The 83,225-nt window shown below is 71.5% G+C and carries 76 protein-coding genes and 2 pseudogenes; 48 read left to right on the forward strand and 30 right to left on the reverse strand.

Features of this window, described 5'->3' with window-relative positions; all coding sequences use genetic code 11:
- Window positions 1-1,030 (reverse strand): 2-oxoacid:acceptor oxidoreductase family protein (locus tag ABD990_RS30715; RefSeq protein WP_345384286.1); only part of this gene is annotated, 1,030 nt, incomplete at its 3' end.
- Window positions 1,031-1,371: 341 nt separating this feature from the next.
- Here ABD990_RS30715 and ABD990_RS30720 point away from each other — a divergent pair.
- Window positions 1,372-3,792, forward strand: a complete 2,421-nt coding sequence (locus ABD990_RS30720; RefSeq protein WP_345384287.1) for a CaiB/BaiF CoA transferase family protein — start codon at window positions 1,372-1,374, stop codon at window positions 3,790-3,792.
- 53 nt (window positions 3,793-3,845) lie between these two features.
- Here ABD990_RS30720 and ABD990_RS30725 read toward each other — a convergent pair whose 3' ends face one another.
- Window positions 3,846-4,634, reverse strand: a complete 789-nt coding sequence (locus ABD990_RS30725) for an SDR family NAD(P)-dependent oxidoreductase (RefSeq protein ID WP_345384288.1) — start codon at window positions 4,632-4,634, stop codon at window positions 3,846-3,848.
- A gap of 109 nt (window positions 4,635-4,743) precedes the next feature.
- Here ABD990_RS30725 and ABD990_RS30730 point away from each other — a divergent pair, with 109 nt between their 5' ends.
- From ABD990_RS30730 to ABD990_RS30790, 13 genes are all read left to right on the forward strand, one after another.
- Window positions 4,744-5,997, forward strand: coding sequence for a cytochrome P450 (locus ABD990_RS30730; RefSeq protein WP_345384289.1), 1,254 nt, complete (start codon window positions 4,744-4,746; stop codon window positions 5,995-5,997).
- Between the two features lie 182 nt (window positions 5,998-6,179).
- Window positions 6,180-7,040: an SDR family NAD(P)-dependent oxidoreductase gene (locus ABD990_RS30735; RefSeq protein WP_345384290.1), complete on the forward strand. Its 861-nt coding sequence runs from the start codon at window positions 6,180-6,182 to the stop codon at window positions 7,038-7,040.
- A 42-nt stretch (window positions 7,041-7,082) separates the two neighbouring features.
- The gene (locus ABD990_RS30740; protein WP_345384291.1) at window positions 7,083-7,304 is read left to right on the forward strand and encodes a ferredoxin; all 222 of its coding nucleotides are present in this window, start codon (window positions 7,083-7,085) and stop codon (window positions 7,302-7,304) included.
- An 83-nt stretch (window positions 7,305-7,387) separates the two neighbouring features.
- Window positions 7,388-8,356 (forward strand): PDR/VanB family oxidoreductase, encoded by a 969-nt coding sequence (locus ABD990_RS30745; protein WP_345384292.1) that lies wholly within the window; start codon window positions 7,388-7,390, stop codon window positions 8,354-8,356.
- A gap of 121 nt (window positions 8,357-8,477) precedes the next feature.
- Entirely contained in the window at window positions 8,478-9,692 is a 1,215-nt protein-coding gene (locus tag ABD990_RS30750) for an aromatic ring-hydroxylating oxygenase subunit alpha (protein ID WP_345384293.1), read from the forward strand.
- Complete coding sequence (locus ABD990_RS30755; protein ID WP_345384294.1) at window positions 9,689-10,669, forward strand: protein-tyrosine phosphatase family protein; 981 nt, start codon at window positions 9,689-9,691, stop codon at window positions 10,667-10,669. The genes ABD990_RS30750 and ABD990_RS30755 overlap by 4 nt, the downstream gene beginning before the upstream one ends.
- A gap of 31 nt (window positions 10,670-10,700) precedes the next feature.
- Window positions 10,701-11,441 (forward strand): Zn-ribbon domain-containing OB-fold protein, encoded by a 741-nt coding sequence (locus tag ABD990_RS30760; RefSeq protein WP_345384295.1) that lies wholly within the window; start codon window positions 10,701-10,703, stop codon window positions 11,439-11,441.
- 8 nt (window positions 11,442-11,449) lie between these two features.
- Window positions 11,450-12,628, forward strand: coding sequence for a thiolase C-terminal domain-containing protein (locus tag ABD990_RS30765; protein WP_345384296.1), 1,179 nt, complete (start codon window positions 11,450-11,452; stop codon window positions 12,626-12,628).
- Between the two features lie 52 nt (window positions 12,629-12,680).
- Window positions 12,681-14,198 (forward strand): class I adenylate-forming enzyme family protein, encoded by a 1,518-nt coding sequence (locus ABD990_RS30770; RefSeq protein ID WP_345384297.1) that lies wholly within the window; start codon window positions 12,681-12,683, stop codon window positions 14,196-14,198.
- A 199-nt stretch (window positions 14,199-14,397) separates the two neighbouring features.
- Complete coding sequence (locus tag ABD990_RS30775; protein ID WP_345384298.1) at window positions 14,398-15,633, forward strand: cytochrome P450; 1,236 nt, start codon at window positions 14,398-14,400, stop codon at window positions 15,631-15,633.
- A gap of 49 nt (window positions 15,634-15,682) precedes the next feature.
- Window positions 15,683-17,203, forward strand: coding sequence for a class I adenylate-forming enzyme family protein (locus ABD990_RS30780; RefSeq protein ID WP_345384299.1), 1,521 nt, complete (start codon window positions 15,683-15,685; stop codon window positions 17,201-17,203).
- A gap of 13 nt (window positions 17,204-17,216) precedes the next feature.
- Entirely contained in the window at window positions 17,217-17,813 is a 597-nt protein-coding gene (locus ABD990_RS30785) for a metallophosphoesterase family protein (RefSeq protein ID WP_345384300.1), read from the forward strand.
- 9 nt (window positions 17,814-17,822) lie between these two features.
- Window positions 17,823-18,449 carry a TetR/AcrR family transcriptional regulator gene (locus ABD990_RS30790; RefSeq protein ID WP_345384301.1) on the forward strand — a complete coding sequence of 209 codons (627 nt, stop codon included), beginning with the start codon at window positions 17,823-17,825 and terminating at the stop codon, window positions 18,447-18,449.
- Window positions 18,450-18,479: 30 nt separating this feature from the next.
- On the opposite strand, the gene ABD990_RS30795 is transcribed toward ABD990_RS30790, so the two are convergent.
- Window positions 18,480-19,397: a TIGR03621 family F420-dependent LLM class oxidoreductase gene (locus ABD990_RS30795; RefSeq protein ID WP_345384302.1), complete on the reverse strand. Its 918-nt coding sequence runs from the start codon at window positions 19,395-19,397 to the stop codon at window positions 18,480-18,482.
- A 22-nt stretch (window positions 19,398-19,419) separates the two neighbouring features.
- Entirely contained in the window at window positions 19,420-20,106 is a 687-nt protein-coding gene (locus tag ABD990_RS30800; RefSeq protein WP_345384303.1) for a TetR family transcriptional regulator, read from the reverse strand.
- 89 nt (window positions 20,107-20,195) lie between these two features.
- Between ABD990_RS30800 and ABD990_RS30805 the strand changes: the two genes are divergently transcribed.
- Both ABD990_RS30805 and ABD990_RS30810 read left to right on the forward strand, forming a co-directional pair.
- On the forward strand, window positions 20,196-22,328 hold the full coding sequence (locus ABD990_RS30805; RefSeq protein WP_345384304.1) for a molybdopterin-containing oxidoreductase family protein: 2,133 nt from the start codon (window positions 20,196-20,198) through the stop codon (window positions 22,326-22,328).
- Window positions 22,329-22,367: 39 nt separating this feature from the next.
- Window positions 22,368-23,528 (forward strand): aromatic ring-hydroxylating oxygenase subunit alpha, encoded by a 1,161-nt coding sequence (locus ABD990_RS30810; protein ID WP_345384305.1) that lies wholly within the window; start codon window positions 22,368-22,370, stop codon window positions 23,526-23,528.
- 3 nt (window positions 23,529-23,531) lie between these two features.
- Here the strand turns inward: ABD990_RS30810 and ABD990_RS30815 are convergent, their stop codons facing one another.
- Window positions 23,532-24,131 (reverse strand): TetR/AcrR family transcriptional regulator, encoded by a 600-nt coding sequence (locus ABD990_RS30815; RefSeq protein WP_345384306.1) that lies wholly within the window; start codon window positions 24,129-24,131, stop codon window positions 23,532-23,534.
- Between the two features lie 112 nt (window positions 24,132-24,243).
- On the opposite strand from ABD990_RS30815, the gene ABD990_RS30820 reads away from it, so the two are divergent.
- The 7 genes and pseudogenes from ABD990_RS30820 to ABD990_RS34635 form a co-directional block, all read left to right on the forward strand.
- Complete coding sequence (locus tag ABD990_RS30820) at window positions 24,244-25,404, forward strand: CaiB/BaiF CoA transferase family protein (RefSeq protein WP_345384307.1); 1,161 nt, start codon at window positions 24,244-24,246, stop codon at window positions 25,402-25,404.
- Window positions 25,401-26,957, forward strand: a complete 1,557-nt coding sequence (locus tag ABD990_RS30825; protein WP_345384308.1) for a class I adenylate-forming enzyme family protein — start codon at window positions 25,401-25,403, stop codon at window positions 26,955-26,957. Before ABD990_RS30820 ends, ABD990_RS30825 begins: the two co-directional genes overlap by 4 nt.
- Window positions 26,954-28,099, forward strand: coding sequence for an aromatic ring-hydroxylating oxygenase subunit alpha (locus ABD990_RS30830; protein WP_345384309.1), 1,146 nt, complete (start codon window positions 26,954-26,956; stop codon window positions 28,097-28,099). The genes ABD990_RS30825 and ABD990_RS30830 overlap by 4 nt, the downstream gene beginning before the upstream one ends.
- Before the next feature lie 246 nt (window positions 28,100-28,345).
- The gene (locus ABD990_RS30835; protein WP_345384310.1) at window positions 28,346-29,104 is read left to right on the forward strand and encodes an SDR family NAD(P)-dependent oxidoreductase; all 759 of its coding nucleotides are present in this window, start codon (window positions 28,346-28,348) and stop codon (window positions 29,102-29,104) included.
- Entirely contained in the window at window positions 29,101-30,033 is a 933-nt protein-coding gene (locus ABD990_RS30840) for an LLM class F420-dependent oxidoreductase (RefSeq protein ID WP_345384311.1), read from the forward strand. The genes ABD990_RS30835 and ABD990_RS30840 overlap by 4 nt, the downstream gene beginning before the upstream one ends.
- Before the next feature lie 84 nt (window positions 30,034-30,117).
- Window positions 30,118-31,521: an MFS transporter gene (locus ABD990_RS30845; RefSeq protein WP_345384312.1), complete on the forward strand. Its 1,404-nt coding sequence runs from the start codon at window positions 30,118-30,120 to the stop codon at window positions 31,519-31,521.
- A gap of 462 nt (window positions 31,522-31,983) precedes the next feature.
- Window positions 31,984-32,088 (forward strand): annotated as a pseudogene (locus ABD990_RS34635) (hypothetical protein); the annotation flags it as partial.
- Between the two features lie 3 nt (window positions 32,089-32,091).
- Here ABD990_RS34635 and ABD990_RS30850 read toward each other — a convergent pair.
- The 8 genes from ABD990_RS30850 to ABD990_RS30885 all read right to left on the reverse strand — a co-directional run bounded on the left by ABD990_RS30850 (window position 32,092) and on the right by ABD990_RS30885 (window position 40,672).
- Window positions 32,092-32,718 (reverse strand): AMP-binding enzyme, encoded by a 627-nt coding sequence (locus tag ABD990_RS30850; RefSeq protein WP_345384313.1) that lies wholly within the window; start codon window positions 32,716-32,718, stop codon window positions 32,092-32,094.
- Window positions 32,715-33,674: an AMP-binding protein gene (locus ABD990_RS30855; protein WP_345384314.1), complete on the reverse strand. Its 960-nt coding sequence runs from the start codon at window positions 33,672-33,674 to the stop codon at window positions 32,715-32,717. The genes ABD990_RS30850 and ABD990_RS30855 overlap by 4 nt, the downstream gene beginning before the upstream one ends.
- 27 nt (window positions 33,675-33,701) lie before the next feature.
- Window positions 33,702-34,910 carry a cytochrome P450 gene (locus ABD990_RS30860; RefSeq protein ID WP_345384315.1) on the reverse strand — a complete coding sequence of 403 codons (1,209 nt, stop codon included), beginning with the start codon at window positions 34,908-34,910 and terminating at the stop codon, window positions 33,702-33,704.
- A 35-nt stretch (window positions 34,911-34,945) separates the two neighbouring features.
- Window positions 34,946-36,109: an LLM class flavin-dependent oxidoreductase gene (locus tag ABD990_RS30865; protein WP_345384316.1), complete on the reverse strand. Its 1,164-nt coding sequence runs from the start codon at window positions 36,107-36,109 to the stop codon at window positions 34,946-34,948.
- Window positions 36,110-36,121: 12 nt separating this feature from the next.
- Window positions 36,122-37,237 carry an NDMA-dependent alcohol dehydrogenase gene (locus ABD990_RS30870; protein ID WP_345384317.1) on the reverse strand — a complete coding sequence of 372 codons (1,116 nt, stop codon included), beginning with the start codon at window positions 37,235-37,237 and terminating at the stop codon, window positions 36,122-36,124.
- 37 nt (window positions 37,238-37,274) lie between these two features.
- Window positions 37,275-38,348, reverse strand: a complete 1,074-nt coding sequence (locus ABD990_RS30875; RefSeq protein ID WP_345384318.1) for an aminoglycoside phosphotransferase/kinase family protein — start codon at window positions 38,346-38,348, stop codon at window positions 37,275-37,277.
- The gene (locus ABD990_RS30880; protein ID WP_345384319.1) at window positions 38,345-39,856 is read right to left on the reverse strand and encodes a class I adenylate-forming enzyme family protein; all 1,512 of its coding nucleotides are present in this window, start codon (window positions 39,854-39,856) and stop codon (window positions 38,345-38,347) included. The genes ABD990_RS30875 and ABD990_RS30880 overlap by 4 nt, the downstream gene beginning before the upstream one ends.
- Window positions 39,857-40,039: 183 nt before the next feature.
- On the reverse strand, window positions 40,040-40,672 hold the full coding sequence (locus ABD990_RS30885) for a TetR family transcriptional regulator (protein WP_345384320.1): 633 nt from the start codon (window positions 40,670-40,672) through the stop codon (window positions 40,040-40,042).
- Between the two features lie 116 nt (window positions 40,673-40,788).
- Between ABD990_RS30885 and ABD990_RS30890 the strand changes: the two genes are divergently transcribed.
- From ABD990_RS30890 to ABD990_RS30935, 10 genes are all read left to right on the forward strand, one after another.
- Complete coding sequence (locus tag ABD990_RS30890) at window positions 40,789-41,541, forward strand: SDR family NAD(P)-dependent oxidoreductase (RefSeq protein ID WP_345384321.1); 753 nt, start codon at window positions 40,789-40,791, stop codon at window positions 41,539-41,541.
- Window positions 41,542-41,674: 133 nt separating this feature from the next.
- Window positions 41,675-43,090 (forward strand): aldehyde dehydrogenase family protein, encoded by a 1,416-nt coding sequence (locus tag ABD990_RS30895; protein ID WP_345384322.1) that lies wholly within the window; start codon window positions 41,675-41,677, stop codon window positions 43,088-43,090.
- A 250-nt stretch (window positions 43,091-43,340) separates the two neighbouring features.
- Window positions 43,341-44,531, forward strand: coding sequence for an aromatic ring-hydroxylating oxygenase subunit alpha (locus ABD990_RS30900; RefSeq protein ID WP_345384323.1), 1,191 nt, complete (start codon window positions 43,341-43,343; stop codon window positions 44,529-44,531).
- A 10-nt stretch (window positions 44,532-44,541) separates the two neighbouring features.
- Window positions 44,542-44,976, forward strand: coding sequence for a Zn-ribbon domain-containing OB-fold protein (locus tag ABD990_RS30905; RefSeq protein ID WP_345384324.1), 435 nt, complete (start codon window positions 44,542-44,544; stop codon window positions 44,974-44,976).
- Window positions 44,976-46,145 (forward strand): thiolase C-terminal domain-containing protein, encoded by a 1,170-nt coding sequence (locus tag ABD990_RS30910; protein WP_345384325.1) that lies wholly within the window; start codon window positions 44,976-44,978, stop codon window positions 46,143-46,145. The genes ABD990_RS30905 and ABD990_RS30910 overlap by 1 nt, the downstream gene beginning before the upstream one ends.
- A gap of 8 nt (window positions 46,146-46,153) precedes the next feature.
- Window positions 46,154-46,615, forward strand: a complete 462-nt coding sequence (locus ABD990_RS30915; protein WP_345384327.1) for a cupin domain-containing protein — start codon at window positions 46,154-46,156, stop codon at window positions 46,613-46,615.
- 40 nt (window positions 46,616-46,655) lie between these two features.
- Window positions 46,656-48,008: an MFS transporter gene (locus tag ABD990_RS30920; RefSeq protein ID WP_345384328.1), complete on the forward strand. Its 1,353-nt coding sequence runs from the start codon at window positions 46,656-46,658 to the stop codon at window positions 48,006-48,008.
- On the forward strand, window positions 48,005-48,463 hold the full coding sequence (locus ABD990_RS30925; RefSeq protein WP_345384329.1) for a lipocalin-like domain-containing protein: 459 nt from the start codon (window positions 48,005-48,007) through the stop codon (window positions 48,461-48,463). Before ABD990_RS30920 ends, ABD990_RS30925 begins: the two co-directional genes overlap by 4 nt.
- Before the next feature lie 36 nt (window positions 48,464-48,499).
- On the forward strand, window positions 48,500-49,702 hold the full coding sequence (locus tag ABD990_RS30930; protein ID WP_345384330.1) for a cytochrome P450: 1,203 nt from the start codon (window positions 48,500-48,502) through the stop codon (window positions 49,700-49,702).
- Window positions 49,699-50,496, forward strand: coding sequence for an SDR family NAD(P)-dependent oxidoreductase (locus ABD990_RS30935; protein ID WP_345384331.1), 798 nt, complete (start codon window positions 49,699-49,701; stop codon window positions 50,494-50,496). Before ABD990_RS30930 ends, ABD990_RS30935 begins: the two co-directional genes overlap by 4 nt.
- A gap of 21 nt (window positions 50,497-50,517) precedes the next feature.
- Here the strand turns inward: ABD990_RS30935 and ABD990_RS30940 are convergent, their stop codons facing one another.
- From ABD990_RS30940 to ABD990_RS30960, 5 genes are all read right to left on the reverse strand, one after another.
- Entirely contained in the window at window positions 50,518-52,770 is a 2,253-nt protein-coding gene (locus tag ABD990_RS30940) for a molybdopterin-dependent oxidoreductase (RefSeq protein WP_345384332.1), read from the reverse strand.
- Window positions 52,771-52,789: 19 nt separating this feature from the next.
- Complete coding sequence (locus ABD990_RS30945) at window positions 52,790-53,227, reverse strand: DUF7064 domain-containing protein (RefSeq protein ID WP_345384333.1); 438 nt, start codon at window positions 53,225-53,227, stop codon at window positions 52,790-52,792.
- Entirely contained in the window at window positions 53,187-53,450 is a 264-nt protein-coding gene (locus tag ABD990_RS30950) for a DUF7065 domain-containing protein (RefSeq protein ID WP_345384334.1), read from the reverse strand. Before ABD990_RS30950 ends, ABD990_RS30945 begins: the two co-directional genes overlap by 41 nt.
- Window positions 53,447-54,316: an alpha/beta fold hydrolase gene (locus ABD990_RS30955; RefSeq protein WP_345384335.1), complete on the reverse strand. Its 870-nt coding sequence runs from the start codon at window positions 54,314-54,316 to the stop codon at window positions 53,447-53,449. Before ABD990_RS30955 ends, ABD990_RS30950 begins: the two co-directional genes overlap by 4 nt.
- A 130-nt stretch (window positions 54,317-54,446) precedes the next feature.
- The gene (locus tag ABD990_RS30960; protein WP_345384336.1) at window positions 54,447-54,623 is read right to left on the reverse strand and encodes a hypothetical protein; all 177 of its coding nucleotides are present in this window, start codon (window positions 54,621-54,623) and stop codon (window positions 54,447-54,449) included.
- Between the two features lie 120 nt (window positions 54,624-54,743).
- Between ABD990_RS30960 and ABD990_RS30965 the strand changes: the two genes are divergently transcribed.
- Window positions 54,744-55,499 (forward strand): SDR family NAD(P)-dependent oxidoreductase, encoded by a 756-nt coding sequence (locus ABD990_RS30965; RefSeq protein ID WP_345384337.1) that lies wholly within the window; start codon window positions 54,744-54,746, stop codon window positions 55,497-55,499.
- Between the two features lie 659 nt (window positions 55,500-56,158).
- Here the strand turns inward: ABD990_RS30965 and ABD990_RS30970 are convergent.
- From ABD990_RS30970 to ABD990_RS30995, 6 genes are all read right to left on the reverse strand, one after another.
- Complete coding sequence (locus ABD990_RS30970) at window positions 56,159-56,401, reverse strand: SDR family oxidoreductase (protein ID WP_345384338.1); 243 nt, start codon at window positions 56,399-56,401, stop codon at window positions 56,159-56,161.
- A 259-nt stretch (window positions 56,402-56,660) separates the two neighbouring features.
- Entirely contained in the window at window positions 56,661-56,909 is a 249-nt protein-coding gene (locus tag ABD990_RS30975) for a hypothetical protein (protein WP_345384339.1), read from the reverse strand.
- Window positions 56,906-58,021, reverse strand: coding sequence for a Zn-dependent alcohol dehydrogenase (locus tag ABD990_RS30980; RefSeq protein ID WP_345384340.1), 1,116 nt, complete (start codon window positions 58,019-58,021; stop codon window positions 56,906-56,908). The genes ABD990_RS30975 and ABD990_RS30980 overlap by 4 nt, the downstream gene beginning before the upstream one ends.
- Window positions 58,018-59,445 (reverse strand): aldehyde dehydrogenase family protein, encoded by a 1,428-nt coding sequence (locus ABD990_RS30985; RefSeq protein ID WP_345384341.1) that lies wholly within the window; start codon window positions 59,443-59,445, stop codon window positions 58,018-58,020. Before ABD990_RS30985 ends, ABD990_RS30980 begins: the two co-directional genes overlap by 4 nt.
- A 7-nt stretch (window positions 59,446-59,452) precedes the next feature.
- Complete coding sequence (locus tag ABD990_RS30990; protein ID WP_345384342.1) at window positions 59,453-60,583, reverse strand: thiolase C-terminal domain-containing protein; 1,131 nt, start codon at window positions 60,581-60,583, stop codon at window positions 59,453-59,455.
- On the reverse strand, window positions 60,576-60,983 hold the full coding sequence (locus ABD990_RS30995; protein ID WP_345384343.1) for a Zn-ribbon domain-containing OB-fold protein: 408 nt from the start codon (window positions 60,981-60,983) through the stop codon (window positions 60,576-60,578). Before ABD990_RS30995 ends, ABD990_RS30990 begins: the two co-directional genes overlap by 8 nt.
- A gap of 170 nt (window positions 60,984-61,153) precedes the next feature.
- Between ABD990_RS30995 and ABD990_RS31000 the strand changes: the two genes are divergently transcribed.
- The 4 genes and pseudogenes from ABD990_RS31000 to ABD990_RS34600 form a co-directional block, all read left to right on the forward strand.
- The gene (locus tag ABD990_RS31000; RefSeq protein WP_345384344.1) at window positions 61,154-62,509 is read left to right on the forward strand and encodes an MFS transporter; all 1,356 of its coding nucleotides are present in this window, start codon (window positions 61,154-61,156) and stop codon (window positions 62,507-62,509) included.
- 8 nt (window positions 62,510-62,517) lie between these two features.
- Window positions 62,518-64,056, forward strand: a complete 1,539-nt coding sequence (locus ABD990_RS31005) for a class I adenylate-forming enzyme family protein (RefSeq protein ID WP_345384345.1) — start codon at window positions 62,518-62,520, stop codon at window positions 64,054-64,056.
- Between the two features lie 38 nt (window positions 64,057-64,094).
- Window positions 64,095-64,895: an enoyl-CoA hydratase/isomerase family protein gene (locus ABD990_RS31010; RefSeq protein WP_345384346.1), complete on the forward strand. Its 801-nt coding sequence runs from the start codon at window positions 64,095-64,097 to the stop codon at window positions 64,893-64,895.
- 161 nt (window positions 64,896-65,056) lie between these two features.
- Window positions 65,057-65,698, forward strand: a pseudogene (locus ABD990_RS34600) (alpha/beta hydrolase); the annotation flags it as partial.
- A 105-nt stretch (window positions 65,699-65,803) separates the two neighbouring features.
- Here the strand turns inward: ABD990_RS34600 and ABD990_RS31015 are convergent.
- Complete coding sequence (locus ABD990_RS31015; protein WP_345384347.1) at window positions 65,804-66,442, reverse strand: TetR/AcrR family transcriptional regulator; 639 nt, start codon at window positions 66,440-66,442, stop codon at window positions 65,804-65,806.
- A 77-nt stretch (window positions 66,443-66,519) separates the two neighbouring features.
- Between ABD990_RS31015 and ABD990_RS31020 the strand changes: the two genes are divergently transcribed.
- Together ABD990_RS31020 and ABD990_RS31025 are read left to right on the forward strand one after the other, a co-directional pair.
- The gene (locus ABD990_RS31020; RefSeq protein ID WP_345384348.1) at window positions 66,520-68,070 is read left to right on the forward strand and encodes a class I adenylate-forming enzyme family protein; all 1,551 of its coding nucleotides are present in this window, start codon (window positions 66,520-66,522) and stop codon (window positions 68,068-68,070) included.
- The gene (locus ABD990_RS31025; protein WP_345384349.1) at window positions 68,060-68,842 is read left to right on the forward strand and encodes an enoyl-CoA hydratase/isomerase family protein; all 783 of its coding nucleotides are present in this window, start codon (window positions 68,060-68,062) and stop codon (window positions 68,840-68,842) included. Before ABD990_RS31020 ends, ABD990_RS31025 begins: the two co-directional genes overlap by 11 nt.
- Window positions 68,843-69,543: 701 nt before the next feature.
- Here the strand turns inward: ABD990_RS31025 and ABD990_RS31030 are convergent.
- The gene (locus ABD990_RS31030) at window positions 69,544-70,509 is read right to left on the reverse strand and encodes a zinc-binding dehydrogenase (protein WP_345384350.1); all 966 of its coding nucleotides are present in this window, start codon (window positions 70,507-70,509) and stop codon (window positions 69,544-69,546) included.
- 127 nt (window positions 70,510-70,636) lie between these two features.
- Between ABD990_RS31030 and ABD990_RS31035 the strand changes: the two genes are divergently transcribed.
- A complete protein-coding gene (locus ABD990_RS31035; protein ID WP_345384351.1) occupies window positions 70,637-70,972 on the forward strand; it encodes an ArsR/SmtB family transcription factor in 336 nt (111 codons plus the stop codon).
- Between the two features lie 50 nt (window positions 70,973-71,022).
- Here ABD990_RS31035 and ABD990_RS31040 read toward each other — a convergent pair whose 3' ends face one another.
- Window positions 71,023-72,978, reverse strand: coding sequence for a helix-turn-helix domain-containing protein (locus ABD990_RS31040; protein WP_345384352.1), 1,956 nt, complete (start codon window positions 72,976-72,978; stop codon window positions 71,023-71,025).
- Between the two features lie 213 nt (window positions 72,979-73,191).
- On the opposite strand from ABD990_RS31040, the gene ABD990_RS31045 reads away from it, so the two are divergent.
- From ABD990_RS31045 to ABD990_RS31065, 5 genes are all read left to right on the forward strand, one after another.
- Window positions 73,192-74,520: a CaiB/BaiF CoA transferase family protein gene (locus ABD990_RS31045; RefSeq protein WP_345384353.1), complete on the forward strand. Its 1,329-nt coding sequence runs from the start codon at window positions 73,192-73,194 to the stop codon at window positions 74,518-74,520.
- The gene (locus tag ABD990_RS31050) at window positions 74,517-75,767 is read left to right on the forward strand and encodes a CaiB/BaiF CoA transferase family protein (RefSeq protein ID WP_345384354.1); all 1,251 of its coding nucleotides are present in this window, start codon (window positions 74,517-74,519) and stop codon (window positions 75,765-75,767) included. The genes ABD990_RS31045 and ABD990_RS31050 overlap by 4 nt, the downstream gene beginning before the upstream one ends.
- Before the next feature lie 25 nt (window positions 75,768-75,792).
- The gene (locus ABD990_RS31055; RefSeq protein WP_345384355.1) at window positions 75,793-76,971 is read left to right on the forward strand and encodes a thiolase C-terminal domain-containing protein; all 1,179 of its coding nucleotides are present in this window, start codon (window positions 75,793-75,795) and stop codon (window positions 76,969-76,971) included.
- Between the two features lie 42 nt (window positions 76,972-77,013).
- Window positions 77,014-77,454: a Zn-ribbon domain-containing OB-fold protein gene (locus ABD990_RS31060; protein WP_345384356.1), complete on the forward strand. Its 441-nt coding sequence runs from the start codon at window positions 77,014-77,016 to the stop codon at window positions 77,452-77,454.
- 153 nt (window positions 77,455-77,607) lie between these two features.
- Window positions 77,608-78,945, forward strand: a complete 1,338-nt coding sequence (locus tag ABD990_RS31065) for an MFS transporter (RefSeq protein WP_345384357.1) — start codon at window positions 77,608-77,610, stop codon at window positions 78,943-78,945.
- A 50-nt stretch (window positions 78,946-78,995) separates the two neighbouring features.
- Here ABD990_RS31065 and ABD990_RS31070 read toward each other — a convergent pair whose 3' ends face one another.
- The 3 genes from ABD990_RS31070 to ABD990_RS31080 are packed head-to-tail and all read right to left on the reverse strand — an operon-like array spanning window position 78,996 to window position 82,048.
- Complete coding sequence (locus ABD990_RS31070; protein WP_345384358.1) at window positions 78,996-79,973, reverse strand: C-terminal binding protein; 978 nt, start codon at window positions 79,971-79,973, stop codon at window positions 78,996-78,998.
- Window positions 79,970-80,731, reverse strand: a complete 762-nt coding sequence (locus ABD990_RS31075) for an HpcH/HpaI aldolase family protein (RefSeq protein WP_345384359.1) — start codon at window positions 80,729-80,731, stop codon at window positions 79,970-79,972. Before ABD990_RS31075 ends, ABD990_RS31070 begins: the two co-directional genes overlap by 4 nt.
- A 3-nt stretch (window positions 80,732-80,734) precedes the next feature.
- Window positions 80,735-82,048, reverse strand: coding sequence for an MFS transporter (locus tag ABD990_RS31080; protein ID WP_345384360.1), 1,314 nt, complete (start codon window positions 82,046-82,048; stop codon window positions 80,735-80,737).
- Between the two features lie 171 nt (window positions 82,049-82,219).
- Between ABD990_RS31080 and ABD990_RS31085 the strand changes: the two genes are divergently transcribed.
- Together ABD990_RS31085 and ABD990_RS31090 are read left to right on the forward strand one after the other, a co-directional pair.
- Window positions 82,220-82,897 (forward strand): GntR family transcriptional regulator, encoded by a 678-nt coding sequence (locus tag ABD990_RS31085; RefSeq protein ID WP_345384361.1) that lies wholly within the window; start codon window positions 82,220-82,222, stop codon window positions 82,895-82,897.
- Window positions 82,898-83,108: 211 nt separating this feature from the next.
- Window positions 83,109-83,225 (forward strand): acetyl-coenzyme A synthetase N-terminal domain-containing protein (locus ABD990_RS31090; protein ID WP_345384362.1); only part of this gene is annotated, 117 nt, incomplete at its 3' end.

Raw genomic sequence — 83,225 nt, forward strand, 5'->3', positions numbered from 1 at the left:
GCACGTCGATCACCAGCAGCGGCAGCTCCAGGGCCACCGCGAGGCCGATGGTCTCGGACTTCAGCGAGATCCCCGGGCCGGACGTGGTCGTGACACCCAGGGACCCGCCGAACGACGCGCCCAGCGCGGCGCCGACGCCGGCGATCTCGTCCTCGGCCTGGAACGTGGTCACGCCGAAGGCCTTGTGCTTCGAGAGCTCGTGCAGGATGTCCGAGGCCGGGGTGATCGGGTAGGTGCCCAGGAACACCGGCAGCCCGGTCGTCCGGCCCGCGGCCACGATTCCGTAGGCCATCGCGGTGTTGCCGGTGATCTGCCGGTAGGTCCCCGGCGCGAGCCGGGCGGGCGCCACCTCGTAGGTGACCGCGAACGCCTCGGTCGTCTCCCCGTAGGCGTGCCCGGCCCGGAAGGCCAGGATGTTCGCCTCGGCGATGTCCGGCTTCTTCGCGAACTTCTCCCGCAGGAACCGCTCGGTGCCCTCGTGCGGGCGGTGATACATCCACGAGAGCAGGCCCAGGGCGAACATGTTCTTCGCCCGCTCGGCGTCCTTCTTGGACAGCCCGGTCTCCTCCAAGGCACCCCTCGTGAGGGTGGCCATCGCGACCGGGTGGACCTGGAAGTCGGCGAGCGAGTCGTCCTCCAGCGGGTTCCCGGAGTAGCCGACCTTCGTGAGGTTGCGCTTGGTGAACTCGTCGGTGTTCACGATCAGCACGCCGCCGTGGGGCAGGTCGCCGATGTTCGCCTTGAGCGCGGCCGGGTTCATCGCCACCAGCACGTCCGGGCGGTCACCCGGGGTCAGGATGTCGTAGTTGGCGAAGTGCAGCTGGAATGAGCTGACCCCCGGCAGCGTTCCGGCGGGCGCCCGGATCTCCGCGGGATAGTTCGGCAACGTCGACAGGTCGTTGCCGAAGCTCGCCGTCTCCGAGGTGAACCGGTCACCGGTGAGCTGCATTCCGTCGCCGGAGTCACCCGCGAACCGGATCACCACCCGGTCCTTCGTGCGGACCTGCGGGCCCGCCTGGTTCGTCGTCACGTTCGTCCTCCTCGGCGGCGACCGCCGGTGGGGTGATGAGGGGGCGGAGGCCGCGACGCGGTGTGACGCGCCGCGGAGCCGATTGCCGCCGTGGACACCAACCTAGTACTGTTAGGAAACAGATTACGTCATCTGTATCAACGATGAGAGGATGGCCGTGGTCACGCTGTATCGCTCGCTCGTCCGGCTGATCGGCCGGCCGACCCCGTCGGTCGTGTGGCCCGGCTGTGGGCACGGCCCGCAGCGCCGCCGCAGACGGACGGCCCGACACGCGCTCCGCTGAGGTGCGCTCGCCCATGACAGCACACGGCGGCGGCGCCGCCGGTCTCGGAAGGGTTGGCATGACGCCCGAGTCGTCCCCGACGCTGCCCCTGCGCGCCCTGCGTGTCCTGGACCTCACCGAGGGGGCGGCCGAGTCCTGCGGCCGCTTCCTCGCCGACCTCGGCGCCGAGGTCGTGCGGGTGGAGCCGCCGGGCGGGTCGCCCGGCAGGCGGGACGTCGTCGGGTTCGGGCTGCGCAACGCCAACAAGCTCGGCGTGGTCCTCGACCTGACCGACCCGGCCGGGCGCGCGGAGCTGCTCCGCCAGGCCCGCGCCGCGGACGTCCTGCTCGAGTCGTTCCGTGGGCGGGAGGCACGCGCCCTGGGGCTGACCCCGGAGGACCTGCACGCCGCCAACCCCGCCCTGGTCGTGGTGTCGATCACCGACTTCGGCCGCACCGGGCCGTGGGCCGACCGGGTGGCCACCGAGGACGTGCTGGCCGCGGCCGGCGGGGTGCTCTCGCGCTCCGGCCTGCCCGGGGGCACACCGCTGTTGCCTCCCGCGCGCCTCGTCGCGCAGACCGTCGGCGTCCACGCGGCCTGGGCCACGCTCGTCGCCTACGTGAAGCGGGTCCGGACCGGCCGCGGCGAGCATGTCGACGTCTCGTCCTTCGAGGCCGTCGTGCACGGCTTCGATCCCGGCTTCGGCACCCAGGGCTCGGCGGCGGCCGGACGGTCCGAGACCTTCCCCAGGGACCGCCCGGACGCCGCCAACTACTACCCGGTCTACCCGTGCGCCGACGGGCACGTCCGGATCTGCCTGCTGGCCAAGCGGCAGTGGCGGGCGATGTTCGAGTGGCTGGGCGAGCCGGAGGAGTTCGCCGACCCCCGCTTCGACGCCATCCCGGCCCGGTTCGAGGCGTCGGACCGGCTGAACCCGCTGATCGCCGCACTGTTCGCGGACCGGACCCGCGAGGAGCTCACCCTCGAGGGCAGCCGCCGTGGCATCCCGGTCGCCGGGATGCTGACCCTCGACGAGGTGCTCGAAGCGGACCACTTCACCCTGACCGGCACCCTGGCCGACGCCGAGATGGCCGACGGACTGTGGGCACGGGTGCCCACCGGCTACGTCTCCGTCGACGGCCTGCGTGCGGGTCTGCGCACCCGGGCGCCGCGACCCGGGGAGCACGGCGCCCTGCTCGACGGCCCGCCGGTCACCCGCGAGGCGCCCGACCTCGGACTGCCAGCCCTCGATGAGGGGGCGCGGCCCCTGGCCGGGCTGCGGGTGCTCGACCTCGGTGTGATCGTGTTCGGTGCCGAGCTCAGCCGGCTCTTCGCCGACCAGGGCGCGGACGTGATCAAGGTCGAGAACTCCGCGTTCCCGGACGGCCTGCGCCAGACCCGCAAGGGTGGCGGGATGAACGCCTCGTTCGCCTGGGGCCAGCGCAACAAGCGGGGACTCGGCCTGGACCTGCGCAGCGAGGAGGGGGCGCGGCTGTTCCGCGAGCTCGTGGCGGGCGCGGACCTCGTCGCCGCCAACTTCAAGCCCGGCACCCTCGAGTCCCTCGGGTTCTCGCACGCCGAGTTGACCACGATCAACCCGCGCATCGTCGTCTCCGACAGCAGTGCGTTCGGCGGTCGTGGACCCTGGCGGACACGGATGGGGTACGGGCCGCTGGTCCGGGCCTCGTGCGGGGTCTCCACGCTCTGGCGCGACCCGGACCGTGAGGCGAGCGACCCGGCCGCCTTCTGCGACGGCTCGACCGTCTACCCCGACCACGTCGCCGGGCACGTCGGCGCCGTCGCGGCCCTGGCCGCGCTGATCGGACGGGGGGCCGACGGGCCGGGGTGTTCCGTGGAGATCGCGCAGGCGGACGTCGCCGTCGTCGCGCTCGGGCCGACCCTGGTCCGCGCCTCGCTGGAACCCGGAACGGTGGCCGCGGAGGGCAACGCCCGCCCGGACGTCGCGCCCGCCGGCGTCTTCCCCTGCGCCGGCGACGACGAGTGGTGCGTGATCGAGGTGCGGGACGACGAGGACTGGCGCCGGCTGGCCGGGGCCACCGGGCTTCCCGACGAGCCGGACCTGCGCACCCTCGCCGGCCGCCTCGCCCGCCGGGAGGAGATCGAGAAGCAGCTCGCGGCGTGGACCGCCGAGCGGGCCGCCGAGGAGGTGACCGCGCTGCTGCAGTCGGCCGGCGTCCCCGCCGCGGCGATGCTCCGGCTGCCCGACGAGCTGACCCATCCTCAGCTGGTGGCGCGCGACTCGTTCCACACCCTCGCGCACCCGATGCTGTCCGCACCGGTCCCGGCGGCGGCGCGGGTCGCCCGGTTCTCGAGCATCGCCGACCCCGACCAGGGCCCCGCCCCGACGCCGGGGGAGCACACCCGTGAGATCGTCCGCACTCTGCTCGGGCGCGACGACCGGGAGATCGACGAGCTCGTTCGTTCCGGCGTGCTGCAGCCCCCGCCCGACGATCCCGTGTTGTCGGAGGAGTCGGCCTGAGCATGCACCAACGGCGCTCTCGCTCACCTCTCGTGAGCGAGAGCGCCGCTCGCTCAGTGGCCCGACATGCCGCCGTCGACGGCAAGCGTCGCGCCCGTGACGTAGCCCGAGGCGGGCGAGGCGAGGAAGAGCATCGCCGCGTCCATCTCCCGCTGGGTCCCGAGACGGTGCAGCGAGCCGGTGGCGAGGAACCGGTCGAGCCACTCCTGGGGCATCTCCGCGTTCATGTCCGTGGCGACGAACCCCGGGGCGATGGCGTTCACGCGGATCCCGCGCCGCTCCGTCCACTGGTGCGCGAGATCGCGGGTCAGCCCGATCATGCCCGCCTTGCTGGCGGCGTACGCGGCCTGCGGCAGCACGGACTTCACCAGGCCCAGCACGCTGGCGACGTTGACGATGCTGCCGCCCCGCTCCATCACCCGCGCACACGCCGTGGCCAGCTGGTAGGCGGCCACGAGGTTCACGTCGATCACGCGCCGGAAGTCCAGCGGGTCCTCCTTGAGGGCGGGGGAGACCGTGCTGATCCCCGCATTGTTGATCAGCACGTCCAGCCGGCCGAACTCGGCGACCGCCGCCTGTGCGGCCGCCTCGCAGGCCTCCGGGTCGGTCACGTCCGTGGCGACCGGGAGCGCCCGGCGCCCGCGCTCGCGGACCGTGGCCGCGGTCTTCTCCAGTCCGTCGATGCGCCGCGCCGCGAGCACGACGTCGGCCCCGGCCTCGGCCAGCGCACAGGCGAAACCGGCGCCGAGGCCGCCGCTGGCGCCGCTGACGAGGGCCACCCGCCCGTCGAGCCGGAACAGGTCCAGCACCGAACCGGCGGTGGCGGGCGGGATCTTGGGCACGGGTCCTCCTGGGTCTCGACGGCGTTCACCCGTTCGGCTACGTTACCAGCTGACACATCTCGTCGTTTGTAAAGTCAGCGAGTCACAGGCGACCCGACAGGAGAGTGCCATGCCCACCACGCGTGCGGACGTCAGACCGGATCTCGTCGTCGACTTCGACATCTACGACCCCGCCCTCACGATGCCGGTGGACCGGATGCAGGAGCGGACGGCGGAGCTCGCGAAGATCGGGCCGATCGTCTGGTCGCCCGCGTACGGCGGGCACTGGCTGGTCACGGCCTACGACGAGGTGCACGCGATCCTGCGGGACCCTGCGACCTTCTCCAGCTACCCCAACAACCTGGTCGACGCCGGCCAGGGCAAGTTCCTGCCGATCGAGCTGGACCCGCCCGAGCACACCTCGTACCGGCAGGCCCTGCAGCCGCTGTTCAACCCGACCCGGATGCGGGCGCTCGAGCCGCGGATCCGCGCACTGGTCGTGGAGCTGATCGAGAAGTTCCAGGGCGCGGGCAAGGTCGAGTTCGTCGAGCAGTTCGCGCACGAGCTGCCGACCACGGTCTTCCTCGCGCTGATGGGCTGGCCGCTCGAGGACGCGCCGATGTTCACCGAGACGACCGAGATCGCCATGAACGGCAAGCCGGGTGACACCCCCGAGCAGGCCGTGGCCTCACGGACCGAGGCCGCCATGCAGATGTTCGGCTACTTCATGCAGATCATCCACGCGCGCCGGGCCGCGGCCGAGGCCGGCGAGGAGCTCGACGACATCACCACCGCCGTGATGAGGACGCGGATCAGGGACGCCGACGGGGTGGAGCGCGACCTCGCCGACGACGAGCTGGCGCGGATGTTCTTCCTGCTGCTCATCGCCGGCCTGCACACCGTCCAGGGCACGCTGTGCTGGATGATGCTGCACCTCTCGACCCACACCGAGCAGCGGGAGAAGGTCATCGCCGACGCGGACGCCATTCCCGCGGCGGTCGAGGAGGTGCTGCGGTACGAGGCGCAGATCGCGATGGGCCGCCGCGCGGTGCGGGACGTCGAGATCGGCGGCGTGACGATCAAGGCGGACGACCAGCTGCTCCTGCTGCTGTGCTCGGCGAACCGGGACGACGCGCAGTTCGCCGACCCGCAGTCGTTGCAGGTCGACCGGACGCCGAATCGTCACCTGTCCTTCGGGTCCGGGCCGCACCGCTGCATCGGCTCCCACCTGGCGCGGGTGGAACTTCGGATCGCCATGGAGGAGATCCACAAGCGGATCCCGGACTACCGGCCGGACCCGGAGGACCCGGCCGTCGTGCTGCCCAGCCAGGTGCGCGGCTTCGCCCGGCTGCCGCTGGTGTTCACGCCGGTCGGAAAAGCCTGACCGGGACCGTTGACCGACGAGAACCTAACGCTATAAGGTGCGGCGGTCGGAAACGCCGCACCGCGATTCGATCACCATTCCCCGGTGGGTCGGCGCGCGATTTCCGCCGCCGCCCCGTCCGCTCGCCCGAGCGGCCCGGGCCGCGGAACCCCATCCGCTGGACGTCTCAGGGAGGACACGTCATGGCGAGGCTCGAGAACAAGGTCGCGATCATCACCGGTGCGGGCTCGGGACTGGGTCGCCAGTCCTCGCAGCTGTTCGCCGCCGAGGGCGCGAAGGTCGTCGTGATGGACATCGACGGCGACCGTGCCGAGGCGACCGTCAAGCTGGTCGGCGAGCAGGGCGGCACCGCCGTCGCCGTGCAGGCGGACACGACCGTCGAGGCGGACGTCGAGCGCACGGTGCAGACCGCGCTCGACGAGTTCGGCAAGCTGGACATCATGTGGGCCAACGCCGGCATCGTGTCCCGCGGCGGCGTGCCGAGCGTCATGGGCGGCGAGCACCTCGAGTTCGAGGAGTTCCCGCTCGAGGACTGGTACAAGGTCGTCAACGTCAACCTGACCGGCCCGTTCCTGTGCGCGAAGCACGCGGTGAAGCCGCTGCGCGAGAACGGCGGCGGCACGATCCTGATGACCTCGTCCGCGGCGTCCTTCGTCGCGTACCACCAGATCCCGTCGTACTCGGCGACCAAGGCGGGGGTCAACGCGCTGGTCCGCGGGCTCGCCCTGGACCTGGGCAAGTGGGGCATCCGGGTCAACGGGATCGCACCGACCCACGGCATGTCCCCGAACTTCCTCATGGAGCCGGGCGCCCCAGTGGTCGGGCAGTCGTACGAGGAGGTGGCGGGTCCCTGGGACAAGAGCGTGACCCCGATCCCGCTGAAGCTGGACCGCCCGCCGTCGCTGCTGGACAACGCGAAGGTCGCGCTGTTCCTGGCTTCCGACGACGCGGGGTACACCTCGGGCCAGGTCATCTCCTCGGGCGACGGCGGCACCATGGGCCGGGTCGCGATCTGGTTCCCGGAGGACCTCGGTCAGGCCTGACCGCCCACCCACCACGAGAACCCACACCAGGGAGGACCCGAGATGGACCGGTACCTGACGGTCGATCGCGGCGCCTGCGCGGGGCACGGCCTCTGCTACGGGGCCGCGCCCGAGATCGTGGACTGCGACGACCAGGGAGACCCGATCATTCTGGCGGAGCCCGTGCCCGCGGCGATGCTCGGCCAGGCCGAGCACGTCGTGGACATCTGTCCCGAGCGGGCGCTGGCCCTGCAGGAGTCACTGCAGGCGTCGCCGTCCGCCTGACCGGGCACGTGGCAGCAGGTCGTGAAGGCCGGACCGCCCGCGGGAGCCCGCGGGCGGTCCGGCCGTGTCTGAGGAGTCAATCCGTGAGCAGGACGACCGGAGCACCCGAGCACGAGATCGACGTCGAGGTGACGGCGCGCGAGGCGGTCGCCGACGGGGTCGTCCGGCTGACCCTGCGCCCCGCGGCCGGGACCGAGCTGCCGGAGTGGGAGCCGGGGGCGCACCTGGACCTCGTCCTCGCCCCGGACCTCGTGCGCCAGTACTCGCTCTGCGGCGACCGGCAGGACCGCGAGAGCTACCAGGTGGCCGTGCTGCGCGAGCCGGCCGGGCGGGGAGGGTCCGCCCACGTGCACGACGCCGTGGAGGTCGGGCGGGTGGTGCGCGTGCGCGGCCCGCGCAACCACTTCGCCCTCGCCCCCGCTTCGAGGTACCTGTTCCTCGCCGGCGGCATTGGCATCACCCCGATCGTCCCGATGGTCGCCGAGGCCGAGAAGGCGGGTGCGGATTGGCGGCTGGTCTACGGCGGGCGCTCCCGCGAGTCGATGGCCTTTCGGGACGAGCTGGTCGAGCGGTACGGCGACCGCGTGTCCCTCCAGCCGCAGGACGAGGTCGGGTTGCTCGACCTCGAGACCCTGCTGGGTACGCCGAGCGAGGACACGCTGGTCTACTGCTGCGGCCCCGAGGCCCTGCTCAAGGCGGTCGAGGAGCGGTGCGCGGCGTGGCCTTCCGGCGCCCTGCACGTCGAGCGGTTCGCGCCCAAGGAGCTCCCGAGCACGGCCGAGGACGGCTCGTTCGAGGTCGAGTTCGCGCAGGCCGGTGTCACCGTGACGGTGCCGCCGCGAGTGAGCATCGTCGACGCCGCCGCGGAGGCGGGCGTGACCATCGAGACGTCGTGCCGCGAGGGCACGTGCGGCACGTGCGAGTCCGTCGTCCTCGGCGGGGTGCCGGAGCACCGCGACTCGCTGCTCACGCCGGAGGAGCAGGCGGAGAACGACGTCATGTTCCCGTGCGTGTCCCGGGCGGCCTCGCCGAGGCTGGTCATCGACCGCTGACCGTGCAGGTGGCAGGCAGGTTTGCGCGGACCCCTCGCATGATAAACCTTAAGCCTGTAGGATTACGACCGACCGACTTCCCGAGCCGCGGCGCAAGGGCGCGCGGAGCCAGGAGGCGACGATGACCATTCAGGACACCGTGCCGACCACCGGGCCGACGACGGGCGAGGAGCGCAGGCCCCACGCCCCGCGCAACGACCGGATCCGGCGGGCGCTCGACCACATCCGCAACGACAGCACGGACGAGTTCGACGGCGTCAACGGCTTCACGGCCGAGGAGTTCACCGACCCCGGCATCGCACGCCGCGAGCGCGACGCGGTCTTCGGGCGCGTCCCGTCGATCGTCTGCCACGGCAGTGAGATCCCGAAGCCGAACGACTTCCTCACGCTGCAGATGCCGCGGAACAATATCATCGTGGTGCGGCAGAAGGACGGCTCGGTCAGGAGCTTCGTGAACCTGTGCCGGCACCGTGGGGCGTTGCTGGAGGAGCAGGAGAAGGGTCGGTGCCGGCTGTTCTCGTGTGGCTACCACCGCTGGTCCTACGACACGGACGGCTCGCTGCGGGCGATCACGCGGGACAACACCTTCGGCGAGATCGACCGCTCGAAGTTCGGGCTGATCGAGCTGCCCACCGAGGAGCGGCACGGGTTCGTCTGGGTGGTCGACGACGCGGACGCGGAGATCGACGTCGCCTCCTGGCTGGGCCCGGACATGGACGAGATCCTCGCCGGCTACGGGATGGACTCGCTGGTCTCCGCCCGTGCGGAGGGCTTCGACGAGCCCGTGAACTGGAAGATCATGCAGGACGCGTTCCTGGACGGCTACCACATCCAGTACGCGCACCCGAACACCGCCGCCAAGCACATCCACACCAACGTCATGGCGGTCGAGGACTTCGGGCGGCACGCCCGGTTCATCGCGCCGCGCAAGACGATCGACAAGTTCCTCGAGGAGCCCCCGGCGCCGGACGAGGACCTGTCGAAGTACGTCACCGAGACCCACTTCCTGCTGCCCAACAGCACGCTGCTGCGCCAGCCGGACCACTTCGAGCTGCTCACCTTCCGCCCACACCCCACCGACCCGGGCCGCTGCCGGATGGAGATGCGCCTGGTCGTGCCCACGGTCGAGGACTCCGGCATGGACTCCGAGCGCTGGAACCGGATCTGGGACAAGAACTGGAAGATCCTGCTCGCCGTGCTGCACCAGGAGGACTTCCCGCTGCTGCGCAGCTCGCAGGCCGGCATGACGAGCGCGAACGCCGGCGGGATGGTCCTGGGCCGCAACGAGTACGTGAACCAGATCTTCCACCGTGAGCTGAAGAAGCTGACCTCGTGATCGACTTCGAGTGGTACCCGGCGGGGCAGGCCTTCCCCGAGGAGGTCGAGGCCGAGCTGCGGGAGATGCTGCACGAGGCCGCCGAGGCCGACGCCGAGGCCGGCTTCCCGCAGCTCTCCCTGGACGACGACACGGAGCCCGGCACGACCCAGCTGCTCGTCTGGCTCCTGCCGGACGAGCGCTCGGGGCGCAACGTGCCGCTCGCCCCGAGCCTGGCGGCCTACCTGCGCGTCGAGCCGTTGCAGGGCGAGGATGCCGGCATCGGTGAGGTCTCGTACGTCGTGCGGCCGGACTACCGGTCGCGCGGCATCACCACCCTGCTCGTCGAGAAGATCGGCCTGGAGCTGGGCCAGGCGGACGGCTGGTGCGGGACCGGCGTGCGGTCGCTGAAGGTATGGGCGCGCGGCAACCATCCCGCCGCGCTGCGCATGTCGCTTCGCTTCCGCCGCTACGGGATCAGGACGGCGCTGCGGCGCTGGCAGCTGGTGATACCGCTGCGGGCGGGGCGCGAGATCGACCCGGGCGCCGAGCCCGGCGGCCCGCAGGTGCGCGGGGCGACCACGACGGCCGAGCGCGTCGCCGCCGCCGCACTGTGGACCGCGAGCGGCCGGCGGCACCAGCCGCCCGCAGACACGGAGCTGCTGGTCAGTGGTCCTGCGGAGGCGCCGGACGGCGCGGTGTGGATCGACCCGGACTCCGGCGAGCCCACCGAGTGGGGCATCGCGGGCCGGCTCGTCGCGCTGGTCACCCGTGCGGGGGGCCGCGAGCACGAGGACGACCCGCTGGTGCGGGCCCTGCTCGTCGCGGGCCTCGAGCGGCTGCGCGACGCGGGCGTGCGGGCCGGGATGATCACCGTCGACGCGCAGGACCGCCCGCTGGTGCACGAGGCCCGGAGCCTCGGCCTGATGCACGACCAGACGGACGTGCAGTACACGGTGGTGAACACGGCGACCGAGCCGCGCTGGGCGGTGCGATGAGCGGGCACTCTTCGACGACGAGGGAGGCGCGGTGAGCGCGAAGGAGTTCCCGGGCGTCCCTGCCGACCTGGTCGAGGTGGTCGACCGACACGGGCAGGCCGTCGCCGCGGGCGACAACGCCACCGTGCTGGCGGACTTCCGCAAGGACCGGATCGGGCAGCTGCTGGCCTCGGCCCGCCCGCCGGAGGGCATGCACTCCGCCGAGCTGCTGAGCATCGAGCCGGGCCCGGGTGAGCTCTACTCCGCCCACATCCGCTACACCGGTACCGGCGGCGAGGCGGTCTTCCGGTCCCGGTGGATCAACCTCGACGGGACGTGGCTGGTCACGCAGGTCCGCAACGTCCCGGACACCCCGCCGCGCACCTCGATGGCCCGCCCCTCGGACGACGGGCTCGACGCGCCGCACTGGGAAGGCCTGCGCCAGGGCGAGCTGCGCATGCAGCACTGCCCGGGCTGCGACCGGTGGACGTGGTCGCCGCGGCCGATCTGCCCGGGCTGCCACTCGACCGAGCTCGAGTGGCCCGCGGTGGAGCCGATCGGGACGATCTTCTCCTGGACCCGGACCTGGCAGCCCTTCTCGCCGGAGGTCACCGGCCACCTGCCCTACGTCGTGGTCGTCGTCGAGCTGCCCGGTGCCGGCAACCGCCGGATCCTGGGCGACCTGCTCGACGCCGACGGCGCGGACGTGCGGATCGGCGCGACCGTGAAGGGCGAGATCGAACCGGCGCCGGACCCGGACGGGTACCCGCTGCTGCGTTGGCGACTGGTGTGAGGAGTGGGATGACCAGCAGGGACCGCGCCTTCCGCGGCGCCACGGCGGTCGTCGGGATCGCCAACACCCCGTTCCACAAGCGCGGGACGGCGACGCAGACCTCGGCGCAGCTCACCCTCGAGGCGATCCTCGCCGCGGCGGCGGACGCCGGGATCGACGCGCACGACATCGACGGCTTCGTCTCGTACGCCAACGACGACAACGAGGGCCTCGCGATCGGCGCCGCCCTCGGCGCCCGCGAGATCCGCTGGTCGACGATGGTGTGGGGCGGCGGCGGCGGCGGGGTCGCCGCGGCCGTCAACGCGGCGTCGGCGGCGGTCGCCTCTGGCCAGGCGGACATGGTCTGCGTCTACCGCGGCATCTCCGAGGCGGACGCGGGGCGCCAGAGCTACAGCAAGGGGCACATGGGGCCGCTGCTGTCCGGGCACGGTGTGTTCGCGCCGGCCCAGATCTGCGCGCTGCGGACCCAGCGCATGCTGGAGGTGGACGGGGTCCCGGCCTCGGCGATGAAGGCGCTGGTCCAGGCGGCCTACCACCACGCCCAGAACAACCCCGACGCGGTCGCGTACGGCAGCCCGCTCGACCCGGCGGTGTACGACGACGCCCGGATGATCTCCGAGCCGCTGCGGCTCTACGACTGCTCCCGGGAGAACGACGCGGCCGGCGCCGTGCTCGTCACGACCGCCGAGCGGGCGCGCGGGCTGCGGCAGAAGCCCGCCTACGTCCTCTCGGGGGTGCAGGGCGCGGGCCCGGACTGGTCGGAGTCGGTGGAGAACGACCTCGCCTACACCAGCGCGGGCTTCCACCCGGCGATGGTCGCCCGGCTCTGGGAGGGCGCCGGGGTGAAGCCCGGCGAGGTCGACGTCGTGCAGGTCTACGAGAACTTCTCCGGACCGGCGGTGGCGTCGCTGATCGACTTCGGCTTCGTGCCGAAAGGCCCGGACGCCGGTCGCGTGATGACCTTCGAGAACCTGATCGCCCCCACCGGCTCGCTGCCGGTGAACACCGCGGGCGGCAACATCGCGGAGGGGTTCGTGCACGGCTTCGGACTGATCGTGGAGGCCGTGCGGCAGATCCGCGGCAGCTCCCCGAACCAGGTGCCCGACGCGAACCTCTCCCTGCTGCTCGGGGGCCCGATGGCCCCGTCCGTCGGCGCCACCTTGTTCGGCTCCGACGCCGCGCTGTAACACCCCATCCGCCATCCCCGGACGTACGCGACGACGCGTGAGGAGTAGCCCCATGGCCACATCGGTCGCTTCCGCCCTGCACTGGTGGGCCCGCACGAAGGGCGACCGGACGGCCCTCGTCTTCGGCGAGGACACCGTCGACTACCGCACCCTCCGGGACTGGTCGGGGGCCGTCGCGCGGTCCCTGCACGAGCGCGGCGTGGCCGAGGGTGACCGCGTCGGGCTGCTGGGCGGCAACACCCCGGAGTGGGCCGCCGTCGCGCTCGGGGTGATGAAGGCGGGTGCCGTGCTGGTCCCGCTGAACCCCCGGCTGGTGGGCGCCGAACTGCACAAGCTGCTGAAGGACTCCGGAGCCCGTGTGGTCGTGGCCGATCCGCAGTTCGACGGCACCCTGGCACAGGCCCGCGAGTTGGGCAGCGAGGTCGACGTCGTCCCGTTGCCCGAGTACGCCGCCCTGCGCGGCGCGGGCCACGAGGAGTTCCGGATCGACCGCGACCCGGCCGAGCCGGTCGCGCTGCTGTTCACCAGCGGCTCGACGGGCCTGTCGAAGGGCGTCATCTGCACGAACCGCACCCTGCTCGACATCGTGTTCGAGGCGTCGCTGTGCGAGGAGGGCCTCCGTCCCGGCGGCAGCAGCCTGTTGCTGCTCCCGCTCTGCTTCACCCCGGGCCTGGTCTGGGGTCTGGTCATGCAGGTCGTCCTCGGCGGCACCCTGGTCGTCGAGGCGCAGCTCGACCCCTCGCGCGCGGTACGGCAGCTGGACAAGCACAAGATCGAGACGATCTTCGGTGTCCCGCTGATCTACGAGGTCATGGCCAAGGCACCCGAGTTCGCCGAGGCGGACCTGTCGAACCTCAAGACCGCCGTCGTCGGCGGCGCAGCGGTGTCCGTGCCGCTGCTGGAGGCGTGGGGCGCGAAGGGCGTGAAGCTCCGCCAGATCTACGGCATGACCGAGGCGGGCGGCGTCGCCACGGCCACCTGGCCGTCGGAGGCCGAGACGCACCCCGACTCGTGCGGCAGCGGCTCGGCGTTCACCGAGCTCAAGGTCGTCCGGTCGGACGGCACCGAGTGCGAGCCGGGCCAGCAGGGCGAGGTCCTGCTCAAGGGACCGGGCGTCTCGCCCGGCTACTGGCAGGACCCGGAGACCACGGCGCGGGCCTTCAAGGACGGCTGGCTCCACAGCGGAGACCTCGGTGTCCGGGACGCGGAGGGCCGGCTGACCTTCGTCGACCGGATGAAGGACCTGATCATCTCCGGTGGCATCAACATCTCCCCGGTCGAGATCGAGGCCGTGATCAGCCGGATCCCGGGCGTGCGCGAGGTGTCGGTCATCGCGGCCAAGGACGACCGCTTCGGCGAGACACCCGCGGCGATCGTCACCGCGGACGACAGCGTGACCGAGGCGGCGATCATCGAGGCCTGCGGGGCGCAGATGGCGGACTACAAGGTTCCGCGGTACGTGGTGCTGCGTCGGGACGAGCTGCCCCGGCTGCCGAGCGGCAAGATCTCGAAGCGGGCGATCCGGGACGAGTACTCCGACGTCGCCGAGCGGTACGCGAAGGTGCGCTGAGAAGGTCGGCGACCGGGAGCGCCACACGGGTTGCAGCGTCCTGACGTGCGGAAACGTACCCGGTTGTGGCGCTTGACACCTCAGAACCTAGGTGTATAAGGTTTCTGCCGACGGTGGCGCTCCCACCCTCCCGAACGCACCTGCCGAGACGCTTCCGGCAGTGCTCCTTCCTGCTCAATGCCGACAGGAGAGTCCCACCATGACCACGAGCCTGACCTCGGTCCCCGAGCACCTCAAGACCGACTTCGACATCTTCGACCCGGCGTTGACGTTCCCCACCGACCGGATCAACGAGAAGGTCCGCGAGCTCGCGAACCGGTCGCCGCTGGTGTACTCCGAGAAGTACGGCGGCCACTGGATCGTCACCCGGTACGAGGAGATCCACGAGGTGCTGCGGCACCCCGAGACCTTCTCCAGCTATCCCAACAACCTCGTGCCGCACGGCGCCGGCAAGTTCCTCCCGCTGGAGGTCGACCCGCCGGAGCACACCGCCTTCCGCAAGGCGCTCCAGCCGCTGTTCAACCCCACCCGCATGCGGGCGCTCGAGCCCCGGATCCGGGAGATCATCAACGAGCTGATCGACGGGTTCGCCTCGCGCGGGTCCGCCGAGTACATCTCGGAGTTCGCTCACGAGCTGCCCGCGCGCGTGTTCCTCGCACTGATGGACTGGCCGCTCGACGATGCGCCGATGTTCACCGAGGCCACGGACACCACGCTGCGTGGCGTCCCCGGCGGCACCGAGGAGGAGAACAACGCCGCCCGCGAGGCCGCGGCCGGTCGGCTGTTCGGCTACTTCGCCGGCATCGTGGCCGACCGCCGGGCGCGCGGCCCGGAGGCGGAGAACATCACCGCGATGATCGTGCACACCCCGATCGAGCTGAACGGGGAGGTCCGGCCGCTCACGGACGAGGAACTGTGCAACATGTTCTTCCTCCTGCTGATCGCCGGGCTGCACACGGTGACCGGCACGCTCGCCTGGTCCGTGCTGCACCTGGCCGACCGGCCCGACGAGCGGCAGCGGCTGATCGACGATCCGTCGCTGATCCCGGCGGCGGTCGAGGAGATGCTGCGCATCGAGGCCGCGGTGTCCCCGGGTCGGCGCGTCCGGCACGACACCACCCTCGGCGGGATCGAGCTCAAGGAGGGCGACCAGCTGCTCCTGGTGCTCGCCGGGGCGAACCGGGACGGGCGCGAGTTCGACGACCCGGACGTCGTCCACATCGAGCGCACGCCGAACCGGCACCTGTCCTTCGGGTCCGGCCCGCACCGCTGCCTCGGGTCGCACCTCGCGCGCGTCGAGCTGCAGTTGGTGTTCGAGGAGCTGCACAAGCGCATCCCGGACTACCGCATCGACACGGAGAAGCAGGTCGTCTCGCACCCCAGCCAGGTGCGCGGCGTCCTGGAGCTGCCGATCCTGTTCACCCCGGAGCGCTGACCCCCGCAGCGCCGACCCCCGCAGCGCTGACACCCCTCGAGGAGACCCGATGACGGAGCTGGTGACCGACGGTCTCGGCTACTGGGCGGCGGCCGCGCCGGAGCGGCCGGCGATCGTGTTCGACGGTACGGACGTCGTCGACTATCGCACGCTGGACCGCTGGACGGATGCCGCGGCGCACTTCCACGCGGCCTGCGGGGTGGTGCCCGGCGATCGGGTCGCGATCATCGGCGACAACGCCGTGGAGTGGGTGGTCGCCGGGATCGGGGCGTTGAAGCTGGGCGCGATCGTCGTCCCGCTCAACAACCGGTTCACCAGCGACGAGTTGCGGTACCTCGTGGAGGACTCCGAGCCGCGGGTGGTGCTCGCCGACGAGGCGCACCGGGAGCGGATCGCCGCCGCTCTCGAGGGCACGTCGGTGAGTCTGCTCGGGCTGTCGGAGTTCACCGGCCTCCGGAACACCGAGCCGGCGCCGGTGCCCCGCCCGACGGCCGGGCCGGACGACGTCACGCAGATCATCTACACCAGCGGGACCAGCAGCCGGCCCAAGGGCGTGATCTTCACGCACCGCAGCACGTTCAACCTGATCGCGGACTTCGCCTTCGCCGAGCCCGCGATCAGGCCGGGCGCGCGGATGATCTACCTGCTGTCGATGTCGGGCGCGCCGGGCCTGCTCTGGCACTTCCTGCACCCGCTGACCCGCGGCGTCTCGATGTACTACGAGAAGGGTTTCGACGCGCCGAAGGCTCTCCAGCGGCTCGCCGAGGAGAAGATCCAGATCATGTGCGGCGTGCCGGTGCTGTTCGAGCAGATCGCGAAGCAGCCGGCGTTCGCCGACGCCGACCTGTCGTCCCTGGAGCTGGTCACGATCGCCGGGGCCAGGGCGTCCGTCGGCACGATCCGATCCTGGCTGGACAAGGGGGTGCTGCTGCGGCAGGCCTACGGCATGACCGAGCTCGGCGGGATCTCCACGCTGAACCCGGCCGAGCAGGCCGTCGCCCGGCCCGAGTCCATCGGTCGCGGCACGGTGTTCACCCGGCACCGGGTCGTGCGGCCGGACGGGACGGACTGCGATCCGGAGGAGCCCGGCGAGATCATCGTGGCCGGCCCCGGGGTCACACCGGGCTACTGGCGCAACGAGAAGGCGTACGCCGATGCCATGCGGGACGGCTGGTTCCACAGCGGCGACGTCGGGATCAAGGATGCGGAGGGCTACATCCGGGTGGTCGACCGGCTCAAGGACATCATCATCACCGGCGGCTACAACGTCGCCCCGTCGGAGATCGAGGCCGTGATCTCGGAGATCCCCGAGGTCCTCGAGGTCTGCGTCATCTCGGCCGACGATCCCAAGTTCGGCGAGACGCCGGCGGCGATCGTGTACGCCGAGGCCCACCTCGAGCCGGAGGCGGTCACGGCGTTCTGCCGAGAGCGGCTGGCCGGGTACAAGGTGCCCCGACACGTCGTCGTGCAGCGGGAGCCGCTGATCCGCATGGCGAGCGGCAAGATCGCGCGCCGGCAGATCCGGGAGGCGCACCCCGAGCTGACGGCACCCGTTCAGCCGGTGGCGTGACGCCCCCGCCGACGTGAGAGTGGGGATCGTCGCCGACGCGCACGGCAACGCCGCGGCGTTCGAGCGTGCGCTCGGTGAGCTCGCCGGAGAGACCGAAGCGCTGCTGGTCGCCGGGGACGCCTTCTCCGACCACCGGTTCTCGAACGACATCGTCCGGGCGGTCCGCGAGGCGGACGCGCTCTACGTGCTCGGCAACCACGAGCTGTCCTTCCTCGGCCCGGGTGGCACCCGGGCCCGCGAGTCGCCGCGGATCTCCCGGACCGAGCTGGCGTACGTGGAGGCGGCGCCCACCGAGCTGCGACGCACCATCGGCGGGATGCGCCTGCTGATGGTGCACGGCAGCCCCTTCCCGCCCTACGGCCGCTATCTCGACCCGGAGAGCCCGGAGTTCGAGCGGGCGGGCGAGCTCGACGCCGATCTCGTCGTGCTCGGACACACGCACCTGCCCATGGCCCGACGGGTCGGGTCGACGCTGATCGTCAATCCCGGATCGGTCGGGATGAGCGATCAGCCCGCCCGCGGCGAGCAGGTCGGTTACGCCGTCGTGGACACCGACTCGGGCGAGGTGATCTTCCGTTCCTTCGACAATCCCCGCCGCGCGGCCGTCTAGGCTGCGGTGATGGCCCGTCCCAAGCAGCCGCTGATCTCCCGCGAGGCCGCCGTCGCGGCCGCGTTGCGGTTGATCGACGAGGAGGGCTACGAGAGCTTCTCGCTGGAGAAGCTGGCGCGCGAGATGGGCGTGCGCAGCCCCTCGCTCTACCACCACTTCGCCAACCGCTCGGACCTGCTCACCGAGGCCTCGCGCGCGCTCCTGTCCTCGGTGCCGTTGGCGCCGAACCCGTCGGCGGGGGAGTGGCAGGAGTGGTTCGTAGGGCTGTGCCTCGGTACCTATCGCCTGCTGCTCGACCACCCGCGGGCGGCCGGCCTGTTGTATGCGTACTTCCCGAACACCGTGATCATGCCGTCGCACGAGCGGGGCGCGCGGGTCCTGGCCGAGGGCGGGGTGCCGGCCGGTGACCGCTGGGTGATCATGCGCGGGCTGGAGAAGCTCGTCTTCGGCATGGCCTTCGCCGACGCCGGCGACGCGGTGCACGGGCGCACCCACATCCCGCAGGGCGTGGAGCGGGAGCGGTACCCGTACCTCGTCGAGGCGATCGAGTCCGGCGGGGCGGAGGGCGAGGCGCTGCTGGAACGGTCGGTGCGCCTCTACCTGGCCGGGATCTCGGCCTCGCTCGCCACCCGCTGAGTCCCCTCGCCAGCCGGTCCGCCCGGGTGGTCAGGTCCCCGCGAGTTCGGCCACCACCGGGGCCAGTCGGTCCAGTGCGGACTCCGGGACCGAGACGTAGCTGAATCCGAGGCGTTCCCGGCGCTCCCGCAGCCGCTCGACGATCTCGGCCGTCGAGCCGACGAGCACGCTCGGCACGTCGTCGATCTCCTCGGGTGGCAGGCCGAAGGCGGCCGCAGTCTTCTCGATGCGGGCCGTGGCGGCCCGGTCGAGCACCGCGGTCAGCGCGACGTGCAGCTCGACCGGCTGCTCCCGCTCCGCGGTGAGCGTGAGGATCCGCTCGATCTTGGCCGCGACCCGATCCGGTGCGACCGTGCGGGCCGCGGCACCGCCGATGCGGCCGCTCCGCATGTCGGGCGCGATCCCGACGATGTCGGCGTGGCGGGCGGCCACGGCCAGCAGGCGCGGCCCGCCGCCCCCGACCAGGACCCGGGGCGGGTTCGGCGTCACACTGCCGTTGGCCAGCCCGTCGACGCGGTAGTGGGTGCCCGTGAACGTGGTGGGCTCCCCGGCCCAGCAGGCGCGGATCAGCGACAGTGCCTCGTCGAGGCGGGCGACGCGTTCAGCCGGGCTCCGCCACGGCGCCCCGACGACCGTGTGGTCCGTTTCCAGCCAGCCCGCGCCGATGCCCAGCTCGAACCGCCCGCCGGTCTCGGCCGCCAACCAGGCCGCGTCCCGGGCGACGACGGCGGGATGCGTCGTCTCGTTGTCCAGGACCAGCGTGCCCACCTGCAGGGTGCTCGTCGCGGCTGCGGCCAGGGCCACCGCGGGCAGCGGCGGCACCGAGCGCAGGCTGAAGTGCTGGGCGACCTGCAGGACGTCGTAGCCGAGGTCCTCGACCCGGCGGGCGAAGTTCACCCAGCCGTCGGGGCGGCCGGTGCTCATCACGCCGAAGCGGAAGGGGTGCACCCCATCACCTTATGGCGTTAGATCATGATGCGGCGGACGTCCCGGGTGCGGGGGCGGCGATCGCCGCGCGGCTGGGGGCCGGGGCGTCGGCGTCGATGTACGGGAGCGCGCCGCGGAGGAAGCAGCGGATGGACTCCGCGAAGAGCTCCTCGACGGAACGCGGGTTGAGCTCGGCGGCCTCGGCCAGCGTCGGTTCGGTCGCCGGGTCGACGGTCGCGAACGCCCGGCCCCACTCGTCCGGGCCCTTCACCGCCTCGGTGATGGCCGCCGCGACCGTGAGCTTGTCCATCCCGTCGAGGATCAGGACCCGCTGCTCGGCCGGCACGCCGAGCTCGCCGAGCAGACGCGCGCTCGTGTCGTAGGTGCGGATCAGGACGTCCCGGGGCATGAACTGCAGCAGGACGGGGGCGGCGTTGCGGTGCCGGAGCACCGCGCTCCGGAAGTCGAGGCTCAGCCTGACGAACCACTCCACCCAGTTCGGCACGCTCTGCTCGTCCGGCCACTTCGCCTCGAGCACGATCGCCCGCGCGACCGCCCGGAGGATCTCGGCCTTGTCCTGGAAGTGGTGGTAGAGCGAGGGGGCGCGGACGTTCAGCTCGCGGGCGAGCCGCGGCAGGCTGAAGGCGTCGAGACCCTCGGAGTCGATGATCCGCAGGGAGGTCTCGATCACCGAGTCGTACCTGATCAGCGGCTTCGCCGGACGTGGCATGGGCGACATTATCCGCGATCGGCCCACGGCCTTGTCGTCCGCCACGCTGCCTATTAGCTTTAGGTTTCTCGACGCGGAGGGAGACGAGGATGTCCGGTGTGGGCCCGGGGGAGCGGCGCACGGCCACCTACTGCCGGGTGTGCGAACCGGCCTGCGGTCTCGTGGCCGTGGTGCGCGAGGGCGAGCTGGTCACGCTCGAACCCGACCGCGACCACCCCGTCTCCGGCGGGTTCGCCTGCCGGAAGGGCCTGGCCGGCGCCGCGATCCACTCCGATCCGGACCGGCTGGACCATCCGCTGCACCGCTTCGACGGCGAGACCGAGGTCCGCAGCTGGGACGACGCCGTCGGCGGCATCGCGACCACCCTGACCTCGCTGCTCGAGGAGTACGGACCCGAGAGCATCGGGCTCTACATGGGAAATCCGGCGAGCTTCAACTCGCAGGTCGGCATCGGCACCCCGGAACTGTTCGCCCGGCTCGGCGTCACGCGTGTCTTCAACTCGGCCACCCAGGACTGCAGCAACAAGTTCGCGGCCGCCACGGCGATGTTCGGCACCTCGGCGCTGCACCCGCTCCCGGACCTGCGCCGGACGGACGCGCTACTGCTGCTCGGCTCCAACTGGCGGGTCAGCAAGGGCAGCTTCCTCGTCGTGCCCAACGCCTACCGCGAGCTCACGGAGGCCGCCGCCCGCGGGGCGCGCATCTGGTTCGTCAACCCGCGGGACACGGAGACCGCGGGCTCCCGGACCGGCGAGACCGTACCGATCAGGCCGGACACGGACGTCTACCTCCTCGCCGCGCTGATCCACGAGATCGACCGGACCGTCGGGTTCGACCCCGTCGCCGGGGAGCAGGGGACGCACCTCGACGGGCTCCGCGCCTTCGTCGCGGACTTCCCGCCGGAGCGGGTCGCCGAGGTCTGCGGCATCCCCGCCGAGCGCATCCGCGAGATCGCCCGCGACTTCGCCGCCGCGCCCCGCGCCGCCGCCCACATGTCGACCGGCGTGAACATGGGCCGGCAGGGGATGCTCGCCTACTGGCTGATGACCATGCTGGTGCTGGTCACGGGGAACCTGGACCGGGAGGGCGGCAACATCCCCGGCCGCGAGGTCTACCCGGCGACCCTCAAGGCGCGCGGGGACCTGGCGCGGGAGGTCGTCGACGGCGAGTTCGGCCCGATGCGTCGCGGACACCTGCCCGGCGCACTGCTCGCCGACTACGTCCTGGACGCCGAGAGGCCCCTCCGGGCACTGGTCGTGATCGCGGGCAACCCGCTGCTCACGATCCCGGGGGAGGAACGCCTGCGGAAGGCGCTGGAGGCGCTGGAGCTGCTGGTCGTCATCGACCTGTACCCGAACGCGACGGGCGAGTACGCGGACTGGCTGCTGCCCGCCGCGGACATGTTCGAGCGGGCGGACGTCAACGTCGCCGGCCTCGGCATGCAGGCCAGCACCTTCGTGCAGTGGACCCCCGCCGTCGTCCCGCCGCGGCACGAGCGTCGCGAGGAGTGGTGGATCCTGGCCCGGATCGCCCAGGAGATGGGGTTGCCCTCGGTGCTCGACGCCGAGGACCCCGAGACCGCGCGGTGGTCCCGCGTCGACCACATGCTGGCGGCGGGCGGCCTCACCCGTGAGCAGGTCACCGCCTTCCCGCACGGGCTCCCCGTCGGCGACGCCGAACCGGGGTCGCTCTTCGCCCGGCACATCCAGACCGCCGACGGGCGGGTGGACTGCCGTCCGGCGGCCTTCGACGCCGCGATCGCGCGGTGCGCCCGGATCTTCGACGAGCTCGCCGCCGAGGACCCCGCTCAGCTCAAGCTCATCGCCCGCCGGGACGCGAAGGCGCAGAACTCCTGGTATGCGAACGTGCCGGAGATGAAGCGCGGGGACCGGGACCGCAACCCGCTCACGCTCAACCCGGCCGACGCCGAGCGCCTCGGCCTGGCCCCCGGCGACGAGGTCGTGGTGCGTTCGGCGTGGGGTGAGGTCCAGACGTCCGTCGCTCTCGATCCCGGGCTGCGCCCGGGTGTCGTCGCCATGGAGCACGGCTGGGGGTTGCAGCCGGGGCTGCGCCTGTCCCGTGAGCGGCCCGGGGTCAACGTCAACCGGCTGATGCCGCACGGGCCGGGCAGCTACGAGCCGGAGTCGAACATGGCCCGGCTGACCGGGATCCCGGTCGAGGTGCGCCCGCTCCGGCTTCCGTCGGCGCCCGCCATGGTATAAACCTAGATGTAATAGATAAACGTCGACGAGGGGGTCGCCATGACAGCCGCGCCACGAGGGGACCGGATCCGGCGGGCGCTGGACCACCTGCGCAACGACACCACCGAGGAGTTCGACTCGGTCGTCCCGTTCGGGCCGGAGCAGTACCGGGACCCGGGGATCGCGCAGCGCGAGCGGGACCTGGTCTTCGGCCGGGTGCCGTCGATCGTGGCGCACGCGACCGAGCTGCCGAAGCCCGGTGACTTCCTGACGCTGCAGATGCCGCGGAACAAGGTCATCGTGGTGCGGCAGGAGGACGGCTCGGTCAGGAGCTTCGTGAACCTGTGCCGGCACCGTGGGGCGTTACTGGAGGAGCAGGAGAAGGGTCGGTGCCGGCTGTTCTCGTGTGGCTACCACCGCTGGTCCTACGACACGGACGGCTCGCTGCGGGCGATCACGCGGGACAACACCTTCGGCGAGATCGACCGCTCGAAGTTCGGGCTGATCGAGCTGCCCACCGAGGAGCGGCACGGCCTGATCTGGATGGTCGACGACGCGGACGCGGAGATCGACGTCGCCTCCTGGCTCGGCCCCGAGGTCGACGACATCCTGGCGGGCTACCGGCTGCAGGACCTGCTGGCCTTCCGGTCCGAGGGCTTCGACGAGCCCGCCAACTGGAAGCTCATGCAGGACGCGTTCACGGACAACTACCACATCCAGTACGCGCACCCGAACACCGCGGGCAAGCACGTGCACACGAACGTGCAGGTCGTCGAGGACTTCGGCCGGCACGCGCGCATGCTCTCGCCCCGCAAGAAGATCGACCGGTGGCTGGAGGAGGACCCGGGTGACCGCGACCTCGGCCGCTACGTCATCGACGGGCACTTCCTGCTGCCCAACAGCACCCTGCTGCGCCAGCCCGACGACCACTTCGAGCTGCTCACCTTCCGCCCGCACCCGACCGACCCGGGGCGCTGCCGGATGGAGATGCGGCTGCTCGTGCCCAGTCTCGAGACCAGCGGCATGACCAGGGAGAAGTGGGAGGAGGCCTGGGAGAAGAACTGGAAGATCCTCCTCGCCGTGCTGCACCAGGAGGACTTCCCGCTGCTGCGCGCAGCCCAGACCGGGCTGGTCAGCGCGAACGCCGGTGGGATGGTGCTGGGCCGTAACGAGGTCGTGAACCAGATCTTCCACCGCGAGCTGCGGAGGCTGCTCGCCTGATCCTCACGCGAGGAACGCGGGCACCAGGAACGTGCGGAGCTCGCGCCGGAGGTCCTCCGGCGCGAGCCGCATGCCCTCCTCCTGCGACACCATCATCGTGGTGATGCGGGCCAGCCACCGTGCCGCCTCGTGGAGGTCCAGATCCGCCCGCATCTCGCCGCTCCGCTGCGCCGTCTCCAGGATCGGCTTCCACAGCTCGTAGGTCAGCTGGTGGGACACGCCCTCCCCGCCGAGGATCCGGGCGGCCAGGCCGGGCTGGTCGCCGGTGACGAGCAGCTGCACCACCGGGTCCTTGTGGCCGCGGTCGACGTTGTAGATCAGGCCCTCCACCAGCTTCTCCGCGAAGCTCGGGAAGCGCTGGATGTGCGCCTGCGCGCGCGGGATGTTCATGCGCGCCCGGCGGGTGATCGACGCCAGGACCAGCGCCTCCCGGTCGGTGAAGTACCGGTAGACCGTGGCGCGCGAGACGCCGCCGGCCTTCGCGACGTCCTCCATCGTCGTCTTGGCGATCCCGAAGCGCTCGAAGCAATCCTCCGCCGCGTCGAGCAGCTGCGCCTGCATGCCTGCCGGCTCCTCGATCGTGCTCGCGCGTGCGGTGGCCATGCCGGAAGTCTAGGGCAGCCCTGCGACATGAGACGCTTGACGAATATTGTCTCATGTGCCACGGTCGTGGTGTTCCCGAACGTGTGGAGGCGTCGACGATGGGGTCGAGGACGTGAGCGGTTACTCCCTGCTGGCGGGCGTGCGGATCCTGGAGGTCGCGCAGCTCGCGCCGTCGTCAGTGGGCGGCCACCTCGCCGACCTGGGTGCGGACGTGGTCAAGGTGGAGAGCGGCGCCGGCGAGGGCGTGCGGCACAACGGGGCCCGCGCCGTCGGCTCCCCGGACGGCCCCGGCTTCATGCACCTGCGGTGGAACCGCGGGAAGCGCAGCGTGGCCCTGGACCTGCGGTCGGAGGAGGGCAGGCGGATCTTCCTGCGGCTCGCCGCAACCGCCGACGCGGTGGTCGAGGGCACCCGGCACGGCCACCTCGAGCGGCTCGGCCTCGGCTGGGACGCGCTGTGCGAGGTGCGCCCGCAGACCGTGCTGTGCGAGGTGTCCGGCACCGGCGCCGAGGGCCCGTACCGGGACCTCGCCACGGGCGGCATGTGGTTCGACGCCTATGCGGGGATGCGCACGGTCGACACCGACCACCCGTCGCCGCCCGGGGTCATGGGCGGCTCGGCCGAGGTCCCGCAGGCGATGTACGCCATCGGCGCGTACGGGGCGACGGCCATCCTGGCCGCGGTGCTGCGCGCCCGCGAGACGGGCATCGGCGCGCGGCTGCAGGTCAGCAGCATCGACGTGGCCACGGCGTGGATGCCGGACAGGATCGACGCCGCGTTGAACGCCGACCGCACCTACGCGCGCCCGGGCTGGACGCCGGACGGCAGGCTGCCGGACTGGCCGCTGCTCGACGCCTACGCCACGAAGGACGGCGGCGCGATCGTCCTCGGCTCGCACTACCCGAAGTTCTGGCGCGCGTTCTGCGAGGCCGTGGGCCGGCCGGACCTGTTGGAGATCGACCTCTCGACGGTCGACGAGGGGACCGAGGAGCGCGCCCTGCAGGTGTGGCGCGAGCTCGACGCCCTGTTCCGCACCCGCACCAAGCAGGAGTGGACCGATCTGTTCCTCACCCACGACGTCGCCGGCGGGCCGGTCAACACCGTCGAGGAGCTCCTCGAGGACCCCCACTTCCGGGCGCGGACGACCACCTACGAGAAGGGCGGGTTGCGCTTCGCCGCCACCCCCGTCCGCGTCGTGGGGGAGGAGTTCGCCCCGGAGCTCGCCCCGGACCTCGGGCAGCACACCGACGAGATCCTCGGGGAGCTGTCGTGAGCGGTCACTTCTCCGAGCTGCTGCGCTTCTGGGCGCGGCGGCTGCCGGACCACCTCGCCGTCCGCTTCGCCGAGCGCGACTACACCTGGTCCGAGTTGGACCGCGCCACGGACGAGCTGGCCGCCGGCCTGTACCGCGCCGGCCTGCGACCCGGCGACGTGCTCGGCGTCCTGATGACCAACAGGGTCCAGTTCGTGGAGGCGATGCACGCCGCGTTCCGCGTCGGCGCGGCCGTCGAACTGCTGAACATCCGGTTCACGCCGGCCGAGATGGTGCACCCCGTCGTGGACGCGGGCACCCGCATGGTCGTCACCGAGCCCGCGCTGGTCCCCGTGCTCGCCGACGCCCGCGCCGTGGTGCCCGGGCTGACCGTGCTCACCACGGAGCCGGTGGAGGGCTGCACCCCGCTCGACGATCTGCGACTGGGCGGCGAGCGGCCGCCGGACCGCCGCCCGGACCCGGAGGAGACGGCGCTGCTGGCCTACACCTCCGGCACCACCGGGGTGCCCAAGGGCGCCATGCTGCCGCACCGGGCGATCATCGCCAACGGGAACGCCCGGGCCGTCGCGGACGCGCTGACCTGGAAGGACCGCGTCCTCATCATCGTGCCGCTGGCCTTCACGGGCGGCTCGTCGAGCTACCTGCGCGAGTCGGTGACCACCGGCGCGCCCGCGATCGTGCAGGGCACCTTCGACCCGCCGCAGATCCTGGAGCTGCTCGAACGCGAGCAGATCACCGTGTGCTCGGCCGTGCCGGTGGTGTGGGAGGGCGTGCTCGCGCTGCCGTCGTTGGCCGACGCCGACCTCTCCGCGCTGCGCGCCGGCGTCGGCGCCGGGGCGCCGATGGCGATCGAGGTGATCCGCGCCTGGCAGCGACTGGGCGTCGGGATGCGCCAGGGCTACGGACAGACCGAGTTCGCCGGCGGCTACGCCACCCTGCTCTACGAGGACGAGGCCGCGGACCACGTCGGCTCGGTCGGGCGCGTGATCATGCACCACGAGATCCGGGTCGTCGACTCCGCCGACCGGGACGTTCCGGTCGGCGAGCCGGGCCAGATCCTGCTCCGCGGACCGTCGGTGATGAGCGGCTACTGGAAGCGTCCGGAGGCGACAGCCGAGACGCTGGCCGGCGGCTGGCTGCACACCGGTGACATCGGCCGGCTCGACGAGCACGGGTTCCTCACCCTGGTCGACCGGGCCAAGGACATGCTCATCTCCGGTGGGCTCAACGTGTACCCGGCGGAGATCGAGACCGTGCTGGCCGGGCGGCCCGGGCTGGAGGAGTGCGCGGTCGTCGGCGTCCCGCACGAGCGCTGGGGCGAGGTGCCGATGCTCGTCGTTCCGGACCTGGACCGGGTGGACGTCGACGAGCTGCGCGCGCACGTCGGCACCGTCCTGGCCGACTACCGACGTCCCAAGTGGATCGTCGGAACGGGCGCCCCGCTGCCGCGCACGCTCGGCGGCAAGATCCTCAAGCGCGAGATCCGCGCGGCCTATCCCGAGGTGCCGCCCGACGCGGTGCCCCTCACCACCACCCGGGGGAACCGGACATGAGCCTGCTGAACAGCGACGTCGCCGACCTGCTCGCCGAGCACCTCAAGGCCGGCACCACCGAGATGTCGCCCACCGATCTGCGTGTGCCGATCGCGCACTTCGTGAGCGAGGAGCGCGCCGCGAAGGAACGGGAGCTGATGACCCGGCTGCCGGTGATCATCGGACACGGGTCGGAGATCGCCGAGCGCGGCAGCTTCGTCACCCGCGAGGTGCTGGGAATCCCGCTGCTCGTCGTCCGGAAGTCCGACGGGACGGTGGCCGGCTACCTGAACATCTGCCGGCACCGCGGCGGCCGCGTCGAGGACGCGCCCTGCGGGAAGCAGCGCTACTTCACCTGCCACTACCACGGCTGGAGCTACTCCCGGGAGGACGGCGGGCTGCGCGGTGTCCCCTACGACGACTTCTACACCCACGTCGAGAAGGACCGGCACGGCCTGCACACGATCCGGGTCGAGGAGCGCCACGGGTTCCTGTTCGCCGACCTGTCCGGCCGGCAGGACTGGGACATCGACGACTGGCTCGGCCCGGAGGTGGACGCGCAGCTGGCCCCGTTCGGCCTCGACGGCGCGGAGATCTTCCTCGACAGGTCCTTCACCCTGGACATCAACTGGAAGATCGTGCTCGACGGCGCGATCGACGTCCTGCACCCGAAGTTCCTGCATCCCACGGGCGTCGGCAAGCTGATCGAGACGAACACCAGCGTGTGGCGCCAGTACGGCCGGCACGGGCAGTCCTTCAGCCCGCGCACCCGCATGGGGGACAAGGCCCGGGCGGGCGAGCCCGTCGACGCGAGCTTCCGGTACATGGGCAGCAACCTGTTCCTCTACCCGAACTCGATGGTGATCTCCACGCCCGACCACGTCGAGTTCTGGACGGTCTGGCCGGACACTGAGACCGCGGGCCGCTCGACCACGCACATCCGCTTCCTCGTCCGCCCCGAGAAGCGCGACGAGCGCATCGAGCGCCGGATCATGCGGAGCTGGGAGATCCTCGAGGAGGCCGCCGTCAACGAGGACTGGCCGATGGAGCTGACCATCCAGCAGAACGCCAAGGCCCACCCCCACGGCACCTTCCTCTACGGCCGCAACGAGCAGTCCTGCCAGCACCTGCACCGCGAGCTCGCCGCGGACCTGGGGAACTGATCCAGTTCAGGGCCTGGTCGCGGTCATCGTCCGCGACTCACCCTCCAGGAGCTTCTCGGTGGGGTCGCGGGCAGCTCGATGTCCCGATCACGGCGACCTCGCGGATGCCGAGGCCTGCCCGAATTGTCCCGCGACGTCCGGGGCCCTCTCGTTGAACATGACGCGGGCTGCCTGCCGTCGACAGGCGCTCATCCCGTTTCGCCGGTCGCGAGTCCAGCACCATCTGAATCCGAGAGGAGGGCCCCCGTGGCCCCCACCCCCCGCACGGTCCTCGTCACCGGTGCAGGTCGCGGCATAGGCGCCGCCATCGCGCGCACCTTCGCCGAAGGCGGCGACACCGTCGTGGTCCTCGACATCGCCGACGACCTTGCCGAGAAGACGGCGCTCGAGCTGCGCGAGAGCGGCCACGACGCCTTCTCCGTGCGCGCGGACGTCTCGCGAAGCGACGAGGTCGACGCAGCCGTCGACGCGATGGAGTCTCGGGTCGGCCCGGTCGAGGTCCTCATCAACAATGCGGGCCTCGCGGCGGAAGGTCTGGCCGGGGTCGTCGATGTCGACGAGGCAGCCTGGGACACCGACTTCGGTGTGAACGTGAAGGGCCCTTTCCTCCTCTCCAAGCGCGTGTTGCCCGGCATGCTCGAGCGGGGTGGCGGGATCATCGTGACCGTCGCGTCCGTCGCGGGCCTCCGCGGCCGCCGGGCCGGTGCGGGATACACCGCCAGCAAGCACGCCGTCGTGGGGTTGACCCGGAGCATCACCGCCTCGTACGGCCGCCGCGGCATCCGCTGCAACGCGGTGTGCCCCGGCGGGGTGGACTCCGGCATGCAGGCGGGCGTTCCCGGGGACGAGGAGACTGCCCGACTGGTCGCCGAGTTCCGGGCGACCATGCCCCGCCGGGGCCTGCCGGACGAGGTCGCCTCCATCTGCCACTTCCTCGCCTCCGACGGTGCCTCGTTCATGAACGGCGCTGCTGTCGTCGCCGACGCGGGCTGGACCGTGCCATGACCGGGCCCGCGCTGCACCGATCCGTCGTCTTCCCGAGCCAGGAGCTCCCGGTCGAGCCGGGAGCCGTCCGAGCGTTCGCCCAGGCCGCCGAAGATCTCGGCTACTCCCGGGTGATCGTCTACGACCACGTCCTCGGGGTGGTTCAGGACGATCGCAACCCACCTCTGGCCGCACCGTACGACGAGACCGTCCCCTTCCACGAGCCGCTCACGCTGCTCGCGTTCCTCGCGGCGGTCACCACACGTATCGAGCTGGCCACCGGCGTCGTGGTCGCACCGCAGCGGCAGACCGCGCTGCTCGCCAAACAGGCCGCGGAGCTCGACGGACTCTCCGGGGGCAGGCTTGCGCTCGGGCTGGGGATCGGCTGGAACCATGTGGAGTTCGAGGCGCTGGGAATCGAGTTCTCCGGTCGAGCAGCGCGGCTGGAGGAGCAGGTCGCACTGCTCCGTCGACTCTGGAGCGAGCCCGTCGTCGACTTCACCGGGACCTTCCACCGCGTCGACCGCGCTGCGCTGGTCCCCCGACCGGCGAACCGCATCCCGATCCTGCTCGGCGGCCGGACGCGGGCCGCGGTCCGCCGCGCGGGCAGGATCGCCGACGGTTTTCTCTTCGCCTTCGGCGGCGACGAGACCGTCGACCAGGTCGCAGAGCTCGCCGGTGCCGCGCGCGCCGCAGGACGAGATCCGGCGGACGTGCCCGCCGAGCTCTTCCTCTCCTACGGAGTGGGTCCCGACGCCTGGGCCGTCGATCGGGACCGATGGATCGCGGCAGGCGGAACCCGCCTCGCTGTCCGGACTTCGACGGCGAGTGCCGCCGCGATCGGGCTCCAGGTCCGACCACTGGAGACCGTCGACGACCACATCGCCGCGATTGCGGACTTCGCTGAGTGGTGGGCCGCCACTCCGACCGCGGCAATCAGCGCCTCCTGACCCGGCCCGCACCGCACGAAACCTCGCCAGATCCGCCGTGGCGGTCGAGGCCGTCCGAAGCTGTGTCGATCCTAGGAGCCATCGATGAACGAGAGCCGCCCACGTGCGCTCAATGAGACACTCGACCGGATCGGGTTCACGGGTCGCCAGAAGGCGATCGTCGCGTTGTGCGCCCTCATCGCGATGGCAGAGGGCTTCGACACCCTCGCCATCGGCTACCTCATCCCGTCGATGGCGAAGGAATGGGCGATCTCGCCCGGACAGTTCGGTGTCGCCGTCACCGCCGGGTCGATCGGAATGATCGTCGGCCTGGTGTCGCTGGGGCCGGTGGCCGACCGGCTCGGCCGCCGGATCGTCATCATCGTCTGCACGTCGACCTTCGCGCTGTTCACGGGGCTGATCGTGTTCGTGCAGAGCGTCGAGGCACTCTCGGCGCTCCGGTTCCTCGCCGGCCTCGGGCTCGGCGCGGCGCTGGCCAACGTCATCGCCCTCGCCGTGGAGCTGGTCCCCACACGATCGAAGGCGAAGGTCGCCACGCTGGTCGGGAGTGGCGCAGTGGCGGGCGGCGTGGTCTGCGGACTGGTCGCACAGGTCATGTTGCCGGCCTTCGGCTGGACCTCGATCTTCGTGGTCGGCGCCGTGATCCCACTTCTGCTCGCCGTGGTGGCGATGTGGATGCTGCCCGAGTCCGTCGAGTACCTCCTGGCGAAGGGCAAGCAGGCCGAGGCCCAGCGGTTCCTGCTGCAGATCGACCCCCGGGACTCCGGCGCACCGCTCGCAGCCGTGGGCGAGGTCACGAAGGGGGCGTCGAAGGCGCCTGTCGCCGCGCTGTTCACCGACGGGCACGGCCCGGGCACGATCCTGCTGTGGGCGGCGTCGTTCTCGGCCTACGTGCTCACGTTCTTCCTCTTCACCTGGGTGCCGACGCTGCTCGGCCAGGCCGGGCTGTCTCCCGCCACGTCTGCCAACGCGATGTCCCTGACGCTACTCGCCACGATCGCGGGTGGGCTGGCGATGGCGGCTGTCGCCGATCGGCGCTCCGGCGACTATCGAGTGATGATCATCGGGTTCCCACTGGCCTGCGTGTTCATCTATCTGACCAGCGCCACCCTGGACTACCCGGCACTCGTGTTGATCTCGCTCATCGCCGTCGGGTTCTTCGGAATCGGAACCCAGAATGCGCTCAGTCCGGTCGCGGCGGCCATGTACCCGTCGCACGCCCGCTCCACCGGCGTGAGCTGGATGCAGGGGATGGGGCGGGTAGGGTCGCTGATCTCCCCCATCCTCGGTGGGCTCCTGCTGAGCCAGGGCATCTCCGAGGTCACCATGTTCCGACTGGCCATCGTGCCGACGCTGGTCGCCGCGATCGCCATCTCACTGCTCGTCACCCGGCTGTGGGTGACGCAACGGAAGGCCGCGTCGCAGCCCCGGAGCGGATCGTCGGACAGCAACACCGTCGTTCCCGCCGACCCAACACCTGGGGCCTGACCGCCCTGCCCTCCTCCACATCGCAGCCCTATTCGCTCGCGATCGAACGGGACGGGCGACGGGTTGTCGGAGCTCAGGCGCCCCTGCGGGATCCGATGCCGGTCAACCAAGTAGTGCGGGGCCGACACCAGGACGTCGTGCAGGCCGAGCGGGGGCTGCTCGCCCGCTTCGCGCTACCGGCTGGAGGTGGACTACCGGACCCACGCCAGGCAGCTCCTCGAGGACCTGGCGGAGCAGGCCGCCCCGCGCCCGTCGGTCACCGCCGGCCGCGCGGGATGACCGGCCGCCGTGAACGTCCGTGGGGTGGTGCTGGGCTGGCGGTCGAGCTCGCTCCGGACGTGCGGGTCAACGCCGTGAACCCGGTGGTCACCGAGACCGCGTTCCTCACCGCGCTGAACGGCGGGGAGCCCCTCGGCGAAGCCGCCCGCGCGGCCATGGTCGCGGGCATCCCGATGGGCCGCCCGGCGAACGGACGTCGCCTCGGCGGTCGCCTACCTCGCGTCGGACGAGGCGGGCTTCCTCGCCGGCGTCTGCCTCGACGTGGACGGGGGGCGCAGCATCCGCTGACGGTCACCGTCCGCCGGCCATGGCCCGTAGTTCGCCCTTCAGCACCTTCCCGGTGGCGTTGCGGGGCAGCTCGTCGACCACCACCACCCGCCGCGGCACCTTGAAGTTCGCCAGGCGCTCCCGGGCCCAGGCGACCAGCTCGTCCTGGCTCGGGGCGCCGGCGGCCGAGGGGATCACGAAGGCGGCGCCGACCTCGCCCAGGCGCTCGTCCGGCGTGCCGATCACGGCGACCTCGCGGATGCCGGGGTGCTCGGCGAGGGTCGCCTCGATCTCGGCGGGGTAGGCGTTGAACCCGCCCACGACGAACATGTCGCGCTTTCGGTCGGTGACCGACAGGTTGCCCTGGTCGTCCATGCGTCCGATGTCGCCGGTGTGCAGCCAGCCCTCGGCGTCGGTCTTCAGCGCCGTCTCGGCGGTGGCGTCGAGGTAGCCCTGCATCACGTTGTAGCCGCGCACCCGGACCTCGCCGAGCTCGCCGGGCGGGACGGGGGTGCCGTCGTTGTCGACGACCGCGACCTCGACGCCGGGCAGGGTGCGCCCGGAGGCCCGGGTCAGCACGTCGACCGGGTCGTCGGGCCGGGAGATAGTGGCCAGCGCACAGCCTTCCGTCATGCCGTAGCAGGTGGTCACGCGCTCGAACCCGAGCTCCGCGAGCACCCGGCGGATGAGCAACGCGCGGGGACGGAGGCGGCCCCGGTGATCGCGAGCCGCAAGGACGACAGGTCCCGTTCCCGAAGGCGGGGATCGGCGAGCAGGGTCGCGTAAAGCGTCGGCGGGCCCGGCAGCACCTCGATGTCCTCGCGGTCGACCTGGTCGAGCAGCACTTCGGGGTCGAGCACGGCGTGCGGGTAGATCGTCATGCCGTGCATCAGCGCCGACAGCGATCCCGCCTTGTAGCCGAACGCGTGGAAGAAGGGGTTGACGATCGCGTGGCGGTCCCCGTCCCGGAACCCGGCGAGGCGGGAGAAGTCGTAGTAGCCGCGCAGGTTCTGGGCGTGCGTGGTGAGCGCGCCCTTGGGACGGCCGGTGGTGCCGGAGGTGAAGAGGACGTCCGAGATGCAGTCGCCGTCGACCTGGGTCATCACGTCGTCCGGCGTGACTGACTCGGCCAGGAACCCGTCCCACCCGAGAGCCCCCTCGCGGGCTCCGTCGAGCCGGACGGTGCACGGGACCGACACGTTCTCGGCAGCGAGCATGCGGAGGTAGTCGTTGCCGAGGAACCCGTCCGCGACGACGAGCACGCGCGGGCGCGCCCGATCCAGGATGTGGGCCACCTCCGGCCCCTTGTACCGGGTGTTGAGCGGGACCAGGGCGGCCCCGACGCTCTGGGCGCCGAGGGCCGCCACGATCCACGCCCAGGAGTTCGGCGCCCACAGCGCGACCCGGTCACCGACACCGACGCCGTGGGCCAGCATCGCTCCGGCCGCGCGGCGAACCTCGTCCCCGAGCTCGCGGTAGCTCAGCGTCCGGCCGTCGTCGACGACCGCGGGACGGTCACCGAACCGGGCCGCCGCGTCGGCCACCAGCTCGCCGAAGGTGCGCCAGCGCCGGTCACCCCGCTCGCCGTCGAGAATCTCCTGCCGCACAGCGGAACCTGACGATCTCGACCTGGGTCAGGACGCCTCCGGGGTGAACCGGATGCGGAGCGAGTTGATGCCGCGGACCTGGGAGTGGTGCAGCTCGGGCGTGTGCTCGGGGTCGAGCACGAAGCCCGGGATCCGCCGGAGGATCTCCCTGAGGGCGACCGAGAGCTCGATCCGGGCGAGGTGCGAGCCGACGCAGCGGTGCGGGCCGCCGCTGAACGCGAGGTGCCGGTTCTGGCTCCGGTCGATCCGCAGTTCGTCGGGGGCGGGGAACTCCCGCGGATCGCGGTTCGCCGCCGAGAGCATCACCAGCACCATGTCGCCGGGCTGCAGGGTCACCCCCTGCAGCGTCGTCTCGCGGGTGACGACCCGGCCGCCGGCCACGGGCGCCTCGATCCGGAGCAGCTCCTCGACAGCCGCGCCCAGCAACGACGGATCGTCGATCAGCCGCTGCCGCTCCCGCGGATTCCGGACGAGATGGATCAACCCGAGGCCCAGCACGCCGCGGACGGTGTGCAGGCCGCCGAGCATCAGCAACCAGAACATCCGGAGCAGCTCGTCGTCCGTCAGCGGGCGGCCCTCGAACTCCGCGTTGACGATCTGCGAGGTCGGATCCTGGCCGTCGCCGCCGCGGCGGTCGGCGATCACGCCGGTGAAGTAGGCGAAGACCTCCTCGTTGGCCTTCTGGCGGACAGCCGCGTCCTCCTCCGCCGGAGCGCCGGGCTTGCCGACGAGGATCGCCTCGGTCCACTCGGTGAAGCGCTCGCCGTCCTCCAGCGGCCACTCCATCAGCGAGACGAACGTGGCCATCGTGAGCGGGTGCGCCAGCTCCTGGACCACGTCGCAGTGCCCGCGCGCCGCGAACCCGTCGATCAGCGACGTGGTGGTCCCCCGAATCGCCTCCTCGAGCGCCCGCATCCGCGTCGGGTTGAACAGCGGATTGAGGATCTGCCGGTACAGCTTGTGCTCGGGCGGGTCGATCTGCAGGGGGATCGACGGCACCGGCGCGACCACGGGCACCTGGTTCTGCGTGTTGGAAAAGGTCTCCCAGTCCCGGACCACGGCGTGCACGTCGTCGTAGCGGGTCACGATCCAGTACCCGCCGTGCAGCGGCGAGTACGCGACCGGCGTCTTCTCCTGCAGCGCGGCGAGGGCGGCGTGCGGGCTCGACAGGGCCGGATCGGTGATGTCGAAGTCGGTGATCAGCTCGGGTGGGACGTCCTCGAGACGGGTGGGCACCGGGGTCGCCTTTCTGTGGTGGGGAAGCGTCCGGGTCAGCCGGCGGAGCCGCCCCGGCCGGCGGCGTAGTCCGCCTGCGCCTTGTGGATGCCGGCGTGGAAGCGCTCGCTGAAGCCGTCCTTGCGCTCCGCCGTCCAGGCGTAGGAGCGGCTCAGGGAGTCGGTGGTGCCGGTGAAGCGGGGCATGATCTCGTCGGCGAACAGCTCGTACTGCCGGGTCGTCGCGGCGGTGTCCGCCCAGTCGTGGGCGGTGAGCAGGAAGGTGCCGAAGCCGCCGGTCAGCTCGACGAGCCCGCGGACGTAGTCGGCCACCCGGTCCGGCCCGCCGATGCAGCCGTAGCCGGACTCGTTGACGCGGCGCACCAACTCCTCGTGCGACACCTCCTCGCCAGGCGCGATCATCTGCATCGGGGTCGTGACGTGCCGGTACGCCATGAAGTCCGCCAGCCCGAAGCGGGTGTCCTCCAGAGCCTGCTCGTCCGACTCGGCCAGGTGCACGTTGCCGACGATCGCCCACTCGTTCCGGGACACGACCTGTCCGTGCGCGGCCGCCTCGGCCTCCGTGATCCCCCAGGTCTTCGCCAGCAGCTCCGCGGCGGCCGCCGAGGTGCCGCCGACGGACAGCAGCCCCAGCCCGTGCCGGCCCGCCAGCTTCGGGCCGGACGGCGACATGGCCGCGGCGACGGCGAGCGGGATCCCACCCGGCCGGTAGCCCTGCAGCTGCAGGCGGGCGTCGTCGAGGGTGAACCAGTCCGTCTTGCGGTGGACGGGGCCGGGGGTCCCGAGCAGCTCGATGATCGCGTCGAGCGCCTCCTCCATCCGCGGCCGGAGGAGGTTGTAGTCCATACCCATCATCTGCGAGTCCGCGACCAGCGCACCCGGGCCGAACCCGATACGGATGCGGCCACGGGTCATGTGGTCGAGGAACGCGATCCGGTCCGCCACCATCAGCGGATGGTGGTACGGCAGCGAGATCACGCCGCTGCACAGCTCTATCCGCGAGGTCCGCTGGGCAGCCGCGGCGATCATCAGCTCGGGCGAGGGGATGTACTCGAAGCCGCCGCTGTGGTGCTCGCCGAACCAGACCTGGGAGTAGCCAAGGCGGTCGAGCGCCTCGATGTGCCGCAGGTCCTGCTCGATCGCGACCGCGGGGCTGCGGCGGGGGTTGTGGTAGGGGGGCATGAACAGGCCGAAACGCACGGTGGGCTCCGATCAGGTGGAGTGGACCACGACGCTGCGGAGGGTGCTGCCCTCGTACATGGCGGCGTATCCGTCGTTGATCTCGTCGAGGGAGAAGGTGCGGGTGACCAGCTCGTCGAGCTTGAGGTGGCCGGCGCGGTAGAGGTCGAGCAGGGCGGGGACGGCCTTCGTCGGGGACATCGCGCCGTAGAGGCAGCCCTGGATCCGCTTCTGGTACATCGGGAGCTGGACGAGATCGAGCGGGATCGGGCTCGGGTCCCGCCCGGGGACGGCAGTGGCGACGAGCGTGCCGTCCTTGCGGACGGCGTCGAAGGCCTGGGCGATGTACTCGCCCTTCAGCGTGCTGGTGGTGACGATCGCGACGTCCGCGCCCTGGCCGTCGGTCAGCGAGCGGGCGAGGTCGGTGGCCTCCTCGATCGTCTCCACGGCGTCCGTCGCGCCGAACTCGAGGGCGCCGGAACGGCGGAAGGGCAGCGGGTCCGCCGCGATGATCCGCACCGCCCCCGCGTGCTTGGCACCCTGCACGGCGTTGATCCCGAGGCCGCCGGTACCCATCACGATCACGACGTCGCCCGGCTTCACCCCGCCCGCGTTGACCGCGGATCCCCATCCGGTGGGGACGCCGCAGCCGACCAGCGCCGCGGTCGTCAGCGGGATGTCCTTTCCGATCGGGATGCAGCACAGCTCGGGCACCACGCTCCACTCGGAGAAGGTCCCGACGAACGCGGCCTGGGCGACGTCGCGGCCCTCGTGGTGCATCCGGTAGGTGCCGTCGAGCAGGGCGCCCTTCGGGATCAGCGCCCCGAGGTCGCAGAGGTTCTGCATGCCGCTCGCGCACCAGCGGCAGCGCCCGCAGCCGGGGATGAACGCGGTCACCACGTGGTCGCCGGGTTTCAGTGTGGTCACGCCGGGTCCGACGGCTTCGACCACGCCGGCTCCCTCGTGCCCGCCGCAGTAGGACAGGACCTGGGTGCCGCTGTCGCCGGTCGCGTGGTGCTCGTCGGAGTGGCACAGGCCCGTCGCGGCGTACCGCAGCAGCACCTCGTTCGCGCGGGGCTCGTCGACGTCGACCTCGACGACCTCCCACTTGCCGGGCACCTCCATCAGCAGTGCGGCCCTGGACTTCATCGGTCCTCCTCCTCGCGCGCCCCTGACGGGGCGCGAGTCATTGGCCGAGAGCGGCCAGGGTGTCGTGGTCGGCGACGGCCGCGGCGTAGCGCTCACCCATCAGCCGACAGACGTCCTCGCCCTGCTTCTCGGGCGGGCACACGGCGAAGAGCAGGCCGTGCAGGTGGTGGCGGCGGTAGGCCGCCCAGGCCTCGTCGAAGGTCGGTGCGGGGGCCCCGGTCGCGGCGAGCGCCGCCAGGTAGGTCTGCAGCAGGTCGCGTTCACACGCTCGTCGGGTCTCGACGTCCAGGGCGCCCACCAGGAAGTACGCCGTGTCGTCCGACCACGGGCCGAGGCACGCGACCTGCCAGTCGAGGAAGCGGATCACGCCGTCGACGAGGTAGGTGTTGCCGATGTGCGGGTCGCCGTGGGCGAGCGACTGGACCTCGGCGTCGTCGATCTCCCACAGGCGGTGCATCGCCCGCTCGACCCGGCGCCGGTCCCGCATTGCGGGGGTGAACGAGTCCGTGGTCGGCCGCTCCATCGCCGCCGCCCAGTGGGCCTCGGAGAGGAAGCCCGTGACGACGGTCCGGTACTGGGGCGAGCCGACGACGAGCCAGGGCGTGGCACCGGGGCCGGTGCGGTCCCAGCTGCGCCCGTGCATGTCGGCCAGCAGCTCCAGCGCGGCCGCGACCTGGTCGGGGGTGTAGCGGTCCTGCGGTCGGCCGAACGCGACACCCGGCCCGCGCAGGTCGTCGAGCACGACGAGGCCCTGCTCGCCGCCCTGTCCCTCACCGTCGTCGACCTCGGTGCCCCAGCAGCGGGGCACGACGTCGCCGAGCGCGGGGGCGATGTCGGCGTAGAAGCGGGCCTCGGCGCGGTAGCCGCGGTGCCCGAGGGCGCGCAGGGCGTCGTCGAACCCGCCTTTGAGGCACAACGCCTCCGGCGGGCCGCCCGGTGGGTTCGCGGCGTAGCGGACCTTCAGCATCACCTTCGTCGCGGTGCCCCACACCACCGAGTCGACGGTCACCTCCGCGACCTCGACCCCGGGGGTGGTGCGCCCGAGGATCCCGGTGAGCCACTGCGGGGTGATCTCCGACAACGACGTCGGGGACCCGGCCGCCGTGCTCATCGCACCTTGGCGTGCGTGGTGGGGACGTCGGCGTAGAGCTCCCGGATCTCGCGTCGGGCGATCTTGCCGCTCGCCATTCGCGGCAGTGGGCCCGCGGAGCGCACCACGTAGCGGGGCACCTTGTACCCGGCGAGGTGCTCGGTGCAGTGGGCGACGACGGCCTCCGCATCGGGCGCCTCGAGCCCGTGCACCACCGCCGCCGGGGTCTCGCCGAACCGCTCGTCGGCCACAGGGACCACGCACACCTCGTCGACCCCGGGCAGCCCGGCGATCACGTTCTCGATCTCCGATGGTGCGATGTTGTAGCCGCCGGAGATGATCAGGTCCTTCATTCGGTCGACCATGCGGATCAGCCCGGTCTCGTCGGCGACGCCGAGGTCGCCGGTGTGGAACCAGCCGCCCCGCCACGCCGCCTCGGTCGCCTCGGGGTTGCGCCAGTACCCCGGCGTGATCGACGGGCCCTTGGCGACGATCTCGCCCTCCTCGCCGGGCGCGCACTCGGTCCCGTCCGGCCGAACGACCCGGTGCGGGGTGAAGACCGAGCCGCGGCCCACCGCCTCCGGGTGCGCGATCGCCTCCTCGACGGGGTTCATCGACGACAGCCCGTGCAGCTCCGTCATCCCGTAGGACTGCCGCAGCACCACACCCTTGTCCAGCCAGACCTTCAGGTTGTCCGGGGACACGCGCGCGCCGGCCACGGTGGCCAGCTGGATGCAGGACAGGTCGGCATCGGCGAACTCGGGCAGTGCGGACATCTGCTCGAACAGCAGCGGGACGCCGCACACCACCTCGACGCGTCGCTCACTGATCCGCTGCAGCATCGCCTTGGCGTCGAACCCGCGCTCGTAGAACAGGGTCATCCCGCGCGTGAGCGGGTGCAGGACGTGCCATGGCAGGCCCGGCATGCCGGACATCGACAGCACGAAGATCATCCGGCCACCCGGCCGCATCACCGGCTCGGTCACCGCGAACTCGGTGAGGAAGCTGACGAAGCTGCGGTGCGAGAGCGTGACGCCCTTGGGCTTCGAGGTGGTGCCGCTGGTGTAGACGATGATCGCGACGTCGTCGGGGTCAACGGCGGGTGGCGGCACGGGAGTGTGCGGTGCCGTGCGCTGCTCGGCGAAGGACTCCATCGGCAGCAGCCGGATCGGGTCGTCCCCGATCGCTTCCGCCATCCGCTCGGCGGAGGCCTCGTCGGCGACCACGGCGACGGGCTCGGCGTCGGTGAGCTGGTGACGGAACTCCGTCGCCGTGAAGCGGTTGTTGAACGGGACGGCGACGGCGCCGAGCTTCAGGGCGCCGATCGCCGAGGCGATCCACTCGAGACTGTTGGCGCCGACGAAGCCGACCCGGTCCCCGGTGCCGACGCCGAGCCCGGCGAGCCGGTGGGCGGCGTTGTCGGTCCAGCGGTCGAGGGTCGCGTAGTCGACCTCGTCCGTGCCGTCGAAGACGACCGCGAGGCGGTCGGGGTTGTTGCGCGCCCACCAGCGGACGCCGTCGGTGATCATGCGGTTCTCCCGGTGGTGGGCAGGAGAGAGTGGCGCCGAACGCGCAGCGAATCGGGACGCGAGGGCATTCGTCCGCACTCCTGTCTGCATTGACGAGGTATCGCACGGAAATGGTTCGGAAAGCGCCGAACGAAACTTACCTTACGAGGGTAGGTAGAAGGGTGTCAAGGGTCGCCGTCGCCGTCAGGGCCGGCGTTCGAGGCGCGGGTCGTCGATGCCGCGCAGGAAGGTCCGGATGGACTCGGCCCACAGCGTCTCGGGGTCGAGGTCGTTGGCGTCGATCGCGCGCGTGAGCGCCGGCTCCGTCACGGGGTCGACGTCGGGGAAGATCTCCTTGCGGCTCGCCGGGCGCTTCATCGCCTCGGTCAGCGCAGCGCCCAGGGTGAAGCGGTCCAGCCCGTCGAGCACGAGAACCTGCAGGTGGTCGGGCACGCCGACCTCGGAGAGGAAGGCCGCCGAGATCTCGTAGACGGGGGCGAAGACGTCCCGCGGCATGAACTGGAGAAGCACGGGCGCGGCGTTGGCATGTCGGAGGATCGTCCGCCGGAAGTTCAGGCTCTGGACCACGAAGTACTCGATCCAGTTGTCGGGATCGCGCTCGCGGGGCCGCGGCGTCTCCAGCACGATCGCCCGGGCGACCGCCTCGAGGATCGAGGCCTTGTCCGGGAAGTGGTAGTAGAGCGACGGTGCCTGCACGTTCATCTCGCGGGCGAGCCGCTTCAGGCTGAACGCCTCCAGGCCCTCCTCGTCGATGATCGCCAACGCCGACGACACGATCGACGAGTAGCTCAGAAGGGGCTGTGCGGGCCGCGGCATGCGCGGATTATGGTGCAACCACGATCGCGCCGAGGACTACTCTCACCTATTAGCGTAAGGTATGTTCGCCACCCATCCTGAGGTCCGTCGTGGACACGGAGAGGGAGGACCGGCCCATGGGTGTGCTGGACGGGAAGATCGCGCTGGTGACGGGGGGAGCCTCGGGGATCGGGCTGGCGTCGGCCCGAGCGCTGGCGGAGGCGGGTGCGGCGGTGGCGATCGCGGACCTCGACGCCGATCGCGGTGAGTCCACGGCGAAGGAGCTGGTCGCCGCGGGCGCCCGCAGCCTCTTCGTGCGGACGGACGCCACCGACGAGGAGCAGGTCGCGGCCATGGTCGGCCGCGTCGTCGACGAGTTCGGCGGCCTCGACCTGGCCCTGAACAACGTGGGGCGCGGTGAGCTCGGCCGCACCGTCACCACCACGACGCTGGAGAAGTGGAACTGGATCCTCGGCATGTCCCTGACCTCGGCGTGGCTGGGGATGAAGTACGAGATCCCCGCGATGCTCGCCCGGGGCGGCGGGGCGATCGTGAACATGGCGTCGAGCGCCGGGATGAGCCCGCAGACGACCGCCTCGCCGGCCTACGCGGCGGCGAAGGCCGGGGTCGTGCACCTGACCCGGTACGCCGCGAAGCAGTACGCCGCGGAGGGGATCCGGGTGAACGCCGTCGCGCCCGGACTGACCCTCACCCCGACCGTCGAGGCCTGGTTCAGCCCGGAGGCGATCGCCGAGCAGGTGTCGAGCGGGCAGTTCGTGGAGCGGGCGGTGTCGCCCGAGGAGGTGGCGGCCGCCGTCGTGTACCTCTGCTCGCCCGCCGCCGCAATGGTCACCGGGCACACGCTCCCGGTCAGCGGGGGAGTCGCCTGAGCGGCGTGGTTGACACCGTTCTATCTACACCCGTAAGGTAAAGATCGGTCGCCGCGGAATTGTCGCGGCCCTGTTGCCGGCGGCGATTCTGCCGCCATTCCCGGAGCCTGCCCGACGAAGGGGAGTGCACGTCGTGACCTTCGATCTGTACGTGGACGGGGCGTGGACCGCCTCGGCGAGCACGGAGCGGGTGGAGGTGCTGAACCCGGCCACCGAGGAGCGGATCGGCGACGTGCCCGCGGGCTCGCCCGAGGACGTCGACCTCGCGGTCGCCGCGGCCAGCCGGGCCCTCGAGGGGTGGGCCGCGACGGACCCGGGGGAGCGGGCCAAGCTCGTCTCCCGGCTGGCGGACGAGCTGGAGCGCCGCCAGGACGAGATCACCGAGATCGTGGTGGCGGAGGTCGGCACGCCGCGGCGCACCGCGCGCTGGGCCCAGGTCGGCCTCGGCATCGTCGACCTGCGGGAGGCGGCGTCCGCGGCGGCGGACTTCCCGTGGGAGGAGCCGCTGCGCAACTCGCTGATCGTGCGCGAGCCGGTCGGCGTCGTCGGCGCCATCACGCCGTGGAACTACCCGCTGCACCAGATCACCGCCAAGATCGGCGCCGCGTTCGCCGCGGGTTGCACGGTCGTCGTCAAGGCCAGCGAGGTCGCCCCGCTGACCGCGCGGGCGCTCACCGAGGCGATCGACGCCATCGGCGTGCCGCCCGGGGTGTTCAACCTGGTCAACGGGTACGGGCCGATCGTCGGCGAGGCGCTGGCCGTCCACCCGGACGTCGACATGGTCAGCTTCACCGGCTCCAACGCGGTCGGCAAGCGGATCCTGGAGCTGGCCGCGGGCACGGTGAAGCGCGTGTCGGTGGAGCTCGGCGGCAAAAGCGCCGCCGTGCTGCTCGACGACCTGTCCGAGGAGGAGTTCGCCAAGGCCGTCCCGCACACCGTGCGGGCCTGCTACATGAACGGCGGGCAGTCCTGCAACGCGCAGACCCGCATGCTCGTCCCGCGCACCCGGCTCGCCGCGGCCGAGGAGCTCGCGAAGGCCGCGGCCGAGGCCTACGCGCCCGGCGACCCGACCGCCGACGCCACCAAGCTCGGCCCGATGGTGACCGCGGCGCAGCGGGACAAGATCCTGCGCTACATCCGCACCGGGGTCGAGGAGGGCGCGCGGCTGGTCACCGGCTCGCCGGAGGCGCCCGAGGGGCCCGGCTTCTACGTGCGGCCGACGGTGCTCTCCGACGTCGCGCCCACGGCCACCGTGGCGCAGGAGGAGATCTTCGGGCCGGTGCTGTCGATCATCCCGTTCGACTCCGAGGAGGAGGCGGTGGCGATCGCCAACGGCACGATCTTCGGCATCGCCGGGGCGGTGTGGTCCACCGACAAGGGCCACGCCCAGTCCGTCGCGCGCCGGATGAAGGCGACGCAGATCGAGGTCAACGGCGGCCGGTTCAACGGCGCAGCGCCCTTCGGCGGGTTCAAGCAGTCCGGCCACGGCCGCGAGGGTGGCGCGTTCGGACTCGAGGAGTTCGTCGAGATCAAGAGCCTGCAGCTGTAGAGCTGCGTCTTGACCCCGTCAACCTAACCCAATAAGGTGACGGCGACCATGCAGCCGGAAACGGTGCGTGGCGGCGCCACCATCGACCGGGCGACCCGTGGATCGCACCCTTTCCTAGGTCGCGCGAGCGGATTCTCCCGGTCGCGTTTCCCGTTCCCGACAGTCGTCCGTCGCGGACGACGAGCCCCGAGCCGTCCCACCACCACCGCACGATCCACAGTGGAGGGCGGCCCTCAGGAGGAGGGCCCCGATGGTGTACGCCGACCTGCCCTACGACGCCGAGACGAAGGCGGGCTTCGCCCGCGTCCTCTTCGACCACCTCGACAACCGCACCACCGACCTCGCGCCCGAGGTCCTCGAGATCGACGCGCGCGTGTACTCGGACCCGGCGCTGGCCGCGCGCGAGCGGGCCGACCTGTTCGGCCACGTGCCGGTCATCGCTGCACACGGCAGCGAGCTGCCCAAGCGCAACGACTTCCTCGTGGCCCAGCTGCCGAACAACGAGGTGGTGCTGGTCCGCCAGGCCGACGGTCAGGTGCGCGGCTTCGTCAACACCTGCCGACACCGCGGCGCCCGGCTGGTGAACGAGGACACCGGCTCCCGGCGGTTCTTCTCCTGCCGCTACCACGGGTGGTCCTACGCCGGGGACGGGTCGCTGCGCACGATCGCCGAGGAGTCGACGTTCGGCAGCGTGGACAAGTCGTGCCTGGGGCTCAAGGAGGTCCCGGTCGAGGAGCGGCACGGCTTCGTCTGGGTCGTCGACTCCGCCGCGGGCGACCGCAAGATCGACGTCGGCGAGTGGCTGGGCCCGGAGTTCGAGGCCTCCCTGGGCGCCCTGGAGATGGACCGCTACACCTGCTACGTCGCGGGGAACTTCGACGTGGACATCAACTGGAAGGTGCTCATGGACGCCTTCCTCGACGGCTACCACATCGCCTACGCCCACACCGGCACCGTCGCGCCGTACTTCTACAACAACCTGCAGACCTGGCAGCCGATGGGTCGGCACGGCCGGATGGTCTCCGCGCGCAAGAGCATCGACAAGGTCCGCGGCCAGAACCCGGAGACCGCCGAGATCGACCGGCACGTCACCGTCGCGCACTTCCTCATGCCGAACATGAGCGTGCTCCGTCAGCCGGACCACCTCGAGGTCCTCAACTTCGTGCCCGCGCCGGGCACCGCCGCGGGCACCCGGATGCAGATGCGGATCCTGACCCGCGAGCCCGCCGTGACCGACGAGCAGAAGGCCCGCTGGGACAAGAACTGGAACATCCTGATGGCGGTGCTGCGGGACGAGGACCTCGTGGTCAACGAGGGGCTGCAGAAGGCCGTGTCCAACACCGACATCGGGCCGCTGTACTTCGGCCGCAACGAGATCGCCAACCAGCACTTCCACCGCTGGATGGCAGCTGCGCTCGACGACCCCCGGCACTGGGGCTGAGGAGGGATCCGTGGAGTACGAGTTCTACGCCCACCGGATCACCGGGGGCATCGGGGCGGACGACCGCTTCTGGGAGTCCCTGGAGGAGGGCGAGTTCCGGCTGCCCCGCTGCGCGGACTGCAAGCGCTGGATGTGGCCCGCGCACTTCCGCTGCGGGCAGTGCGGCTCGTGGGAGCAGCTCTGGGAGCCGGTCGAGATGAGCGGGCGCATCTACTCCTGGACGCGCGCCCACTACGCGTTCGACCGCACGAAGGAGCGCACCGAGGACCTGCCGTACGTCGTGGTCGTCGCCGAGGTGCCCGCGGCGGACGGGGCGCGCGTGGTAGGCGTGCTCGCCGGGCCCGATGAGGGTGTGCACGTCGGCGCGGAGGTGCGCGGGCACATCGACCCGCCGTCGGAGAAGGCGAAGGGGTACCCGGCCGTGCGGTGGAGCGTGGTGAACTAATGGTCAACGCGATCATGCGGGGGACGACCGCCGTCGTCGGCGTCGGGCAGACCCCCTGGTACAAGCGGGGCACCTCCGGGGAGCCCGCCCTCAAGCTGGCCATGCGCGCCATCGTGGCCGCCGCGGAGGACGCCGGGATCGACCCGTCGGAGATCGACGGGTTCGTCTCCTACGGCTCCGAGCGCAACGACGGCCAGCGCATGATGCCCGCGCTCGGCACGAAGGAGCTGCGCTTCGGGGCGCTGGTGTGGACCCACGGCGGCGGCATCCCGGGCGCGCTCGGCCTCGCGGCGACGGCCATCGTCACCGGCCAGGCGAACGTCGTCGTGGTGTACCGGGCGATGTCGGAGTACCGCGGCCGCCGGCTGCGGGTGGACGTCGCGCAGGACGACACGTCACCCCAGCACCTGGTCAACGGTCTGGACTCGCCCGCGCAGATGTGCGCGCTGCGGTCGATACGGCTGATCGAGGCGGAGGGCGTGCCCGCGCGCACGCTGCGGGACATGGCGCTGGCCTCGTACCACCACGCGAAGCGCAACCCCCGGGCCATCGGCCGCGACACCGAGCTCGACGCCGAGACCTACGAGGAGTCCCGCTGGGTCTCCGAGCCCTACCACCTCTTCGACTGCTCCAGGGAGAACGACGCGGGGTCCGCCGTCATCCTGGTGTCCGCGGAGCGGGCGAAGGACCTCAAGCAGACGCCCGCCTACCTGCTCGGCGCGCCGATGGGTGCCGCGCAGGGCTGGGGGATGCTCGAGGAGAGCGGCAACCCGTACTGGTCCGCCGGTTTCCAGGGCGTGGCCGACCGGCTGTGGGCGGACACCGGCTATGGCCCGGGGGACGTCGACGTCGCCCAGATCTACGAGAACATGACCGGGATGGGCGTGTCCGCCCTGATCGAGCACGGCTTCTGCACGCCGGAGAGCGCGGGGGAGTTCGTCACGTTCGACAACCTCGTCGCGCCGAACGGGGGCCTGCCGATCAACACCTCGGGCGGCAACCTCGCCGAGGGCTTCATCCACGGCATGAGCCTGGTCGGCGAGGCCGTTCGGCAGATCCGCGGCACCTCCACCAACCAGGTGCCGGACGCGAACCTGTCCCTGATGACCGGCGGGCCTGGCGATCCGGTCGTCTCCACGGCGCTGTTCGCGAGCGCGGCGGCCCTCTGATGCGACGCGTGGTGACCGGCGAGGGCCCGGACGGGCGGTCGTACGTCGTCTCCGACGGCAAGGCGACGACGGCCGAGGTCGGCACGATGGACCTCGACCTGTTGTGGCGCAACGACACCGTGCCGACCCTTCCGGCTCCCACAGAGGTCCCGGGCGAGGTGGCGTTCCCACCGGCCGGCGGGGTCTGGGTCATCACCTGGACCATCCCCGCGGGCACGACCGGCGAGGACCCGGACGACATCGTGCAGAGCACGGGGGAACGACCGGGCTTCCACTCGACGGACTCGGTGGACGTGAACGTGGTCCTGTCCGGCGAGGTCGTGCTCGAGCTCGACGAGGGCGAGGTCGCGCTGCGTGCCGGCGATCTCGTCGTGGTGAACGGCAGCAGGCACGCCTGGCAGAACAGGTCGTCGGAGCCGGTGCGGGTGCTCTCGACGATCGTCGGGGGCACCCGCACACCCACCACCTGACGCTCGACGTCATCGTCGACAGAGAGTACGAGGAGCCACCATGTCCCGACCCGCCGCGCGTACCGCGGGGTCCAGGGCGGTCGTCCTGACCTGCCTCGCGGTCACCGTCCTCGACGGCATCGACCTGCTGATGTTCGGCGCCGTCATGCCCGTCCTGATCCAGAACAAGGAATGGGGCATCACGGCGGTCGAGGCCGGATTCATCGGCAGCCTCTCGCTGTTCGGGATGATGCTCGGCGCGATGCTCGCCGGGTACCTCACCGACATCGTCGGCCGCCGACCCATCGTGCTCGCCTGCGTCGCGAGCTTCAGCATCTTCACCGGGCTGTGCGCGGTGGCGACCAACCTGCAGATGTTCGGCGCCTTCCGCCTGCTGGCCGGCCTCGGCTTCGGCGGGGCGCTGCCCACGGTGATCGCGCTGACGATGGAGTACGTGCGGATCGAGCGTCGGCAGTTCTACAACGGCGTGATCCAGACCGGGTTCCCGATCGGTGGCGCGATCATCGCCGTGTTGGCGATCTTCGTGATCCCGGCGTTCGGCTGGCAGTCGCTCTTCGCCGCGGCCGGGGTGATCGGCATCGGTCTCTTCGCCGTCGCGTACCGGAACCTGCCGGAGTCGCTGGCCTTCCTCGTGGCCCGGGGCCGGCACGAGGAGGCGCAGGCGCTGGCCGAGCGGTACGACCTGGGCCGCAGCGCCGAGTCGGCGGTCGCCCTGCAGGCCGCGCCGCCCGCCGCGGAGGGCCGGCGATCCGCCCTGCGGACCCTCTTCGTCCCGGGCTTCCGCCTCGCGACCGTGCTCTTCCCGCTGATCAGCTTCTTCGGGCTGCTCGTCTCCTACGGCATGAACACCTGGATCCCGCAGATCCTCCGGTCCACCGGCTACGACCTCGGCTCCGCGCTCACCTTCCTCCTGGCGTTCAACATCGGCAGCGCGATCGGCATGGTCGTCCTCACCGGGCTGGCGGACCGCTTCGGGTCCCGCAAGGTGATCTCGACCGGCTTCGTCCTGGGCGCCCTGGCCGTCGCCACGCTGACGCTCGGCCCGGCGCAGGGCGTGGTCTTCGCACTGGTGCTCCTGATCGGGTTCTGCGCGTCGTCCCAGACCGCCGTCTACGGGTTCGCGGGGATCTACTACCCGGCGGCCTCGCGGGGGACCGTCCTCGGCCTCTGCGCGGGCCTCGGCCGGCTCGGCGGCGTCGTCGGGCCGATCATGGTGGGTCTCATCATGGCCACCTCCGCCGGTGCGACCGGCGCCTTCTGGGCCTTCGCGGCCGTGGGTGTCGCGGCGTCCGTCCTCGTGGCGGCGGTGCCCCGCAGCGGGCTCGCCGACCGCCGCGCCGAGCCGCGGCCTGTCGCCGAGCCGGGTGCCTCCGAGACCCCGGCCACCGCATGAGCACGAGCGAGCGCACAGCACTCTCCGCCGAGCAGCTGTACGGCACCTGGGACCTGGTCCGCTTCGTCCGGCTCGTCGACGGCGAGGTCATCGGCGACGTCCTCGGACCCGATCCCGTGGGCCGGATTAGCTACCAGCCCGACGGACGGGTGACGGCACTGCTCATGCAGCGCGAGCGCGCCTGGCCCGTCGACGGCGACTTCCTGCAGGTCGACGACGCCACCCGCGGTGCTGCCGCCCTCGGGTTCGTCGGCTACGGCGGCTGGTTCGAGCTCGACGGGGACGTCGTCACCCACCACCTCGACATCTCCCTCTACCCGGAGCACCCGGGCACGGACCTGGTCCGGGTCGCGCGCTGGGAGGGCGGCCTGCTGGTGCTGCGGACCGAGGAACGCCGTACCCGGTCGGGCCGCCTGCTGTATGACGAGCTGAGCTGGCGGCCGCTCACCCGCTGACCCGCACTCCGTCCCGACGACGATCGGAGTTCCGCCATGCCCACCCGAACCGAGGACGTCCCCGCCGAGCTGGTGGTGGACTTCGACATCGCCGATCCCGCCCTCGCCGTGCCGCACGAGACGCTGGCCGCGTACCAGGAGAAGACGCCGGTCGCCTGGTCGCCGCGGCACGGCGGGCACTGGATCCTCACCCGCTACGACGACTGCCACGAGGCCTGCCGGGACTGGGAGGTCTTCTCCGTCGAGAACGCGCAGGTCCCGCGCATCACCACCGAGCCCTCGATCCCGAACGAGATCGACCCGCCCGCGCACAAGCACTACCGGGACGTACTCAACCCGTTGTTCAGCCCGCGCCGGATGAAGGCCCTCGAGGACCGGATCCGCGGGGTGGCCGTCGAGCTGATCGACGCCTTCGCCGCGCGGGGGACCTGCGAGTTCGTGACCGAGTTCGCGCAGCCGATCACGGCGGGTACGTTCGTCGCGCTGATGGGCTGGCCCGCCGAGCACGCCCCGCAGTTCGACCGCTGGACCACCGACATGCTCGTCGGGAAGCCAGGGGCGTCCCCGGAGGAGGACGCCCGGGTCCGCTCCGAGGCCAACGACGCGGTCTTCGCCTACTTCGGCGACATGATCGCCCGGCGGAACGACCCGCGGCCGGACGACGTCATGTCCGTGCTGTTCACCTCTCGGTACGACGACGAGCGCCCGCTCACCGACACCGAGCTCCAGAAGATGTTGTGGCTGCTGATGGTCGGCGGCCTGCACACCGTCCGCGGGGTGCTGTCCTTCGGGATGTTGCACTTCCTGCGCGACCGCGCCCAGCGGGCGGCCCTGATCGCCGATCCCGGCCTCGCCGGGGCCGCGGCGGAGGAGCTGCTGCGCATCGACTCGCCGGTCGCGCTCGGCAGGCTCGTGAAGAAGCGGACGGTCGTGCGCGGGGTGACCCTCGAGCCCGGTGACCGGGTACTGCTGATGTCCTCGGCCGCGGGCCGCGACCCCGGCGAGTTCGAGGACCCGGACACTCTCCGGCTCGACCGCCCGACCAACCGCCACCTGGCCTTCGGGGCCGGGATCCACCGCTGCGTCGGCTCCCACCTGGCCCGCATCGAGATCCGCACGGCGCTGGAGGAGATCCACCGCCGGATGCCCGACTACGAGCTGGACGGGGATCCGGTGTTCCACCACAGCCAGGTGCGGGGGCTCGAGTCGCTGCCCCTGCGCTTCACCCCGTCCCGGTGAGCCCGGAGTCGACGAGCACCGCGAAGAAGCTCGACTTCAGCGGCCGTCGGGCGCTGGTGACCGGCGCGGCGTCGGGCATCGGCCGCGCGACGGCGCGGTGGCTCGACGAGGCCGGGGTCGCCGGGCTGATCCTCGTCGACGTCGATGCCGCGGGACTGGCGGCCGTCGACCTTTCGTGCGAGGTCCGACGGGTCGTCGGGGACGTCGGGGACACGGGTCTCTGGGAGCGGATCGAGGCCGAGACGTCGCGGCTCGACCACGCCGTGCTCAATGCCGGGGTGCCGCCGGCCGGTCTCTCCGTCGCGGACACGTCCGCGGAGCAGTGGCGCCGGGTCCTGGGCACGAACCTCGACGGCGCGTTCCACGGACTGCGGTGTGCGTTACGGCTGATGCGAGGCAGGGGCGGCAGCATCGTCCTGACCTCGTCGGTCGCCGGGATCAGGCCGATGGAGGGGACGGCGGACTACGGCGCGGCGAAGGCGGCCCTCATTCAGCTGGCGAAGGTCGCGGCCCTGGAGAACGCCGCCGACGGGATCCGGGTCAACACCGTCGTCCCGGGCAGTGTCAACTCCGGGATCCGCGAGGCGGGGCGCGACGCGGCCGAGATCGGCGTCGAGCCGCGGATCCGGGTGCCGGGTCGACCCGCGGACGAGCTCGCGGCCGAAATCGGCTTCTGGATCGACCACGGCGCGTCGCACCTGTCGTTCAGCACGATGGACGCCGGCCTGAGGTCGGTGGCGGAGCACCTGCGTCATCTGGAGAGCGCGCTGAGCACGGTCTCGCGAGGAGGGTGAACCTCCCGCCCCCTCCCGGGCTCAGGCGCGGGCCAGGCGGACCGGGATCGCGTTCATCTGCACCGTGCCCGAGAGCGGGTCCAGCACGGTGCCGTCGGTAAGGGTGTTGCTGTTGACCCCGGGCTTCTGCGCCGCGACGCGCAGGCGGGCGTGCGGGTCGTCGTGGCCCCAGCCGTGACCCAGCGAGACGACGCCGGTGCCCACCTCGTCCGTCACCCGGACCGGGACCCGGATCTCCCCGGCGGCCGAGGTCACCAGCGCGACTCCGCCGTCGGTCAGGTCGTGCGCCTCGGCGTCGGCGGGGGAGACGTGCAGCGCCGACCGGTCCTTGCCCTTCGCGAGCGGCGAGACGTTGTGCAGCCAGGAGTTCTTCGACCGCAGGTCGCGCCGGCCGATCAGCAGCAGGGTGCCGGGCTCGGGCTGCGGGACCTCGACCCGGGCGAGGGCCTCGAGGATCATCGGCGGGGCCAGCTCGATCGTGCCGGACGGCGTGCGGATCACCTCGTCCAGGCGTGGCTCCAGCGGCCCGAGGTCGATGCCGTGCGGGAACTCCAGCAGCCGGGACAGCGACAGCCCGCCCGGGTTGCGGCCGAACAGGTCGCCGTAGGGGCCGGAGCGGATCCGCAGGTCCATCAGTCGCCGCGGGCCCCGGCCGGGCACCCCGGCGACGATCTCGGACTCCTCGGCACCCACGCTGCGGGCGATGGAGCGGCGCAGGGCGGTGGCGATCTCGTCGTCGATCTCGTCGGAACCGGCGTGGGCGCCGCGTCCCTCGTAGATCGCGCAGAGCCGCAGCAGGATCTTCCACTCCGAGAGCATCCCGTCCGGGACGGGGCGGGCGGGTGTGGAGAAGCGGGCGTAGTTGCGCTGCGCGTACTGGTAGAGGACGAGATCGAAGTGATCCCGCGTGAGTGAGCCCGGCGGCGGGAGGATCACGTCCGCGTACCGCGTCGTCTCGTTCAGGTAGGGGTCGACACAGATCAGCGTCTCGACCTCCGCGAGGGCGCACTGCATCCGTGCGGAGTCGGGCAGCGAGCGTGCGAGGTTGCCGGCGTACACCACCAGTCCGCGGACCCGGCCGGGACCGGGCGTGAGGATCTCCTCGGCCAGCGCGGCGACGGGGAACTCGCCGAGCACCTCGGGATGCCCGCTCACCCGCGTCCGGTACCGCCCGACGGTGAACGGGCGCGCGGGCTTCGTGGCCTTCCGCGTGGTCGGGCCGCCGGTGACGGGCCGGGTGAACAGCAGTCCGCCCGGCCGGTCGAGGTGTCCGCACAGGACATTGACGGCCTGCAGCGCCCAGCAGGTGAGGGTGCCGTACCGGTTGAGCGTCGTGCCGAGCCGGCCGTACACGGCGGCGCGCTCAGCGGTCGCGAGATCGCGGGCGAGGCGCGTGATCGTCTCCGGCGGGATGCCGCAGACCTCGGCGACGGCCGCGGGCGGGTACGCCGCGACGGCCTCGCGCAGCTCGCGCAGCCCGCTGAGCCGGCCCGCGGCCGCGCGGGGTCGCACAAGGTCCTCGGCGAACAGGACGTGCAGGATCCCGAGGAACAGGAACAGGTCCGTGCCGGGCCGGATCTGCAGGTGCTCGTCCGCTGCCCCGGCGGTGGCGGTCCGGGCGGGGTCGACGACGACCAGCCGGCCGCCTCGGGCCCGCAGCGCCTTCAGCTTCCCGCGGTAGTCCGGCGCGGCGCCGATGCTGCCGTTCGACACCAGCGGATTGCCGCCGACGATCACCAGCAGATCCGTGGTGTCGAGGTCCGGCACCGGGATACTGCTTGGCTCCCCGAACAGCAGGGCCGCCGTGACGTTCTGCGGCAGCTGGTCCATCGTCGCCGGAGAGTAGGCCTGGATGCTGCCCAACGACCGGGCGAGTCGGCCCGCGAGCAGGGTGAACGCGACGTTGTGGCCGGTCGGGTTGCCGGTGTATGCGGCGACCGAGTTGCGGTCCTCGGCGAGCAGGGGCGTGAGCAGCCGGTCGACCTCGGCGAACGCCTCCTCCCAGCTCGCCTCCTGCAGCTCGCCGGCGCGCCGGACGAGGGGTCGGGTGAGGCGGTCGGGGTCGTCGTCGACCGCGCCGAGCGAGGCGCCCTTGGGGCAGAGGAAGCCCTTGCTGTAGACGTCGTCGGTGTCGCCGCGGACCGAGACCACCCGGTCCTCCGCGTCGAGGGTGACCGAGAGTCCGCACATCGCCTCGCACAGCGGGCACCCGCGGGGAACGGTCCGCAGGGCCAGGTCCCGAACGGTGGCTCGGGTGGCGGCGTCGCTCGTCATCGGGCCTCCTCACACATATCTAACGACTGTAGGTTGAGGGCTGCGACCGGTCAATGGTGGTCGTGCGGCCGTGAGCCGGTCTCCCGGTGAACTCGTAGCCGTGGCCGGTGCCCGTCCAGACCCGGAGCCGGGCGGCGAGCGGAGTGTGCCCGTCCTCGGCCATCTCGACCCGGTCGTCGACCCGGACCACGCCGTGCCGCTCGCCGCGGTCGTCCACGTAGCCGTAGTCCGATCGGCCGCGGTCCGTCGTCATCGCGTAGACGGCGGCGAACAGGTCCTCGCCGAAGGTCAGGTGGCCCCAGCGGTAGGTCGCCGTGAGGTTCCCGTAGTCACCCGGACCCCAGGAGTGGTCGTGGAAGGCAACGGCGCTCGCGGCCCGGCCCTCGGCGAAGGTCGCGGTGGTCCGGCCGAAGACCTCAGTAGTGGCCGGTCCCGGACGACTCGTGGTCCGACACACGGTTGCCGCGCAGCACGAGCGGCGCGGTGAAACCGGTGAAGGCGAGGTCGGCCTCCGAGCTCTGCACGCACGCGCGCTGCCGCGCGGGCTGGAAGTCGACGTGGTGGTATCCGCCGGAGCGGGTCACCGGGTCGTACCACGAGGTCAGCCAGGCCTCCTGCCACAGCTCCGAGTCACCGACCGGGTGGTGCCGGAAGTGGTCGCAGGCCGTGTAGCTGCTCATCCGGCGAGCCGGACCGGACCGTCGAGGAAGTCGAGCAGGTGCTCGCCGAACACGTCGTTGTCGTCGCCGGCGACCATGTGCCCGGCCCCGTCGACGTCGACGAGGCGGGCCGACGGGACGAGGCTCAGCAGCTCCTGGGCGCCCGCGGTGCTGACCACACGCGACTGCCGGCCCCGCACCAGCAGCGTGGGCACGCCCAGCCCACGGGCGGCCTCGCGAGCGCGGCGGGCGTTGTCGTCGAGCGTGCGCGGGTCGGTCTGCCGGCTGTCGAGCAGGCGGGGGTCCCAGTGCCAGTACCAGCGGCCGTCGCGGCGGCGAAGGTTCTTCTTCAGGCCCTCGGGCCGCGGCGGCCGGGTGCGGTGCGGGTTGTAGGCGGCGACGGCCGCGGCCGCCTCGTCGAGCGTGGCGAACCCGGAGGTGCCGGAGCGCATGAAGTCGGTGATCTCCGCGGTTCCCGCGCGCTCGGTGGTGGGCGTGACGTCGACGAGTACCAGGCCGCGGGCCAGGGTCGGGTCGGCGGCAAGCGCGAGCAGGGAGGTCATGCCGCCGAGGGAGGCGCCGACGAGCACCGGGGGTTCGTCGAGCACGGTGACCGCTGTGCGCAGGTCGGCCACGTGCGCGTCGAGCGTGTAGTCGCCGTCCGGCGCCCAGTCGCTGTCGCCGTGTCCCCGCAGATCGACCGCGATCGCGGTCCAGCCCTGCGCGGCCAGCCGTCGGCCGGTGTGTCGCCAGGAGTGCCGGGTCTGCCCGCCGCCGTGCAGCAGCAGGACGGTGCCGCGGCGCGTGCGCAGCGGCGGCGCCCAGCGGTCCGCGGTGAGCCGGACGCCCTCGCCCGGCAGGGTGAGCCGGCGGTGGCCGTATTCCATCGTTCTTCTCCTCGTGTGGCGGGTCGTGGTCCGGCCCGCGCTGCAGCCAGGTCTGCTCACGCCACCGGTTGATCGTCTCCTGGCGTGTGCCCGGTCCGGCCGGACGACTGTGCGACGGTCGACGGCCACGTCAGGCCGTCCGAGCGCCGTCGGTCACCCGTTTCGGGCCGGCGAAGGAGATGGCGATGGTGCGGCGCCGGGGGGTACTGCTTCGGGTCCACACCAGCCGCGAGAGGGTGTCCGGGACGGCGTCGACGAGCACCTCGCCGGAGACCCTGAGCGAGCGGCCCTTGTGCGGTCGAACCATGGCGCACCCCTCGCGTCGTCGCGGCGTCCTCCGTCGCGGTATGCGTGACGGTGGACGGATCGTGTCTCATCGTATCGCGGTCTTACCTTATTGCTGTAGATTAACCCAAGGGAGAGTGGCATGAGTGATCTGTCCGGTCTGCACGCCGTGATCACGGGTGGCAACGGCGGGATCGGCCTGGCGATGGCGACAGGGATGGCCCGGGCCGGGGCGAACATCACGCTCTGGGCCCGGGACACCGCCAAGAGCGAGGCCGCGGTGGCGCACCTGGGCGGGCTCGGGGTCAAGGCACAGGCCCTGATGTGCGACGTCGCCGACGAGGAACAGGTCGTCGACGCGATGGCCCGGTCGGTCGAGGCGCTCGGCCCGCTCGGCTGCGTCGTCGCCAACGCCGGGACCGCGGCGGCCCGTCCCCTCGTGGAGACCACGCTCGCCGACTGGCGCGGGGTCATGGCGACCAACCTCGACGGCGTCTTCCTCACCTGCCGCGAGGGCGCCCGCCAGTTCGTCGAGCAGGGGACGGGCGGCTCGATGATCCTCGTGTCGTCCATGGTCAGCCGCTTCGGCGCGGCGCAGCAGGCCGCCTATGCGGCGAGCAAGACCGGTGTGCTCGGGCTGGCCCGCACGCTCGCCGTCGAGCTGGCCCGCCACCGGGTCCGGGTCAACACCCTGGTCCCGGGCTGGACCCGCACGGGTCTCACCGTGCCGCGGCAGGAGGACGAGCGGTTCATGGCCGCCACGACGGCGCGCACACCGGTGCGGCGCTGGGCCGACCCCGAGGAGTTCGAGAAGGTCGGCGCCTTCCTGGCCGATCCGTCGCAGACCTTCCACACGGGCAACGAGGTCGTGGTGGACGGGGGCTACTCGATCTTCTGAGTCGGAGGAGCGTGGAGCCACTCGTGGTGCGAAATCGTGTTCGTGGTGCGAGTTGCGGAGGCTGCAGCGGGTCTAGCCGGCGCTATCTTCGCTGGTAGAAGGGCTACGGGGGATCTTGGGCGATCCTGGCAGTCAAGGGGTAAGGGGTTCGAAACCCCTCAGCTCCACCCTGACCAGCGGAATCTCCGCTGATGAAGATCGAGACCGTTGGTAAAGGTGCCACGACCTCGAATCCTTCGTGATCATTGTCTCGGGACGTCTCCGCTGGTTACCGCGTTGCGACACCTGGGGATGTTCGAACTTCTGACCCCTTGACTCCGGCGTGGAGCCAGTCGGGGTGCGGGTACACCTCTGTACTGACAATCCTGCCCTCTGCGTTCTGCTGGTTGGGGCACCGGAGGGCAGGGATTCCCGCAGATCTCACTCACCGGTCCGCCTGTGGCGTGGCGGACCTGGCCGGAGACGAAGCTGGAGCGGTTGCCAACGACGTAGGAGAAGGACGTCAACACTGCCCATGCCCGCCCTCGCAGCCCTGGCGAGAGAGCCGACGGCGAGCTGAAGACCCTCCAGGCGTCGAACAGTGCTGGCGGCGCGCGGGGATCTGGAAACCGGTGTGTGCACGAGCGTTGTCCCTGAAGTTCAGCAGCCCGCCGATGGGATCATGGCAACCGCGCGCCGGCGGCGAATCCTCCGTCGACGGTGAGGACGTGGCCCGTGATCATCCCCGCCTCGGGGGAGGCGTGGAAGCCGACGGCGGCGGCGACCTCCTCCGGACGGACATACCGTGGGATCGCCATGAGATCGAGCCACACCTGCCGGGTCTGGGCGGAGCGCGAGGCGACGAGCGGGGGTCTCGACGGGCCCGGGGCCACGGCGTTGACCGTGATGTAGCGCGCACCCACCTCGGAAGGTGCCGGTCCGGATGGTGTCGACCAGGGCCTGCCAGTCGTCGTCGGTGGTGTCGGCGAGGTCGTTGAGGATGGTGAAGCCCCGCATTATTGCGTCGACGACTCCGAGGGGCCGCACGGCCCGCGCACGCAGCGCGATCTCGCCCGCGGCATGGTCCAGGAGCGGACCGTGCGGGTCGGCGTCCAGGTCCGCGGCGAGATCACGCGGCTGAGCATGAGTGCACGGACGCGCGCGTCGGCGGCGACGTCCGCCTCATGGTGCGCGTGTCCGACCGGGTTGATCCGCACGACGAGCCGGGAGGTGCCGGACGAGCGGACCGTCGATCGCATCGCGGCCCGCCCCCGCGATTTCGCGACCTCCGCGAACCGAGTCCTCGAGGTCCACGACGACCGCGTCGGCGGGCCCGGCCAGGGCCTTGGCGGTGAGCTCCGGCCGGGTCGCCGGGGTGAACAGCAGGGTGCGCACCCGCAGCCCGCCTTCCTGCAGCGCGAGCGTGATCACGCGATCTCGACCAGCCCCCGGAGCAGCTCACCGGCCTCCAGGTCGCGGTAGCCCTCGTTGACCTGCTCCAGGCGGTAGCGGCGGGTGATGAGCTCGTCCAGCAGGAGCTTCTTCTCCTGGTGCAGCGCGAGCAGCGCCGGGATGTCCCGGGTGGGGCTGCAGTCGCCGTAGGCCGTGCCGCGGATCGTCTTGCTGAGCATGGTGATCATGGGTGTGGGCAGGACGAGCGCCGGTTCGGTGAAGGCCGCCATCGCGGTGATCACCACGGTGCCGCCCTTCGCGACCAGGTCCACCGCGGCCGCGCTGATCTCCGGGGTGTTCGTGGAGGTGGTGATGATGACCTTGTCCGCCCCCGCGCCCACGGTCAGGTTCATGACGAGCTCGCGGGCGGCCGCGGCGTCTGCCACGCTCACCGACGCCCCGAACAGGTGCGCGGCGTCCCGCTTGAACTCCACGGGCTCGACGACCACGACCTCGCGGGCGCCTGCGGCCCGGGCGCCCTGCACGGCGTTCATTCCGATGCCGCCCGCCCCGAGGACCACGACGACCTCGCCGGGGTGGACCGCCGCGGCGTTGACCGCCGACCCCCACCCCGTCGGGACGCCGCAGCCGACGAGAGCCGCCACGTCGAGGGGGATGTGGGACTCGATGCGCACGACCGAGCCCTCGTGCACCACGCCGTACTGACTGAACGTGCCGAGCTGACACATCGCGCCGACCCGGCCGCCTGAGCCGGAGAGCGGCCAGCTCTCACCGGGGAGGTGTCCGCGCATCGTCGCCGCGCCCGCGTCGCACAGCACCTGGCGGCCACTCGCGCACCACCGGCACGTTCCACAGCTCGGGATGAACGAGCAGACCACGTGGTCACCTGGTTCGACCCTGGTCACCAGCGGTCCCACTGCCTCGACGATCGCGGAGCCCTCGTGGCCCAGGACCATCGGCAGCCGCCCCGCGATGGTGCCGTCGGTGACGTGGAGGTCGGAGCGGCACAGGCCCGCGTACCGGTAGGCGAGCAGGACCTCGCGACCCTGGGGGGCCGCGACGTCGAGCTCCTCGAGCCGCATCTCCTCACCGACGCGGTGCAGCACGGCTGCGGTCGTGGTCCTCGTCATCGGGAACTCCTCGAGGGGAACTGGATCGCTTTGGTGGCGGTGTACTCGGCGATGCCGTAGGCGCCGGACTCACGACCGAGGCCGGAGGCGCCGACGCCGCCGAAGGGGGCTGCGGGGTTGTGCGCGGCGCCGTTGACGTCGACCTGGCCGGTCCGCAGCCGCGCGGCTACGGCGGCGGCCCGGTCCTCGTCGGCCGACCACACGGCGCCGTGCAGGCCGTACGGAGTGGCGTTCGCGGCGGCGACCGCCGCGTCCTCGTCGTCGACGGGGATGACCGTCAGGACCGGACCGAACACCTCCTCGGTCGCGATCGGGGCCGTCGGGGAGACATCGGCGAACACGGTGGGACCGACGTAGTGGCCCTTGTCGGGTACCGGGTGGTCCACACCGCCGAACACGAGGCGAGTGCCGTCGGCGACCGCGGCACGGACGAGGCCGAGCACCCGGTCGCGCTGCGCGGCTGAGACCAGCGGACCGAGCCGGGTGGCCGGGTCGGTGGGGTCGCCGGGCACGAAACGTGCCGCCTGGGCCACGGCGATCTCCACGGCCTCGTCGTGTCGTGCGCGCGGCACGATCAGCCGGGTCCAGGCGCTGCACGTCTGGCCCCCGTTGAGGTAGCAGTTCGCCACGGACACCGTGACCGCCGCGGTGAGGTCGGCATCGTCGAGGACCACGCTCGCGGACTTGCCCCCGAGCTCCAGCACGGGCCTGGCCAGGTTCGCGGCGGCGAGCGCCGCGACCCGGCGCCCGGCGGCCGTCGACCCGGTGAAGGACACGACGTCCACGTCCGGGTGGCCGACGAGCGCTTCGCCGACGCTGGGCCCGGTCCCGTGCACCAGGTTCATCACCCCGTCGGGCACCCCCGCCTCGGGGAGCAGGTCCATCAGGATCTCGGTGGCGAGCGGGGCCACCTCGCTCGGCTTGAGCACGACGGTGCAGCCCGCTGCCAGCGCCGGGGCGATCTTGAGGACCGCCTGGTGCAGCGGGTAGTTCCACGGGGTCACCGCGGCGACCACGCCCGCGGGTTCGTGCGCGATGCGGGAGTGCCCGATCCACTCCGGCTCGAGGTCTCGCTCCAGGACCGCCACGCAGGCGTCGACGTCCGCGCGGGGCAGCGCCGCCTGGACGCGGCGGGCGAGCGTGATCGGGGTGCCGACGTCCGCGGTGATCGCCCGGGCCAGGTCGTCCTCGCGGTCGGCGAGGAGCCCGGACAGTGTGGCGAGCACCTTCGCCCGGTCGGCGGGGCTGCTGCGGGACCACTCGGCGAACGCGCTGCGCGCCGCCGCCACCGCCGCCTCGACGAGCTCCGGGGTCGAGGGGTGCACGGTCGCGATGGTCGCTCGCGTCGCCGGGTTCTCCACCGCGATCGGCGGCTCGCTCGTGCGGTGTCGACGGCCGCCGACGAGGGTGAGGCAGTCGGTCATGGCTGTCCTAACGGTCGGTGGTGAGGACGGCGGCGGAGCCGTCCATGAGGGCACCGGAGGTCACGACCGCGACCTCGTGCCGGGCGGCTTGGCGGTCGCCGCCGCGGCCCTGCAGCTGCAGGACGGCCTCGGCGAGGGTGTTCATGCCGTGCAGGTAGCCCTCTCCGAGCAGGCCGCCGTGCGGGTTGATCGGCAGACGACCGGAGCGGACCAGCTCGCCCGCTCCGCCGCGCTCGCAGAGGCCGAGCCCGTCCAGACTCATCAGCACGGCGCTGGTGAAGCAGTCGTAGAGGCAGGCCACGTCGACGTCGGCGGGGGTGACACCCGCCCGCCCGAACAGCTGGTCCCGGACGAGGTCGGTGAAGTTGCGCGTGTAGTCCTCGGTCAGCACGTGGTCGCCGATGTCCAGCCCCGGTCGCGGGCCTGCGCGGTAGGCCGCCGCGGCCACCCGGACCGGCGGGCGGCGCAGGTCGCGGGCGCGGTCGAGACCGGTGACGAGCAGTGCGCAGGCGCCGTCGACCTCCGGTGTGCAGTCGGCGACCCGGAAGGGGTCGGCGACGAAGGGGGAGGCGAAGTACCCGTCGAGGTCCAATGGCGCCCGCCGGATCGCACGTTCGTTGCGGACCGCGTACTCCCGGTGCGCGATCGCGACGGCGGCGAGGTCGCGGGCGTCCTGACCGGTCTCGTGCAGGTACCGGCGCGCCCACATCGCGATGTACATCGGGTAGGCGTCGTAGCCGATGGGGTAGCGGAACTGGCCGCCGCGCCCGGGGAAGCGCGCCGAACCGACCTTCGGACCCGACCGCCCGTTGAGCGCCCGGAAGATCAGCACGTGCTCGGCGAGACCGGCGGAGACGGCGGCGCTCGCGTGGGCGAGCAGATTGCAGGGCGCGTGGCCCGCCTGGTTGAGGTCCAGCACCATCCGCAACCCCGGCAGGGCCAACGCCGTGGCCAGGGCCTCGGCGTTCTCGGAGTCGGTGCCGACCATGTGGCTGGCGATGCCGTCGACCTGTGCGACGGGCAGGCCCGCGTCCGCGCAGGCGGCCAGCGCGGCCTCGGCGGCCAGGTCGAGGACCGGGCGTCCGGACTCCCGGCTGAACGCGGTGTAGCCGACGCCGGCCACCGCGACCTCACGCATCGGGCACCATCCGCAGCTCCGTCCAGTCGGGGTGGTGGTGGAAGAGGGGGCGGACACGCATGCCGAAGTCGATGCCGTCCGCTCGGTCCAGGCGCACGGCGACCCGCGGCCCCGCGTCGAGGTCGACGGTCGCGACCACGTACGGGACGTCCGCGGTGAACTGCGGCCGGAAGGCCCGGTGCACGACGATCCACGAGTAGACCTCGCCCCGGGCGTCGACGTCCTCCCGGTCGTGGCGGTCCGACGTGCACCACGGGCAGCGGCCCATCGGGGGGAAGCGCAGCCGCGCGCACGCCGCACACCGCTGCAGCTCCAGCCGCTCGAGTCGCAGCGCCGCCCAGAACGGGGCGCTGTCCGCATCGATCCCCCCTCCAGGCGGTCCGGGGGCGGGTGTGGTCATCGAGGCCCTCCAATTCTTTCCACCGGTGGTTTGAATATCGTGGAGAGCGTGCGCTCGCGCAAGCCCTTGACGGGCCCTCGGCGGCCCTCTTAGGGTCTCGCTCCATCAAACGGTGGGTGGAATTTCTGCCGACCGACCGTGCCGTCGTTCCCCGACGTCGAGGAGCCCCGATGACCGAGCACGATCCACACGCCGAACTCGTCCTGGACGACACCTCGCCGCCGCGCGAGACGCCGCCCGACCCCGAACGCGATCGGGCCTTCCGCCGCACCGTGGTCGGCGCGGTCATCGGCTCCGTCGTCGAGTTCTACGAGTTCTCCGCCTACGGCGTGCTCGCCACGACGATGGCCGCGGTGTTCTTCCCGATCGCCGACCCCACGGCGGCATTGCTGTCGTCGCTCGCGGTGTTCGCGCTCGCGTTCTTCGCCCGCCCGCTGGGCGGGTTCTTCTGGGGCCCGGTCGGGGACCGGATCGGCCGCAAGCGGACCCTCGCCCTGACCATCCTGCTGATGTCGGCCTCGACGCTGTTGATGGGTCTGCTGCCGAGCTACGCGGCCATCGGGGTGGCGGCCCCGATCATGCTCGTCATCCTCCGCTTCCTGCAGGGCTTCTCGTGCGGGGGTGAGGTCTCGGGCGCGGTGTCGTTCATCGCCGAGCAGGCCCCGGCGAAGCGGCGGGGCTTCTTCGTGTCGCTGATCGTGGTCGGGGCCACGCTCGGAACGCTGCTCGGCACGCTCGTCCCGGCGACCCTGCTGCTCACCCTCAGCACCGAGGACATGCAGGCCTGGGGCTGGCGCATCCCGTTCCTGTTCGCGCTACCGCTGGGTGTCGTGGCGATCTACATCCGTCGGAAGCTGGACGAGACGCCCTACTTCCTCGAGCTCAAGCGGCGCAGCGGGGCCCGGCGCAACCCCGTCACGGCGGCCCTGTCCGGGCGCAGGCAGTGGACGCTCCTCAGCCAGTCCGTACTGATCACCTCGCTCAACGCCGCCTCGTTCTTCATGCTCGTCGGTTATCTGCCCAGCTTCGCGGTGCGCGACCTGAGGCTGACCGGGGCCCTGGCCTTCATGCCGACGGTGCTCGCCATCGTCACGATGCTCGCCTCGGAACTCATGGCGGCCCGGCTGTCCGACCGGATCGGGCGCCGCAGGGTGCTCGTCGGCTCGGGGCTGTGGCTGCTGGTGCTGTCCTGGCCCGCGTTCCTGCTGATCACCTCGGGCTCCCTGGGCCCGATGGCCGTCGGACTGGTGATCATGGGTATCGGCGCGGGGGCCTTCACCGCCGTGACCAACCCGGCGATCATCGAGCTGTTCTCGACGAGCGTGCGGGTCACCGGGCACGGGATCACCTACAACCTGGCGATCGCCGTCTTCGGCGGCTCCGCCCCGTACCTGCTGACCTGGCTCGGTGGCGTCACCGGCAGCGCCGTGGTCGGTGCCTTTTACATCATGGCGGTCTCACTGATCGCCATCCCCGCCGTGCTCTCCATCCCCGAGATGGCGGGCAAGCCCATGAAGACCGGATGAGGACCACCATGGATGTTCCGAGCCTGATGAGGCAGTCCGTCCACTTCCACCGCGAGCGCACCGCGCTGATCGCCGGAACCCGCCACCTGACGTTCGGCGAGGCCTGGGAGCGCGGGGTTCGGGTCGCCAACGGCCTGATCGCGGCCGGGGTGCGACCCGGCGACCGCGTGGCGGCGGTCGAGGACAACACGCTCGGCGCCGCGGACCTGTTCCTCGGGGCGGCCATCGCCGGAGCCGTCCGGGTGCCGCTCTACCCGCGCAGCTCACGTGAGGCGCACGCGATCATGATGGCCCAGACCGAGACCGTGCTGGTGGTTGCCGAGGAGCCCTACATCGACACGGTCAAGGGCCTCGAACACGAGGTCGGCTCCCTGCACACGGTGCTCGTCCGGGATTCGGGCTGGGAGGACTGGCTCGCCGCGCAGTCCGCCGCGGACCCGCTGATTGAGGTCGGCCCGGACGACTGGTACATCATCCGACACTCCTCCGGCACGACCGGACGGCCGAAGGGCGTCGGCTACACCCAGCACGACTGGCTCGTGAACTGCCGCAACTGGTACTACCGCCTGCCGCGGCTGAGCACCGACTCGGTGGTCGGCCACGCGGCACCGATCTCGCACGCCGCCGGCTACCTCTTCCTGCCGGCGTGGCTCGCGGGCGCGACGAACGTCCTCTACGGACCGTTCTCGGCCACGAGCACCCTGGAGCTCACCGAGGCCCACCGGGTGACCCACCTCTACCTCGCCCCGACGATGCTCGCCGGGGTCACCGCCGACCCGACGGCGGACGGCCGGGACTTCTCCGCGCTCGAGGGCCTGCTCATGGGTGGCTCGCCCGTCACGGAGCGGACGATCGAGGCCGGTCGGCGGGTCTTCGGGGATGTGCTCCACCAGGTCTTCGGACAGACCGAGGCGACGCCCCTGACGTTCCTGACCCCGCAGGAGTGGTTCAGCGACGTGCCGGGCTCGACGCCCCTGCGGTCCGCCGGGCGGGTCCTGCCCTTCTGCAGGCTGGAGATCCGGGACGCCGAGGGCGCCGTCCTCGGCCCGGACGGGGTCGGCGAGATCTGGACGCAGGTCGAGGCGCAGATGAGCGGCTACTGGGGTGATCCCGAGCGCTCCGCCGACCGTCTCGTCGACGGGTGGATCCGGACCGGTGACATCGGCAGGCTCGACGCCAACGGCTACCTGTACCTGCTGGACCGGGCGGACGACATGATCGTCTCGGGTGGGTTCAACATCTGGCCCGCCGAGCTGGAGACCATCCTCGCCCGGCACCCGCAGGTGCGCGAGGCGGCGGTCTTCGGCATCCCGCACGAGAAGTGGGGTGAGACCCCGATGGCGGTCTGCGTCGTCGACCCGGGCGCGACGGTCTCCGAGGAGGAGCTGGTCGAACTGGTCGCCACCACGTTGGGCCGGCACCAGAAGCCCGGGCGCCTGCAGCTCACGACCGAGCCGCTGCCGGTCTCGCCGACCGGCAAGGTGCAGCGGCGGGTGCTGCGCGAACCGCACTGGGCAGGACACGAGGGAAGGGTGAGTGGCGCGTGAGCGTGCGGACCGATCGGATCAGCCTCGGAGGGCCCCCGGTGAACGGCTCGGAACCGGCCTTCGGCGTCCCACCGAACGCCGAGCTCGCGCTCGTGACCCTCGACCGTCCGGACGAGATGAACCCGCTGGACCACGACGCCATCCGGACACTCCGCGCGGCGCTGGCGGACCTGGACGCCGACCCGCGGGTGCGGGCGGTCGCGATCACCGGCGCGGGGCGTGCGTTCTCCGCGGGTGGGGACATGAAGAAGTACCGGACCCTCCAGCGTGACCCGATCGCCTTCCCGGTCTTCCTCGAGGACTTCCACACGCTGCTGACCGAGGTCGGTGCCGCCGCCACACCCGTCCTCGCGCTCGTGAACGGCGTCGCCGTGGCCGGGGGTATCGAGCTCCTGCTGAGCTGCGACTTCGCCGTCGCCGCCGAGTCGGCCCGAATCGGCGACGGGCACCTGCCCTTCGGTCAGATGGGCGGTGGCGGATCGCTCACGCTGCTCCCACGGGTCGTCGGACCCTCGCGAGCCCGAGAGCTGGTGTTCACCGGAAGGACGCTCCCCGCGGCGGAGGCACTCGAGTGGGGGCTGGTCAGCCGGGTCGTACCCGACGACGACCTCCGCACGGCCGGGATCGAGATCGCGCGCGGGCTGGCGGCGCGGTCCCCGCTCGCGGTCGCCAACGCCAAGCGCACGCTCAACGCGTCGTACTGGGAGGGCACCGCCATCGGCGCGGGACTGCGGCTGGAGCGGGAGACCGCTGCCCGCTACTGCCTGACCAGCACCGACGCACACGAGGGACTCGCCGCGTTCGCCGAGAAGCGGTCCCCGCAGTTCTCCGGGAGGTGAGTGCGGTGCACGGGGTCCCCACCGACCTGCTGGCCTGGCAGACCGACCTGCGGGTTCCGCCGGGGGAGGACCTCGTGACGCTGTTGACCCGGCACGACGGGTACGTGAACGGGGACCTTCCGGACGTCGCCGTGATCCATGAACGGGTGCCGATCCGCGAGATGAGCGGGTGGCGGCTGACCGCCGACGTCACCGTGCCGCGCGGGCGGGGCCCGTTCCCCTGCCTGGTCTACCTGCACGGTGGCGGGTGGACGCTGGGAACTCCCGCCACCCACCGCAGGCTGGCCGCCGACCTCGCCGTGCTGGGGCTGGTGGTGGTGTCCGTCGACTACCGACGCGCTCCGAGGCACCGGTTCCCGGCCGCCGTCGAGGACACCGAGGCCGCTGTGCGGTGGGCACACGCCCGCGCGGTGGAGTTCGGCGGCGACCCCACACGGTTGCTCATCGGCGGTGACTCGGCGGGCGCGAACCTCGCCGCGGCGGTGCTCGCCACCGCCGATCTCCCCGAGGTGCGCGCGGCACTGCTGCTCTACGGCGTGTACGACTTCCATCGGGCGTTACCCCTGCTCACCGCCTTGACCGGTGGCCCGGACGCCGCGAGCCAGCACTACGTCGACCCGGCGGACTTCGACCGTCTCCACGGGGACCCGCGACTCAGCCCGGACCGTGCCGTCGCGGGCTTCCCACCCTGCTGGTTGACCGTCGGGGGCCTCGATCCGCTTCGCGGGGAGACCGAGGCCATGGCCGCCGCGCTGGTCGCGGCCGCGGTGCCGCACCGCGTGCACGTCGCTCCGGGCGCGCCCCACGCCTATCTGCAGCTGCCCACGCACCCGGCACACGCCGGGGCATGGCGACCGCTGCGGGCATTCCGCGAGGAGCGCGTCTCCGTGGCGTGGGTTGACCGGGGCTCAGGCCCCTGGGACGAGAAGCCCGCCGAGGACCAGGTCGGCGAAGTCCTCGCCGATCTCCTCCGCGGACTTCCGCCCGCCGGGGGTGAACCAGCGGTACACGGAGTTCACCATCCCGAAGATCGCGAAAGAGGCGATCTTCGGGTCGACCTCGGGCCGGATCCGGCCCGCCGCCTGCGCCTCGACGATCCACTTCTGCACGGCGTGCTCGTGCTGCGCCCGCTCCTCGATGATCACCGCCTGGCGCTCCAGCGGGAGCGAGCGCCACTCCAGGTAGAACAGCGTCGAGCGCTCGAGGTTGCGGGCGGTGTGCGCGGTGTCGACGGTGATCAGCTCACGCAGCTTGTCGACGGCGGAGCCGTCGGACTCGAGGATCTCGGCGAAGTAGCTGCGCGTGTCCTCGTGGTACTGCTGAATGAGCTCGAAGAGCAGGTCCTGCTTGCTCGAGATGTAGTAGTAGACGCTTCCCTTGAGCAGGCCCAACGCGGCGCCGATGTCCTGGGTGGTCGTGGCCTCGTAACCGCGCTCGAAGAACATCCGGGCCGCTGTGTCGAGGACCTCCTGCCTGCGCGAGTGCTGCTTACGCCGCCGGCGCGGCGGCGCAGGCTCCTCCGGCACCGCCGACCCCGCTCGCGCCACGACCCACTCCTCCCGACGCCCCGAGGATACGGACGCCCGCGCCGCGACCCGGGATCGACCCACCGGTGGACCGAACGATGAACGGAGACGCCATGCGCTACATCGACTTCCTCGACCGCGGCGCGGAGCTCTACGGCTCCCGCGACGCGATCCGGGACGGCGACCGCTCCTGGACCTACCGCGAACTCGTCACCCTGAGCCATCGGATCGCCCGCGCCCTGCAGACGGAAGGGCTTCGCCCCGGCGACCCGGTCGCGATCTGGACCCCCAACCATCCGATGGGCCTCGCCGCCCAGTTCGGCGCCGCCCGTGCCGGGTGCCCGTGGATCCCGGTGAACGTCCGCAATGGCGTCGAGGAGAACCTCGCCGTACTCGCTCGCCTTGGGGCGAGGCACCTCTTCTTCCACTCGTCCGTCGCCGCGGACGCGGCCCGAGCGCTCGCCGAGGTCGACGGCCTGGAGTCGAGCGTCCAGCTTGACGGGATCGAGTTCGACGACTGGCTGCCGGCCTGCGGCCCGACCGTCGAGTGCCCCACCGGGCCCGACGACGTCGTCCTGCTGCCGAACACCAGCGGCACCGCCGGGCGGCCGAAGGGGGTGCGCCACGTCAACCGGGGCATCGAGGCGATGGTCGCGAACTACCAGAGTCTCATGCACTACGACGTTCCGCCGGTCACCCTCGCCGCGGCACCGCTCACGCACGCCGCCGGCTACTTCGCGACCACCCTGCTCTCCCAGGGCGGCACGGTCGTCACGCTGCGCGCACCTGACCCGCTGAGCATCCTGGAGGCGATCGAGCGCGAGCGGGTGACGACGCTCTTCCTGCCGCCGACGCTGATCTACTCGATGCTCGCGCACCCGAGGGTCGGGGACTTCGACTACTCGTCGCTTCGCTACATGATCTATGGCGGGGCGCCGATGTCGGTCGAGAAGCTGCGCGAGGCGATCACCGTCTTCGGTCCCGTGCTCGCCCAGACCTACGGGCTCACGGAGGCCCCGGTCGTGCTGGGCTTCCTGCTCCCGCACGACCATGTGGAGGCCCTCGCCGATCCCTCCCGGGAACGTCGGCTGATCAGCTGTGGGCGCCCCGGACCGTTCACCGAGATCGGGATCATGGACGACGGCGGTCGGCTGCTCGGCCCGGGCGAGCGGGGCGAGATCGTGTGCCGGGGTGGCACGGTCATGGCGGGCTACGTCGACAACCCGGACGAGGACGCCCGGGTGTTCGACCGCGGCTGGCTGCACACCGGGGACGTCGGCGAACGGGATGCCGATGGGTTCCTCTACGTCGTCGATCGCAAGAAGGACATGATCATCTCCGGCGGTTTCAACGTGTACCCGGCCGAGGTCGAACAGCTGATCTGGCGCCATCCCGCCGTCCAGGACTGCGCCGTCGTCGGCCTGCCCGACGAGAAATGGGGCGAGGCGGTCACCGCCTTCGTCGAGCTGAAGGCCGGGGCGGAGCTCGACACCGCCGAGCTGGCCGTGGCCCTGCGTGCACAGCTCGGCGGGGTCAAGGCGCCCAAGGCGATCCGCGTCGTCGACACCCTGCCGCGCAGCGCGGCGGGCAAGGTGCTGAAGCGGGTCATCCGGGAGCAGTACTGGAAGGGACGCGACCGTGTCATCTGAGACCCTGCTGGTCGAGCACGCCGCCGGCGTGATGACGTTGACGTTGAACCGGCCCGCCGCCCTGAACAGCCTCGCTCCCTCGCTCGTCGACGCGCTGGACGAGGCGTGCGCGGCCATCGAGGTCGACGACGCGGTTCGGGTCGTGCTCCTGCGGGGGAGCGGACGCGCCTTCTGCGCGGGTGGCGACCTCCAGGCGGCGATGGCCGCCGAGGCCGCGGAACCGGGCGCCGCCGCCCGCTACTTCGACTCGATCAGCGCCGTCCTGCGGCGAATCGAGCGCCTCCCGATGCCGGTGGTCGCAGCGATCCACGGCTGGGCCGTCGCAGGCGGCCTCGAGATCGCGTTGTGCTGCGACCTCGTCGTGGCCGCCGACTCCGCCCGGTTCGGCGACGCGCACGCCCGCTACGGCCTGATTCCCGGGGGCGGGGGTTCGGCGCGGCTCCCGCGCCGGATCGGGTCGGGTCCCGCGAAGTGGCTGATGTACACCGCCGAGCCCGTGTCGGCCGACCAGATGCAGCGCTGGGGTCTCGTCCAGCTGGTCGTCCCCGCCTCCGACCTCGAGGCGGCCGCCCGCGGGCTGGCGGAGTCGCTCACCCAACGCAGCCCGCAGGGGCTCCGCGCGATGAAGCGGCTCGTGGACGCCCAGGCCGATCACACCCTCGACGAGGCCCTCGCCCTCGAGTCCAAGGTCTCGGCCGACCATGTCGCGTCGGGCGGAGCGGACGAGGGCTGGGCTGCCTTCGCCGAGAAGCGCCAGCCGGACTTCGGGTGACCGCCTGGCCTGTCCGCGGCAGCGTAGTCATGGAGCCACTCGTGGTGCGAAACCTTGCGCATGGTGCGAGTTCTGGAGGCTGGAGAGGGAGATTCTGTCAGTGTTGCTGCTGGTAGGAGGCTTGTGAGGGGGCTCGTGGAATCCTGGCAGTCAAGGGGTCAGGGGTTCGAATCCCCTCAGCTCCACCCTGACCAGCGGATTCTCCGCTGACGAAGATCGAGGTCGCCGGTAAAGGGTGCCACGACCTCGAATCTCCTATGAAGACTCTCCACAATCATTCTCGCTGGTAACGGCGTTGTGGGGTTGTTCTGGCGTTCGAGGTTCTGACCACTTGACTCTGGCGTGGAGCCGATCGTGGTGCGAGGACATCTTTGCATCGAGAATCCTGCTCTCTGTGTGCTGCTGGTGAGGGCACCGGAGGGCAGGGCTTCCCGCGGATCTCACTGACCGGGCCGCCCGCGACGTGGGGACCTGGCCGAGACGAAGCTGGAGCAGTTCACAACGACGTACGAGAAGGCGCCGACATTGCTCATGGCCGCTCTCGCTGCTCTGGCGAGGGAGCAACGGCGGCCCAAGGAGTTCCTCTTACCGATCGGCGCCGGCGGCGCCCGGGGCTCGAGGCTGGTATGCGCACGATCGTCGCCTTGAGGGCCCGGTAGTCCGCCGAAGGGATATGACGGCCACGCGCCGCCGATCGGTCGTCAGCGAGTGAAGACGATCTTCCCGGCCACGTCGCCCTCGCTCATGGCGCGGAAACCGTCGGCTGCCTTCTCGAGGGGGAGCTCGAGTCCGATCGCGGGGGAGATGCCTGCTTGGTCGACGAAGGCGAGGAGGTCGACGAGTTCCTGGCGGGTGCCCATGGTGGAGCCCTCCACGCGGATCTGGAGGAAGAACAGTCGCTGAAGGTCGGCGGAGGGTGCCGGTCCGCTGGTGGCGCCGCAGCAGATCACGGCGCCGCCGGGGCGGACCGAGCGCATGGAGTGGGCCCAGGTGGCTTCGCCGACCGACTCGAAGACCGCGTCGACCTTGCCGGGCAGCCTGGCGCCCGCCTCGAAGGTCGCGTGCGCGCCGAGCCGCTCGGCCAGTGCTCGCTTCTCCGCGGCCCGTCCGGTGACCCAGACCTGCATGCCGGCTGCGGCCCCCAGCTGGATGAGGGCCGTGGAGACGCCACCCGCGGCACCCTGGACGAGCATGGTCTGGCCGGGGCGCAGGCCGGACTTGGTGAACAGCATGCGGTACGCGGTGAGCCAGGCGGTCCCGAGGACGGACGCCGCCTGCGGGGAGACGCCCGCCGGCAGCGGGATGACGTTGCGCTCGGGCACGACCACGGTGTCGGCGAACGTGCCCTGGTGCTTCTCGGTGAGCAGGGTGCGCCGCGGGTCGAGGGTCTCGTCTCCGGACCATGCGGGGTCGCCGATGACCGGGTAGACCACGACGTCGGTGCCGTCGGGCAGGGTCCCGGTCGCGTCACCGCCGAGGATCATCGGGTACTGGTCGGGCTTGAGGCCGACGCCGCGAAGAGTCCACAGGTCGTGCATGTTCAAGCTGGCGGCCGTGGTGCGCACCGCCACCCATCCCGCGGGCACCTCGGGCTCCGGGCGTTCGCCCACGACGAGGGCGGCAAGGGGATCGGTAGGGTTCGGCTCGGCGGCGTAGACGGCGAACACGGGCACCTCCAGAGTTCGATGATGTTAGAAACGTAGAGACATCGGGCCTGGCACGCAACGTCGTGGTGACCGCGCCCACGCCCGGCTCGGGCGGCAGCACGCGAGCGGCGTGCGAGCATGGTTGTCGATGAGCACGGACTCTCAGCCCGGCCCGCCGGTCGCGCCCTCGCTGCACGACTCCTATGTCGCGTTCGGCAAAGCCATCGCCGACCCCACGCGACTGGACATGCTCGTGCTCATCGGAGAGACGGGGGAATACCCCTGTACCGCCTTGGAGCAGCAGCTGCCGATCAGCAAGTCGACCATCTCGTATCACGTCAAGGTCCTGACCCAGGCCGGACTGGTCAAGGTCCGCCGGGAGGGCCGTTTCTTCCACTACGAGCTGCAGCGCGAGGTGCTCGACTACTTCGCTCCAGGGCTACTCGCTCGCCTGCTGGCGGCACGCACGCAGTACGAGTCCTGACACAAGTTTCCTCGGGTCGGTGGTGGCACCACCTCAGTCAGTCGCCGGCCTCAGCTCGCCCCGGGGTCCAAGTGTGCGCAGACCAGCCGCAGGTGAAGGGCGAGCTCGACCTGCAGCCGGGAGGCGGAATCATCCGTCCCGCCCTCGAGGAGCCGGTTGATGCGGTCCAGACGCTGGGAGACGGTCTTGGGATGCAGCTGCAGCACAGCAGCAGTCTGGTTGGTGTTCCCGTTGCACCCGTAGAAGGTCCGAAGCGTCGCCTCGAGCTCGGTCCGGCGCCTGGCATCGTAGTCGAGCACGGGTCCCAGCACGGACCGGACGAAGCCTTTCACGTTCCGCTCCTTGCCCAGCAGCAGGCCCACGAAGCCGATGTCCGACGTCTGCGCGTACCGTCCGCTGCTGCCCAGGGCGAGCAGCGCGTCCAGGCACGTCTCCGCCTCGGCACGGGCCGAGCGGATCTCGTTCGGGCCCACGACCGGTCCGGCCGCGCCGATGGTCGGCCGTCGTCCACTGGCGCGGTGGAGGGTCGCGCTGACGAGCTCCGCCGTCTCCCGCACGTCCGGACGGGGAAGCGCGAGAATGAGACGACCGCCGTGGACGGTGGAGAGACCGTGGTGTGTCGAAGCGAGCTCGGCCGCGGTCCGGACCAGGCGGTCGCGCTCCTCGGGGAGCTCGGCGACCAGCACGGTGTAGCCCGCGTGGAGATCCACACCGAGATGTCGGGCACGCTCACTCATGCCGTGCCGGGCGTGGTCGAGCAGGATGTCCTCGAACAGCTCGCCGCGGACTCGGCTCTCGGTCTCCGCCAGTGACCGACGGAAGAGCAGCAGCAGGCCCGTGACGAGGGCGGCGCGTTCGAGGATCTGCTGGTCGACCTCGTCCGCGGGCTCGGGCCGCACGAGGATGAGGTGGCTGAGCAGGTCCGTTCCCGCCGTCACGGACGTGCTGCACACGCCGTCACCGACGTACGTCCTGGGCGAGGAACGGCTCGTTGCGAGGACTTCGGCGATCGTGGCCGCGGAGATCGCCTCGGTGCTGGTGGCCACGACGAGTGTCTCGCTGTCGTCGACGACCGCCACCTCGCCCCCCAGCAGGTTGCGAACCTCCTGCGCGACCTCGGCCAGGTCCCCGCCGTGCAGGACGAGCGCTGCCAGTCGGTCGTGGGCCTGAGCGGCCCGTTCGATGTCGGCGTTGCGCTCCTTGAGGAGGCCGCTCGCGATCTCCAGCTCGTCGAGGGCCGTCTGCATCTGGCTCCGCATGCGGGCCTTCTCGACGGCGACCGCGGCGTGCGCCGCGAAGGAGGAGAGGAGGGCCACGTCGGTGGGCGGGAAGGGACGCTCCGCGCGGTATCCGGCGAAGAGCACACCGATGACCCGCTGTTCGACGAGCAGCGGGACGCCCAGGATCGCCACCAGACCCTCCTCGCGAGCCGCCGCGTCGGCGGCAGCGGTGTGGCGGAACCCGTCATCGGTGAAGTACGACGCAGTTGCGTACGGGACCCCGGTCTGGGCCACCAGGCCACCCAGTCCGTCCCCCATCGGCACGCGGAGCCTGCGGAAGAGTGCGGAGGTGCCACCATCGGTGATGGTGGTGTAGTAGGTGTCGCCGACCTCCTCGTCCACCAAGGTCATGTACGACAGGTCCGAGCCGAGGAGGCGGCGAGCTCGCGTCACGATGGCCTCGAGCACTGAGCGGAGCTCGGTGCGGGCAGCAAGGTCGCCGGCGGTCTCGTACAGCGCGGCGAGCTCCGCCTCTCGTCGTCTGCTCGTCTCGAGGATGTGTCGAACGTCCAACGCGAGCTCTCGGGCTTCTTCGAGCTCCGCCACGGTGGACGCCGGAGCGGCGGCCTGGCGCGCCTGCTGCACGAGAGCGTCGAAGTCCTGTGCGGGCGCGTCCTCGGCGAGGAGCTTGAGGAAGGACAACGCTGTCATCCGCGTCATTATCGTGAACGGCCCGTCGGGCCGGTAGCACTTCGCGAGGTGGCTATGCGGCACGGGGACGTGCACGACGCGACCCGCATACCTCCGTCGCGGCCCGCGATCGGGACACCTGATCCGGCCGCGATGTATCCCGTCGGCATATAGCAGCACTCTCGGAATCGGGCCTACCTTTTGCGAACCGAGGAGCTGCCGCCGACAGGAGCCCGCTCACGAATCTCCGCTCTTTCGTCGGCGCCCGAGTCGAAAGCATCCCCAATGAGGCCTCAAAGGAGAAGCGTCATGGCATCGACGTCACCGCGTCCCCTCGCCGGCACCCGCGTCCTCGACTTCACCTGGAGCGTGGCCGGGCCCACGATGACCCGCTACCTGGCCTCGCTCGGTGCCGAGGTGATCAAGGTCGAGTGGCCCCGCAACGCCGATCCCATGCGGTCGGCGATGTACCTGGGCGACGAACAGCACAAGACACTGAACAACGGGTCGTTCTTCGCCAACCTGAACGTCGGCAAGCGGAGCCTGACCGTCAACCTCCGCACGGAGGAGGGCCTCGCCGTCATTCGCGACCTCGTCCGTGAGTGCGACGTGGTGGCCGAGTCGTTCTCAGCCACCGTGCTGCGGCGCTGGGGCCTGGACCACGCCGCGCTGCAACAGCTCAATCCCTCGATCGTCTACGTCAGCGTCAGCGGGTTCGGGCACAACGGCCCGCACGGGGACAAGAACACCTGGGGGCCCACCGCGCAGGCTATGTCCGGCATCAGCGCCATGTCCGGCGAGGCCGGTGCGCCCCCGGCCGGCTGGGGCTGGTCCTACCTCGACGTCACCAGCGGCTACATGGCCGCACTCGGGGTACTCACCGCCCTGATCCGGCGGCAGCGCACGGGGGAGGGCGCCCGCCTGGACATGTCGCAGGTGGAGGTCGGCATCTCCCTGGCCGGCCCCGGTCTGCTCGAGTCCGCCGTCACCGGTGGCCAACTGCGCCGTCGTGGCGTACCCGGGGGGAACCGGTCCGTGGCCACCGACGGGTCGGTGGTGGGGTACCGCGGCGACACGGCCGCACCGAGCGGCGCCTACCGGACGCGCGGCGGCGGTGAGAACGACTACTGCACCGTGTCGGTCGCCGACGACGGGCACTGGCGCTCGCTCAAGGACGCCCTGGGGAACCCGGCCTGGGCCGAGAACCCGCGCTACGACGACCCGGGCGGTCGGGCCGAACACCAGGACGCCATCGACACCAAGCTCGCCGCCTGGATGGCCGAGCGCGACAAGTACGAGGCCATGGACACCCTGCAGCGCCGCGGTGTGCCCGCCGGAGCCGTGCAGAGCGGCCGGGACCGGGTCGAGAACGACCCGCAGCTGCGCAGCCGCGGAATCTTCGCCGAGCTGGAGCACCCCCACCTCGGCACCCAGGCCTTCGAGGGCGTGCCGTTCCGGTCGTCGACGTCGGACTACGAGCTGGAACCGCGCTGGCCGCTGCTGGGGGCGGACAACGACTACGTCCTGACCGAAGTGCTCGGCTACAGCGCCGAGACCGTCTCCCGGCTGCACGAGCAGCACATCCTGTGGCCGGAGGGCGTGCCGGCCAACCCCGTCGTCGAGAGGTCGCTGTGGTGAACGTGAACAGGAGCACGATGCTGGAGGGCCTGACCGTTCTCGAGCTCGACGACGGTCTGGCCGAGTTCGCCGGGAAGCTGCTCGCCGACTCCGGTGCCGAGGTGATCAAGATCGAGCCGCCCCGGGGGGCGCCGGGCCGGGCCGTCGCACCGTTCGTCGGCTCGACGCCGGACCGGACGAGCCTGCAGTTCGAGCACTACAACACCTCCAAGCAGTCGGTGGTGCTGGACCTGACGTCCGAGGCGGACCGAATCCTGCTCACCAGGCTGGCCGCGCGGGCGGACGTGGTGCTCGACGGCCTGGGCGCCGGCGTCGCTGACTCGCTCGGGGTGGGCCACACGGAGCTCTCCGCGGTCAACCCGGCGCTGATCTACTGCGCCGTCACCCCGTTCGGCTGCGACGGTCCCTGGGCGGGTTTCGCGGCCACCGACCTGACCCAGCTCGCCTTGGGTGGCGTCATGGCCTCCTGCGGCTACGACGACGGCGCCGACTACGCGGACGGCACCGGTTACAGCGGCGCCCCGGTCGCCCCCACCGGCGGTCACGTCAAGCACCTTGTCGGGATGATGGCGGTGATGGCCACGCTCGCCGCGGTCCTCGAGCTGGGCACCTCGGGCCGGGGGCAGTTCGTGGACGTCTCGGCGCACGAGGCCACCGCGGTCTCGACCGAGATGGCCGTCCCGTTCTGGCTGTACCAGCAGCGCGAGGTGCACCGGCACACCGCCCGGCACGCGATGCCCGCCCGCACCCCCCGGTGGCAGCACCGGTGCGCCGACGGCAAGTATCTCCTGGCCCTGCCGCTCTACATCGACGACGCGCGGTTCGCCGCGCTGGTCGAGTGGTTCGACTCCGAGGGCATGGCCGAGGACCTGGCCGACGAGAAGTACCGCAGGTCGATGCAGCGCGAGGACCACATGTTCCACGTGGTCGACGTGATCGGCCGGTTCTGCGCCCGGCACGACTCGGATCACCTGTTCCGCGAGGCCCAGGCCCGCCGGCTGCCCTGGGCACCGGTCAACTCACCCGACGAGCTGCTCGCGGACCCGCACTTCACCGAGCACCGGGACACGTTCGTGAGCGTCCCCGCCCACGGGGGCGTCCACCTCTACGCCCAGCCCCCCTTCCTGATCGGCCACGGGACGTCGATCCGCCCGGCGCCCCGCCTCGGCGAGCACACCCGCGACGTCCTCGGCGCCGTGCTCGAGGACGAGTACACCACCGACACCCCCGCCCGTCAGCAGGTCTGAGTTCCCTCACCGACAAGGAACCCCCATGGTCGCCACCCTCACCGACAAGGCCTACATCGCCGGCGTGGCCGAGACGGAGTACGTCCGGGGCACGCCCAAGAGCGAACGCCAGCTGATCCTGGAGGCCTCGGCCGCCGCCTGCCGCGACGCCGGGATCGACCCCTCGACCATCGACGGGATCGTCATGGCGTGGAAGGACGTCCCGACCAACGAGGACTTCATCGCCGCCCTCGGCATCAAGGACCTGCGCTTCCACTCCCACGTGCACATCGGTGGCGCCTCCCCGGTCGCAGCCGTCGTGCAGGCGGCCGCCGCCATCGCGGCCGGCCTGGCCACCCGGGTTCTCGTGCCCACCGGGCACAACTGGTTCTCCCGGCCCGTCCGTCTCAGCTCGATGGAGCAGACCCCCGGCGGGGTGGGCAACGTGCCCGGGGCCGAGATCCGCAACAACCTGGAGAACCCGGCCGGTCTGCTCGCGGCGATGCAGTGGTACAGCCTGCATGCCAACCGCTGGTTCCACGAGACCAAGGCGGACCCGGCGGGCATGGAGACGGTCGCCCTCACCACCCGCAGGCACGCGCATCTCAACAGCAAGGCCTACATGCGGGACCGCGAGCTGACCAGCGAGCAATACCGGGCCTCGCCGGTACTGGTCAAGCCGTTCCACCTCTTCGACATCTGCCTGGAGACCGACGGGGCCGCCGCGGTCCTCGTCGTGTCGGAGGAGGAGGCCCGGCACATGAACGGGCGGGCCGTCGCCATCGCCGGGGGCGCCGAGGGCCACGCCGAGTGCCCCGACGACCTGTCCACCCGGCCGAACATCCTCGACATGGGCATCACCAAGGCCGCGAGCCGCGCCTTCGACATGGCGGGCGTCCGGCACGACGACATCGACTTCGCCGAGATCTACGACTGCTTCACCTTCATCGTCCTGCGCCAGCTCGAGGAGATGGGCTTCTGCGACCGCGGCGAGGCGTCGGACTTCGTCAGCGGCGGCCGGATCGCCCTCGGCGGCGACATGCCCGTCAACACCCACGGCGGCCTGCTCTCCCAAGCCCACGGCATCGGCATGAACCACGTGATCGAGGCCGTCATCCAGCTGCGCGGCGAAGCCGGCCCGGCCCAGGTGGAGGACGCCCACATCGGGCTGGTCACCGGGTACGGCGACTTCAGCGACGGCTCCGTCGTGATCCTGCACAACTGAGCACCCCGCCAATCACGACCCCTCCAGAAGGAGCTCCGACCCATGACGACCGCCAACCTCAGCCCGGTCCCGCTGATGCCGGACAGCTCTCTGTACGCCGACTACTTCAAGGGCCTGCGCGACGGGCGCCTGGTCGCGCAGACCTGCACCGGGTGCGGCGCGCTGCAGTGGCCGCCGCGTGAGCTCTGCGGGCACTGCCAGAGCTCGACCTTCGAGCCGGTCGACGTCCCCACCGAGGGGCTCGTCTACACCTACAGCGTCATGTACCGCGCGTTCCACAGGGCATTCGCCGACAAGCTGCCCTACGGCGTCGTGGTCGTCGAGGTGGCCGACGGGGTGCGCTTCATCGGCCGCTACGCCGGTCCCGACCCGGAGTCGATCGAGTGCGGCCAGCGCATGGAGGCCGTGTTCGACGACCTCGGACCGGACAGCGGCTCGGTCGCGTGGCGCCGTGCCGAGGACCCCGCACCCGTCTCGCCCTAGCCACTGGGGCGACCCGCGCTCGACGCGGCGTGCTCGCCGCCTGACCAAGGCACATCACCGGCCCCTTACCCGAGGCCCGGCCGCACTCCCGATACCACAGCCACCGCAACCCCGCACGGAGCGCACGCTCCGCCTCAACGACGAGGAGCCCCGATGGGCGCACTCACACCGCCGTCGGCCGGAAGGCTGCCCGCACCCATGATCGCCGCGTTCTGCGCGCTGGTCCTCGTGTTCGACGGCTACGACGTCTCCGTCTTCGCCACGACCATTCCGGCCCTGCTGCAGTACGAGCCGTGGGGCCTCAACGCCGCCGAGCTGGGGTTCATCGCCAGCCTGGCCCTGATCGGGATGCTGATCGGCTCCCTGCTGTGCGGCTTCGCCACCGACGTGCTCGGCCGCAAGCTCATGCTGATGGCCAGCTCCGGCTGGTTCTCGCTCTGCATGGCCGTGTGCGCCTTCGCGCCCACGGCCACGGTGTTCGGGATCTTCCGCTTCCTGGCCGGGCTCGGCCTCGGGGGTGTCATGCCGACCGCCATCGCACTCGCCGTGGAGTTCGCCCCCAAGGCCCGACGCAACGTGGTCAACATGGTGCTCACCGCCGGCTTCATGGTGGGCACGCTCTTCGCCGCGCTGCTCGGAATCGTGATCATCGAGGCGTACGGCTTCCGGCCGATGTACGTCATCGCCGCGCTGCCACTGCTGTTGCTGCCCGTCGCGTGGTTCGTGCTACCCGAGTCGATCCAGTACCTGGTGTCGAAGGGCCGCCTCGACGAGGCCCGGGCGGTGGCTGCCCGCTACGGCGTCGAGGTCGCCGAGGGCCCGCGACCGGACGCGGTGCGGCGCTCGCCGCTGCGCAGTCTCGCCCGCCGTCCGCTGTGGGGGTTCCTGATCGTCTTCGGCATCGGCGGGCTGGTCGTGCAGCTGCTCATGTACGGCCTCAACACCTGGCTGCCGCAGCTGATGAGGATGGAGGGCTACCCGCTCGGGTCCGCGTTGAGCTTCCTCGCCACGATGTCCCTGGGCGCCATCGCAGGTGGCCTGGTCATGTCGTGGGCGGCGGACCGGTCGCACCCCCGGTTGCTGGTGCTCCTCGGCTTCGGTATAGGGGTGGTGGCGCTGGTGGTCCTCGCCTCGGGACCCTCCACGGTGGTGCTCTACGTCGCGGTCGCCCTGGCCGGGGTCGGCGGCAGCGGGACGGCCGCGATCCTCAACGGCTACGTCGCGACCTGGTTCCCGACGACGGTGCAGGCCTCGGCGCTGGGCACCTACTTCACCATCGCCCGCCTGGGCGGCATCCTCGGCCCGATCGCCGGTGGATGGATCATCGCCGCGGGACTTCCGGTGGCCTGGACGTTCTACGCCCTGCTGGTGCCGACGGCGATCGGCGTCCTGCTGGTGTTCGTGATGCCGCGCAGCCACGCTTACGTGGGTGACGCGCTCGCCGACGGCGCGGAGCCGCCCACCGGGCGGACGGTGGTGGACGCTTCCTGACCGCGGGGCGGTGCGGCCGGCCGCAGGGTGCACCCGGGCCGGCCGCACGGTCACGGGACGCGGCGGAGTGGTTGCGGCCGGTTGACGGGACTGCGCGGTTCCTCGCCACGCAGGACCCGGGCCACGTCGGCCAGCGCACTCGACCGCACCTCCGCCCAGGACTCCTCACTCCAGTGCGCGGCATGCGGGGTGAGGATCACGGAGTCCAGACCGCGCAGCGGGCTGTCGGCCTCGAGGGGCTCGCAGGCGAACGCGTCGAGGCCCGCCCCGAACAGGTGGCCCTCGACAAGGGCGTCGGCGAGCGCGTGCTCGTCGACCAGGCCGCCGCGCGAGACGTTGACCAGCACCGAGCCGGGCCGCATGCGGGCGAGTACCGCGGCGTCGACGATGTTGCGCGTCGACTCCAGCAGCGGCACGTGCAGCGACAGCACGTCCGACCGCGCGACGAGCTCGTCGAAACCGACCAGCTCGACGCCGTCCGGCCCCGCAACAGCGGCCGGGTCGTGCGCGACGACGGTGTAGCCGAGTGCGCGCGCCACCTCGGCAGTGCGCCAGCCTGTCCGGCCCAGACCGAGCAGACCAAACGTCTGCACGTCCGGGCGGTGCACGCCCGGTGCGAGCGCCGAGGCCCAGCCCTCGGAGCGGATGCCCCGGTCGAGCGCGGGCAGTCGCCGGGTGACCGCGAGGGCGAGCGCGATCGCGTGCACGGCCACCTCGCGGTGGTTCGCGTCGGGCACGTTGGTCACCCAGATGCCCCGGTCGGTGGCCGCGGCGACGTCGATCGTGTCGTAGCCGATCCCGTAGCGGGTGATCGAGCGGGCGGCTCGCAGGTTCTCGATGACGTGCCTCGGGAAATCCTCGACCAGAACGAGCACCGCGTCGGCGTCGCGGGTCGCCTCCAGCACGGTCCTCTCGTCCGGGGCGTGGACGGCCTCGAAGTCGACGTCGAGGCCGTCGAAGACGGTGAGGTCGGACGGCCCGACCGGCACTCGCGTCGAGGTCTGGACGACGCGGAACGACGCCGTCATCCGTTCACCTCCTCCCAGGTGCGCCGGGCGCCCTCGACGATCCAGCCGAGGTCGATCCCTGCGAAGAGCAGTGTGGCCCCCGCCTTCCGATAGCGCGGCATCTCCTCCGGGGTGAGGACGAACGCCCCCTTGGCCACGCCGTGTGCGTCGCCGGCGGCGAAGATCGCGTCGATCGCCGCGACGTGCTCGTCGGACCACATGGGGACCCCGAGCGAGGTCGCGAGGTCGAACGGTCCGATCACCACGGCGTCGATGCCCGGGACGGCGAGGATCTGGTCCGCCACGGCGAGCCCGGCCGAGGTCTCGATCTGAATCGCGACGAGGACCTCGGCGTTGGCGCGGGCGACATGGGTGGCGAGGCTCGCGCCGTAGCCCTGGCCCCGACCGGGACCGGCGCCGCGGCGACCCTCCGGTGCGTAGCGAGCCCTGGCCACGACGTCGACGGCCTCGGCGACCGACTCGATGCGCGGCACGACGATCCCGGCGGCACCGAGGTCGAGCACCCGGGCGATGTAGGAACCGACCTCCGGGACCCGCACCATCGCGGGGACGGGGCCCACATCCGCGGCCCTGAGCATCCCCTCCAACCGGTCCAGGCTCAGCGGTGAGTGCTCGGCGTCGATGCAGAGCACCGGGAACGGGCCGCTCGACAGGGCCTCGACGACCACGGGTGATGGGATGCCGATGGTCGCGCCGATGAGGATCTCGTCACGGACCCGGTTGCGGAGGTCGTGGCGACGGGAGTTGTACAGAGTCATGCCTCAGTCCCTTACGGCGACGCCCCGCAGCGCGGGGGTCTGGTCGAGTTCTTCGCGGCTCACGAACGGCCTGCCGAGCACGAGCGCGCAAGCAGTGAGCAGCTGGGTCACGATGACGAGCGCGGCGACCAGCCACGGCCTGCCGTCGAGGGCCACCACGAGGGCGGCCGCCAGGAAGGGTGCCGGACCCGCGATGAGGGCGCTGTGGATCTCGCGTGACGAGAACAGGCCCGAGGTGCGGTACTCGGCCTTGAACAGCGCGGGCATGAGCACCGTGTGTCCGGCCGAGCCCGCGCTCCAGGCGAACGCGAACATCACGACGCTGGTCACGATGATCAATGCGAGGTTGCCCGTCTCGAGCACGGCGAAGTAGGGGAAGGCGAGCGCGACCGCCCCGACGATGCCGATGTACATGACGCGCTTGGCCCCGATGCGGTCGCACACCTGACCCCAGAGGACGCAGATGACACTGCCGCTGACCAGCATCGAGAGGTTCACGACGAGCGACTGCGAACGGGGCAGCCCGACGGAGTTGGTGAGGTAGCCGATCCCGAAGGTCAGCATGACGTACGCGGTGCCGTTGAGGCCTGCGGGAATGAGGAACCCGGCGAACCAGTTCCGCGGGCTGGCCAAGAAGGAGTGCCAGACCGCGACCAGCGGGTTGGCCCGTGCCTCCGGGGCGCGCCCCGCGTCGCGCTCGATCTGGACGCGGGCGAATTCCGGCGACTCGTCCATCCGGCGGCGCAGCATGATCGCCACGACGGTCAGCACGGCGCTGAGCAGGAAGGGCAGTCGCCAGCCCCAGGACAGGAAGGCCTCGGGCGAGACCGACGCCGTGATCGCGGTGTAGAGCAGCGTCGCGACGATCATGCCGACGAGCCCGGTCGCCATCGCGAACGAGGCGTAGAAACCCTTGCGCCGCCGCGTGGCGGACTCGTTGAGCAGCGTGATCGCCCCCGCGAGCTCGGCCCCCGCTCCGAAACCCTGAGCGAGCCGCAGCACGACCAGGAGGATCGGCGCCCACACGCCGATCACGGCGTAGGTGGGCAGGGCGCCGATGAGCACGGTGGGAACGCCGATCAGGACGATCGACAGCATGAGGACCGGACGGCGGCCGACCCGGTCGGCGAGCGCGCCCAGCACGATGCCGCCGATGGGCCGCGCGATGAACCCGACGGCGAACGTCGCGAACGTGGCGAGCAGGCCGACGGTGCCGGTGGCGGCGGGAAAGAACAGGGGGGCGATGACCAGGCCGGCCACGATCCCGTAGAGACCATAGTCGTACCACTCGATGATGGTGCCGACACCGGCGGCCACCGTCGTGGACCTGGCGCTGCGCCGGGTGGGGGTCGTCCGCGCGGTGGGGCCCGCTTCAGGGGGCGTTGTTGGCATGAGAGCTCCCTTGCTCATAGCTGGTATGCGGCACTGTACATCGTCTACTGCGTTTTGAATTCTGTCGACAGTCCTCAGTCTGAGTATGCTGGGCCCATGGCCGCCGCCGACCCCGCTCCTGGGCTCTCCCTCATCCAGACCTCGTCGCTCGTCGATGAGGCATACCGGCAGATCAGAGGTCTCATCCTCGAGGGCCAGCTCAAGCCCGGGACCCGGCTGAAGGACTCCGTCCTCGCCGACGAGATGGGCATCAGTCGCTCGCCCGTCCGCGAGGCGCTGCGACTACTGGAGCACTCCGGGCTGGTCGAGAAGTCGGTGAACCGCTCCTACCGCATCTCCGTCCTCGATCCCGGTGACGTGCCCGAGCTGGCCAGGCTCCGTTGTGCCGACGAGGTGATGGCGGTTCGGACCATCGTTCAACGAGGCACCCCGGTCGAGTCGCTCGCCAAGTGGATCGAGGAGCTCCGGCGCGTTGACGGGGATCCGGAGGCCGGGGCTGCCGCGGACGCCGCTTTCCACTCGGAGGTCGTGCGCCTCGCGGGGATGCCACGCCTGGACTTGCGCTATTCGGGGCTCACCGACCAGATGCGCCTCGTGCTGCTCACGGGAGACGTGTCCTGGGGCTCGGGAGGTGTGCTCGTCGACTCGCACACGGTGTTGTACGAGGCGCTTGTCGACGCGGTGCGCACGGGCGATCCGCGGGAGGCCATGCGCCTGTGGGAATTCCACATCCTGACCGGGATGGGTGTTCCGGACATCCTTGAGCCGCTCTGATCCGAATCGCGCGGATCTGGTCGTTCACTGCGCTGGTGATCGACGGTGTCGGAAGAGCACGAGCAGACACGTCGTTCGCACACCTGACCACTGGTGAGCTCAACCGCCGCCCGGCCGGCTAGTTTCTGCGGCCGCCTCTCCATGAGGCCAGGCTTCGTGAGCACGGACTGTCCTAGGGTCGTCGGCAGGATATCGAGGTCAGGAGGCCGGTGTGGGCGCGTACGAGGACGTTTTCCGGGCCAGCGTGGAGGACCGGGAGGGGTTCTGGTTGCGGGCGGCGGAGGCGCTCGACTGGCACAAGGCGCCGACGAGGGCCCTGGACGACTCC

The organism is Pseudonocardia yuanmonensis (assembly GCF_039542425.1).
Classification (GTDB): Bacteria; Actinomycetota; Actinomycetes; order Mycobacteriales; family Pseudonocardiaceae; genus Pseudonocardia; species Pseudonocardia yuanmonensis.

Bases quoted from the DNA above. Each gene is read 5' to 3' on its own strand.
- ABD990_RS30720 (WP_345384287.1), top strand. From the start codon at position 1,372: ATGACGCCCGAGTCGTCCCCGACGCTGCCCCTGCGCGCCCTGCGTGTC.
- ABD990_RS30880 (WP_345384319.1), bottom strand. From the start codon at position 39,856: ATGATCACCGACGGCGTCCGCTGGTGGGCGCGCAACAACCCCGACCGC.
- ABD990_RS30950 (WP_345384334.1), bottom strand. From the start codon at position 53,450: ATGAGCAGCTACACGGCCTGCGACCACTTCCGGCACCACCCGGTCGGT.
- ABD990_RS30900 (WP_345384323.1), top strand. From the start codon at position 43,341: ATGGTGTACGCCGACCTGCCCTACGACGCCGAGACGAAGGCGGGCTTC.
- ABD990_RS31075 (WP_345384359.1), bottom strand. From the start codon at position 80,731: ATGACTCTGTACAACTCCCGTCGCCACGACCTCCGCAACCGGGTCCGT.
- ABD990_RS31065 (WP_345384357.1), top strand. From the start codon at position 77,608: ATGGGCGCACTCACACCGCCGTCGGCCGGAAGGCTGCCCGCACCCATG.
- ABD990_RS31005 (WP_345384345.1), top strand. From the start codon at position 62,518: ATGGATGTTCCGAGCCTGATGAGGCAGTCCGTCCACTTCCACCGCGAG.
- ABD990_RS30940 (WP_345384332.1), bottom strand. From the start codon at position 52,770: ATGACGAGCGACGCCGCCACCCGAGCCACCGTTCGGGACCTGGCCCTG.
- ABD990_RS30740 (WP_345384291.1), top strand. From the start codon at position 7,083: ATGGACCGGTACCTGACGGTCGATCGCGGCGCCTGCGCGGGGCACGGC.
- ABD990_RS30955 (WP_345384335.1), bottom strand. From the start codon at position 54,316: ATGGAATACGGCCACCGCCGGCTCACCCTGCCGGGCGAGGGCGTCCGG.
- ABD990_RS30845 (WP_345384312.1), top strand. From the start codon at position 30,118: ATGAACGAGAGCCGCCCACGTGCGCTCAATGAGACACTCGACCGGATC.
- ABD990_RS31070 (WP_345384358.1), bottom strand. From the start codon at position 79,973: ATGACGGCGTCGTTCCGCGTCGTCCAGACCTCGACGCGAGTGCCGGTC.
- ABD990_RS30925 (WP_345384329.1), top strand. From the start codon at position 48,005: ATGAGCACGAGCGAGCGCACAGCACTCTCCGCCGAGCAGCTGTACGGC.
- ABD990_RS30990 (WP_345384342.1), bottom strand. From the start codon at position 60,583: ATGCGTGAGGTCGCGGTGGCCGGCGTCGGCTACACCGCGTTCAGCCGG.
- ABD990_RS30815 (WP_345384306.1), bottom strand. From the start codon at position 24,131: ATGGCCACCGCACGCGCGAGCACGATCGAGGAGCCGGCAGGCATGCAG.
- ABD990_RS30735 (WP_345384290.1), top strand. From the start codon at position 6,180: ATGGCGAGGCTCGAGAACAAGGTCGCGATCATCACCGGTGCGGGCTCG.
- ABD990_RS30930 (WP_345384330.1), top strand. From the start codon at position 48,500: ATGCCCACCCGAACCGAGGACGTCCCCGCCGAGCTGGTGGTGGACTTC.
- ABD990_RS30985 (WP_345384341.1), bottom strand. From the start codon at position 59,445: ATGACCGACTGCCTCACCCTCGTCGGCGGCCGTCGACACCGCACGAGC.
- ABD990_RS31085 (WP_345384361.1), top strand. From the start codon at position 82,220: ATGGCCGCCGCCGACCCCGCTCCTGGGCTCTCCCTCATCCAGACCTCG.
- ABD990_RS30750 (WP_345384293.1), top strand. From the start codon at position 8,478: ATGACCATTCAGGACACCGTGCCGACCACCGGGCCGACGACGGGCGAG.
- ABD990_RS30770 (WP_345384297.1), top strand. From the start codon at position 12,681: ATGGCCACATCGGTCGCTTCCGCCCTGCACTGGTGGGCCCGCACGAAG.
- ABD990_RS30830 (WP_345384309.1), top strand. From the start codon at position 26,954: ATGAGCCTGCTGAACAGCGACGTCGCCGACCTGCTCGCCGAGCACCTC.
- ABD990_RS30890 (WP_345384321.1), top strand. From the start codon at position 40,789: ATGGGTGTGCTGGACGGGAAGATCGCGCTGGTGACGGGGGGAGCCTCG.
- ABD990_RS30995 (WP_345384343.1), bottom strand. From the start codon at position 60,983: ATGACCACACCCGCCCCCGGACCGCCTGGAGGGGGGATCGATGCGGAC.
- ABD990_RS30920 (WP_345384328.1), top strand. From the start codon at position 46,656: ATGTCCCGACCCGCCGCGCGTACCGCGGGGTCCAGGGCGGTCGTCCTG.
- ABD990_RS30870 (WP_345384317.1), bottom strand. From the start codon at position 37,237: ATGAAGTCCAGGGCCGCACTGCTGATGGAGGTGCCCGGCAAGTGGGAG.
- ABD990_RS30840 (WP_345384311.1), top strand. From the start codon at position 29,101: ATGACCGGGCCCGCGCTGCACCGATCCGTCGTCTTCCCGAGCCAGGAG.
- ABD990_RS30730 (WP_345384289.1), top strand. From the start codon at position 4,744: ATGCCCACCACGCGTGCGGACGTCAGACCGGATCTCGTCGTCGACTTC.
- ABD990_RS31045 (WP_345384353.1), top strand. From the start codon at position 73,192: ATGGCATCGACGTCACCGCGTCCCCTCGCCGGCACCCGCGTCCTCGAC.
- ABD990_RS30810 (WP_345384305.1), top strand. From the start codon at position 22,368: ATGACAGCCGCGCCACGAGGGGACCGGATCCGGCGGGCGCTGGACCAC.
- ABD990_RS30805 (WP_345384304.1), top strand. From the start codon at position 20,196: ATGTCCGGTGTGGGCCCGGGGGAGCGGCGCACGGCCACCTACTGCCGG.
- ABD990_RS30800 (WP_345384303.1), bottom strand. From the start codon at position 20,106: ATGCCACGTCCGGCGAAGCCGCTGATCAGGTACGACTCGGTGATCGAG.
- ABD990_RS30980 (WP_345384340.1), bottom strand. From the start codon at position 58,021: ATGACGAGGACCACGACCGCAGCCGTGCTGCACCGCGTCGGTGAGGAG.
- ABD990_RS30765 (WP_345384296.1), top strand. From the start codon at position 11,450: ATGACCAGCAGGGACCGCGCCTTCCGCGGCGCCACGGCGGTCGTCGGG.
- ABD990_RS31020 (WP_345384348.1), top strand. From the start codon at position 66,520: ATGAACGGAGACGCCATGCGCTACATCGACTTCCTCGACCGCGGCGCG.
- ABD990_RS30775 (WP_345384298.1), top strand. From the start codon at position 14,398: ATGACCACGAGCCTGACCTCGGTCCCCGAGCACCTCAAGACCGACTTC.
- ABD990_RS30965 (WP_345384337.1), top strand. From the start codon at position 54,744: ATGAGTGATCTGTCCGGTCTGCACGCCGTGATCACGGGTGGCAACGGC.
- ABD990_RS31060 (WP_345384356.1), top strand. From the start codon at position 77,014: ATGACGACCGCCAACCTCAGCCCGGTCCCGCTGATGCCGGACAGCTCT.
- ABD990_RS30790 (WP_345384301.1), top strand. From the start codon at position 17,823: ATGGCCCGTCCCAAGCAGCCGCTGATCTCCCGCGAGGCCGCCGTCGCG.
- ABD990_RS30875 (WP_345384318.1), bottom strand. From the start codon at position 38,348: ATGAGCACGGCGGCCGGGTCCCCGACGTCGTTGTCGGAGATCACCCCG.
- ABD990_RS31055 (WP_345384355.1), top strand. From the start codon at position 75,793: ATGGTCGCCACCCTCACCGACAAGGCCTACATCGCCGGCGTGGCCGAG.
- ABD990_RS30910 (WP_345384325.1), top strand. From the start codon at position 44,976: ATGGTCAACGCGATCATGCGGGGGACGACCGCCGTCGTCGGCGTCGGG.
- ABD990_RS30780 (WP_345384299.1), top strand. From the start codon at position 15,683: ATGACGGAGCTGGTGACCGACGGTCTCGGCTACTGGGCGGCGGCCGCG.
- ABD990_RS30885 (WP_345384320.1), bottom strand. From the start codon at position 40,672: ATGCCGCGGCCCGCACAGCCCCTTCTGAGCTACTCGTCGATCGTGTCG.
- ABD990_RS31035 (WP_345384351.1), top strand. From the start codon at position 70,637: ATGAGCACGGACTCTCAGCCCGGCCCGCCGGTCGCGCCCTCGCTGCAC.
- ABD990_RS31000 (WP_345384344.1), top strand. From the start codon at position 61,154: ATGACCGAGCACGATCCACACGCCGAACTCGTCCTGGACGACACCTCG.
- ABD990_RS30960 (WP_345384336.1), bottom strand. From the start codon at position 54,623: ATGGTTCGACCGCACAAGGGCCGCTCGCTCAGGGTCTCCGGCGAGGTG.